Consider the following 115,343-nt stretch of genomic DNA (forward strand, 5'->3'; position numbering starts at 1 on the left):
AATCTTTGCTGGATTATTATGCCGAAATCCTTGAGCAACGGGCTGACGAACTGCTCCAGATCAGTAAATACGTGGTAGTCGATGCGTACTTTTCCCGAAATCCATTCATCCAACGCGTTGTCAATGCAGGTTTTCATGTAGTCTCCCGCTTGCGTAAAAACGTCAGTCTGCGCTACTACTACAGCGGACCACAAAAGTCAAAAGGGCGGCCTAAGGAATATGCTGGCTTTGTCAACTTATTTAACCTTGATCCTGCCGTATTTAGTCGAGTGGAAGCGCTGAGTTCACCTCAAACCGTTGCTTGGACGGGCGTGGTTCAACTAAAAGTAGCAGGATTAAAAATCCGTATCGTGGTTATACACCAACTTGACGAAAAAAACAAAATCAAGTCTGTGAAGGTATACATGAGCACCGATGTTGATCAGCCAGCCGAACAAATTGTCCATGCTTACCGCTGTCGTTACCAACAAGAATTCATTTTCCGCGATGGCAAGCAGTTCAGCGGTTTAGAAGAGGGGCAAGGGCGTGATTGGCTTAAGATCGACTTCCACGTCAACTGCGCGCTAACGGTAGTTAATTTGGCTAAAGCTGCCCACCACTTAGCGGTTCCCGACCTTGAACGCGGAGCATTTTCCATGGCTGATATTACAACTGCCTATACCAATGAGCGCTTGGCTTTACGCATTTTCAGCAGGTGTGGGATTGACCCGAACCTGCCAAAAAGTCAAGAGGTACTGGCGGAGGTCAGGAACTACGCCGCTAGAGCAGCTTGAAATCGCAGCGGACCATTGGTATTGGGGTAGATAAAAAATCACTCGTCGCGCTCCAGCAAGATGCGGTGCCGCAGAGAATCGATCAAAATACACAGGCCAGCGTTGAAAACCGTCAGCGCTGCCGTGCCGTAGGCCACCCAGTTCAGCGTGCTGGCTCCGCTGGCTTTGTAGAAGCCGGCTTCCACGACGAGGCAGAGGCCAAAGGGAAGTATGACGAGGCCGAGGGGGGCTTTGATCAGCCAGGCGCGGCGGTGATTGACGGGGGCAGACATGGGTGAAAAATTGATGGTTTATGGGGCGCTTATTCTTCTTCGTTTTCTTTGGCGAAGGCGTGGCGGGCGGTGGTGAGTACTTTATTCAGGTCCGCCTTAGGATTCACAATGAGATAAGCGTCTATACTAGGATCCTCAAGGTGGTAGAAAGCGTTTCTGTCGATAAGGTTGAGCATGATTTTGCGATACACCCGAAATCTCTTTGAGGTCTCTTGATCCTCCTCGCTGTCCATCCGTGCGCCGATGAACCCAAAGCAAACCCCCTCTTCGTAACCAGCTTTGAGCAAATCAATCATCAAATGGGTAACGGTACTCAACACCTTTACGGCGTCGCTAAGGCCAGATATTTCCGTCCACTTATTTTTGGAATTTCTGGACTTATTCCGGCAAAAATCGATGGTGAAAAAATTTTCCGGATATTCCGTCACGTAAATCAAATAACGCTCTCCTTCCTTCGCATCGAAGCGATAGAGCAAAACCTCTTTATGGAAATCGCGACCAAACGCGCCCAGCCTACTTACCTTAAATACCTCGTAGGTGGAATCGAACATTTACGTAGCGTAGTCGTAAGCCGTAGTCCGTGAATTCCAAGCATCGTCTTGGCTGATGACCTTGAAACCACCGATGCTATCCACTTTCAGATCGTGCTGGGCAAAAAGCTGATCCAGGGTGGCCTGGTTTCTTTGGAGCGCCGCCATCAATTGGCCGATGCGCCCGTGCGCCCACGCGACTTTCCGACCGGGAGCGTGGTAGACTTGAGACAACTGATCGAGGTGTTGCTGGGTACGATCCCGCTGCAAACGCAGCCTTTTGTACTCTTGGGAAGAGAGGGTCCGACTGTCTACAGAAGACAGCAGTTTCGTAGCGTCATCCGTTTGCTGGATAATGGTCTTTATTTCCCGATTGAGGTAAAACCAGACCCAACGCAGGAAAATTTTATCCCAAATTCGTTTCAGTCGGTCGGAAGTACTAAGGCCCGTCTTGGTTCGGCCCAATAAGCTGTTGGTCCCCATGCCAATTTGCAAGAGACTCCAAGATTTACCGTCCAAGAAATGATCGGGCAGCGCGAGCATAATTGTAGGCTTGGGTAGGAACGGATAAAACGCCTAAAGGATAAGTTTCGGTTCAAAGATAGCCCAAATCTTTGGTTTTTCCTTCCCTCGACGTCCCTAGCTAGGCCCGTTTGCTGGCCAATTATCTATACCGTGGGCACTGTTTACTACGCTTTGTGTAGCCCGAAAGCTGGGTCCGGTGAACAGGCCTCACAAGGATGCGCTGGGTAGAAAGCCCCCCACCCACCCCCACTCCTCCACTCACCCGCCGCTGCTGGCTGTTCGTCGAAAACCAGCGACGGGGGTGCAACCCCGGGCTTAGGTTTGCGTCATTGAACGGAAATCACCGCCCCGGCGCGGAGTGCTTTTCCCCTCTTTCATTCTTCTTTTCCCCAAGTTACCACGACACTCAACCAAATGAAGCCTACTTTACTTTTCACCGCTTTTTTGTCCCTTCTCTGCACCTGCGTCAGCGCCCAAAGCCTGATCCGCGGGCAAGTACAAGACGCTGAGGGCCTGGCCGTTCCCTTCGCCAACGTGGCGCTCTACCTCCAGCAAGACTCCAGCCTGGTGAAGGTGGAGACGACCGACGAAAGCGGCCTTTTCCGCATCACGGGCGTGGCCGACGCGACGTACGACCTGGTGGTCAGCTACCTCGGTGCCCCCGACCTGCGCAAGCCCGGTCTGCAACTGAGCGGCCAGGCCATTGATCTGGGCGTTTTGGCCATGGCCCCCAACGCCGTTGAACTGGCCGAGGCTACCGTGACGGCCACCCGCGCGTTGGTGGAAATCAAGCCCGACCGGACGGTCTTTAACGTCCAGGGCACCATCAATGCCGTGGGCGACAATGGCCTGGACCTGCTCCGCAAAGCCCCCGGCGTGACGGTGGACAACAACGACAACATCAACGTTTTGAGCCGCTCCGGCGTGCTCGTGTACGTAGATGGCAAGCGCCTGCCGCTGGCCGGCGAAGACCTGAGCAACTACCTGCGCAGCCTCACCGCCGAACAGATTGACCGCATCGACATCATCACCAACCCCGGCGCGAAATACGAAGCCGAAGGCAACGCCGGCATCATCGACATCCGCCTGAAAAAAGCCGAAAACGAAGGTGCCAACGGCACCATCTCCACCACCGCCAGCCAGGGCCGCTACGCCCAGGCCAACGCCAACCTGACCGGCAACTACCGCAACCAAAGCTTCAACGCTTTTGGTACCCTCGCCTACGGCCACCGGCAATTCTACAACGAATTCGCCTTTGAAAGCTTTCAAAACGGGCTTTTCCTCGACGAAACCAACGTCTTTAAAAACACGTCGACCAACCCCAGCTTCCGCTTCGGCACCGACTTCTTCCTCAGCCCCGCCCACACCATCGGCTTCCTCGTCACCGGCCAGGAAAACATCGGCGAAGGTGACTCCTACAGCAACATCGACATCTACACCGTTGCCACCGGCCTGAGCACCCCCGATAGCCTGCTCCGCGCCCGCACCCTGGGCAAGGGCGACCGCCGGCAACAAACCTACAACCTCAACTACCGCTTCGACGGCGGCAAAGGCAAAAGCCTGAACGTTGACCTCGATTACGGCAACTTCCGCAACGATAACGTGCGCGACCAGCCCAATAGCTACCTCAGCCCCGACGGCAACGAAGTGATCAGCGTCTTCAACAACTATTTCGATACGCCCACCGACATCGAAATTACCACCGCCAAACTCGATTACGAGCAAGGCATCGGCACGGGCAACTTCAGCACGGGACTCAAATTCAGCAAGGTCGGCACCAAAAATACCTTCCTGTTCTACAACGTCGATGCCGCCAACGTCCGCACCCTCAACAACGACCGTTCCAACAAATTCGACTACGACGAAAACGTCTACGCCGCCTACCTCAACTACGCCGGCAAACTGAACGAAAAACTCAATTTTTCGGCCGGTCTGCGGGCGGAAGTCACCGACGCCATGGGCGTACTTACGCCCTTCCGCGTTGACCTCCAGGAGCCGCCGGTGGAGCTCAATTACATCAGCTTCTTCCCCAGCGCTGGCCTGACCTACACCCTCGACGCGCAAAAAGGCAATACCGTTGCGCTCAACTACGGCCGCCGCATCAACCGCCCGGATTACAATATCCTCAACCCCTTCCGCAACCAGATCAGCCAGCTGAGCTACGAAAAAGGCAACCCTTTCCTGAGTCCGGAAATCGTCGATAACGTTGAACTGGGCTACACCCTGGCCTACCGCTACAATTTCAAACTGGCCTATAGCCGGACGAGCAACCAGATTACCCGTCTGCTGGGCCCCGATGAAGTAGACCCCCGCGCGGGATTCATCGGCTGGGATAACCTGGCCGTCCAGACGAATTACAGTTTCAACGCTGCCTTGCCCTTTACCGTAACGCCCAAATGGAATGCCTTTGTGAACATCTCCGGCGGCTACATCGATAACCAGGCCGACTACGGTGATGGCGTTACGATTGACGTACAGGCCTTCACGTACAGCATTTTTTCCCAGCAGACTTTCAACCTCCCCAAGGGCTTCACCGCCGAGGTAAGTGGTTATTTTGCCGGGCCTGGTGTTTGGGGCGGGGTATTCGTGTACAAAACCAGCGGTTCGCTTAACCTGGGCTTGCAGAAGCAGTTTTTCAACAAACAGCTCAACGTAAAGATCAGCGGCAACGACCTGCTCTACACCACCGGCTGGCGCGGTTCCTCCGAATTTAACGGTCTGGTCAGCAGCGGCGGCGGCAATTGGGACAGCCGGCGGGCCACCCTCAGCCTGAGCTACAACTTCGGCAACCAAAAAGTGAAGAGCCGGCGGCGGGACACTGGCCTGGGCGATGAAGCGCGGCGGGCTGGTGGCGAATAAGGGCGCGGCCGCAGGTGCTCCCCCCCGACCCCCCGAAAGGGGGGAGAAAGGACAAGGAGCAAAGCCCTCACCCCTGCCAGCCAGTTCCGTCCCCTCCCAACCAAGCCCGGAGCCAAGACCAGAGATGGCGCGCACAGCGAATTGTGCGCGCCATCTTTTTTTGGCCAGCAGTAAGGTGGGCGATTACCGACCACAAAATCGGCTACAACGATTAGTTATCCACGTCAAAATATCCTGCCGGTCGACAACGCAGACACCATAACTTCGACATTGGAAAAGGAGGACGCTATTCCCGGGTCCAGCGCTGCATAGCGGGATAGGGAGCAACACCTTCATTTCTCAATTCCGCCGGCAGGGCAGTCATCCCCATCCACTGCAGGAGTGGAAGGCCGAGGTAATTCCCAGACGAATACTCGGCCAGCAGCCAATCCGCCTGCCCTTTATAGGCCTTTTCGTTGAAGACCTCCGTGAGGGGTATGCCCAGGTGGTGGGCCGCTGCGACCGACCAGGCAATGACGCCCAATTCGTAGGTATGTTCCTCCCCGACGCTGTCCGCAACATTTTCATTGACCTGCGGGCGCAGCGCTGCCGGTACGCAGGCCAGGTGCCCCGCTTCGTGCAGCACATCGCCTACGCACAGGAGGTTGGCGGGGTTGATGAGCAACTCGCCGTCCTTGATTTTTACCCCGTCGAGAAAGGCGGTAAAATTTTCGCTGGTCAGGGTAAATTGGATCCCCGTGGAGGCCAGGAAATCGATGATCCTCGCCAATAGTTCGGGCTGGGGGGAGAGGGAAAGATGTGCGGTGGTGTCCATGTGGTGCAAGGTAAAGCGGGATGCAATAAGCACTGCCTTCTTTTTGTGCTTTGGTGGAGGCACCCCTTCAATTTGTATACGGACTTTCGGTACACATGAAGGCCTGGCTGAGGGTGCCCCACCCGAACATCCACATTCCGGCTGGGGACACCCTCAGCCGGCATTTTCTCGCCCCCCACCCTCCTAAAACATTGACCATCAGCTGAAACAATTTCCCGTATTTTTGAAGCAACACTACCCCGCACTTTGCACTACGCTGCGGAGCTCCCGTAACAGAGACCAAAACCGGGGCATCAACCACCAAATCCATCTTCCTATGAAATACGCATTGACTTTCCTCCTCCTCTGCTGCGGTGCTTTGGGCTTTTTGCAGGCCAACAACATCACCGTGAGCAACGTCACGCTCATCGGTCAAGACGCCGCTGCGGGCACCACCCAGATCCAGTTCGACCTCAGCTGGGAAAATTCCTGGCGCATCAGCGTAGGGCCCGGCAATTACGACGCCGCCTGGGTATTTGCCAAGTACCGCGTCAACGGCGGCGCCTGGCGTCACGCTACCCTCCAAAATACGGGTAATGTGGCCGCAGCTGGCTCTACCATCGACGTGGCCGATAACGTCGGGGCCTTCATCTACCGTTCGGCCGATGGATCTGGAGACGTTGATTGGCAGAACCTCCAACTCCGCTGGGACTACGATGCCAACGGCGTGGACGACAATGCGGTCGTCGACGTGCAAGTCTTCGCCATCGAGATGGTCTACGTTCCCGAAGGTGCTTTCCGGATGGGGAGCCCACTCTCGGGTGCGGCCGACCTCCGCGGCGAGTTTTTCACCCGGACCGCCCCACCCATCAGCCTGCAAGTACCCTACGAGGTGACCAGCGAAGCGGCCATCACCGTAGCTAACGGACAAGGCACCCTCTTCTACGCCAACAACGAACCGGGGGCCAACAACAACGGCGACCAACTCGGGCCCATTCCCGCCGCTTTCCCCAAGGGCTTCAATGCTTTTTACTGCATGAAATACGAAACCAGCCAGGAGCAGTGGGTAGCCTTTTTCAACAGCCTGACGCCCGCCCAGCAAGCCAACCTTGACCTAACTGGCTCCATGGGCAAAAACAGCGACGAGGTACAGTTGCGCAATGGCATCAGCTGGGCGGACAACGGCAATGCCACCACCAGCCTACCCAACGTTGCGGTAAATTATGCGGCTACCCTGATGACCCTGGCCTACCTCGATTGGTCGGGCCTGCGCCCCTTCACGGAACTGGAATACGAAAAAGCCTGCCGGGGGCCACTGGCTCCGGTGGCTTCGGAACTGGCCTGGGGCAACGCCAACGTCACCAGCACCCTGTACGAAGTGAGTAACGCGGGCGCGCCCAACGAAGGAGTCAGCAATCCAGGCGTCGGCACCGGCAATATGGTTTTTTTTACAAGTACGGCCATTGGTCCACTCCGCGTCGGGGCACTCGCCGCCAGTGCGGTCAATAGCACCCGGGAAGAAAGTGGCGGCAGCTACTACGGCATTATGGAACTTTCGGGCAATCTGTACGAGCGGGCGGTTACGGTAGGCAATCCCGCCGGCCGCGCCTTCACGGGTGCGCACGGGGATGGCGTAATTACCACCGCCGGTGCCGCCAACGTAACCGGCTGGCCCACCACGGCCACCGGAATTGGTTACCGGGGCGGGAGCTACAGCAACACTGTACCCTTCTGCGCCGTCAGCGACCGCTTCGATGCGGCCACCACCCTCACCAACGGCAACGCCCGCCTGGGCTTCCGGGGCGCACGCACTGCCCAATAGTCCCACAAAGCTTCTCCCATGCGCTACTTAACGACACTGCTGCTGGGGCTGGCCGGGCTTTCCCCTCCGCTGCTGGCCCAGTTTTCCGGAGGACCGGGAGACGGCTTCACCCAGCGGCGCACCATCCAACTCGATCTTACGGGAGTGCCCGTCGGGGTGCGTCCCCTCTACCTCGGTGGCTCCGACGATGGCTTTGCCCGGGCGGGTGGTGCCTTCAGCCTGACCGGGCAATCCCTGACCGTCCTGTACGGCGGCGGCCGGGGCGATGGTTTTGACCGGGCGGGCGGCTCGCTTACCCTCGGCGGGCAGTCCCTGGCCATCCTCTACGGCGGCGGACCGGGCGACGGCTTCGACCGATCCAGCAACTCCCTCACCCTCAGCGGGCAAACGCTGGCCATTCTCTACGGCGGCGGACCGGGCGACGGCTTCGACCGATCCAGCAACTCCCTCACCCTCGGCGGGCAGACCTTGGCCATCCTCTACGGCGGCGGGCCGGGGGATGGTTTCGACAAGCAAACCTTCGCCGGCAGCCTGGCGGGCACCATGTTCATGCTCTACGGGGGCGGACCCGGCGACGGCTTCGACCGGGCCATCGTAGCGGCTACCCTCGGCGGCTTCAACCTGGCGGACCTCTACCGCGGGGGGGCGGGCGACGGCTTCGACTACGCCACCTATTTCGGCTCCATCCCCCTGCCTTTGCTGCTCATCCGCTTTGAGGCCTTCCCCGAGCAGGACTACGTATTGATCCGCTGGCAGACCGAAGACGAAGTGGCCACCGACTACTTCACCATCGAAAAGACCCGGGATGGCCGCGACTTCGCCTTCGTCGGCGAAACCGAAGCGGCGGGCTTCAGCGAACCGGGAGAAAGGCTCGACTACCAGCTCAAGGACCACCAGCCCTACCCCGGCACCTCGTTTTACCGCTTGATGACGACGGACCTGGACGGGGCCATCTCCCTGAGCCACCTCGTAGAAGTACAGCTTTCCGACGCGCGGGCCAACTGGGATTTCCTCCTCTTCCCCAACCCCAATACGGGCAGCCAGGTCAACGTCCGCCCCTCCGGCCTGGAGCCCGGGGCCACGGTGACGCTGGAGATTTTCGACGCCGCCGGAAAACACCTCCTGCAACGCACCCTGACGGCCACCGGGGCCGACCACCGCTTCGAGCTGCAACGCAAACTCTCCCCCGGCTCCTACCTCATCCGGATGACGGACGCGGCGGGCATCATCAAGGCCAAATTGCTCCTGGTAGGCAGGTAGGCGGTCCAGACTTCCCCCGCTCCCCTACCCTCCTTTGCACCTGCGTTCGCGCCCACAGCCCAATTCCCCTTTTGGGGGCTAGGGGGCTTTGGGGCGCGGCCGCAGGTGCAGGGAAAGAAACCAAGGAGCCGGGCGCGGACTACCAACCCAGCGCCCGCAGTATTTTGCCGAATATCTCGGTATTCTCAAAAACGCCGCCAAACGTCTCCGCCTGCGGGCCGTAGGCAAAAATGGGCACCAAAATTCCGGTATGGTCGACGCTCAGAAAATCGGCCCGGACCGTGCCTGCGCCGTCGCCACCCGCGATCCCCAGGCCACCAGTTTCGTGGTCGGCGGTGATGATGACCAGCGTATTTTTTGTCTGATCGGCAAAGCGCAGTGCTTCGCCCACCGCCTGGTCAAAATCCAGCCCTTCGGAAATGATGGTGGCAATATCGTTGGCGTGGCCCCCATTATCAATCTGGGCGCCTTCGACGAGCAGAAAAAAGGGCTTTTTCGCGTCATTTAATACCTGTAATGCTTTCTCGACACTTGCTGGCAGAAAGTCTCCCCGGCCATTAAGAGCCGAAGGCATTTTTCCCGCGCCGTTGTAAATGGCCGTTGGGTTTTGCAAGTCTTTAAATTCTTCCAAGGTTTGGGTGACGAATTTTTGCGCAATAATTTGCTCAGCCGACTTTCCTCCGGAAATAAAAAAATCGAGTTCACTCTGCACTAAATCAGCCAGTATTTTTTCACTGTCGTCCCGTTCACTGGTATGCGCGTAAAAGGCAGAAGGCGTGGCACCGTCAATCCCGTCCGTAGTGATGATGCCTGTATTATATCCTTTGCCGCTGAGGATTTCGACGAGCGTTGGAAGGCTTTTGCCGGCGGGGTCCACCCCGATGGCGCGGTTGTTGGTTTTTACGCCGGTAGCGATGGCGGTGCCCGCGGCGGCGGAGTCGGTCACCGGATCATCTGCGGCGGAGGTATTGACCAGGCCGATGGTTTTGAGATGAGCCAACGAGAGTTTGCCCCGATTGGCCAGCAAGGCGGCAGAGATCTGCGCCAGGCCATTGCCATCGCCGATCAGGAGGATGACGTTCCGGGGTTTTTGCTTTGCCTTGAGCGAATAAGTGGGCTGGTAGACGGTCCGTTCGAGGGGGGCGGGGTGGGTGCGCTGGTCCAGTTTATCCAGGAAGGCCCGTGCCTGGGCGGGTGCGTCGGTGTTGATGTAGCCCACACCGAGCTGGGCGAAACGGGTCCAGGCAGTTTTGGTGTCCGGCGTTGCCCAGAAACGGAAAGGGATGCCCGTAGCCCGGGCTTTTTCCAAGGCGGCGAGTACTTTGGCGGCGTCCGGGGCGGTCATTCTTCCGTAGCCGTTCCACACCGAATAGGCTTTGAAGTTCTGACTGATCATGGCAACTTTCCCCAGACTGATCTCTCCCAAATCGTTGAGGTTTTGGTGGTCGAAGTAAATAAAGGCCGGGTAATTGGCGTAGTCCTGAGCCTTGGGACGATTGCCAGAAATTACGAATTTGATTTTCTTTTCGTCCACCAGCGCGGGATGATCCCCGAGAACGGCAACTACTTTTTCCATGCTTTGGTAGGCTTCCGATTTCAGGTCAATGAGCAGTTGAACCGGCCGGATGCTGCCGGCTTCCACCAGGCGCTGGAGCGGTTCCAGATAAAGACTTTCGAAGGTTCGCCCAGACTGAATTTCTGCTTCGGCGTGGGTGACGAAGAGGGTATCGTTCTTCAAAAACAAATCCACCTCAATGGAATTCGCTCCACTGGCGTAGGCGGACCAAAAGGGGACTTCCCGCTGGTAATCGTTGTGGGAATGTACCTGGTAGAGCGACTGGGCCAGCACCCACTGGCTGGCCAGGGCAAAAAAGAGCAGGCTGGCCCGCAATAACATGTTTTTCATGGTCGGATATTTGAGAACGACTGGATATTGAGGGCCTGGAGCATCCGGAAATAAATTTCATTGTTCTGGTAAATGCCCTGAAAGTAGTCTTCACCCGGCCCTTTGGCAAATACGGGCACCAGTTCTGCACTGTGTTGGTTGGAGTTGAAGCGGATGGCCACTTCCGATGGAATGACTTTCTGCTGACCAAAGACCTTGTACGCTTCGTATTGCTTATCGAGGCTCACGCCCCCGGTTTCGTGATCGGCGGTGACGACCAGCAAAGTATTCGGATGCTTTTCCAGATAAGCCAATACTACGCCCAGGGTCTCGTTAAAATCGGCCATTTCCTGGATCAGCATCGTGTCGTTCTCTGCGTGGCCAGCCCAGTCTATGTAGGAGCCTTCGACCATGAGGAAAAAGGGTTTTCCGCTTTCGCTCAGGTAGTCGAGGCCCAGTTGCGTGGCATCGGGCAGGAAGTTTCCCCGGCCTTCCACTTTGGATGGCAGGGATTCGGAGGCCAGGAAATAGCCATTCTTTTTCGCGGGGTCGTAGGCGGAAAGTTGCAGCGAATCGAGGTGATAATTACTGCCCAACAATTCCTGGTAGAGGTTTCTTTGGTCTTTTCGCTGGGTGAAGTATTTGAGTCCGCCGCCCGCAAAAAAATCCACCCGGGCGGTAGCCAGTTGGGCGGCGATGTCCTCGTGCTGGTCGCGGTCTTCAACGTGGGCGTAAAAGCAGGCCGGGGTGGCGTGGGTAATGGTGGTCAGGCTCACCAGGCCAGTTTGGTAGCCAGCCTGGTCACGCAGCAATTCCAGAATAGAAGGCACGCTAAGCGAATCGGGGGACACCGAGATGGCCCGGTTATAAGACCGCACCCCGGTGGCCATAGCCGTAGCGGCAGCGGCCGAATCGGTGACTTTATGGCTGCTGCTGTTGGTTTTCATCAAGCCAATTTTCTCGAATTGCAGGAAATTGGGCGCGTCATCACCGAAATAAAAGGCAGAAGAAACCTGGGGTAGGCCCATGCCATCACCGATTAAAAATATGACGTTGATGGGGCCATCTTCTTTGGCTTGGGGAGTACACGCGCTCAGAGCCAGGAGTGCTAAAAACAGCGCTGAGGAGATTTTGGAAAGTCGAAGCATGGTGAGATTTTTTGAGGCAGGGCTGCGGTGGGAGGCAGATCTGCGCTCCCACCCTTCTCTGGTGCGTATGGCCCCAGAACAGCATCCGGTAAATGATCGAAAAAGGGTTTTTACGAACCCGATTCAGGTAAAAAGGGCGCGGCCGCAGGTGCGGTGGGATGGGATTAAAGAGCAATGCTTGGCAACCTGCTCCTTAATCCTTTCCCTTGCACCTGCGGCCGCGCCCAAATCCTTTAAAGCCGCCTAGTAACCGGCATTTTGTTCCAGATAACCGGGGGTGTTAGAAGCACCGTCGATGGCCGACTGGGGAATGGGGAACAAACGCTTGGTGGGCGTTGCGTCGGTTTTTTCCGTCCAGGCGTCTTCGTATTTACCAAAGCGGATCTGGTTGGTTCTTCTGAGGCCTTCCCAGTAGAATTCAAAGCCCAGTTCGCGGTACAGGACTTCGAGGTCAACGGCGGGCAGGGCGGCGGGAACGGGCTGGTGTGCGGTGCGGGAGGTCCGGACGGTATTCAGGTCGGCCAAAGCTGCGGCGTTATTTCCTTTGCGGAGTTGGGCCTCGGCGCGCATCAGGTACATTTCGGCTAAGCGCATCAGTACGATGTCAACGCTGCTGAAATCATTGGCATTGGGGGAGGTCCGGCTGAACTGGTATTTTGAGACCCGGTAGCCTTTGGAATGCAGGCGGCCTTCGTTGGTGAAGTCGATTTGCAATTCGTGGTTGACGTAACCGACGTTGCGATCGGGGCCGTTGCCTTTGGTTTGGATGACGGGGTAAATGCGGTAAACATTGGGGTTGCCGTCGCAGCGGAAAAATGCTCCCGAGGCGTCTTTGCGGGGTCCCCAAATCACACCGCGGATGATGCCACGGTCAAATTCGTAGTCTTCGGGGGTGGTGCAGTAGTAATGGTTCTCGTCGTTGGCGGGGGATAAACCGGTTAAATCCCGCAGTTCGGCCGGGATCTGCTGCTTTTGCTGGTAGAAGCGGATGTCGGCGGCGGCGGGGTCAACGTCGCCGTAGGCATCCACCCAGGTCTGGTAGAAGTCGGGGGTGATGGCGGGGCCGTCGGTGCCGTCAGAGCTGGGGAATTCGGGGCGGCCCCAGAGGGATCCGGCCAGAGACCAGTAAGTCCAGCGGCTTTCTTCGTTGCGCAGTACCCCGCGTTGATCGAGGGCGAAGATCAGTTCAGGGTTGCTGCGGTTTTCATCGTTGAACATTTCAAAGTAACCAGGAGACAATTGGTAGGTACCTGAACTGATGACGTTGGTGGTGTACTCAATGACTTTGTCCATATCGGCGTCGGTGAAGCTGGGCGTGCCGTAGGGGTCGCGGTACACTGGCGCATTGAGGTGCAGACGCGCCAGAAAGCCCCATACGGCTCCTTGGGTCATTCTCCCGGATCCGAGGTCGGTGTTGATGACGTTGACAACTGACTGAAATTCGCTGTCAAGGTAATTCACAGCCGCCTGGCCCCGGAGGATTTCGGAGGTCTCGGTGGAGCGCTCTTTTTTGAAGATCAGGCCCCAGCTGTCAAGCATCAACAAATTGAGGTAGCCCCGCAGCGCCTTCATTTCGTAGAGCGCGCTTTCGGCTTCGCGGTTGCCCATTTCGGCCAGCGGCGTCAGGGTCTCGATGGCGGTGAGGGTGCGGGAAATGTTTTTGGAAAGTTCGTTCCAGGAGCTGCTCACCAGGTCGTTGGTCGGCGTAGTCGTATGGGCGTGTACGGCCAGGAATTTGCCCCCGTCAAACCAATCTGTTCCACCGCGGTGGGGCAGGATGGCCTCGTCGGCCGCAATCAACTGCAGGCCGTAGTAGTTGGTGTGCCGCCAGGTCCAGGAGATTTGTCCGTAGGCCGGGGCAATCGCTCCGCTGATGGTTTCGGACAAACCGCTGCCGGTGAAGGATTCGTCCAGCACAACTTCTTGCAGATCGGTACAGCTGGCCAGAATGGTAAAAAAGCTGACCAGGAGGGTGTACTTATAGATATATTTCATCTTAAAAGATCTTTGAGATTTACAACGTGACATCTAAGCCGACGAGGAAGGTTCTTCCCCGGGGGTAGCTGAAGTAATCGATGCCGAAGGTTTGGATGTCTCCGATGGAGCTGCCCGTGTTGATCTCGGGGTCGTAACCGGAGTAATTGGTGAAGAGCAGGAGGTTTTGGCCGGTGAGGTACACGCGGATGTTCTTCACTGCCTGGCCGATGCCCAATTGTTCCAGGTTAAAGTTGTAACCCAGGGAAGCGTTGTTCAAGCGCAGGAAATCGCCGGACTCAAGGTAGCGGGTAGAGACCCGGTTGGAGTTGGAAACATCTTCGTTGGGGAATTCCACCGCCCGGTCCGTGGTGTTGAGGGAGTTGGAAAGGTTTCCTTTATTGAAGATGGAAAGGGCTACGTGGTTGAAGATCTGGTTGCCACCGACACCGTTGAAATTTAGGCCCAGGTCGAAGTTCTTGTAGGCAAAGTTGAAATTCATGGCGTAGATGTAGGTAGGCAGGGCCGTCCCCGCCGCAAAACGGTCGTTGTCCAGAATTTGGCCGTCGCCATTGACGTCCGCAAACAGGTTCAGGCCGTCTTCGCCGATGCCAATGAAGTCCTGCACGAAGAAGGTACCAATTGGTTCGCCGTTGAGGACGCCGTTGATGGTAGCCCCGGTTTGGCCAGCTCCGCGTACCGCCCCCGTGGTGAGGATGCTGTAGGGCGAATTAACCACCTCATTATCGGTAATGGAGATGTTGCCCCCGATGCTGTAGGAGAAGTCTTTGGATTCGTCGCTGCGGTAATTAAGGGCCAGTTCCACTCCGGTGTTGCGAATTTCCATGTTGGGGATGTTCGTCCAGAATTTATCCGTGGGCTGGATGGGATCTACCGGTGCCACTTCCAGCAGGATGTTGCTGGAGACTTTGTTGAAGACGTCCAGGTTACCCGTCAGGCGGTAGTTGAAGAGTCCGAAGTCAAGTCCGACGTTCGTCTGCGTGGATACTTCCCACTGGATATCGGGGTTGGCCAGGCGGGTGTAGATGGAGCCGTAGGGGTAGCCGCTCAGGTCCGTGGCGTTGGGGTCCAGGGGGTAGGTATCGTTGCCGCTGTTGCTTTCCGTGAAACTCGCCTGGGTGATTTTCGAGGGAATTTCCTGGTTGCCCGTTTGTCCCCAGCTGCCGCGCAGTTTCAGGTAGGTAAAAACTTCGCTGCCCGCCAGGAAATTTTCGTTGGAGAGGTTCCAACCCACGGCTACCGAGGGAAAATAGCCGTATTTATTGTTGGCGCCGAATTTGGAGGAACCGTCGGCCCGCATGGTGGCCGTTACCAGGTATTTGTCGTCAAAACTGTAATTGACGCGTCCGAAGAAAGACTGCAATTCATTTACGGTTGCAAAGGCCGACTGGCTGGTCGGCTCGCTGGCCGCACCGATCTGGTAGCGGGGCTCTACGCCGTTGTCGGGGAAGCCGGAGGTGAAAAATCCTTTTCCGCTGACTTCCGTTTTCTGGAAGGAGTGGCCGGCCAGCAAGGAAATGCTCTGCCGCTCCTTGACAAAAGAGTAGGTCAGGGTATTTTCCGCCTGGGAGTTGGTATTGGGATTGAAGGTAGTGCTTACGCTGCCCAGTTCAAAATCGGCAATGCTGGGATAGGGAATGAATTGTACGTCGCGGTCGGTCGTAGAATAATCAATGCCCAGGTTCAGCTTGTAGACCAGGCCCTTGACGATTTCAATCGAGGGGGAGATGTTGGCCAGGATGCGGTTGTTGTAGGACAGGTCGTCGAAGATGGACTCCCGGACCAGGGGGTTGATGTTGTCGCCCACCAAATCCGTTGGCACGCCATTTACGGTGCTGGGGAAGGTGGGGTTCAGCTGGAGCATATCCGTGACTACGGAATTGATGTTGGCCCGGCTGTTCTCGAAGCGGCTGGCGGAGAAATTGAAGTCCATCCGCAGGCGCTCGTTCAGGGCCCGCTGGGTCATGTTCAGGCGGGCGGAATACCGCCTCAGGTTGTTGTTGCGCAGGATGCCTTCCTGGTCTTCGCCGGAAAAGGAGGCGAAATAGGAAGAATTCCGGGAGCCGCCGGTAGCGGAGAGGTTGACGCGTTTGGCGTTCGCCGTTCTGGTCAGTTCATCCTGCCAGTCGGTATTCGCGCCACCGTCGTTGAGGATGCCGCCGATGGCGTTGATTTGGTTGCGGAATTCGCTGGCGGAAAATACGTCTATTTTGCTGGCCAAAGTGGTAATGGCCGTGGAAGCGGAAACGTTGATTTGCGACTGCCCGCCCACGCCTTTTTTGGTGGTAATTACAATCACCCCGTTCGCTGCCCGTGCACCGTAAATGGCGGCGGCGGAAGCGTCTTTCAATACATCGATACTTTCGATATCTTGCGGATTGATAAAATTCAGCGGGTTGGTAGGAACGCCGTTTCCGGAATTATCCAGTGCAAACCCGTCAATAACGAATAATGGGGTGGTTCCAGACCGCAAACTGCCGACGCCGCGGACGATAATATCCTGGCCCGCGCCGGGTTCACCGCTGGCCGAAGTGACATTTACGCCGGCCACTTTTCCCTGCAATAATTGCCCGGGGTTGGTGACAACGCCTTGATTAAAATCCTTGCTCTTCAGGGAGGCAATGGATCCGGTTACGTCGGATCTTTTTTGGGAGCCGTAGCCCACCACAATAATCTCATCCAATTGCTGGGCATTGGCCTCCAGGGTAATTTCCAGGCTGGTCAGGGATTCCAGGGTAACCGCCTTTGGCTTCATCCCTAAATAGCTGAATTCCAGCACATCACCTACCGTGGCGGCAATGCTGAAGCGTCCCTCAAAATCCGTAATTTCGCCTCTGGAAGTGCCCCTTACAAGGACGGTGACGCCCGTCAGTGCTTCGTTGCTTTCGTCAACAACAACTCCAGTGACCTGGCTTTGCGCCCACGCGGTGGAAAGCGCACTAAATACCAGTGCAAATAGTAATAAAAATCTCGTTCTCATCCCATAGTGCTTTTGATGGCGCAAAATTACTAGGAGGAATGAATGCCCGTACCGATCTGCGGTTAAACCTGCATTAAGTTAATTCGTTGGTAAATGCACGTTTTTTTTCTGGCAGGTTGAGCAAAGGTTAACTTTTACCCTAACCCTGCACCTGCGTCCGCGCCCGCATCCATCAGAACATCAATATTTTGCGAAATTTTCCGGCTTTTACCCCAGCTGCATGGCAATAAACATTGATTTATTATTGGGTAGACAAGGTAAAACATACGTTAATAAATTGTATCTTATTTGGGCGCGGACGCAGGTGCGCGCTCCGTCTCCCGCAGGGGCGAGCATAGAAGGGCACCCAGCGCAGGGCCAATCCCGTGTTCAAGACCGTATTTGCAGGCAGAAGCCAGCGATCCGGCCCGAACACGCGACAAACCGCGCGGGTTTTAGCCTCGGCCAGAGGAATTAACCCCCGGCCCGGAGCAGAGACATGGCAACCCACGAAAACCTTAGCAAAATAGCGGTAATTGGCAGCGGGGCGAGCGCCATCTACCTCCTTCGGCACCTGTTGCGGCACCGGGATACCTTCCAGAACGTCATTCAGGAAATCGCCGTCTTTGAAAAGGACGAAGCGCTGGGTATGGGCATGCCCTACAACCCGCGCACGACCGATCTCTATAACCTCTCCAACATCTCCTCCGAAGAACTGCCGGAACTGCTGATGCCCTTCGTCGATTGGCTAAACGCGCAATCTGAAGAGCGCCTGGCGGAATTGGGCCTGGCCGACGAAAAAATCAGCGCCTCCGGGGTCTACAACCGCCTGGCGCTCGGCCAGTACCTGCAAGCGCAGTACTGCGGCATCGTCGAGGCCCTCCGCGCAGCCGGCATCCGCGTCTCCGAGTACACCAATACGGAGGTGACGGACCTCGTCTGTACGCCCGGCGCGGAAGACGTCGAGCTCCGGATTGCCGATGGCACTACCCATCGCTTCAGCAAAGTGGTCATCTCCACCGGTCACGCCTGGAAAGAAGAAGACGATGTGGAAAACGGGCTTTACGCTTCTCCCTGGCCCATCCACAAAATCTTACCCGCCGCCGGGACCTACCACAACTTCCGGATCGGCACCCTGGGCGCGTCCCTCAGCGCTTTTGACGTAGTTTCTTCCCTGGCGCGGCGGCACGGAACCTTTACAACGGCGGCCGACGGCACCATGCATTTCACGCCCGCCGAGGGTGCGGAAAACTTCCGTCTGGCCATGCACGCGGCCGATGGCTGGCTGCCTCACCTGCAATACGAACAAGCGGAGCCGATGCGGCAGATCTACCGGCACGTGGACCGGGAAAGCCTGCTCGCGCTGCAGGAAAAAAACGGACAACTCCGTCTGGATACCTACTTCAACCGGGTTTGCCGGCCCGCCCTGAGCGAGGCTTTTGCCCGCGATGGCCTCAATGGCGTAGTGGATAAGCTGGCCGACCCCGCCTTCCGCCTCAGCGATTTTGTGGCGCTCATGTCGGAGCGCCACGAATACCCCAACGCCTTCGAGGGCATGCGCGAGGAGATGAAAGAAGCCAAAAGATCCGTGGAGGGCGACCGGCCCATCCACTGGAAAGAAGTGATGGACGACCTGATGTACGGCCTGAACTTCCACGCTGAAATGCTGCCGGCCGAAGACCATATTTTGTTTCACCGCACGGTCATGCCCTTCCTGATGAGCGTGATCGCCGCGATGCCCCTGCCTTCGGGGAACCTGCTGCTGGCCCTCTACGATGCGGGCCGCATTGAGGTCATCCCCGGCTACGCTACCGTGGCAGAGGACCACCCACCCGGCAGGACGACCGTGGAGGTGGATGATGAAGGCAGGAAGTCGTCGGTAGACTACCGGATGTTCGTGCGGTGCAACGGGCAGCAGCCGGTGGGGTTGGACGAATACCCTTTCCGCTCGCTGGTGGAACAGGGGGCCGTCCGGCGGGCCCGATCGCAATTCGCGGACCCGGCAGCTGCGCAGGAACTGTTGGCCACGGAGCACGCCGAGCGGGTCTGCGAGGAAAACGGCAACTTTTACTACTACACGGGCGGCACGGAAATCGATGCCACCTACCGCGTCATCGGAGAAGACGGGCAGCCGAACGACCGCATTCACGACATCACCTTTACCCACACGACGGGGTCCCGGCCCTATTCCTACGGCCTGCAAGCCTGCAGTGCAACGAGTCAAATCGTAGTAGAAGCCTGGGCAAAAGCATTGGAGGATCCGGCGGGCGCGGCGGGCGACCTGGCCACGGTAACGATGATCTATAAAGAGACCAAAGAATTGTAGAAAAAAGGGCGCAGCACCGTCTGAACCAGGCAGGGTGAAACGGTGGCAGGATTGATCCACGGCAATGCAGGCGACGGACTTGGCAGGCCGCTATTCTCCATGCTGCTGGCGTGAACTATCTTGGCAGCCACTAACCAATTCTGCGCTTAATAATGAAGTACATTTTTCTGCTGTCTTTGGCGTTGCTGACGCTGTCTCTCCCCGCCCAGGAAACGGCCAACTGGCTACGGCACGCGGCCATTTCCCCCGACGGCAGCCAGATTGCCTTCACCTACAAAGGAGACCTCTATAAGGTACCGGCTGCGGGCGGAATGGCCACGCAGCTGACCTTCCACGATGCGCACGATTACCTTGCGGTGTGGAGCAAAGACGGCGAGCAAATCGCCTTCGCCTCCGAGCGTTACGGCAACTTTGACGTCTTCGTCATGCCCGCCAGCGGTGGCCAGGCCACCCGCCTGACCTTCCACTCCAACGACGAGGTGCCCTACAGCTTCTCGGCCGACGGCAGCGCGGTACTCTTTGGTGGCTTGCGTCAAGACGAGGTCAAGCACCGGCAGTTCCCCACCCGTTCGCAACCGGAGCTCTATTCCGTACCCGTAGCCGGCGGGCGTATCGACCAGGTACTGACCTTTCCGGCGGAGTACGTTCAGGTCTCCAAAGACGGCGGCACGCTGGTGTACCACGATAAAAAAGGCGGCGAAGACGAATACCGCAAGCACCACACTTCGTCCATCACCCGCGACATCTGGACCTACGACACCAAGACGAAGGCCCACCGCATGATCACCACCCACGACGCCGAAGACCGGCAGCCCATCTTCAGTGCCGACGAGCAAAGCCTGTACTTTTTGAGTGAGCGCAGCGGTAGCTTCAATGTCCACAAGCTGGCCCTGGCCAAGCCGGCGGAGACCACCCAGCTGACGCAGTTCAAGCTGCACCCCGTCCGTTTCCTCAGCTTCGGCAACGGCGTGCTTTGCTTTGGTTACGACGGTGAGCTGTACACCATGCGCGAAGGGCAGGAGCCGAAGAAAGTGCCGGTAAAAATCATCACCCAAGACAAGAACAACCGCGACAAATTCATCTCCGTCAGCGGCGGCGTCAGCGAGATGGCCGTCTCGCCCAACGGTAAGGAAATTGCCTTCATTGCGCGGGGGGAAGTATTTGTCACCTCCGTCGACGAAGCCTTCACGAAGCGGCTGACGAACACCCCCGAGGCGGAGCGTTTTGTCACCTGGGGCCCCGAAGGCAAATCCGTCGTCTACGCCAGCGAGCGGCAGGGCAAGTGGAGCCTCTACAAAACGGAGAAAAGCCGGGAGGAAGAACCTTTCTTTTACGCGGCCACGCTGCTTAAGGAAAGTCCCGTCATTTCCAACGACCAGGACAATTACCTCGCCAAGTACTCCCCCGACGGTAAACAACTGGCCTGGATTGAAGGTCGCCGCACCCTCAAGGTCCGCGACCTGGCCAGCGGCAAAGACGTCACGCTGCTTACCCCCGCCGAGCTTTTCCACATGAGCGACGGCGATAAGTACTTCGCCTGGAGCCCCGACAGCAAGTGGTTATTGGTGGAATGGGACATCCTGCTCAACAACAGCGACATTCTGCTGATGAAAGCCGACGGCACCAAGCGCGTCAACCTCAACGAGAGTGGCTACTACGACAGCCGCCCCAAGTGGGTCAACGGCGGCAAGCAAATGCTGTGGTTCAGCAACCGCGATGGCCTGAAATCCTACGCCACCAGCGGCAACTCCCAGCAAGACGTCTACAGCATGTTTTTCACCCAGGAAGCCTGGGATAAATTCAACCTGAGCGAAGACGAGTGGAAACTGCAGAAGGCCATCGAAGAAGCCAAGAAAGAAGCGGAAAAAGCCAAGAAAGAAAAAGAAGCAGAGGCCAAAAAAGAAGACGGCAAGAAAGACGCTAAGAAAAAGGGGGCCGACGCCAAGGAAGAGGACGAGAAAAAAGACGACAAGAAAGTCGATACCCTCACCTTCGACTGGAACAACCTCGATGAGCGCAGCAGCCGACTGACCATCCACTCTTCCAACCTGGGAGACGCGGTGCTCAGTAAAGACGGGGAAACCCTCTACTACCTCGCCCGCTTTGAAGACAAGCTCAACCTCTGGAGCACCAACCTGCGCACCAAAGAAACCAAGCAGGAAATGAAACTCGGGGCCAACTCCGGACGCCTGGAATGGGACCAGGAAATGAAAAACCTCTACCTCCTCTCCAGCGGAAAAATTGCGAAAATCGAGGTAGACAAAAGCAAGCAGACACCGGTAAAACTGGGTGGTGAAATGCCCTTTGACGCAGCGGCCGAACGCACCGCCATGTTTGACCACGTATGGATACGGACCAACGCCATCTTCTACCACCCCGATTTTCACGGCATCGACTGGGGGCAAATGAAAACAGAATATGCCAAGTACCTGCCCTCCATTGGCAACTCTTTTGAACTGACGGAAATGCTCTCGGAAATGCTCGGCGAGCTCAACGTCTCCCACGCCGGTGCCCGTTACCGCCGCACGGGTTACGACAACCCCGACGCGACCGCCTCCCTGGGCATCTTCCAAAACTACACCCACCGGGGCGATGGCATCCTGATCGACGAAGTAATTTTGGGCGGTCCGCTGGACAAAGCGGGAATGGACGTGAAAGCGGGCATGATCATCGAAAAGATCAACGGAGAGACCATCCTGGCCAACCGCGACGTGGCCAGTTACCTCAACCGCCTGGCCGACCAGTTTACCCTCCTCGAACTCGTGGACCCCGCCACCAAGGCCCGTAAGACGATCACCGTCAAGCCCATCTCCCTGGGCGAAGAAAACGGCCTCCTCTACAAGCGCTGGGTGAAGATGAACGAAAAGGAAGTCGACGAAAAAAGCCAGGGGCAGCTGGGCTACGTGCACATCCCCGGGATGAGCGACGGCCCCTACCGCGCCATTTACGAAGACATGATGGGCAAGTACTTCAACCGCAAGGCCATGGTGATTGATACCCGCTTCAACGGAGGAGGCGACCTGGTAGCCGACCTGGCCATGTTCTTCACTGGCGTGCCCTTCATCACCTACGCCACCGAAGCCAAAGTGGTGGGCGGAGAGCCGACCTCCCGCTGGACCAAGCCGACGCTGGCCCTGATCAACGAGGCACAGTACTCCGATGGCCACTGCTTCGCCTGCGGCTACTCCGACCTGAAAATCGGCAAAACCGTTGGCATGCCCACCCCGGGCACCTGCAGCTTCGCCGGCTGGGAAGGATTGCCCGACGGCTCCACCTGGGGCGTAGTGCCCATCAGCGCCAAAGACATCAACGGCAAATGGATGGAAAACAACCAGACGGAGCCCAACATCCGCGTGAAAAACATGCCCGGGGTAGTCGATCAGGGCCGCGACCAGCAACTGGAACGGGCGATTGAGGAATTGCTGAAGGAGGTGAAATAAGGCGGGGAAGGGTTTTAGTGGTTGAATGAATGCGTTGGAATAGTGAAAATGTCGGATTGTGAGCTGGCAGCGGAAACCAACACGTTGGGATAACGAAAACGTCGGATTGATTTATCGAAAACGTCGGGTGTAGCCCGACGTTTTCGTTCAATCCCCCCAACCCCGTATCTTCACGCCCTCCTCAAGCGCCAAACAGCCCCCCTATGCACCATCGTTTCCTCCTCCTTTGCTCCTTTGTCCTGTACCTCGCATCCTGCGTCAGCGCCCAGGTGAATGCCCAGCAAATGGACGGGCCACCGGCGAAGTATTTCACCAGCCACAAATTCACCCGGGCCGATACCCTGCGCGGCGCCTTGCGCCCGGAGCGGACGAGCTTTGACGTGACCTACTACGAACTGCACCTGGAGGTGAACACCGAAGCACGCTCCATCGAAGGGCGCGTGGAGATGGATTACCAGGTGGTGGCCCCCACCGGGCGCATCCAGCTGGACCTCTTTAAGAACCTGAAAATCAAGGACATCCAGCAAAACGGACAGGTCCTGCGCTACGAACGCATCGACAATGCGGTCTTTATCGACCTGCCCGCGGAGCCCGCCGCAGGCTCCCGCCACCGGATGAGCATCCGCTACGGCGGCACCCCGGTGGCAGCCAAAAATGCGCCCTGGGACGGCGGTTTCGTGTGGGCCCTGGACCAACGCGACCGCACCTGGGTGGGCGTCGCCTGCGAAGGAACCGGAGCCAGCCTGTGGTGGCCAAACAAGGACCACCTGAGCGACGAACCCGACTCAATGCTGGTGAGCGTAACCGTCCCCAAACGTTTTTTTGTGGCCAGCAATGGCAACCTGCGCGCCGAGGTGGAACTCGATAACCGCTACCAGAAACGCTACGACTGGTTCGTTTCCTACCCCATCAACAACTACAACGTCAGCCTGGGCATCGGCTCCTACGTCCATTTCGACAGTACCTACGTGGCCTTTGATGGTGAGGTGCTGGACCTGGATTATTACGTACTCGACTACAACCTGGACAAGGCCCGCCGGCAGTTCCGGCAGGTGGGCCCGATGCTGGCCGCCTACGAACACTACCTGGGCAAATACCCTTTCTGGGACGATGGCTTTGCCCTCATCGAAACGCCCTACCTGGGCATGGAACACCAGAGCGGCATCGCCTACGGCAACCGCTACATGCGCGGCTACCTGGGCGGCGGGCTGCCGCCGGGGATGGACTGGGATTACATCATCATCCACGAAAGCGGACACGAGTATTTCGGTAATTCCATCAGCGTGGCCGACCACGCCGAAATGTGGATCCACGAGTCGTTTACCACCTACCTGGAGGCCCTGTACGTTGAGTACCGCTACGGCCCCAAAGACGCCCTGCGCTACCTGGCCATGCAGCGGCCCTACATCCGCAACGAGGCTCCGATTGTGGGGCCGCCCGGCGTGAATTTTGACGACTTTGCCGGTTCGGATCACTACTACAAAGGGGCCTGGATCCTGCACACCTTGCGCAATGTGCTCAACGATGACCCGCTGTTTTTCGGGATGCTCCGCAGCTTCTACCAAGACCACCAGCACAGCATCGTGAATACCCAGCAAGTGGTGGATTATTTCTCCAGATTCGCGGAGCGGGACCTGACGCCCTTCTTCCGGCAGTACCTTTTTCACCCCGCGGTGCCCACTCTCGAAATCCGCGAAAAAGCCGGGCAAGTCGAGTACCGCTGGCGGACGGACGTTGCCGGTTTTCACGTCCCAGTGGGCGTTTTCATCGGGTCGGAGGCGGTGCGCCTGGATCCCACCGCAGCGTGGCAACCCATGGGCGGAGGCTTTAGCGCCAAAGACGTCCGGGTAGACGCCAGCCGTTTCCTGGTAGATCTGGAAATTGTGAAATAATCTTTTTTGCGCGGTCGCAGGTGCACCCCCCCGCCCCCCCGAAGGGGGGAGAACGGACAGGGAGCAATGGGAGTAAGTGCCTAAACTTCTTCCCTCCGAAGGTGGGGAACCTCATCATGCAGGCAAAAAAATGCGGGTTTCCAGCCGTTAGTAGCCGAAAACCCGCAGTGATTTATTGGGTAATTCTTCTGGAGGGCTTATTCGCCCGGAGCGATCAATTGTACGCCATCGGCCAGGAAGTGCAGTTCGCGCTTGGGCTCGGTGATCATGGCGATTTCCTCGGGGGTTTTGCCTGCGTCTTCGGCGTAATGCTGCAGTTCTTCTACGGGCGTGAGCTGGAGGAAGGCTTTGCCGTGCATCACTACTTCGCGGCCGCTGATGTCTTTGGGCATGAAGAAGCCGTAGTCCTTGAACTTCACCATCATTTCTTCGTCGGTGCCCGTGGCAATCGTCATCCAGCAACCTTTGGCCTGGCAGACTTCGTTAACGGTGCCGCGCAGGGTGGTAGCAACGGTGTCGGTCAGCGACGCTTCGTCGTAGCTGGCCAGCAGGTTGTTGGCGGGCATGACGGTTGCGGCGTCAAACTCGGCGCCGAAGGTAGCCTCCACCATCTCGGCGGAGTTGGCCCCGGTGGTTTCTTCCGTAGCGACTTCCTGCGGGGCGTTGCCGCAGGCGAAGACGAGGGAGCAAAAAAGGGCGAGGGAAAGTATCCGATGCATAGTAGCTTAATTTTGAGGGGCAAAGATACGGCGGTCAGCATTGTCATGAAACCAATGACAAACGCTGCGCGGCCAGTACGGCAGCCGAAGACGGGCAAAAGGACGGAAGGGAAGGGGCCTTACTGGTATCCGATCAGCTCCGTGATGTAAGCTCCGGCGTAACCTAGTTTTTTGAGTTCCTTCTGGAGCGCTTCGGCCTTGGCGTGATCGGCAAAACTTTCGCGGCTCTCCACCACCCACACCTGTTCGCAGGGGCGGTAACGGGCCACCAGCGTAGGATGGAAAGGATATTCGGAAGGACTGGTATAGCGAAGGATGGCCACCTGGATCTTGTACTCCTTGGTGGGCGTAGTGGCAAAGCGCGGCAGGGAAGGCGTGGTAGATCCGCCGGGGATGGCGGCAACGCTGCCGTAAGTGGCGGGCCCTTCTTCGCAGTAGGGTGGCTTTTCAGCCTGGGCGTAGAGGGCGCAAGAGCAAACCCATACGAGGAGAAAACATAAATTTTTCATAGTACTTGGTATCGTTAAAGAGAAAAACAGGCAGCTTTTGGGAGATTGGATGATGGGAAGCAAAAGCTGAAAAGGGATTAATACACTAACAACAAATAACCCGGCCAAAGATGTTCACCGGCTTCGGGCGCTGGCGGATGGGTAACTCTGGAAGGAAAAGCTCCGGATCAGAGGAAACTCAACATTCCTCCTCCGTACGCAGCCTGCCCCGATCAGCCCCGGAGTACCACCAATGGACGACAAATCAAATATAAGGTCACTTCACTCAATTTCTACTATCTCGCGGTAGCGGACTTCAATTTCCACCCTCCGGTTCAGGGCCCGCATACTGCTGCCGGGCAGTTCGCCGAGGCCGACGATTTTGATTTCGTTGGCCTTTAGTCCGGCTGTTTGCAGGTGAATGCCCACGGCCTTGGCGCGGTTTTGGCTCAGCTTGATGTTGTAGCCGGCGTCGCCAATGTCGTCGGTATACCCGGTAATGACGATGTTGAGCAAGGTTTTCCCCTTGAGTTGTTCGACGAAAAGGGAGATGCTTTCGATCTGCCGCGGGGTAAGGCTGGCGTCGTCGAAATTAAAGTTGACGGGCAAGCTGCGGGTCACCAGGCGGGTTTTGCGCTGAATGGTGTCTTCCGGGATAGGCTCGGGTTCGGTCGGAGGGGGGGGCACTGCCACGGGCGGTGGCGGTGGCGGTGGGCTGGCGGCTTTGGCCAGGAGCAAATCGATGCGGTAGGTGCTGAAGTTGTCCCAGGCGGGAATGCCGAAAACGCGTTGGTAGGGCAGGTAGTCGGGGTGAACGACTTGCAGGGGCAGCGCGGCTTCGGAGGGGGCGCAGATGAAGAATCGCCCGCCGAAGTTGGTGTAGTAGGTTTGTCCGTTGGCCAGGGAAATGGCCTGATCGGTGATGGGTTCACCGGTCAGGCTATCCGTGACGTAGCCCGCTACGTAAGTGATGGGGCGTCCGCTGAGTTTGTCGGAAAGCTTGAAGCTGTAGATGTCGAGTCCACCCAGGCCACCCGGGCGGTCGCTGGCGAAATAGCCGGTTTTGCCATCGCTCGTCAGGTGAAAGCCCAGTTCGCGGTGGGGGCCGTTGACGGGCGGGCCGAGGTTCATCGCCTGGGTAAAGCGGTTGGTGGTTTTATCCCAGTAGCTCACGAAGATGTCCTGGTCGCCCAGGCTGCTGTGTCCCATGCTGGCGAAGTAGAGGGTACCGCCGTCGTTGCTCAGGAAGGGCCCTTCTTCGTCTTCGGGGGTGTTGACGCCGGAGCCGAGGTTCTGGGGTTCACTCCAGGTGCCGTCGGGCCTTTTTATGCAGCGGTAGATGTCGCTCCCCCCGAATCCACCGGGGCGAATGGAGGCGAAGAAAAGCTGCTGTCCGTCGCAACTGATGGCGGGCTGGGAATCCCAGCTTTCGGCGTTGACGTAGTCGGGCAAGGGTTCCACCCTTTCAATTTTGCCGTCGATGAGCCAGCCCGCGTAGAGATCGCACCCGCCCCGGCTGGTATTGCCGTGGCAGAGCGTGAAGTAGATTCTTTCACCGTCGCGGACGAGGGTGCACATCCCCTCGGGTTCGAGGGTGTTAAAGCTGCCGAAGCGGGCGGTGGTGAAGGTGCCATCGAGGTTGCGGCGGCTGCCCCGGATGAGGTCTTCGTCGTTGCCCTGGCCCATCCGCGTAAATAGCACGGAGCTGAGATCGTTGCTGAAGAAAGGAAAGTAATCGTCGCGGTTGGTATTAATGGCTGTCCCGAGATTGTGAATTTCGGTGACGTTGATGAACTGCGAACTGTCTTGGGTAATTTGCGCGGCCTGGATCTCGCGGTCGAGCTTTTTCAGGATGGCGGCTTCTTGCTGGGCCTCTTCCTCGCCGTTGCGGCCGAACACGCCCCGGTCTTGGGCCTGCAAGCGCTGGAACATCTGCAAATAGTGCAACGCCAGGGCGGGCCGAGACATTTTGTAGTAGACTTTGCCTAGCTGGTAGTAGAGCAGGCGGGAGAAGGTACTGTCGCGGGCAATTACCGTTTGGTAGGCCTCGGCGGCCGCCGGGTAGTTGCGCTGCAGTTCCTCGGCCGTTCCCAAAAAACGGTAGGCGGCGGTAAAGGAAGTATCCAGTTTGGTCGCCGCGCGGAAGGATTTGGCCGCTTTCTGGGCTTTGCCCGCCAGGAGGAAATTCACCCCGTCGTCAAACGCCCCCTTGGCTTCGGCGGATTTACTCACCCACTGGGCCGACGCCGTAGCCACCTGTAGACACAGCAGCAAAAGCACTATGGAGCGGTAACTCAGCATTTCAGATAAGGTTTTCAGGCGGAAAGTTACTAAAAAAGCTTGGGCCTCGCCGTACGGCGAGGCCACAAGATAAAATGAGTGCATTAGTAAACTATCGCGGCTAATGTAGGAACTTTTTGAAAATTTCGCGGGCTCTCCCACGCTTCCCGCTCCGCACCCTGGGCAGGAAACCAGCGCAAAAGCACGCCAAAAATCTCCTGAAAACGGGAAAAAGGCCGCAACCGGAAACGCAGCCGGCACCCCAACCGGGGCGGAAGCGGGTGACGAACAAACCTAACCAACTGATAATCAGAAGCTAATTCACGGACTGCTCCCAACGAACGGAGAAAGCCACGCCTCTTTTCCCGCTTTTCATACTCCGGGAGAAAATCAAACCAATCCCATTTCGGCAGTCTCTGATTTCAACGTTCTTGGGCGGCGGCTTTATTTCTCACGTACAATAATCTCAGCTCCTTTTAGCGATAGCAATACTATCAAAATTAACCATTTCTTGTTGTTCGCTTCTGCGTCCAGCGGTGGTGTACGGGGTAGAACCAAGGATGTCCCAACGCGTTATTTCTGCATGCAAAAGTTCAGCCTTCTCCTCCTCCTCTCCCTGTTGTTCGCGGCCTGCAATACTGTTCAGGACCAGCCAGACAGTGCTCCCCTGACCAGCAAAACCATGGCTCCCGGCCACTTTTCCGGTGGCCTCTACGAATACTGGTACGAAGGCGTTGCCGAGCTCAATACCTATGACTTGCAGCAAATCCGTTACGGAGAAATCCACCCCGGCCAGGCTACCCTCATTTTCGTCTCGGAGGACTTCCTGACGGATAAGCAGGTAAAAAACGACAACTACACCAACCCTGCCTCCACGCCCATCATCAAGACCAACTTTCTTCGTCGTTTCACCACTGGCATCTACGACTACTCGGTGATGACTTCCGTCTTTACGCCCACCAAAACCGATGAGCAGCCGCATACCCTCAAAGTGACCACGGGGCTGCAGGATTGGTGTGGCCAAACCTTTACCCAGCTCAACCACGATGGCGGCGGAGCCTGGAACGTGCAGTTGCGGTCTTACTTCGAGCGCGAAGGTGATACGAACAAGCAGTTGCCCGCCGACTTTCTCGAGGATGAGGTCTTCAACCGCATCCGGACGGGCTGGGAAAACCTCCCCACTGGCAACTTCAACGTCATCCCCAACACGGGCTACCTCCTGATGACCCACCAGCCTTACGAAGCGGCCAAAGCGACCGTCCGCCTGAGCGATTACGCGGGAGACCGCTTCACGGGCACCTCCCTGAAATCTTACGTGGTCGATTTCACGGATCTCGGCCGGAAGCTCGAAGTGGTCTTTGAGGCCGCTTCCCCCTACGTCATCCGGGGCTGGACCGAAAGCTACGATAGCCGGGGCAAGCAGCTCACGACCGTAGCTACCCTGACCCACCAGGTGCGCGAGCCCTACTGGTCGCAGAACAGCACTGCCGACGTGGGCCGGCGGGACAGCCTGGGCTTGCCCGTTTACGAATAGGGGCCCTCCGGCCGAAAAGCTGGTGGTACAAACATCTGGTGCCCGAGCGGGGTTTGTTTGGTGATTGCCCCCCAGCGCTGCGGCTGGCGGTGCTCTTCCATTCCCAACCTTAGCTTTTTTAAGATGCCCTTCCGTTACTCGCCTGCGTTTTTCTTTGCCCTTTTCTTCAGCCTTTTCCAGCTCCTTGCCGCGCAGGGAATCCGACCCTACGACCCCGACCCAACCGCCAACGCCGTGTTGCTGGGCCTGGGAGGCAGCATCACCATCGGCTCCATGTTTCTGGATAAGCGGGTGAAACCCATGACGGAGGACGACGTACGGCTGCTCGATTTTGACCGCATCCCGGGCATCGACCGCTACTCCACGCGTCACCTTTCGTTGAAAACTGACGAAGTGACGGATAAACTGTTGCTGACCAGCTTTGCCAGCCCCTTCTTTCTGCTGCTGGACCGGGATGGTCGCGACAACTTCGACGACATGGCCCTGATCGTTTTCCAGGGAGCCCTGTTGAATTCCGCCCTGATCAACCTCTCGAAGGCCGGCGTGCGCCGTCCCCGCCCCTACAATTACAACCCGGACGCGCCGATTGACCTGAAGATGCGCAAATCGAGCCTGTACTCCTTCTACAGCGGGCACGTGGCCACGGCCGCCTATTTCAGTTTTACTACTGCCCGCCTCTACAGCGATCTACATCCCAATAGCAAGCTCAGTCCCTTCGTGTGGACGGCCGCCGCGCTCATCCCCACCACCGTAGCCTACGGGCGAATGCGCGCCGGGCGCCACTTTTTCACCGATGTGTTGGTGGGTTTTGCCGCGGGCACGGCGATTGCACTGACCGTGCCAGCCCTGCACCGTAGTGGCGAGTAGGCCCTATGGCCGCGCCCCCACCCAATAGCTGCCGTCTTCCAGAAATTCCTTTTTCCAGATCGGGACCGATTTTTTCAACTCGTCGATCACCCACGCGCAACCCGCGAAGGCTGCGGCGCGGTGGACGCTGCTGACGGCAATGATCACCGCAACGTCGCCAATCGCTAAGGCCCCGGTACGGTGGTGTACACTCACGGCGTGAAGGCCGTGCATTTCCCGGGCCGCTTCGGCAATGCGGCGCATCTCGCGGAGGGCCATCGCGTCGTAACTGGAGAATTCGAGGTGGGTGACGACCGCGCCCTTGTTCTGGTTGCGGATGGTGCCGACGAACAGGCAAATCCCTCCGCAGGACGGATCCTGGACCGCAGCGTAGCACGCATCGATGCTGAGGGGATCCGCAGAGAGGAGAATGTCTTCCATGTTTTCTTGAAGGCGTTGAAGCCTGGAAGGTTTGGATGCCGGATTACGGATGCGCTGCATCTTCTGGTGGGAGTACCCCGGATTACGGATGCTTCGCATCCTTTTAGTGGGATTCCCCCGGATTACGGATGCTTCGCATCCTCCATCCGGGGTTATTGAGGTTGGACCCCTACCGGGGTCAGGGAGGGCTCTTCTACCCGAATACTCCTTTCCTCCTTTCCCCCTTTACTCCCTTTCCCCTTTACTCCCTTCCTACCCTCCACTGACCGGCGGTATCACCACGAGTTCATCTCCTGGCTCCAGCACTTCTTCGGGCAGGGCGTACAGCTCGTTGCGGGCAATGGCGAAGGTGACCAATTCGCCCAGGGCGGGATGGTCTTCCAGCAGGCGTTGGCGCAGGTCGGCCACGGTCGCCCCGGCGGGCAAGGCTACCGCACAACTGCTCCCGCCAAAGATTTCGGCCGCAGCGGCAAAGGCCAGTACCCGGTGCTGAATCATTTTCCCAGGACGTTGTCGTACACCTGCACCCGTTTGAACTTCGCCTCCTGTTCGGCGACGAACTTCAGGTGGATGGGGTCTACCTGGTACTGGTCATGCCCGGCCACATCGTCAAACCAAAGGATGAGGGCGTAGTCAAAAGAGTTGTCCGTCACCCCCCGCGTCGGCGTGCTGGCGGCGGGACCTACGAACATGCGCTTGACCGAGGAAATCTCCTCCAGCTGCCACACGCCATCCACAAATTCCTGCGCGCCGGCGGCATCAACGGAGTCTTTCAGCCAGAAATACACGGTGTGGATCAGGCCAGGCTCGGCGGCGGCATCGACTTCTTTCTCGATGATGGTTTCCTCCACAACTTTCTCCCCGTTGCAGTTGGTGAAAAATGCCAGGGTGCAGCAGAAGAGGAGGCCAGTGAAAAGCGTGCGCATAGTACGGTGGTTGATTGCGCGCCAAGATAGCAGCAATTCTCCATTCTCCGTACCGGCACCCTTCTTTTCTACCGAATCGTTGGCACGCGCTGCGGTCTAGAGGGCGTTGTCGTAGACCTTCACCGTGGCAAACTTAGCGGCCTGCTCGGCCACGAATTGCAGGTGGATGGGGTGATCCTGGTAGTGTTCCTGCGCGGCTACATCGGCAAAAAAGAGGTGGAGGCTGTAGTCGAACGAATGGTCGGTCACCTCCCGCTCGATGGTCTTGGCGGGCGGGCCAGCGTAGAAGTGCAGTACGCCGGGGACGGCCGCCAGCCGGGCAACGCCCTGCTCAAAGTCGCGGCGGGCCGCCTCGTCGAGGTCGGGCTGCAGCCAAAAATAAACGGTGTGGATCAGGCCGGCACGTTGCTCGCTCATGGCTTTCGATTTGGTCTTGGTAAACGATTGGGGGGGCCAAAGTAAGGCAGATTTTTCAGCCAGTAACGGCCGGGCCGTAGCCGCTGCGTTATGGAGCCGCCGGAAAACGCCAAAGGAAGGGTAAAAGAACGCTACGGCCGATCGGTTCGTTATAGCACCCGTACCTTAGGGCCCGTACGCTGGCCCATAAACCGCCCTTTGCCAAATGACCATCATCATCATTATCTTCACTTGCCTCGTTTCCTGGCAGGCTTTCAACCGGCCCGAACTGCGGGCCAAAATGCTCTTCTACCCTACGGCCGTCAAAAACCGGGGTGAGTACTACCGCTTTTTGTCCCACGGTTTCATCCACGCGGATTTCATGCACTTGCTGTTCAACATGTACGCGCTGTACATTTTTGGGGGCATTGCGGAGGCTACCTTTACCTGCCTTTTCGGGCCAACGCTGAGCAAGCTGGGGTACCTGCTGTTTTACCTTGTGGCCATTGTGGCGAGTTCCTACGTCAGCTACCTGCGCCACCAGGATAACCCGGGCTACGCCAGCCTGGGGGCTTCGGGCGCGGTGGCGGCGATGATCTGGCCCTACGTCATGTTCGATCCCTGGAGCTGGTTTATCTTCCCGCCACTGCCGGCCTTTTTGCTCGGCATCGCCTACATCGCCTACAGCCACTACGCCGATAAGCGCGGCGGAGACAACATCGGCCACAACGCCCACCTCTGGGGGGCCATCTTCGGTTTGCTGGCCTACGTCGTCCTCTGCCTGTTCCTGGAGCCGGACATTTTGACGGCCTTCGTAGAGCGGCTCATGGAGCCCCGGGGGATGAATTCACCGCGCAGCTACTTCGATCCCTGCGGCTAGATCTTCTTTTTTGCGCGGTCGCAGGTGCTCCCCCCCGTCCCCCCGAAAGGGGGAGAAAGGATGTGGAGCGGGGGAAGTCCAACCCAACTTTGCCCTTCCACTTTTCCTTTGCACCTGCGGCCGCGCCCTGAGGAAGAATAGTTGCGGGCAAAGCCGTACTTTTGCGCCCGATTTGGGGCAAGCCAGCCCCGGTCCAACTAAGAAAAAGTATAGCAGCATGGCACTCAAATGCGGTATTGTTGGCCTGCCCAACGTCGGCAAGTCTACCCTCTTCAACGCCCTGACCTCCGCCAAGGCCCTGGCCGCCAACTACCCCTTTGCCACCAAGGAACCCAACATCGGCGTCATCACCGTCCCCGATCCGCGGCTCGATAAGCTGGCCGAACTCGTCAAACCCCAGAAGGTGCAGCCCACCACCGTCGATATCGTCGACATCGCCGGCCTCATCAAAGGTGCCAGCAAGGGCGAGGGCCTCGGCAACCAGTTCCTCGGCAACATCCGCGAAACGGACGCCATCATCCACGTCGTACGCTGCTTCGAAGACGATAACGTCGTCCACGTCGACGGCTCCGTAGACCCCGTCCGCGATAAAATGGTCATCGATACCGAATTGATTTTCAAGGACATCGAAACCGTCGAAAAGCGCGTAGAAAAGTTCCGCCGCACCGCCAAATCGGGCGATAAGGAAAGCAAGAAAATGGTGGACGTAGGCGATGCCCTCCTCTCCCACCTCAACAGCGAAAAACCCGCCCGCAGCTTCGAAACCGACGAAGAGGGCCAGGAAATCGTCAACGAAATGATGCTCCTGACGGCCAAGCCCATCCTCTACGTCTGCAACGTCGATGAAGAAAGCTTCGCCACCGGCAACGCCTACACCCAGGCCTTCCAGGCTTCCGTTGCCGCCGAAAAAGCCGAGGTCATCCTCATCTCCGCCCAAATCGAAGCCGAAATCGCCGAGCTGGAAAGCCGCGAAGAACGCCTGGAATTCCTGCAAGCCATGGGCCTGAGCGAGCCCGGCGTCAATAAAGTCATCCGGTCCAGCTACCAGCTGCTGAACCTCCTGACCTACTTCACCGCCGGCGTCAAGGAGGTCCGCGCCTGGACGATCAAGGAAGGCACCAAGGCCCCCGGCGCGGCCGGCGTGATCCACACCGATTTTGAAAAGGGATTCATCCGCGCCGAAGTCATCCACTACGAAGACTACGTAAAATTCGGCTCCGAAGCCGGTGCCCGCGACAATGGCAAACTGGGCGTGGAAGGCAAAGAATACGTGGTGCAGGACGGGGACGTTATGCACTTCCGTTTTAACGTATAAGGCGGCCTACTTTACTCCCTTTTTTAGTTCATAGTGCATAGTTCATAGTTCAGTAGCGGGCGGCCTACTTTACTCCCTTCCCCCTTTAATCCCTCCCCCCTTTAGTCCTTGACTCAGAAGCGCCAAATCACCTGCCCGCCCACTTCGGTGCGCCGGGGCAAGCCGGTGGCTTCCAGGCCGGTGCCGACGGTGGTGCCGTCGTTGAAGAAGGTCTGGGCGATGCGGCCTTCCAGGGTCAGGCGACGGATGCCCTTGTAGCGAAAGAGGAAAAAAGTGCGCGTTCCCCGGCCGTAGTAAGGCACGACGCGGGCGTTGTAGAGCAGGCCGTTTTCGTACTGGTAGAAGCGAACGTCAAACTCATCGGTATCGAACAGGGCGAAGCGGGTGCTGATGCTCCAGGGGCCGCGGGGCCGCCAGTGGAGGTCCTGGTAAATCATCATGCCGGTGCGGCGGCCTTCGCGCTCGTCGTCCGTGAAGCCAGCGTCGAGGCGGCTGCGCCATTCCAGGGTGGGGCTGATGTTGTAACCGAAGTGCAGCCGTCCCTGGAAGCGGGTTTGGGGGATGACGGCCTCCAGGGTCGGGAATAAATCGCCTTGCCCGCCGATGCCTTTGGTTTCGGAGCGGAGTTCGAGGTAAGCTTCGAGCTTGCGTTTTTCCCAGTAGGTGAGGCGGAAGCGGTATTCGTGGCCCTGGTCTGGCCCATCGACGTTGAAGCGGAAGTAGGGGAAGCGGAACAGGTCGTAGTAGGCATTGATGCGCCAGTGCCGCCCGGGCCGCATTTCGAGGCCGAAGTAAAGTCCTTCCTCATTGCGCGCGCCGCTGCCTTCGGCGAAGGGATTGGCGTTGAGGGCCTGGTAATCCCGCTCGTAGCGGCGGTAGACGGCCGAGAGATCGACGTAGCGGTCCAGGCCCAGCATCAGGCCGTGCAGCTGGGCGGTGGCACCGTTGTCGGAAGCGGCCACTTCCCCGAAGAAGGTAAAATTGCGCAGGCGGTAGCGGTAGTCGAGGCTGGCGTTCTGCAGGTCGGTGCCCCGGAAAAAGAAGCGGTTGTACACCTGGTCGCGGATTTCCAGCGGCCGGCTCAGGTGTTCGCCCAGGAAGTTGAGCCCCAACTGCAGGCGCTGGCTGGCCCGCAGGCGAAGGCTGCCGCCGTAGCTGGTTTGCACGACGGCGTTGCGGTCTTCCACCTCACTGGGGGTGCGGTTAAGGCCCGTCAGGTTGAGGGAGGTGACGCCGAGGAGTTGCTCGGGGTCCAACTCCGTGGTGTCCTGGACGGAAACGAGGTTGGCCGTGCGGCCGCGCCGACTGCCGAAGACGGTAAGTTCCAGTTTTTCGCCCAGTGCCAGGGTGGTGGCTGCGCCGCGCATGAAGTTGAATTCGCTGACGCTCGTGTAGGGCCGCAGTACCGGTCCGCCGCGCCCGACGTTGGTAGACTGGATGCTTTTCCCGAAGCCGAAGCCGGTGTAGAGGATGAGTCCCTGGCCGAAGCTGACGTTAAAATCGCCGAGGGCGACGGCTTTGACGTGGCGGTTGATGCCGCTCAGGAAAAAGTGGGCGCTGTAGTAGTCGAAGCCCCGGCGGGCGTTGTTGGCGGAAAAAAAGGCTTCGCCCGGGTCCTTTTCGGCCGTGAAGCCGAAGCTCAGTTTATTGCTGTAGCGTTGCCGGAAGCGGAGGTAGAGCCGGTCGGGGCTGCCGAGGTAATAGTTGGTGCCGTCTTCGGGGCCCAGGGTGTAGCCGCGGGCGGTTTCCAGGTTGCGTTGCCAGCGGGTGAAGAGCTCGCGCTCTCCTTCGGCGAGCATGCGCGCGAACGGAATTTTGATGTCGTCAAGGTCGCCGCCCACCCGGACGTAGGGCACCAGGCGGCGGATGCTTTCGAGGTCGAAGCTGGGGATGACCTGCAGCTCGTAGATGCTCAGCAGGCCGTTCATCCGCAGGCGGTAATCGAGCAGCTGGCTGATCTGGATGGGGCTCAGCAGCAGGGTTTCGGCCAGGTCTTCGTAGGTCGCGCGGTTCAGGTCCAGCGGCCGGCGGCGGTAGGCGCCCAGGACGGTGAAGGCGGCGTTGAATTCAAATTCGTCGCTCTCATCCCCCGTATTGGCAATAAAATCTTCGATGAGTTGCTCCTGAAACTCCACCCCGTCGTCAATCCGGGCACTGTCCGTCTGCGCAGACAGTAAGAGGCTCCCCAGGAGCAACAAGGTACAGAGAAATGGGCGCTGACGCAGGTGCAAAGAAGGGGACATGGAGCAAAGATAAGGTACCGTTGCCGCTCCAGGTATTGTCGCAGCTTCAGGTATTGTCGTGGCTTTAGCCCAACCCTGGACCGCAGGCTCAACCCTCAGGTACTGTCGCTGCTTTTAGGGCCTTCGGCCGAGGGGGTCGGGCTAAAGCCACGACAATACCGGCGGCGCAGGGGTCGGGCTAAACCCCGAGAGGTGGTCGGGCTAAAGCCGCGACAATACCTTCAGCGGGGGTCGGGCTAAAGCCGCGACATTACCTTCAGTGCCCTTACTCGTGGCTAATCTCCACCATGATGGGCACAACGGTGCCCTGGGCACCGGGCTTGACGGTAAACCCTACTTTTCCGGCCTCGTAGCTTACCATCTTGGGGTCAATGAGGGCATTGCCGAGGGCGGCGGAGATCTTGGCGGTGAGTCCGCCGGAAGTGCTGGCCATGCGGGCCAGCAGGCTATCCACGTCCAGGGCCTGCTGGCTGAAGAGCACGAGGAGATAGTCGGTCCCCGGGTTATCGTCCATGCGGATCACCTTGGTATCGCTGGGGAAGGCCAGGACGGAGTTGCTGCCGACCAACGGAGAAACCTGAGCGTCGTAGGGAAAAATCTTGTTGACTTTCTGGGTCAGGTCGGTAGCGAAAGCGTAGACATAGCCTTCTGCTTTGGTATTGAGGTAGAAGCGGAAGCGGGTGCCCGAGGGGTAGGCCGAAGCCATGCGGTAGGCCGAAAGTTCCTTGCCAGCCGGTGCATCGTCTTCCACGATCAGGTTGCGGGTGGAGATGCGCACTACTGGCATGGGCGTTCCCGTGTTGGTTACGAAGTCCATTCCGCCGGCGGGCAGGGCCTCCGCTACGGGGGCCGGGGCAGGCGTGGGCGAGGGGGCGGGCGCGGGCGCAGGTGCGGGGGAAGGTGGTGGCGCAGGAGCGGGGGCAGGCGCGGGCACCGGATTTTTAGCGAAGGGGAAAGCCTGGTACGCCCCGTAGCACAGTGCCCCAGTGGTGGCGTAGGGTACCCAGATGAATCCGCCGTCTCCCCAGTTGGGTCCCCAGGAATTGAGGTAGCGGAAAGCGCCGCCGTACTTTTCGTCATCGTAGCCCACAATGACCATTGCGTGGGAGCCGTGCTGGGTGGCCGTTGCTTCGGCGGGCAGAGGGTACCAGACCTCTTTGCTGGAGTGGAAGCTGTTGTAGAGGGTGTGGCTTACGAGTACGGGGTAGCCCTCGGCGAGTACCTTTTTGATGGCGGTGATTTTTTCGTTGGGGTCTACGCCTTCTTTGGCGAAGAAGAGGATTTGGAGGTCGCGGATTTTGGCGCTGGAGGCCTCCGCCATCAGCGGATCGAGCATGCCGAAGCGTTGGTCCTGGCTTCCCGTCAGGCAGGTAAAGGGCAGCGTGGCGTAGCTCGGCACGCCCAGTTCTTTAAAGACCAGGAGCGACCTCGCCGTGGCCAGTCCTTCAAAACATTTGTCGTCGCCCTCCTGCTTCAAAATTTCGTAGACCCAGGTGGGGCTATAGGCTAGTTTATCAATTTCGGCGCGGTTGGTGAGTCCGCGCTGCTTGGCTTCAATGATGGTGCGGAAGTGGTAGGCAGAGCTCCACGCTGCGCAGGTCATGTACTCTCCCTGGTCTCCGGGGGTTGGGCAGTACTGTTCCAGGCTGGCGCGGGGTGGGAGCAGGGAGCGCGTGCTGGTTTTGGCCTTAAGGGGCAGCGAGTTGTAAAGTTCGGCGTCAAAAACTTCGCCGGTGGGGTAATTGCCTTGGGCGAAGGTTACGAGGGGCAGGAAAAGGAGCAGGAAGAGCGCGAGTCGTTGCATGTTCAGGGATGAATTTTAAATCAGACCAAATGTAAAACCTAATTTGAAAAGTCGGCGCACTTCAAAGCTTACAATTGGCGCGAACGCCCGCCAATAAAGTGGTGCGGGCTTCCACGCTGGCCCAGCCGATGTGGGGAGTGAGCAATAGTTTGCCAGCGTCGCGGAGAGACATAAAAGGGTGATCTCCGGGGATGGGCTCGGTGGAAAAGACGTCGCTTGCAGCGCCGGCCAGGAGTCCTTCCTGCAGCGCACGCACGAGGTCGGCTTCGTGGACAATGCCGCCGCGCGCCACGTTGATCAGGTAGGCCGAGGGTTTCATTTTCTGTAATTGGGGATAGCTGATCAGGTTCCGGGTGGCATCCGTCAGGGGGCAGTGGATGGAAATGACTTCGCAGGTTTGCAGCAGTTCGTCGAGGGCTACGGCGGGGTACGGCTGGTCGGTATTACGGCCGGAGGTGGAATGATAGACGACTTCCGCCCCGTAGGCGGTGGCCAGTTCGGCCGTCCGCTGGCCGATCGCGCCCATGCCGATGATGCCGTAGCGGGTGCCCCGGAGTTCGTAGAAGGGTTGCCGCCAGTACGCAAAGGCAGACTGCGCGGCGTAGGTGCCATCGTAGACGGCCTGGTGGAGGTGCAGGAGGTCCATGGAAAGCGTAAAAAGCAAAGCCAGGGTCAGCTGGGCCACGGCGTTGGTGCTATAGCCGCTGACGTTACGGACGGGAATGCCCCGGCGGGCGGCGGCTTCGTGGTCGATGTTGTTCATCCCCGTTGCGGCTACGCAGATGAGTTTGAGGTCGGGCAAAGCTTCCAGTTCTGCCGCCCCGAGGACAACCTTGTTGACGATGGCGATGTCGGCACCGCGGAGGCGTTCCACCGTTTGTTCGGGCAGGGTGCTGGGGTAGGCGGTGAAGGTGCCGAGTTGGTGGAATTTGGCGAGTTCGTTGGGTAGGTCGGCGACGGTGGCGGTGTCCAGGAAGACGATTTTTGGCATGGGTTGGGGGCTGCTTGCGCAGCTTTTTTGAACCACTAAGTACAGGTTTTTTGGGCTCCTGCGGAGCTTTTTTTGAACCACTAAGGGCACTAAGAACACTAAGGGCACTAAGTTAGATAAGGCTACATTTCCTTAGCCCCTCTTCGTGTTCTTAGTGGTTTAAAAAAAGCGCGAAGCGCAAAGTAAAATTGCTGAGCCCCTCTTCGTGTTCTTAGTGGTTTAAAAAAAGCGCGAAGCGCGAAGTAAAAATTGCTGAGTCCCTTTACGTGTCCTGAGTGGTTCAACCCAAAGGGGAGAGAACATTCCCAGCCGAAAAGGGCTTATCTAGCGAGGACGAGGTGGCTGTCCCGGCTTCCATTGCTCCTTGTCCCTTACTTTGCACCTGCGGCCGCGCCCAAATGGGCAAACCGCGCCGCTGCTTTACTTTTCGCCTGGCCCGCAAGCGCCGCCTGTACGTTTTCCTGAGATGCCCCAACCGATGCGACCACTCTTCTACCGCTACACTTTCCTTGCTTTTTTGCTTTTGTGCCTGGGTACTTCCTTGCGCGCGCAGGAGGCCGAAGTGCACGGCACGGTAACCGATACCTCGGGGACGCCGCTGATTGGGGCCTACGTGCGGGTCGTCGGTTCGGTGGTACGGGCGGCGTCCGACATTGACGGTTACTACGAAATTGAGGTTCCGCCTGGCCGCATTCGCCTGATTGTCAGCTACATCGGCTACGAAAATTTTGATACGGTGCTGGTGGTTTCGCCTGCGGACCGCGAGATTCCGCTGGATGTGGTGCTGACCGACGCCTACGCGAGCGCGGGCGAGGTGATCGTTTTTGGCCGCCGCGCCACGGGGCAAGCCCAGGCGCTGCGCAACCAGCAATCGTCGCTGGTCAACCAAACCATCATCCACTCCGAGGTTTTCAATAAATATCCCGACATCACGATGGCCGAGACCGTTGCCCGGATGCCCGGCGTGTCCATTATCCGCAGCGTCAGCGAAGGGGAGCTGGTGCAGGTGCGGGGTTTGCCCGAGCAATACACGGCGGTGGACCTCAACGGGCAGCGGCTGCCCACCGTACAACCCGAACCGGACCAGACGGGGAGCCTGGACATCATCCAGAGTAACCTCGTAGAGGAAGTCCGGGTCATCAAAGCCCGGACGCCGGATATGGATGGCGACGCCATTGCCGGAACGGTCGACTTCCGCCTGCGCCAGCCCGAGGAACGCTTTGAAATCCTGCTGCAAGCGGGCGGGGGAGCCAACTTCGGTTTCCGGGATAACCCCGACCAAAAAGCGGGCATCACCCAGCTGGCGGCCGTACTGAACTCAGAGCTCTCCGACGAAAAAGTTTACGCCCTGGCGGCGGGCAGTTACCTGCGGCAGGGGCGGGGCAACCGCACCTTTTATTACGACTATACGCCCGACGGAACACCTTTCGCGGCCCGCCCGGCGGACACCGACCGGCAGACGACGCGGCAGGGTTTTGTAGGAGCGGTGGAGCTCCGCCCCAGCATTTACAACCGCATGCGCCTGAGCTATAACTACTCCGGGCTGGTGGAAGACCTCGTCAATCGCCAGCTTTACATTACCAACGAAAACGACGAAGCCAGCGTTGGGCGGAGCACGACGGCCTGGACGACCCGACGTGCGCTGGCCCTGGTAGCGCTGGAAGTGGAAAATAACTTCCCGACGACCCGGATCGACTACCAACTCAGTTTCAGCACCAAGCGCGAGGACCTGGAAGACCGTACCCGTGCCCTGTATTTTAGTCCGGCGGGTTCCACCCCCACCCTGGCCAGTGCCACGCTGTTGGAAGCCACGCCGTACAGTGCCCTGGCCGGGCAAGCGCTGGAACTGACAACCCGCTTGCAGGAAAACATTGCGTTGGACGAAGACGTGGCCATCTTCAGCATTAACCTGACCCAGTACCTTTCCGCCGCGAAGACCAGTTTCCTCCAGTTGGGCGGACGCTACCGGAGTAAGGACCGGTCTTACGGGGTATTCAGCCCCCTGGAAAGTCCGGCCACGGGCGAGCCCACCACCCTGACTCCGGGTACCTTCGGTGATGCTCCCCCCCTGCTGGCATCCGCGCCTGACCTGCGGGAGACCCCGCCCGCCTACGCGCTAAAGGAGCGCATTGCGGCCGCCTACGGGATGTACGCGGCCAATTTCAGCAGCAAATTTTCCGGGACGATGGGCCTGCGCTACGAATACCTGCGGCTGGAGTCGGCAGAAATGGATTTGGACAGTAGTAATTTCGATTATTTTGACATCTTGCCCAGCCTAAACCTTACCTACCGCTTCCGCCGCGACCGGCAGGTGAAATTCAGTTACTACCAGGCGGTGGCCCGGCCGAACTACGCCATTTACCGGGCGGGGCCCGATTTGCCGCTGATCTCTCTTGATCAATTTACGCAGGGCAACCCAGACATTGAACGGACGCAAAGCCGCAATTTCGACCTGGTTTTTGAGCGCTATGGCCGGAGCGACGGGGTACTGACGGCGGGGATTTACGCCAAGTTTCTCGACGAGCCCACGCTGCAAAGTTCTGCCACGCGCTTTAGTGAGGGCCGGCCGACTTACCACACGACGACGATCAACATCGACCGGGCGGCGCTGGCCGGTATTGAGCTGGGCTTTTACCAAAACCTCGATTTCCTGAAGCCGGGCAGCGACCTGCGCTTTTTCAACCTCAATGGCAACTACAATTTCAATGCGCTGAGTGCGGAGAGCAGGACCTTAAACTTTGACGGCTTCACCCTCCCCCAGGCTCCGCGGCAAACCGCCAACCTGAGCATTGTCTGCAACAACCCACAACAGGGGCTGAGCGTAGTGATTGCGGCCAACTACCGGGGTAAGATCTTCGACCGTTTGCTGGACGATCGCCCCGTCTACCGCAACGCCCTGTTTTCGTTGGACCTGGCGGCCGACTACGAAATCGTTAAAGACATCAGCCTGTATTTCCGGGCCAATAACCTGACGAACAATACCTTCGAGGAATACCTTGGCGAGGCGGGCGAAGACGGGGCCTTGTTGCTGAGCAGCAGCCAGTACGGCACCTGGGGAGTGGTGGGGGTGCGGTACCAGCCGGGGCGGTGATGTTTCTTTTTGAGGTTGGGGTATTTGTCTGAATTAGGATTTATTGGATGCTAAAATGGGTAAGAGTTTGTCTAAAATTTATAAGAACGAATAATCAATGACTTATGGTTCTGCCAGACAAAAATTTGCGCGCATAGTGAACTACGTGCATTTTTTGTGACGCCAGGTTCATAGCACGGAGTATTGCGTAGCAAACTGCTTGGTTATCAGGAAGAAAAAATTTAGACAAGCTCTAAGCCCTGGCTGAAAGTGTCCCCACCCGAAGGTCCATGTTTCGAGTGGGGATACCTTCAACCGGGCGTTTATGGAAGCCCGCCCCCAAAAACCTACTGCCTCCCCAACAAGCGCCGCGTAGCCATTTTCCCCGCAAACTCAAAGACGTAAATCCGCAAGCCCCGGTAGGCACCAATTTGCTGGGTGGTGTTTACCGGCACCGATTGCCGCTCGATCAAGCGCCCACCCAGGTCAAAAACGCTGACGTTTGCCATACCCGCCGCATTGGCTTGAATGGTGTAAGTCTCCGAAGTAATGCTTACGTCCAGCGGGGCAACCCTGCGCGGGCCGCGCGTGGAAACCGGAAAAAGACCGTTGCTCACCTGGTACAGCTCCCTGCCGTAGAGCGGATTTTCGTGGTTACTCGTAAAATAGACCATACTATCCAGCACGGCCACCAACTGGAGATCGTAGGAGGAAAAGACGTCCGTTGGACCCGTATGAAAATTGGTAAGCGTTCCCGTGGCCAGCTCGTAGCGGTAAAAAGTAGGCCCGTTGCGGAAGTTCAGCCCGGTAACAAAATAGACATTTCCGCTGTCGTGCAGTAAATTGGAGATGCCCCTGAATTCCCCTTCCAGCAAGACGCGGGTGCCAGCCACCGTACCATCCGTAATGGTCAAAATCTCCGGGTTGAATGCCCCGCCGTTTGTCAACCAAATCAACAAACTATCCACTTGAAGCGAGGGATATTCCTGGCGGGCCGTAGCGGTAAAGCGATCCGGCCCCGTGGTGCTGATTTGGAAGGGTTCGTTGAGCGCGTCAAATAAAAGATAAGACCGGTTGCCGTCAAAACCTACCCGCAAGCTATCATTAATGGTATACCAACGGCTGATGAATAAAGCGCTGCCCGTTGCCGTGTTGTAGCGCTGCAAAGTGTCTACCCCATTTTCATAGCGGTAAGTTCCCTTGCGCCGATTACTGGTCGATTCGTAGGAAAAAAGGAGATTTCCGTTTACTTCCCGCAGGCCAAACGCCTGGTCAAAACGGGATATGCTGGGCAGTGGGGCTAAGCGCGCCAAGGTGTCTGTCGCGAGGAATAAACCACCATTTCCCAGGTCGTTTATATTGAAAAATGCGACCCCGTCTTGGTAGGGCGTAAATGATCCTCCTGGAAAATTATCGTCTTCCGTGCTTATGATAACGGACGTCGCCAATTGCGTCGCCACGCCGTCTTTGTAGCGGTGCAAAACGCCTTCGGAGACCACATACAGCGCGCTATCGGCCCCAAAAGCAAAATCGGGGATGCGGGAAGACAGACTAGCCGTCGTAGGGCTGGGGTCAAAAAATAAATCGGTGCCTTCGGGGGTACCGTCGGAAACCCAAATGGTGGGCCCCTCCGGACTTATGGCCGAAAAATACACCAAGCCACCGAAAGGCGTTAATTTCCGGATGCGGCCATCCCGGTCGCCCGGAAAAACGTCTTTCACCAGCGAAATGGAATCATCTTTAACGAAGTAAAGCTCCTGCCCCGTAGTATTATCCCCTGCTACCACCAGCATCCCATCGGCAATGGGGGCGGTCCGCTGCCCCAGGCAGAGGAAGCACTCAAAAGCCCCCTCGGTGCCGGGGTTTAGGTCGGTGACGAGGCGCAACTGCGCAGAAAGCAATCCTGCAAACAACAGGAAAAAAAGTACGTGAAATTGTTTCATTCTATTGAGGTTATTGTGAAACTTTGAAAGTGGGTTAAAAAATAGGGTACCAACCGCAAGGTGTTTGGTTGGAGGCCATTTTATATTATTCCGGCGCGGCCGCAGGTGCAATGATAAGTCTTTAAGGAGCAGTGCAGCACCCTGCCCCTAAAAATTGTCCTCACCAAAGGGGGCAACAGTCCAGCTTCAAGCTGCTCCATTATCCCGTTCCCGGCACCTGCGGCCGCGCCCAATTAATCACCTAAAATCACTGCAGCACTACCCTACCCGTTCCCGTCGCTCCATCGGCGCGGGTGACCTGAATAAAGTAAATCCCCTTTTGCAAGCCCCCCAGACTCAGCGGAAAAACAGCTTTTTCCAAGCCTTTTTCCTGGCTGGAAAAGGCCGCGTGCTGGTACCTTTTTCCCGCCGCATCGATGATGTGGACCGACCAATTTCCTTTCCCTTCCGCACCCTGTAGCGGGAGGCCAGTGGTCGTCACTTCCACCTCGCTATTCGCCGGGTTCGGACTCACGCTCACCAGCAGCGAACCTTCGGTGAGGCCCTCCACCGCTAGCTTGGCTTCGATCGTGGGTACCAGATCAACCGCCAGAAATTTCGAGCACGATGGGAAGCGACTGGGAAATACCGAGATCTCGTAAAATACATTGCACAGGCCGCCGATGGTCAGGTCGCCATATACCTCCGTGTACTCAATTTCTTCATCGTTGACGGAATCGTAAAGGCGGACCGTAAAGGGCCCAGCCGTTCCCGTCGCTCGCACCGTAGCGCTGCCGTTGCAACTGATTGTGGAGGAACTGTGCTGGGTGGTGAGCACCGTAATTTCTGCGGCAAGTGGTCCGTAAACGGCCAGCAAAAGGCCCAGGGAAAGTAGTATTTTCATCATCATATTTTTAATAGTCAATTATTTTCCAAAGATTCATCCAGCAATTTGCTTTGTAGTACAGCGTGCGTCAACATAAGCGGTGTGGATAAAATCTTATTTTTACTGAAGCAGTACGGTGCTTGGAAAGAGGTCGCTTTTGGCCATCGCTTCCTCCGTGAGTCAATACTTGCATAGAATGAGATGCTTTTGAGCGAAAACTCTAGTGCTGATAAACATTTCTTTAACGTAAAAAGAATGGTGCTTGGGTCACCCCTCTCCTGTGGAGAGGGGCCGGGGGAGAGGGCCCAAATCCAGCACAGGAACCCCCACCCGCAGCCCAATCCAGAAGTTGTTTTCGTAGTAAAAATGCCCATCCGTTCGGCTGTAGGTAAATACCGCGCCGAGGTTGCGCAGCGTCAGTATGCATTCTTTCCATTTTCGGCGGGTAAGCCCAAATTCCGCCATAAAACTTTCTGACGTTCCAGGCACACTGTTTTTTATGACGATGTGGATCCGGGCCAAGTTCCGCAGCATATTGTATAGGTGGACCGGAAAATCCTCGTCTCCCTTAGGAAGGGCGGGCAAATCCGCCAGGAAGCGTGCGTCTTCATCGGCCGTACTGGGCAGGTGGCTGGTGCCGTAATCAAAGTGGAAATCGTTCGCAAAATAATAGCGGCGCACGGAACGGCAAAACTGTACATCCGCGCCCATGCCTTTCATCAGCCGGTGGTAACGGAAAAGGTGTCGCTCCGATATGCCTAAGCGCTGGGCAAATTCCGCACGTTCGAGCTTTGATTTTCTTTCCACCAAAAGACAGGCATCTCGGAAATTCTCAATGAGGTCTGCGTGACGTTTCATCAATACGTAGGGTTTATTTAATAGAGAGGGTTAATTGGGGGATCTTTCACCGCAGCAAAAGAAAGGACAGCACGGCCTCGCCACTGGGCAAGGTATTTGGGTTTTGATCATTTAATCACCAAAAGCAATCGTCTCTCCACACACCCCTGAAAATCCACCCCAAAAGGCCTATTCCAGATGCTGACCAACATGTTTGGCCAGGCGTGTGCAGCAGGTGCCCGATTGCTTTGGCGGGCTTACGCTTATGGATGCAATATAGTGCTTTTGGGGTGGGGTGTGCAAGGGGGGAGGGGATATTTTTATTTTTTGAAATTGTGCGTGTGTGGGGGGGTATGGTCTATTCCATTATTCAACATTCAACTTGAGCAGATGGCAGATCAGTCCATTGCTGGGTTTTGGGTAAGAACGCTTTAGTTTTGGGCTAGTTTATAGTTGAACTACCCAAGCTCTGCGATTTTTCGCGTGCTCTTTTTTCGCCTCACTGCCCCAAAAAACCTCGATGACACTTAGGCGTCACCTACGTTTTTTGGATTGTGAGGCAAAAAAAATAGCTTCGCCAAAATTTCGCATTTCTTGGGTGGTTCAACTATAGACTGATCATGGTGATGGATAAGATTGATTTTATGGGGTTCTTAAGGGCTTGCATCAATATTCTTTAATAAGTTCGACCCTTAGCTCAGTTAGTTTTCTACCCAATATATATTCCCCTTGTAATGGCAAGCGGAATATTAAGTAGAATTATCCAGGGCAATATTACCATTTAAAGGAGAGATTACTTCATCCCTAAACCCATATTTATATATATATACCTCATCAATCATTAATGACGAAGCAAAAACATCTATTTCTTTTTCTACAAGGCACTCTAACTCCTGTAAAAAGCAAGAAAGGTTGTCTCTGTTTATTTTTGCAGCTATTGCTTGATCTGTCTCAATATATTCCCAATAAAAAGTCGACTCATTAAAAACAGGATAATGATTTAAATCGAAAAACGCATTAAAAATAATATTGACAATTAAAACATATCCAAATCTCTCATCTTTTTCAATAGTAATGTTAAATCCTCCACTTTCTGTAAAAACCATTTCTGTAACATCATGGATTTGAACATAAACAGGCACATTAAAGGATAAATCGATATATGGGTCAGCTTCTAGTGGAAACTTTCTTAAAATTATATCTTCCCATTTAACTTTTACCGCCTCCTCAGACGGCACTTGAATACTTCCCCGATAAAAATTAAACGATGGATAGAATTTATTTAGTAAAATCAACAAATTTACTATCTGATCTCTTTTTAGTCCATCGTTTAAATAAAAAATGATTCCAAAAATATCATTTTTGAAGGAGTGGATCATATCATACGCATTCTCAATTCTCATATTAAAATATTTAATTAATAAATGTCAGTCCATTCCCTAGTTAAACTACTCCATTTTAACCATCCGTCTTGAGCCTCGATATATAAATTTTCAACAATGTCTGACCTAACCCCTGGATCGGCAAGAGCAGATTCCCATCTTCCTCGTACATAACTTTTTGTACTTTGCTTTGCAGTAATCATACCATCTATTTTATTATTTAACGAGCCTACCCAGCCCTCATGGCTTTCAACAATTCCATCATTAAGATTATTTGCTTTAGATATCAATTCTCTTAATGCTCCTCCCTCATTGCCTCGGCCAGCTGTCTTCAATGACAAGGGATTACCACCCTCAATCAATGCGTCGATTCCAGGAAAATTTCTACCATTCTGTGGAGATTTATCTAATCCGACCATTCGCATTTTAAGTTTCTCTCCTAAAGATTCTAATTGGTCAATTTCGGTGAGGCTTGGAATTCCACTCTCGTTAATATAGTCGACCCACTTTTTACCCTCAACTCTTTTTCGGGTCCACTTACCAAATTTCAAGTTAAAGAATAAATCAAGAAGCTTGTTAAAGCAGTTACCTGTATTATGGACTACAATTCCAGAAACACCCACCAAAAAATTATGCCACCCCTTCACCTCCAAGTTCCATACCGGTGTCACTCCGAGAGAGCGAGCCTTTTCGGTCAGGAAGGCGGTACCACTTCTGGTAAGTACTTCTTCTCCAGCAGTCAATTCCCCCGCCAACCGCCAATCCTGAGCGGTAACGGAATAGATGGGATGATTGTAAGTTACCCCCAGTGAATCACCGTTGTCAAAGCGGAGCGTCCAAACGTCATTGGATCGGTGGGTAAAGATAGCAGTTACGGGTTGAAAACCAAAATCGTCGTCAGGGTTCTCGTCCACTGGACGTTTTTGTGGAAGGATATGGCGGATGGAGGTGACGTGAGCGGGGCCGGAAAGACCTTGCTCAGGCAAGTTGAGGTGGTAAAGTTGACCAACCTCCGCGATACCCTGAACTGCCATCCATTCCTGATGCAATGCTAAGCGGCAGGAAGAACTACCATTAACCTCTGCAAACCCTACTTCGTACCAGTTGGTGCTATCCAGTTCATAGTTATCACGCTGCCGCTGTTGGGCAGAGGTATATGGATCATAGGCCTCTGGGTCATCCGGCTGGTTGATTGTTGCATGCGCAACGACATAGTCGAAGAGTTGAACTGAGTCAATCGGAACAGGGGCCGCGGCCAGCAAAACGGGCGTTCCCGCTACAAAACATCCGCCGAGTGCAATCTTGCAAAACAGGCTTTTAGCATAAGCAACGGGATTTTCCGGAAGTCCATCTAACGATCTTTTCAATACCCCTGAGAAAATTTCATCGATCAACGCTGCGAAGCTTTTATCGTTTAAATCATGAAATTTTTTCAAAAATTTTAATATTTTGGGTAAAACCTTTGCTCCAGCCTTTGCCCCTAATCTTAGTCCTATACTCGTACCACCACTAAAAAACGCTAAAATAAGTTCAAAAGCGATTATTCCAATGTCATAAGCAGGTCCAGCATCTCCAACTAAAAAATCACCAACCCAACTTTTAAAACTTTCTATTATTTTTCCTAGAATCCTTTTTATAGAATCTACATCCATTTGTTGCACGATAGGATAAATTGTTTCATAAACTTCCACAGCTTGATCCCAAAGCTCTTTCACAACATCTTTTGCATCTGACGATACTTTATATAGTACGGATTTTACAGATTCATGCTCAATGTAGTGTTTGTGAAGACTGCCGAGATATATCCAGGCCCGTTTAAAAAAATTGAGCTTCTTTTCGGCTGACTCATATAACAATTGGATGGTCCCTAAAATCCCATCAAACAAGCCAATTGCAAACCCTGCTTCAAATTGTGAAAATGGCAAAAAATGATTATTCTTCGCGTAACATAGGAGACAGGCTTCGCCCCAATTCCAGCTCGGGCTACAATCTGGAGTGGTTTCACACAATGCTTTGGCGACGCCGCCATCTTCTTCCTTTGCGGCAGCCTGGGTTGCTTCAGGATACCAATTAAGTAGCATTTGATCAAAAAGGTAATTAACAATACGCTCTGACTCTTCTATGCTTAGATTACTCTTTGATTTTATTCGTACAGAATCGGCTGCATTATTGACTGAGGCATGGTGGAGCCAAACAACTATGCGCTCTTGGCTCATCTCGAACTTTTGATCCGCTGCATCCATTTCTCCAATGCTGTTAAGGTCATCAGTTACAATATAAGCATAGTCGAGCCCCTCAACAATTTCAGATGGCAGAGACAGAGCCTGTACACCTGCCTTAATGTCGTTTTCAAGTAAATAACTATTGCCACCTTCCGTCACTTCCAATCCTGCGAAATCATGAATTACATTTCCGCCAAAACGTATTGGAGCGGAAGGCGGACCACCTACAGTTCTACCCATCTGCTCTGAAGGGTCAACTGCCATAGCTATAAATCCCGCTTTTTCCCAAGGGTTATTTAATACCAAGTTCCCAGACTGAATCTGCCGAACAAAGTCCAATAATTTAACAAGACCTGCTTCCTCGGCCCGCGCATTATGTCCAATGCTGTTGCTTTTGTTAGCTGCTTCAGCGTTTATTGAAGTAAGAACTTCGGCTTCTATGGCGGATCTTTGGATGACAGTAAGCGTGGAAAATGGTCCAGAATCTGGCAATACAAGCTTTACTCTGTAAGTTAATTTGTTGTCACTCTGGTAATTTTTAGCAACGAGATAAAAAAAGGTTCGATTCTCTGCTTCATATTGGCTTGCCCTAGTAAACGCCTGATCAAAATATTGCTGTTCGAACGCAGCCTGCATGATAGACCAATAATCGTGACCAACAACATCAAAGGAAGGCGTATTAATTAAAGCTTTTAATTCGCAAGCCTTTTGGTATAACCCATGGTCGTAAAGAGAAACCCTTGAACCGTTCATATTGAACTTATCTTCATGAACATAACAGTCCTGCTCAGCTTGCCCCTGAGCAGAAACAAATTCTCCGCCCCCCAAAAACAACAACAATGTTGTAAAAAATTTAATATTAGCGATTAGCCAGAGGCAACAGGGCTTACAGGAAATCTTGATGGGATTTAATTGCGCGTATTTCATAATGATAGTTGTTATTTGCTAAAGAGGGGATGGTGACAAGCCCTCGGGGAAGCTGGATTAATAGATAGAGCGTGGGGATAATAAATAGGGGTATTGAGTTATTGATTTTGCGGGACAACCTGTTCCCCCGCACCTCACTCCACCACCACCGTCACCCCCGCCGATTCCTGCGAGTAGCCACCGTCGGCGTGGACGGCCAGAACCTTATACACGTAGCGGATACCGGCCTCGGCATCCGTATCGGCCCAGCTGAGCAGTTGCCGGCCCGTCGGCACTGGCCCGTCGAAGAAATAGGCCACCGGCAGCGCCTTGTAGGGCCGCAGCCGACTCCCCCGCCGGCTGCGCAGCACCTGAAAGTGCAGTACACCGGGAGAAAGCGGGTAGCTCCATTCCAGCTCAATGCGGCAGTTGCGGAGTTGGGTTTTGGGGCCGTTCGTGCCGTATAATTCGCTGAGTCGGGCCGCAAATTGGGCGTCGGTCAGCGCCAGCCACTCGTCAAACTGGGTGGCGGTGATCAGGCCGCTCATCTCCAGCCCCAAGAGGACGGCTTTGCGATTTTCCGTAGAAATGGTCCCTCCGCTCTGCTGTGCAGCAATGATGTTGGTCATCAATGTCCCCACCGTTTCGTCCAGGTCAGTTGTAATGGTGCTGTCCGCACAAGCGTAGCCAATGGCGAGGTCCAGAATTTCGCCCCGGCTTCCGTCGTCGTGCGGGCGGAGCGTGACGATTTCGGAGCCGGCACCGAGTTCCATTTCATCGAAGGCAATGAATTGGTAGTCGTAGTTCTGCCGGATGAGGGCCTCGTCGTCATCCAGGTAATTTATGCTGCCGCTGGCGTCAAAATTTTCGACTACGAAATCGTCTTCTGCTCCGGCGGGGATGGTCACCACTGTAGTCCAGCTCCCGCTCCCGGAGGGTCGGCGTTGCAGTTCGTGGCGCACCACGTCGCTGTCGGAACTGTATTTCCAACTCAGGGCGATGCCCGCAGGCGTGGCATTCACCCGCGCCAATACCGGTTTGCCGGGCGGGGTAATGTCCACCCGGGGCACCACCAGCACCGGCGTCTTTTCGGAGGCATTGGCCCGGCCGTCTTCGGCCAGCAGCTGGTAAAAAATGCTGTCGTTGACGATCACCCCGCGCAGGTCATCGACGAAAAAGGTATCGGGGCGGACGTTTACTTCTACGGGGGCGAAGTCACCACCGCGCGCGTAGCAGCGCAAGACGCGGTAGCCCTTCAGGTCGGCCTCGCTGTTGGGGTTCCACTGCAGCAGTATGGTTCCGTCGCCCCGGTCCACCCCCGTAAATCCACTGGGGGCAGCCGGTGGGGTGCTGTCTTCCAACTGTCCCAGTTGGGGCTGGGTGCGGTAGAGGTGACCATTCTGGTCTTCCAGTTCAATGCTGTAATAGGCTGCGGGGAGCGGGGCAGGATCCGTCCACTGCCGGGCGCTCACGGCCAGGGTGGGCGCGCTTACTACTTCAAATGGTCCCTTCACACTCTCCGCACGGTAAATTCGTTGGGCCACCATCACGGCGTCATGGCTTCCTGTTACGCTTTCCCAGTGCAGGACCAGAGCGGTTTCCGTTGCCGCTACACTATCCATCCGCATCACCAGGTTCAGCGGCCCGGGGCGGGAGCGCCCGTTTACGTTCACTGATTTTGGGCCCGTAAACCCAAAAGGCGTCAAGCCCCTGATTTGGTACTTGTATTCCCCATAGACGGGCACGCTATCCGTAAACCAGGCAAATTTCGGGTCGTTCTCCGGGTCGGAAGCACCGTAAATAAATGGGGCCTCGTTTACCTGCACAAACGTGAAGGCATTAGCCGGCGATCGGTAGATATTGTACGCTGTGTATAAGGTCTCCGTTTCTGCCACGCTCCAGCCCACTCTCACGGTTGTATCTCCGTCCACTACCACTACGTCGCTTACGGGCACCAACGCTTCCACACTTTGCCCCAGTCCTCCCAATGCACCTGCGGAAGCGCCACTAACCCCAATGACGCTTACCACGTAATTGTATTCTGTGTTTGCAGCGGGTGCATTATCTACAAAAGCCAACGCCAGCTTTATGGCCACTGACCAGTTGCGATCAGCCAGCGCGTGCGCAAAAAACAGCCGGTTTTCCATTGATTCTTCGGCAGCAACCGCATCGGCAAAATCAAATTCACCGTCGGGGGTAATGTTCCACACATCGTCGTATAACAACTTTTTAGCCGCCTGCTCTAAATCTGTACTGGCCCATCCACTTTCGTTTCTTGGCTTCAGGTTATTACGCAATACCACGCGGCTGGCGGCCTGGTCACCCAATGAAAGCACCTGCCCATTCACCGCCCGCGTCATCCTCGAGATGATGTATCCATTTTCATTGGCCTGCAACCACAGCTGCGGGTCGCTGATTTGCCAACGCAAGCGAACCCGAGTCCCCTGGGCTTGCGTCATGACCGTAATGGAAGATTGGGCCGCCAGCCCCATCCCACAGCAGCAGAGCAAACAAACAAACAGGAATTTGGAGATAAATTTCATAATGATGTTATTAATAAATCCATTGCGCGGCCGCAGGTGCAATGTGAGTGCTTAAAAGCAAGCAACGGCTAATGCAGGCTGGGTTAATACTGGGTTGGCTATTCTTTGCTTGATGGTTAATTACTCGTAGGGCCTCCTCCACCGGAAGGGCGAGTGTAATTTAACTCCAGATAGCTCGCTTGCGTAGTCTGGGTTCCGTTCGGCAAATGATAACTTACCCGGATATAGTATAATCCGCTTCCGGGTATCAGAAATGGAGTATTATAGAAATTGTCAGCTCGTTGAGTGATGTAACTGAGGATATATGCATTTAGTGCGGCCACTGTACTATCTTGTCTTGGTTCACTATAGAATTCCTCAGTAATTTCATTAACACACGTCGATATCCGGCTCTGAAGTTGTAGGTAGTCTGCGTAAGCTTCTTGCGGTACGTTATATTCCAGCACCTGTCGGCGATCGCTCATTACTAAACCATTGGTAAAATGATCACCGCTAATGACCAGTGGCCCTTGGAAAGCCGAAACACTTACCCCTGCGGCCTCCCCTAGCGACTCAAAGTTACCCGCGCCAGTTGTAGTGAACTCCTCGCAGCTCCCAAAATCAGGATTTATGGGGAAGCCGGTGTACTGGAGTGCTTCCAGCGCATTATCATAAGGAGTCCCCAGGGCAGCTTGAAACCTCACCAAAGGTTCATCCACTCCAATGCCCAATCTTTCTACGTCACCAAGTAGGGCGTTTTGGTTCAATAGGCGGCCAATAAAACCTGTACTACCAGTCGTCGGTTGAATCGTCATGTTTCCTTGCTGCATCAACGCTATCTTTTGCGTGAAACGTTCTTGGTTGCTTACCCGGAAGTGGATAGGCGCGAGAATTTCCTTCACAATGTCTTTACCATCGTACCGGACAAGTTTCAACTGGTAAAGCTGCCCCAGCAGCAGTTTGGCTGGCGGAAGATCAAAAGTGATCAGTCGATTGCTAGCATCGTACGTGAAGGGAATTATTTCTACTGCCCCGGTGGCGGACGTCAAAATCACTTTATTCTCCACTCCACTGGGCAGATTATAGAGCAATGGGGCCTGCCCGGTTTTCAGCTGAATGAATCCCTTCTGCTGGCTGTATTCCTTGGGGTAGAAATCGTACATCCCGTCAACGGGGTAACTATAGGCTACGTTGGTCGCCGGAATGAAGTCGTAAGCAGCAGCAGTTGCAAAAGTTACCGTTTGCGTTTCGGTACGTTCTACGGTATTGCCTTTTTTGACCGTTACCGTGATCGTCACTCGGATACTATCGCCACCTCCAAACATGTTCAGAGGAACCAGTGTGGCGCTGGTTCGGTCATCACTCCATACCAGATTGTGGCTCAGCAGGTGCCCCCCATTCACCGTTTTCATGTTGTGTTCCGTAACGGTTGCGCTGAATGGCTGCCCATCCGGGCCATTAAAGACCCGACCGATCGGTACGGTAAAGTACACTTCAGGCCGGGCATCCGGAGCTACCCCAGGTGCCTTATCCAGCGGACTGATGTAGTTGATGAGCGGATTTTCATTTACAACCCCTCCGTCCGGGTCAATCAATGAACACTGCTCGCCAATTTCTACGTTGAGGTTGATTTTCTTCTCTACGAACAAAAGTTTTACCCGGGCCGCCAGTGTAGCCTTGGCCCAGAAGGGGTTAGGCAATCTGGCTTGCATTACTCCGGCAATACCCGCTTCGAAAATTGATACGCCAAACAATTTCACCCCACCGTTGAGGTACACCCAGGCCTGGCCAGCGGCGTACCAGCCATTCAGGCCAATCTGCTGGTTGCTTCCCGCACAAATGGCGCTACCGTAGTTGCGCAGCATCAAATCAAAGCCCATATCTGCTTCCAGGAAGCCTTGAACGGGGCCTGCTTTAAGCCGCGCCTCCGCAAAAATTCGGGCGCCGAACATGATCCCTCCACCCGATTTGCGCAGGCTCTCGTTGGTATTTATGAGATTAGCCATTGCAAGGACGTTTTCCGGCAAACCAGGAAAATCAGGAATATCCGTCCCCATGTTAAAATAGGCCGTTGCACCAGCATTGAAGTATGGCAGGTCAACCAGTATTCCCGCAGGGGCGGTCGGAGTACCAATATTAATATACCAATCTTCGGAATCAACGTGCAAGGCGGCCTGGACGAGGCGGCCATTGGGGCCAGCACCCATCAGGAGCCCACCACCTCTCAGGTAAGCTTCCAGCTTACCGTCGAAAACACCTTCGTTGAAATTATAGGTAAGATCAACCCAAGCAGAAATGGGTGGTCCAGCGGTGCCATTGCCTTGAGAAATACCTGGAACTTCATCTATTGGTAGCGCGGCAGAAATATTATTCGAAAGAGTCTGCATAAACTGCGGAGGATCAGGCAAAATATCTGCCATAAACTGTCCTTGCCCTTTAAAACTGATGGTGGCCAAACCGCCTCCATGGTCCCGGTCATTGAAAAGAAATTCCAGGCCAGCCCACCCGTTAAACACGCTTGACTCAGCAGTCGCAACCATTACTGCGGCTTTAAGCCCCAGGCCGTACTGTGGTGCCACGGTGTAGGTGGCACCCGAAAAGGACTCTCCCAAATTGGGCATACCGGCATGAGCGCCATTCCCACCGAAGTTCATTTTGCTTATGTCTAAAGTATTGTGCATATGGTAAGATACCCCGCCACCAAAACCATTTATTTTCAGTGGACCGATGGGCACGCCACTTGCAAGGCCAACCATTGCATCGACGAAGAAGTATTTGGTATCCTCCCGTTTGCCGAATTGTGCGGCCACCTGGGCAGAGAAATTCAACGGTTTTTTGGTGAATTCGGCTTCGAGCATCGCGTAAAACCCTTTACCATAGTCTGGATCATCGTTGAACCACTGCAAAGATCCGCTCACGTGCATGACATCTTTGATGTTGGCATCAATAAAGAGCCCCTTCAAATCAATTCGCTTGAACTTCCACTTTTGCCGGTCATTAATTTCTTCTAACTCGCCAAGGATGCCAAAACGCCCCCCTGCTGCGATTTCCAGTTCACTGACAAGGCCAATGGACAAATCAAATCCGAGGCCAAATTCACGGCTGGTACTACCTTTATATGGACTAATGCGGGAAAGGTCCATGGCAAACCCGCCAAAATCCATATTTACCCCTAGGTTACGGATTTCCCACATGCCTGCATCGAAGTAAGGATCGCGATTGGAGACACGGAACTCCTTGAAATATAATTCCGGCAGCGTGAGCTTAACAATCGAGGTGTCGGGAACTTTAAATCGCATGTTTCCAGTCAAGTCGGCAACTGCCAGGAACCCGTCGTAATCGTAGCCAATTTCAATCTTGGTAGCGGGCAACAATTCCACTTCCGCCAACAGCATATTCATTTTCACCGTGTCTTCTGGCTGTACGGTAAATTTGTAGCGCCCATGGCGGTAAATATTTGCGGAGTAGCGCAGCGTATCCGTAAATACCGGGATGATGATACCGCCTCCAAAACCAGCGCCAGCAAAGCTATTGTGCAGTACTTTTATATTAAAGCGGTCAATACCAAAGGGCCACCCCCCAGCATTTCCCGTTCCGATGTCCAGCAGATTGACTCCTTCCACGTAAGCCTCGCCAGAGAACCCAGTACCATCAATCAATACATCCTCAACGCCCACCGTCACAGGGTCTGCACCCTCGCTGAAGTCGTTCGGTAGGGTTGCGGAGAGGTTTGCCAGGTAAAATCCTCGCCACAAAGGAGAAAAGCCTACTTGTCGGTCGTAGTGTTGTGAAGAGTATCCGTCAGTGGGGACGAATTGTGGCGTTATCCGATCGCTTAAATCCACTACGGCACTATCCAGCCGCCACTTAATGCCCTCATTGTTGGTCAGGGCGAAGGCACCCGCGTCCACTGTGACCACGGCATCCAACCACTCCGTAACGTATGTATTGAAGTTTAGGTGGAAGCGCGCCGGATCAGGCAGCGGATTAAGGGTGTTATCGTCCAGTGGGGTAATAAATTCCCGGCACAATTCTACTTTACCACCTACTGCCATGCCTGCAAACCCACTGCAATCCCAATCAACAAATGTTTGCCCAGCATCCAGAATCAGTTTAGTGGCATTGTTGATGCGAATAGCAACGGTTGAGGCGAGCGACAAGCGGGATCCATCGGCTCCGCCTACCCCGAAAGTAATGTTCGTCCCCTCAAAAACCAGTTTCTGCCCGGAATCTGGGTCTTCCAAAATCAGGTACGCACTCAGGGTAGCACCACTGATTGGATTGAATTTGACATCATCCAATAAAATGGTGTACTGAAGTCCGCCAATGTATTTGGTAACGGAAATTGGCAACAAATTGGAACCTTGCCCCGAGGTGTCTTGCGATGCAGCCTGCATCTGGGCCAGTTTGGCCAAAAAGTGGGCCCGGTGAACCCCTTGGATGGCTCGGAAGCCTTGTTTAAACTGTGTATTCAATTCGTACCGAATCATCTCCGCACGGTCGGCAAACCCTAAATCGCCCGAGATTGAAGCGAGGGCGGGAAAATCCGTAAACTGATGGCTGGGTGCAGCGTACACATAGTTTTTAGGTTCCGCCCATAGGGTGCCATTGTCATACTCTTCCCGGGAGGAAGGCTCAAAATTGCCGACGCTTCCATTGAGCTGCTCAAGAGTATCCAGGTACTCTTTTACTTTACTTCTTACCCAGGCAGCAAAAGCGGCGGGGTCGCGCAAAGGGCCTATTTGCTCCGCATTTAGACTTGAAAGCTTGGACAAAACATAACTCAATGCCGCCGCTGCGTCTGCCCCTAAGACCATGGCTTCTTTCCGAATAAGTTCCAGTTCTGCTCTATCACATGAGTCTAACAAGACGTGCTTTTTCTCCAGACTGACCACTAGTGGATCCCTGGTGACCCCGCCCATAGAAAAGGTATCGGGCCTGATAGCAAATTTTTGGCTAAGTCCCGGGTTAAAGTATTGGCTGGAATCCCCGTAAATATAGGGTTCGGCAAACTGCAACGATTCCCGTATCGCTTGCATTTCTCCTCGCAAATTATTACAGATACCTCTGCGGGTTTGCAAGTCTTGTTGCACTGTGGCTAACTCCGCTGCCATCTGCGCATTGACAATTGCGGAAAGTTGGCTACCGATGCTATCTATAAATTGCTGAGTGGCGGCATCAATGTAGCGCTGTGGATTACAGGGATTGTCAGACGCATCGCGGCCCTCCCGGTTACATCCTTGTTCATTGTACTGGGTTCCCGTAGTAACGTGGTTACCATTGGCATCGAAGCCAAGGGTATCCAGATTGTTGCCCGTATACACGTTGATTCCTAAGCTATCGAACCCAAATCGGTCGAGGCCAGTAACTGGGTTTATCCCATTTTCATCGTATTCGCCCTCAATCTCTTGTGGTATACAGATGTCCCCGCCAATGGCCAAAGTGTCGACGCTGAAATCGTAATTGCTCAGGTTATCTTCCATGCCTTCCACTAAGCCGTCGTAAAGCGTGCGGAATTTATTGACTTTCCCGGCAAAACTTACCAGCAAGTTCCGGTCATTAAAAGGTAGGGGAACCAGGCCGGTGCCTTGGTAGGAGCCTTCGCTACTAGCTTGCTGCACAAGGGTTTTTATCAGTAGTGGGAAGCCATTTACGGTAATTACTTCTCCCTCGGTCAGGAAAAGGAGGGGTTCAGTATTGGTGGCAGTAGAATCTGCTACGTATACGTCCCCACACTCATAATTGGTGAGCAGAATTTCCGGCTCTTCCTCCAACACTACTTCCACCGAATCAATTGCTCCAGGATTGATCAGCACCTTGCTTGCGGTACAGATTACCGGACAAAAGGCACCATCTGTGGTCTGCATCCGTACGGTAATCTCCGCATCAGCCGCAATGCCGATCAAGTTTCCTGCCCAGGTAGCTGGGTCAGGCAACAGCCCCGGACCTGCAAAAGGGATCACCTCGGAGACGGTGTTCCCGTTGCTTTCGTATTCAGCGACGACCTCTACCCGGGTAGTAGGAGAAGCGGCAAGTAAGGTATTAAGCGACTGTTGACCAACGTTTTCGAAGACCAGAAAGGCCTGGTCTCCGGCGAGGGAAACAACTTCCAACTTGTGTACCAACTCGCAGAGCGGCACTACCGCCGAAGAGTTGTTGAGGGATTGAAAAGCGGGCGGGGTGATGGTTCCCACTGCCTGACATCCGTTCGTGGCGGTTACCGTAACGCCGTAGGGTACATTGCCATTGTCGATGAGTAAGTCTGAGGAAGTCCCACCGCTTGACCACGAGTAACTGCTGGCCGTAAAACCACTAGGAAGTACAGTTTCCAAGCGCGCCGATCCATAATTTTCACAGTCTGGCGCATGATAATTGAGCGCTACAGTAATTCCTTCACACGCGCTTTGATCGTGAGGCAAAATAGTAACCTCATCGATGGCACTACAGCCCGTTTGGTCCGTAACCGTTAAACTGTAGGTGCCCGCTACGTTCACCGCTAACTGATCCGCCGTAGAGCCGGATGACCAAGCGTAAGTGAAAGGCGGAATTCCTCCGGATAGTGTTGGAGCAATGGTCACCAATCCATTGGGTACCAAGCGCTCAGTTGAGGCGGATAGGGTCATTTCAACGCCTCCTTCGATGGTGTAGGACTTAGAAATGGTACATCCATACGAAGTAATCAGTTCCACAGTGTACGTACCCGCCTCGTAGACCAAGAGGTCTTCTCCGAAAGCGCCATTAGACCACCTGAACAGCAAGCCCAACCCTGGGCTACCCAGAACTTCAGCGGAAAGACGGGCGGGATGCTCGGCGCAAGCCTGATCAAAATCTGCGCTGATGATCAAATCAAAAGCGGGTTGTATTTCAATGGTATCCGAAAAAGTGCACCCCGCTGAGGTAGTCACGGTTACCCGATACTCCCCCGGCACAGTAACTTGGGTCACCCCGGTGGTTGCTCCGTTGCTCCATTGATAGGTTCGGGTGCCATTCCCCGAGTAATTGGAAAAGGAAGCTGTTAGTTGCAAGGGATCATTACCACACAGGTAAGGAGTACTGGCTACAATGTTCACCGCTCCGTGCATCGCCGGATCGCCCTGTGGGACCACTGTTTTCACCGTTTCACAACCGTTGGAGGCCGTAACCGTGAGCGTGTAAATCTGGTCCCCCAGCAATTGTACTTCAGGAGTTGTATGCCCCGAAGACCATTGGTAGGTGTATGAACCATTCATGGATCCTACTTCAGCAGTAAACTTGAACATCGCTTCTTCGATGCAATCCGCAGTGGTCAGCTGCTCTTGTTGCACGGATACTTCGGGGGCTGGGACGGTGTTTACGATGTAGCTATTCTCCCCTACAATATTGCCGTCGCTGTCTAAAATGATCCTTCGATAAACTGTTCTTGGATTCGTGGGAAAAACCATTAATACTCCATAAAAAGCCCCTCGGACAGGAGTCATTGTAATGCCATCCACTTCCCAAATGTAACAATAATCGGGGTCCTCAGAACACCCTAGCAGAACTCCGCTGCCAGCACAAACATTAGGTTTGAGCCCATCGATGTAGGCTGCATTTGCCGGAGAATTAGGCAGGCCTGGCGTGGTGGAGGCCGCATTGTACAGCCCTACTTGAAAACTGCTTGCCAGTTTATGGTCTCCGTTCACGAAAGTCACTACTCGGTCCGATAAACCGCTTGAACTGACTTGAACCGCATTTGGACTGGTTTGGTCTAGAAACACTTGGTTCAGATGTCCGATGGTACTCAGCGACCACATTAAGGCGTGTACCAGCTGGCTGTTTTTGTCCCTGACTTGTACAACGTCGACGTTGTCGTTCAATGACAAAAAGTTATTCCAATCGAGGTTCATACCTCCTGAAGCTCCGCAAGAATAACCCGTGTTAGTTCCCTGTGGACAACTTGCCTTCCGGATCAGACAAGAGCTGTTAAAAGGTATCTGATATACCCCATCTAAGTTTGGCGCTCCATCCTTTGAACCATCTATATCCGGTTGAGGCCGCAGGTCGTCGTATAGCAAGATAATGGTTCCAGGCATCACCTCCTTAAAGCAGTCCCCTAGAACAATATGCCCTGGGGTTGACCCAGTACTTGTCTTGGAATTATGGTTATCATCTATTATAAAACCACTAACATCTACGGGAGTCAAAGAGTCCTCGCCCATCACGATCAACTCGATAAATTCGCCGTTTACAACCGATTTTCCTTGGTTTTTCCCCTTGCTCGGTCCAGGATTCCCTACCTCGTTAATTAGCAGCCATCCAGCCTCAACTGTACACTGTGCATTAGATACTTTAGGGGCTAGAGATAGACAAACTAGGGCTAATCCGGCAACGAGTGATTTAAGCATTTTGGCGGTGTTAAAAGTTCAAACTGATCGCAATATGCACCGATTCACTGCCAGTAAACGTACCTATGTCAATTTATGCGAACTTTTTTTTCTCGCGACCAATCGATTGCCCCCCATTCCAAATGGCGTGTATACAATTGAAGTTGATACAATCATCTTTTACCCCTCCCATTATCCCCTCCCGGCGAATGCCCAATGTTAAATGTTAACCGCCGTAGGCAGCAGCGTAGCTAATCATAAATGTTAAATTCTCTCCCCCCCAACAGGGTTTTCATCCCTCCCGGCGAATGCCTAAATGTTGAATGTTCAATCATAAATGTTAAATGCCCCCCCTCAACAGAGTTTCTCACCCCTCCCGGCGAATGCCCAAATATTGAATGTTAAATTGTAAATTGTAAATCCCTCTTTCCAACATCTCCCCCCTCCCCCCCGTTCAACCTCTAAAAACACACACCCCCATGAAACTCAAGCTCAAAGGGCAGGTCGCCATCATCACCGGATCCAGCAACGGCATCGGTGCCGCCTGCGCCATCGGCCTCGCCGCCGAAGGCGTCAAAGTCGTCATCAATTACCACTCCAGCGATGCCGACGCCGAAGAACTCGTCCGCCAAATCAAAAAGTCCGGCGGCGAAGCCATCGCCGTGCAAGCCGATGTCTCTCAGGAAAAAGACGTCAAAAAACTCATCAAAACCTGCCTCAAAACGTACGGCCACCTGGACATCATGGTCGCCAACGCCGGCCTCCAGGTTGATGCCTCTTTTACTTCCATGACCCTCAAACAATGGAATAAGGTGCTCGAAGTCAACCTCACCGGCCAATTCCTCGCCTGCCGCGAAGCCGCCAAAGTTTTCCGCAAACAAGGGGTCCACCAACACGGCCGCTCCGCCGGCAAAATCATCTGCATGTCCAGCGTCCACGATGAAATCCCCTGGGCAGGACACGTAAACTACGCCACCGCCAAAGGAGGCGTCAAAATGCTCATGGAATCCATGGCCCAGGAACTGGCCCCCGAGAAAATCCGCGTCAACGCCATCTCCCCCGGTGCCATCCAAACCGACATCAACCGCGAAGCCTGGGACGACCCCAAAAACCTCAAAAAACTCCTCACCCTCATCCCCTACGGCCGCATCGGCCAGGGCGAAGACGTCGCCAACGTCTGCGCCTTCCTCTGCTCCGATGCCGCCGATTACATCACCGGCGCGACCATCTACGTCGATGGCGGCATGATGCTTTACCCCGGCTTCGCCGACAATGGATGAGGCATTTACAATTTACAATTCAATATTTAGAATTGAACATTGCACGTCATACCCTTACCGGAAACCTATCTGCGTAGCATATAATCACCCCTCCCAGCGAAGCCAAATTTTAAATGCTAAATTGTAAATTGTAAATTGTAAATCCCCTAGCCCGGCGCTCCTCCGAGGCGTCCCCCGCACCACCCTATGTAATCTCTAGTTACTGATAACGTGTAACGGTGCGGGGGCTCCTCGGAGGTGTCGACGGCGTAGCGTTACCCCCCCCTCCCGGCGAAGCCAAATTTTAAATGCTAAATTGTAAATTGTAAATTGTAAATCCCTCAGTTCCTCCGATTCACAATAGCATCCTGGTGATCAATCGATTCCTGGTGAATCGCCTGGAGGTACTGCTTCATGAATTCCGGACTCAACCCGTGCTTCTTGCCTTTCTCCGCCGCAGTATGCAAAATGGCTTCCCAACGGTCGCTCTGCAAGACGGCAATGTTGCGCTCCGCCTTGAATTCCCCGATCGCGTCGGCCAGTTTCATGCGCCGACCAATCATCCCGATCAGTTCAGTATCAATTTCATCGATTTGGCGGCGGAGCTCCGTTAGTTTTTCCATCTCAATCTCGCTGACCGTGGGCTTGCGCAGGCGGAGGTTCTGCAGCAGCTCGCCGAACACCGCGGGGGTGATCTGCTGGGCAGCGTCGCTCCAGGCTTCGTCCGGCCGGGGGTGTACCTCCGTCATCAGTCCGTCGTAGTTGAGGTTGAGCGCCTCCTGGGCCACTTCCAGCAGCGTATCCCGCCGCCCGCAGATGTGGCTGTTGTCTACGATCATTTGCAGGTCGGGGAACAAGCGATTCATCTCAATGGCCAGCTGCCAGCGCGGCACGTTGCGGTAGGTGGTTTCCCCGTGGTAGCTGAAGCCGCGGTGGATCAGGCCAATGCGCGTAATGCCCGCCTTGTAAATCCGTTCCACCGCCCCTTGCCACAGGCCCAGGTCGGGATTGATCGGGTTTTTGATCAGTACCGGAATGTCGGTGCCGTTAAGCGCATCGGCCACTTCCTGCACGCTGAAGGGGTTCACCGTCGTGCGGGCCCCGATCCAGAGGACGTCAATGCCCGCCTTCAGGCAGTCGTAAACGTGGCTGGCGTTGGCCACCTCGGTGGTGGTCCGCAGGCCCGTTTCCTCCTTCACGCGCTTGAGCCACGAGAGGCCTTCTTTGCCGACGCCCTCGAAGCTGCCCGGACGGGTCCGGGGCTTCCAGATGCCCGAACGAAAGAGATCGACCTGCCCGAGTTTGGCCAGGTCTTTGGCACACTGCATCACCTGCCCTTCGGTCTCGGCGCTGCACGGCCCGGCAATCACGATGCCCCGGCCGGGAGTGGGCTGAATTACTTTTCCTATGTTCATTATTTAAGTATTTTCTCGATTTGGTTGGCCTTTTCAATGCGTTCGTAGAAGCCGTCAAAATCGCGTTTGATGAGTTGGGTTCTGAATTTTGCGAGTTGTTCAATGAGTTCGTCCAGGACGTCCAAAACGTGGTCCCGGTTCTGCCGGAAAATCGGCACCCACATATCGGGCGAGCTTTTCGCCAGGCGCACCGTGGAGCCAAATCCCGAGCTGGCCAGCTCAAAAATCCGCTGCTCGTCCCGTTCTTTTTCGAGCACGGTCAGGGCCAGGGCAAAACTGGCGATGTGGCTGATGTGGCTCACGTAGGCGCAGTGGAGGTCGTGCTCCTTGCGGCCCAGGTAGCTGAAGCTCATCCTGGCGCTGGTAAAGAGCCGCCGGGCGGTGTCCAGGGCGTCGAGGTCGCTGCGTTCGCCGTCAATGACCACGCAGGTTTTGCCCGCAAAGAGCTTGGGCACGGCGGCTTCCGGACCACTGAATTCGGTGCCCGCCATCGGGTGGCAGGCCACGAAGCGGCCCCGGTTGGGGTGCTCGTCGATGGCGTCCAGCAGCAGTTCTTTGGTGGAGCCCACGTCGAGCACCGTCTGCTTCCCCCCTACCCGATCCAGCAGTTCGGGCAGGAGCCGCAGCATCGCATCCACGGGCGTGGCCAGGATGATGACGTCGGCGGCCGCCACGCCCTCGGGCAGCGACATCTCCTCGTCAATGAGCCGCCGCCGAATGGCCTTGTGGAGGTTCTCCGGCCGCGCGTCCACGCCAATGATGCGCGTCGCAAAACCGCTCTCCTTCAGCGTAATGCCGAGGGAACCGCCGATGAGCCCGATGCCGATTATGGTTACTGTCATGGTTGAAATGCCTGGTTTTTTGGGCCTTTTTTTGCGCGGTCGCAGGTGCCAAATTCGTCGTTTAAGGAGCGGTGGAGAGCCGGGCCAGGGCCTCCGCCAGCCGGGTTTCCGTAGCACAGAGGCTGATGCGCACGTACTCCCGCCCCGCGCTACCGAAGATGCCGCCCGGCGTCAGAAAGACGTCGTTGGCGTACAAGGCGGCGTCGCTGACCGCGTATCCGTCTTGGCCGGTCGGACAACGGGCCCACACGAAAAGACCCACCTGCTCGGGGTCGTACGCGCAGCCCAGGGCGTCCATGATGCGCATGGCCAACACCTGCCGCCGCCGGTAGTGGCCGTTGAGTTCGTCGTACCAGTCCTGGCCCAAGTCCAATGCTACAACCGCGGCTTCCTGAACGGGTCGGAACATTCCACTGTCCATGTTGGATTTGAAGCGGAGTACGGTGTTCAGGTATTCCCTTGCACCTGCGAGCGCGCCCACCCGCCACCCCGCCAGATTCTGGGCCTTGCTCAGGGAGCTCAACTCGATGGCCACCTCGCGGGCCCCGGGGATGGCCAGCAAACTCTGCCGCGTTTCCGTGAGGATGAACGCGTAGGGGTTGTCGTTGACCAACAAGATGCGCTTGCGGCGCGCGAAGGCGATCAACTCTTCAAAAAAACCGGCCGGAGCCACCGCGCCCGTGGGCATGTGCGGGTAATTGACCCACATGATGCGCACGCGGCTGAGGTCCTGGGCCTCCAGGCTGGCCAGGTCGGGCAACCAACCACCCTCCGCACTGAGCTCGTAGGGGCGCACCACGCCACCGGCCAGCTCCGTCGCCGAGCGGTACGTGGGGTAGCCCGGGTTGGGGACGAGCGCCTCGTCGCCCGCGTTCAAATAGGCCATGCTGATGTGCATGATGCCCTCCTTGCTGCCGATGAGGGGCAGGATCTCCGCCTCCGGGTCCAGGTCCACCCCAAAGTAGCGTTGGTACCAGCGGGCGAAGCCCTGCCGCAGTTCGGGCCGCCCCGTGTAGGGCTGGTAGCCGTGGGCGGCGGGGTCTTGGGCGCCCCTAGCGAGAGCGGAAATGACCTCCGGCGCCGGGGGTAGGTCCGGACTCCCAATGCCGAGGTTGATCACGTCGTGCCCGTCGCGTTGCAGCTGGGCGAGCTCGCGCAGCTTGGTGCTGAAGTAGTACTCCTGCACGTCGCCCAGGCGCTCGGCCGTAGGGATGATGGGTTGCAGAGAAGATTTCGTTAGCGTAGACATGGCGGGAGAGATTAGGGCTTTTCGCCGGCGGCGTAGACGCCCAGGATGCGCAGTTCGGTACACAGTGGGCGGATGGCCTCCAGGGCCTGCTCCAGAGAGATGTTCCCCTCCAGCAGAAAATCCACGTGGAAGCGGTACTGGAACGGCCGCCCGATGATGGGCGCACTCTGGATTTTGGTGAGGTTGACCTGGTAGGCGGCCAATACCATCAATACTTTGTAGAGGCTGCCGGATTCGTGGCTGGTCGCGAAGCTGAGGCTGACTTTATCGCCCGCGTCCTGCCGGTGGTCGCGCCCCCGCTCCAGAACCAGGAAACGGGTGTGGTTGAGTTTGTTGGTTTCGATGCCGGGGGCCAGGATGTCCAGTCCGTAAAGTTCGGCGGCCGTAGCGCTGGCCACGGCGCCGCGGGTGGGGTCCTGCAGCTCCGTGACTTGCCGGGCGCTGAGGGCGGTATCGGCGTCTTCGATGAGTTTGATGCGGGGCCAGGGCTTGAAAAATTCGCGGCACTGGGCCAGCGCGACGGGGTGGGAATGCACGACGCGGAGCTGGGAGATGTCCGTGCCCGGCAAAGCCATCAGGTTGAGGCGGATGCGGAGGTACACCTCGGCGGTGATGCGCAGGTCGGCCGTTTGGAGCAGGTCGTAGTTGGCCATCAGGCTGCCGGCCAGGGTGTTCTCAATGGCCATCAGGCCCAGGTCGCTCTGCCCGGTTTCTACTTGTTCCACCACGTCGGCAAAGGTGTGGGCCGGCACCGTCACCACCCGCCGGTCGGCAAAGTGCTGCCGCGCCGCCGCCTCGTGGAAAGCCCCCGCGTAACCCTGTATGCTAACCCTTAGTTGTTCCACTTCCGTTATCGTTTCCATAGTAGAGGGGTAAAAAAAAGTGGTCCCGAAGGCTTCGGGACCACTTTTTGCAATGCTTCTTTCGAGTCATCAGCTTAGCGTCCCTTGCCCGGGGGGCAAAAGTAAAAGCCGTACCAAAAGTAAAAATTGCGATTAATCATCGTTTTCCGTTTCGCAAGATACGCCCTTGCAAGGGCAAACCTACGGTAGGGGTTCGAAACTACAAAATGTTGTTTGGGCAAGGGTTTTTAAATATTCTCCCCCCGCCCAAGCGCCGGGCTCCGACGGACCCTGCCAATGACGAAAACGACCGGGTTTGGCGCTAGCTGCAAAAGCTACAGAAACGAAAACATCCGATTCCAATGGACGGTAAAAAACGAAAACGTCGGGTTCCACCTGGCGCTGGTTAAACGAAAACGTCGGGCTTACACCCGACGCTACGCTTGGCCCCTCCAGGGCCGGGGGGTGAGAAACCCGACTGGTCATCATTCGGCGCACAGCGCCTCAACCACCCGCCTATCCCTCGCGGCAGCCCCTTTATCCCTTCATCCTTTAATCCCTTAATCCCTGTCTCGCCTATCCCGTGCGGTAGCCCATTCACGCATTAGCTACGCTGCTGCCTACGGCGGTCACGCATTCGCTCATTCACGCATTGACTACCTTCGCCCCGCCCACCCCACTCCCCATGCTTTACCACCTCGTCCGCCCGGTTGCCCGCTACGTATTGCGCCATTACTACCGCAACATCGACCTCACCGGCCTGGAGCAGATCCCCCCGGGGGCGGCCGTTATCCTGGCGGCCAACCATCCCACAGCCTTCATCGAGCCCTGCATTCTGGCCTGTTTCCAGCCCCGCACCCTGTGGTTTCTGGCCCGGGGCAACCTGTTCAAAAACGGCATTTTCACCTTCCTGCTCAATGCCCTCAACATCTTGCCGGTTTTCCGCCGCGAAGACGGAGGCTACGAAAAGCTGAAGGTCAATTTCAGTACTTTCGACGCCTGCTACCGCGCCCTGAGCAGAGGACGTGCCCTGATGATCCTGGCCGAAGGGCGCACCATCCACGAAAAAGACCTCCGCCCCCTGCGCAAGGGGACGGCCCGCATCGCCCTGGGAGCCCTGGACAAATACAACACCCTGCCGGAGGTCTACATCGTCCCCGTGGGAATCAACTTCACCCACGCCGACCGCATTCGCAGCACCGTCATGCTCCGCTGCGGAGAGCCCATTCTCGCCTCCGAATACCTCGCGGCCTACCGGGAGAATGAAGCCATTGCTATTCGCGACCTCACCCTGCACCTGCGGCAGCGCCTCGAACCCCTCGTCGTTCGCTACCCCAGCCGCCTGCACGCCGACCTCGGCGAAGCGGAACTGGAACTGGACCGCAGCAACCACGCCACCCACCTCCGCCACGGCATCACCCATTTCGGCGACCAGCTGAACCGCGAACTGGCCCTGGCCAGCGAAGCCCCCGCAGCCGCCCCCGCCCTGAGCCGCTACTTCCACCGCCTGGCCACCAACGGCCTGACCGACGCCGCCCTGGCCGGAAATTACCGCAAAGACCGCCAAATGCCCGCCACCGAATGGGCCAAAAGCCTCCTGGCCGGCCTCCTCTTGCTGCCCCAAATCCCCCTCTGGCTGCTGGCCGAAGCCATCGCCGCCAGCCAACCCAAACACATCGAATTTTACAGCCCCGTCCGCTTCGCCGTAGTGGCCGGCGGCACCTTCCTGCTCTATCCCCTGGCGCTGCTGCTCCTGCCCTGGCTAGGCAAAGCCTGGCTGCTGGCTTCCCTGCTCAGCGTCGGCTGGGCCATCCGCAAACTCGAACGCCTCCAACGCTGGTACGCCAACCGCAAAGTCGAACGCATGGTCGAGCAGGAACGGAGCATTTTGAGGGATTGGCGGAAGGCCCTGGAATAAGGGTGGAAGGGCGTAAGGGGTAAAGGGGCTGCGGCAAGGGACAGGCGTTACAGGATGATCGGTATGCCCATCTCCCGTCCCTGGAGGGGCCGCTTACGTAGCGTCGGGTGGAGCCCGACGTTTTCGTTCATTCTGCCGCGATTGCCACCCGCCATTTTAGCTTTATTTTACCCCCCAGAAGCCCCCGGCACCCAAACGTCTGTCGCCCGTTAAAACATTAATCCACCCACTTATGCTCCCCATCGTCTACCTCAACGGCGCTTACCTGCCCAGGGAGGCCGCCCAACTCAACGTGGCCGACCTGGCCATCCTCCGCGGTTTCGGCATCTTCGATTTTTTCCGGTACCTGAATGGCAAGCCCCACTTCATCGAAGACCACCTCGACCGTTTCTACCGCAGCGCCGCCAGCCTCGACCTGAAAATCCCCGTCGACCGCACCGAACTGAAGGCGGTGGTCATGGAGCTCATCCGCCGCAACGGCAAGGCGGATGGCGGCATCCGCTTTGTCCTCACCGGCGGCTATTCCCCCGATGGCTACACGCCCGGCACCCCCAACCTGGTGGCCATGGCCTACCCTTTCGCCTGGCCCCCCGCCGAACTGTACACCCAGGGCTGCAAGGTGCTCATCCACCCCTTTGAACGGCAAATGCCCAGCGTAAAAAGCATCGATTACCTGGAAGGCATCCGCATCCAGCCCATGCTGCGCGCCCAGGGCTACGACTACGCGCTGTACCTCGACCGCGAAGGGATGGTCCGGGAAAGCGACCGCTCCAATTACTTCATCGTCAAAGAGAACACCCTCATCACCCCCGCCGAAGCCGTGCTGCACGGCATCACCCGCCTGCACCTCCTCCGCCTGGCCCACCACCTGAGCCTGCCAACCGAAGAACGCCCCGTCACCCTGGCCGAAGTCCTGTCCGCCGACGAAGCCATCATCTGCAGCTCCGCCAAAGGAGCCATGCCCATCACCAGCATCAACGGTGCACCCGTCGGCGACGGCCAGCCCGGCCCCTTCACCCGTCAGCTCATGGCCGCCTGGCCACGCTACCTGGCGGATTTTGCCTGAGGTTGCTTTAGGTCGAGACCCTCTGGGTCGTAGAAGAATAAGTCACTGTAATTAGCTGGATCGACCCAGAGGGTCTCAACCTAGGAAGTCTAGGCCCCTAAAGCGCGTACGGGTTAAACCCATTAGATTAGACAGCCTAATCTTAGTGGTTCAAAAAAAAGCTGCGCAGCAGCTAAGAACCAAAAAAAGGCACCAAAAGACTTAGTGTATCCTTAGTGCCCTAAGTGATCTTAGTGGTTCAAAAAAAAAGCTGCGCAGCAGCTAAGAACCAAAAAAAGGCACCAAAAGACTTAGTGTATCCTTAGTGCCCTAAGTGATCTTAGTGGTTCAAAAAAAAGCTGCGCAGCAGCCAGAACCAAAAAAAAAGCCCGCCAGCTCCCTTTCAGGAACCAGCGGGCTTTTGTCTTGCGAGCGAAGCGCTTTACACTACTTATTTGCCTTCGACTTCCTCGAACTCTACGTCCTGGACATCCTCGGCACCCTTTCCGGTGCCAGCGCCCGCTCCGGGGTCACCCGCACCCGCGTCGGCAGTGCCTGCGGCCTGCTGGGCCTGGTAGATGTCTTGGCTGGCGGCGTTCCAGGCGGCGGTCAGGGCCTCGGTAGCGGCATCGATTTTGGCGATGTCTTCGGCCTTGTGGGCGTCGCGGAGGTCGTTGAGCGCCGTTTCGATGGCGGCTTTTTTGTCGGCCGGGATCTTGTCTCCGAGTTCCTTCAGCTGCTTGTCCGTTTGGAACACGAGCTGATCGGCACCGTTGATTTTCTCCACGCGCTCGCGGGCCTGGGCGTCGGCGTCGGCGTTGGCCTCGGCTTCTGCTTTCATCCGTTCGATGTCTTCGGCGCTCAGTCCGGTACCGGCTTCGATCTTGATGGTTTGCTCTTTGCCCGTGCCTTTGTCTTTGGCGGATACTTCCAGCAGGCCGTCGGCATTCAGGTTGAAGGTTACCTCAATCTGGGGTACACCACGGGGTGCGGGCGGAATGTCGCCCAAGACGAAGCGACCGATGGGGCGGTTGTCTTTGCTCATCGAGCGCTCACCCTGCAGGACGTGGATTTCCACGCTAGGCTGGTTGTCGCTGGCCGTAGAGTAGACTTTAGACTTCTTCGCGGGGATGGTCGTGTTGGCTTCAATCACCTTGTCCATCATCCCACCCATTACCTCGATGCCGAGGCTGAGCGGCGTTACGTCCAGCAGCAGTACGTCTTGTACATCACCGCTCAGTACGCCCCCCTGGATGGCAGCGCCTACGGCTACTACTTCGTCGGGGTTTACGCCTTTGTTGGGCTTCTTGCCGAAGAATTTCTCTACCGCTTCCTGAATGGCGGGGATGCGGGTGGAGCCGCCTACGAGAATGACTTCATCGATCTCGTCCTTGCTCAGGCCAGCGTCTTTGAGGGCCTGCGCGCAGGGCTTCAGCGTGCGCTGTACGAGGTCGTCGGCGAGTTGCTCAAACTTGGCGCGGCTGATCTTCACCACCAGGTGCTTAGGCACCCCGTCCACGGCCGTGATGTACGGCAGGTTGATTTCCGTTTCCTGGCTGCTGGAGAGCTCAATTTTGGCCTTTTCGGAGGCTTCTTTGAGGCGCTGCAGGGCCATGGGGTCTTTGGTGAGGTCGATGTTTTCCTGGCTTTTGAATTCGCCGGCCAGGTAGTCGATCAACACGCGGTCGAAGTCGTCACCGCCCAGGTGGGTGTCCCCGTTGGTGGATTTTACTTCGAAGACGCCGTCGCCAAGGTCCAGAATAGAAATATCGAACGTACCGCCACCGAGGTCATACACGGCGATGGTCATGTCTTTGCTGCGCTTATCGAGGCCGTAGGCCAGGGCCGCAGCGGTAGGCTCGTTGATGATGCGGCGCACCTTCAGGCCCGCCACTTCACCGGCCTCCTTGGTGGCCTGGCGCTGGGAGTCATTGAAGTAGGCCGGCACGGTGATGACCGCTTCGGTTACTTCGGAGCCGAGGAAGTCCTCAGCGGTTTTCTTCATTTTTTGCAGCACCATCGCGCTGATTTCCTGGGGCGTGTAGAGCCGCCCGTCGATGTCAACGCGGGCTACGCCGTTGTCGCCTTTCACAACTTTGTAGGCCACGCGGTCTACGTCGTTCTTGGCTTCGTCAAAGCGCATCCCCATGAAGCGCTTGATGGATGCTACGGTTCGGGTCGGGTTCGTGATGGCCTGGCGCTTGGCGGGTTCGCCGATTTTGCGCTCGCCGCCGTCCAGAAATGCTACGATGGAAGGGGTGGTGTTCCGCCCTTCTTCATTATAGATCACGGTGGGCTCACTGCCCTCCATTACCGCCACACACGAGTTGGTTGTACCGAGGTCGATACCAATAATCTTGCCCATACGATTTACTAATTTTAAGTGGTAGTTAGGGAAATATGTCCTCCCCAACAGAGCAATTGCTGTGCCGGAGTGCCGCTTTTTGCCGCCCTTGCCACTTTTACAGCCCAGACTGCTCTTTTTTGCCAGGCCTGCCACCCCACGCTCCGTTTCCGGCCAAAATGGCAGCAGCAGGAGGCTTTTTCTGGTTTTTGCGCGGTCGCAGGTGCCAGGTAAAGGACGAGGAGCGGGGGAAGTCCGACTGCCGGGCCTTGCCTTGCTCCTCCCCCTTTGGGGGTTGGGGGGCCAACATTCTCCCCCCTTCGGGGGGTCGGGGGGGAGCACCTGCGGCCGCGCCCTGAACCAAGCGCCCCCCGCATTGTTTTTCCCGGTACTATGATGGTATTACTCTACATCGGCATTGTCTTGGCCACCGTGGCCGGAATGGAATTTGTGGCCTGGGCCGCACACAAGTACCTGATGCACGGCCTGCTCTGGAACTGGCACGAAGACCACCACCGCCCCCACCACCAGGGCGACGGCTTTTTCGAGAAGAATGACCTGTTTTTTCTGGTCTTTGCCATCCCCAGTGCGGCGTCCTACATCATTGGGCTCAACGCGGCGGGCTGGTTTTGGCTCACCTTCGTCGGCATCGGCATCAGCATTTACGGCGTCATCTATTTCCTCATCCACGATGTGTACATCCACCGCCGTTTCTCCTGGTTCCGCCACCTGGATAACCGCTACAGCCGCGCCATCCTGCGGGCCCACGGCCACCACCACGCGGTAACGGAAAAGGACGGCTGCGAAAGTTTTGGCCTGCTGGTGGTCGACGAAAAGTACTACGGCAAACGCAGCGACTGGGACCGGCAGCCCAAAGAAGCCACAAAAGCGTAATTTAGCCCCCAAAGCCCGGCATTATGGAAGATCGGCTACTGGATAAAATCGCGGAACCCTTTAATCTGAAGCTCCCGGAGTACTCCTCCATGGAGGAGATGATCGAAGAGGTGCTTCCCGCCGTAGCGAAATACTCAGATCCTACGCTGGACGACGAAGACGCCGCCATCTTCAAAACCGACTGGGTATTGATGAGCGACCAGGTCGGCAACACCGCCGTCAGCCTCCACACTTTCCGCCCTTCTGGCGAGATCCGCATCGCCATTGATGGCGCCATCGAATCGCGCTCTTTTCAAGTCGTGAAAGCCAGGCGCATCATCATGGGCTATAGCCTGAGCCGGGACAGCGTCCTCTACGAACTGGCCTTCATGGACAGCGATTTCCTGATCCTGCGCCGGCACGGCAACGCCGCCAACCATAAGCAGAAATACGTTTTCTTCTGCTCCGAACCCATTGGCACCCGCCTGACCTGGGACGAGGCCCTGGAACGACTCGTCGGCAAATACCGCGACAACCAGATGCCCTGGCTGCTGGTGCTGGTCGTTATTTTGGTCCTCGTGGGTGCGGTCATCTACTTCCGCTAGCGTACAGGCCCCGTCCCCCCCCATCAGTTTCCAAAAATACCAGCCGCCACACGGAAGGTATTGGCGTGGGCCTCAATGATCGTGGCCAGGCGCGTGGAGTAGCCACCGCCCATGCTGACGGCTACGGGCAGTTGCCGGTCTTTACAGGTCTGGAGTACAAAACGGTCGCGCTCGCGGCAGCCCGCCAGGGTGCAGGAAAGCCGCCCGAGTTTGTCGCTTTCCAGAATATCGACGCCGCTGAGGTAGAAGGCCAGGTCGGGCTGCACCTCGTCGAGCACGGCGGGCAAAACACGGTAAAGCTGCTCGAGGTAGGCCGCGTCGCCGGTGCCATCGGGAAAGCCCAGGTCGAGGTCGGAGACCATCTTCCGGGCCGGATAATTGCGGGCCCCGTGGAAACTGAGCGTGAAAACACGGGGCTCGTTGGCGAAGATGCTGGCCGTGCCGTTGCCCTGGTGCACGTCCAGGTCAATCACGATGGCCCGCTGGATTTCCCCGGCGTGGAGCAGTTCCGTGGCCGCAATGGCGATGTCATTGAAAACACAGAATCCTTCGCCCCGGTCGGCAAAGCTGTGGTGCGTCCCCCCCGCAATGTTGAGGGCAATGCCCTCGCGCCAGGCGTGGCGGGCGCAGTCGAGCGTCCCCTGGGCAATCACCCGGCCGCGCTCGATGAGCTCGGGGCGCATAGGGAAGCCGATGGCGCGGATTTCCTTGGTGCTGAGCGTTCCGGTCTTGAGCTTGTGCCAGTATTCCGGTGTGTGGGTCCGCAGGATGGCAGCCTCGGGCAAGGGCGCTGGCGCGAAAAAGTCGTCTTCCGTCACCGTGCCTTCGTACAGCAGTTGCTCCGGCAACAGGCTGTACTTCTCCATCGGGAAGCGGTGCTGCGCCGGCAGGGAGTAGCGGTAGATGGGGGAGAAGGCGATCTTCAATGAGTGAATGCGTGAATGAGTGAATGAGCGAATGCTGGTGGCAGCAGTGCCCCATGTGTGCTACAAATTAAACTACTCCTGGTCGCCCTTTTCAAATTTGGAGGTAAAGCATTGAAAATAAACATCTTATAAAATATTTGTTTTCAAAAAGAAGAAATTCCGGAGGAACAATTCCCCCTGTTACGTGAGGTAGGCCAATAGCTGCGTTCCTGCATACGGCGGTCACGCATTCACTACGCGGCTGCCTACGGCGGTCACCCATTAAATTCGCTAACACCTATCTCGCCTATCACGTGCGGTAGCCCATTCACTCATTAGCTACGCTGCTGCCTACGGCGGTCACGCATTCACTCATTATATCAATTGACCCGCTTAAAAGCATAATCCTTAAACCGCAGGATATTGACGAACTTATTTTCGAAATGATCCAGCGTAGCCTCTTCGAAGTTGGTGGCGTTGGCGGGCACGCGGGCCACGGGCTCAAAGCGGAAGCGGGTGTGGAGCAGGTCTTCGGGGCTGCGCTCCAGTTCGTGTTGGAAGCGGGTACCGTGTTGGGCGGCCATGCGCAGGAAGTAGCGCGTTACGTCGTAGCCCACGTAGGCTTCGTCGCGGGGCAGTGCTGCGAAGCGTTCGAAGAAATTCTTGCGGAAGGCCCGGACGGCAGGATCGAGTTTATCGATGAAGACGCTGGCACTGACGTGGACGTTGTTGCCTTCGTAGTAATCAAAGTTGATCCGGGTGTAATCCATCCACTGCGGCAGGCCGTAAACGGCTACCCCGTTGCCGAAATCGTCGCGGGAATTGGAATACAGCAAACGCAGGAAGTTGGCCACGAAAGATTCGTCTTCGTAGATCGGGACGATGAACACGGTCTTGCGCCCGTTGAGGTAAGGGCTCAGCGTGGCGTTGGGGTTGTTCATCTTCACCACGATTTCTTCGAGGGGCTTCACCTGGGCGTTGTTGGTCAGGATCTTGTACTCGTCCTGCAGGTAAGCCAGGCGGCTGGCCTGGGCGGCGTCGCCGGAGGTGACGAGCACGATGCGGTCGGCATTTTGCGTCTGGTAGGCGTGTTGCAGCAGGGTACGCAGGTGGGTTTCCAGCGTGGGGTTTACCTGGACATAATTGGGGTTGTCCTGGCTGATGTCAGGTGCTGCGCTGTAGGGGGAAATGAGGACGGTTTCCATCCCCCGGACGGCCTCGGCCAGGGCGGCAACGTTGTCGCGCAGGTAGGGGCCGATGACGAGCTGGGCCTGGCGGAATTCATTGGTTTTAGCCAGGTCCTTGGTCCGTTCGGGACTGGCCTTGGTATCCTGAACGGTGACGTTGTAGTTGGTACCGTTGCCCTGGGCGCGCAATTCATCCAGGGCCATGCGGGCACCGCTGTAGAAGTGGAGGGCCCACAGGGAGTTGGGGTCGATGCGGTCTTCGCTGCCGAGGTATCGGTTGGTCAGGAAGGGCAGGGCGAACTCCACGTTGTAGGCGCTCAGCAAGCGGGAGCCGGACGGGGAAGTTCCCACCTGGGCCACGGGGTTGGCCCCGTTGCTGCCCCCGGGCGTGGTGGGGTTGGTGCCGGGCGGGGGGACGTAGACCGAGCTGCCGTCTTCCACAATCGGGGGGGTCCGGGTTTCGGAAACGGTGGTCCACTGGACGGTGTCCATTCGGTCCGTAGGCGCATTTTCTACGTAGATGTAGGTTCCCGTTTCGGGGTCGTACACGCGGCGGCTCTGGATGGGGTCCAACTCCTGCCCATCATTCCCGCTGGCCCGGTCATCGGTACGGACGGGGTCCTTGGTCGGCGATACGGCGGGTTTGAGTGCCTCGCAGGAGTAGCTAAGGGCCAGCACAAGCACCCAGAAAAGGAAGGCGCCAGGCTTATTCCCACTCAATGGTGGCCGGTGGTTTGGTACTGATGTCATAAACGACGCGGTTAATCCCTTTAACATTATTGATGATCGAGCTGCTGACGGAGGCCAGGAAATCGTAGGGGAGGTGGCTCCATTCGGCCGTCATTCCGTCGGTGGAAGTTACGGCCCTTAACGCTACGGCTTGCTCATAAGTGCGTTCATCGCCCATTACGCCGACGGACTGCACGGGCAGCAGGATGGTGCCCGCCTGCCAGACCTGGTCGTAGAGCCCCGCCTCGCGGAGCTTATCGATGTAGATCGCATCGGCTTTTTGCAGGAGCGCGACTTTTTCGGGCGTGATGTCCCCCAGAATACGGATGGCCAGGCCAGGCCCGGGGAAGGGATGGCGTTTGATCAAACGATCGGGCATCCCGAGTTCAGTCCCCACCCGGCGCACTTCGTCTTTGAAGAGGAAACGTAGGGGCTCGACGATTTTGAGCCCCATTTTGGCGGGCAAACCACCCACGTTGTGGTGGCTTTTGATGGTGACGGAGGGTCCGTGGACGGAGACGCTCTCAATTACGTCGGGGTAGATCGTCCCCTGGGCGAGGTATTTGATGTTGGTCAGCTGCCTGGCTTCGCGGTCAAATACGTCGATGAAGGTCTTACCAATGGCCTTGCGCTTTGCCTCGGGGTCGGTCAGGCCAGCCAGGGCGGAGTAAAACTCCTGCCGCGCGTCGATGCCCGTTACGTTGAGGCCCATGCCGGCGTAGCTCACCAGCACTTCGTTGAATTCGTTGTGGCGCAAAAGACCGTTGTCGATGAAAAAGCAAAACAGCCGGTCCCCGATCGCCTGGTGCAGCAGCATGGCCGCCACCGAACTGTCTACGCCCCCGCTCAGGCCCAGCAAGACGCGGTCTTCGCCCACCTGCTCGCGCAAACTCGCCACGGTCTCTTCCACGAAATGCGCCGGCGTCCAGCTGCCCGAACACCCCGCAATGTCGATGACGAAATTGTGCAAAAGTTGCTTCCCCTCCAGGCTGTGGTAAACCTCGGGGTGAAACTGGATGCAGTAAACGGGCGCACCAAAGGCCCCGGGCTTGCTGCCGTATGCGGCCACCTCTACGTCGGCCGTACTGGCCAACAACTCGAACTGGTCGGGAATCTCCTTAATGGTGTCGCCGTGAGACATCCACACCTGGCTGCCCGGTGCCATGCCCGCCAGGAGCCCTTCGCTGCGGTAGATTTTATCCAGGTGGGCCTTGCCGTATTCCCGGCTATCGCTGCGGGCTACCGTACCCCCAAAGTGCTGGGCCACGTACTGCGCACCGTAGCAAATACCCAAAACGGGGCGCTGCCCGATCAGCGGAGCCAAATCAGGGTGCAGGGCCCGTTCTTCGCGCACGGAGAAGGGGCTGCCACTCAAGATGACGGCCTTTATCGTGTCGTCCAACGCAGGAACTTTGTTGTAGGGCACGATCTCGCTGTACACGTTGAGCTCGCGGATGCGACGGGCAATCAACTGGGTATACTGGCTGCCGAAGTCGAGGATGAGGACTTTTTCCGTCATAGACCGCGAAGGTAGTACCTCCCGGCGGTAGGCAGGTAGTGTAGGGTCAGAAATTCGGGCGCAGACAAGCTTAGCTGGCCTTGCGGGCACTAATCCGAGCCTCAATCCATTTGTTCCTGCCGCTCCCGCTCCCGCTTGGCTTTCCAGCGGGCATTCTTGCGCTCCAGGTAGGTAGCCGAGCGGTTACTCAACCAAGTGCTGACGAAGCCAAAAACCAGCCAAAACAGGAGGGTGCTGCCTACGTGCTCAGCGTTCATCTCTACGCCATCGCGGTAATCGATCAACAATAACACTCCGCCCATCCACAGGCCGAAAAGCAGCGATTTGAGGGCGAAGGCAGCATTCGACATAAACTAAGGTTGTACGTAAAACAAAAAAATATCTCCCAAGATAAGGCCAAGCGGGCAAAAAAATTGTTAGACCAATCTAACTTCACCCCAAATCTACGGGACCGCATGAGCGAAGCATCCTTATTCGAAATTCTTTCCGAGGTCTGGGCCTTGCGCGCCATCGTTGCCAGCAGCATGGTTGGCCTGATGTGCGGCGTACTGGGCTGCTTCATCGTCCTCAGGAACATGTCGTTGGTGGGCGACGCCCTGGCCCACGCTATTCTGCCCGGCGTGGTGGTGGCCTACATGATTGCGGGCTACAGTACTTTGGCCTTTTTCAGCGGGGCCGTGGCGGCGGGTTTGCTCACGGCCTTTGGCATCACCTGGATCCAGCAGCGGGTAAAAACCAAGAATGACGCGGCAGTAGGCATCGTCTTTACCTCCATGTTTTCCCTCGGCGTCATCCTGATCAGCCGCATCAGCCGGGAGGATGGGGTGCACCTGGACTTAAAAGACTTCCTCTTTGGCTACGCCCTCGGCGTTTCGGATACGGATCTGCTGCTCACGGCGCTGGTGATGGTCTACGTTCTGCTCTCCGTCGTGGTGTTTTACCGCTACTTGTTTGCGGCGACCTTCCAATCGGTGGTTGCCGAAACGATGGGGATTCCCGTCCGGCTGTTGCACTATTTTCTCATGCTGCTGCTCAGCTTTGCGGTGGTGGCGAGCTTACAGACCGTGGGGGTCATTCTGGTGGTGGCCATGCTGATTACGCCGGCGGCCACGGCCTTGCTGCTGGCCCAGCGTTTGCAGGCGGTGCTGGTCATTGCCGGCTTCATCGGCATGCTTTCGGCCATCGTAGGAATGGTCGTGGCCGTGTGGCTGAACACGCCGCCCGGACCGGCCATGGCTCTGGTGGCCACGGGCATCTACGCTCTCACGGTGGTTTTTGCCCCCACCCGGGGGATGCTGGCCCGGGCCTACTTTCGCTACCAGCGCAATCAGCTGACCCTGCGCGAAGACATCCTCAAGCGGGTCTACGGCCAAAATCAGCAACTGCAGCAGGCCGACGCCCAGGCCATCCGCTCCGAACTCGACCTCAGCGACCGGCAATGGCAACGGCAACTGACCACCCTGCGCGGCAAAGGACTACTGGAAAAGGCCGACTTAAACCTCACCGACGGCGGAAAACTCCTGGCCCTCCGCCTCATCCGCGCCCACCGCCTCTGGGAGACTTACCTCAATCAGGAAGTGGGCCTTACCCCCGACCAGATCCACGAAGAAGCCGAACGCCTCGAGCACCTGCTCACCGAGGAAATGCTCGATCGCGTCGACGCCGAACTGGGGTATCCCGAGACGGACCCCCACGGTTCCGTCATCCCCGGCAAAGAAGTTTGAGGGCGCGCCCGCAGGTGCCGGGGGGAGGACGACGGGCATTGCTCCACATCCCGCCACTTTGCACCTGCGGCCGCGCCCACCCTACTCTTCCGAACGATAGTAAATACGGCTTTCGGGCGGCACGCTGCGCACAATCCAGGTGTTGCCCCCGATGATGGAACCCGCGCCAATGACGGTGTCGCCGCCCAAAATGGTGGCGCCGGCGTAGATCACCACGCGGTCTTCAATCGTAGGGTGGCGCTTGGTGCGGGCCATGTCCTTACGCACGCTGAGGGCGCCGAGGGTAACGCCCTGGTACATCTTTACGTCGTCGCCAATAACCACCGTTTCGCCGATGACGATGCCCGTACCGTGGTCAATGCAGAAGCGCCGGCCAATCCGCGCTCCGGGGTGGATTTCAATGCCCGTCTGCCGGTGGGCCACTTCGCTGAGCATGCGTGGCAGCAGGGGGATGCCCAGGGTGCAGAGCCGGTGGGCAATGCGGTGCACGGCCAGGGCGTAAAAGCCGGGGTAAGTGCTCAAGACTTCGGTCCGGTTGCGTGCGGCGGGGTCGCCCGCCAGAATAGCATCAGCGTCCTCCGAAAGCGCCGCGTGGATGGCGGGCAAGGAAGCCTCGAAATCGTCGCGGAGCTCGGCGGCGGGCCGGGATAGCTTGGCCGCCAAGGTATCCAGAATCGTGTAGAGCTTCAGGTCGTTGGTCTGGTAGTGCAACAGAAAAGCCCGCTCGTTCGAGAAACGCGTGTCACTGAATTCCGGAAACAAAAATTCCAGCAAGCCATCCAGCCAATCCTCAATCAGTTGCGGCGAAGGCAACTCGCTCGCCGCAACGTGCTCCCGAAAGCGGGCCCGGAAAAAATCCTGATCCATCACGTGGTATTAAGAAAATAAAATGGAGCGGCAAGGTACTCCAACACCCGCAGCAGCCCGCAAGTTTTTACTCCCCTCGGCCACCAGCACCGAAGCAGGCGAAAAAGGGCCAGCCTCCGGAAAGACTGGCCCTTTTGCCATTTTTGGTTGCCCACGTTACGGGGATTTTTCTAATGCTGGTAGCGATCGCCAATGGCCATCTTCATTTTTTGGCGGGCCAGAAAGATGCGGCTCTTGACCGTCCCGATGGGAATGTCCATCTGGTCGGCAATTTCTTTGTACTCGTAGCCCCGGAGAAACATCATGAAGGGAATCCGGTAGATTTCGCCGATGCCGTCCAGCATGCCTTTGAGCTCTTTCAGGCGCATATCGTGCTCCCCTTGGTTCGGCACCGCGCTGTGACTCTCCAGCGCAAAGGTGAAGTGTTCAATGGGTTGGTTTACGTGTTTACGGCTTTTGTTTTTGCGGTAATTGTTGATGTAGGTATTCCGCATGATGGTAGACACCCAGCTTTTAAAGTTGGTGCCCATCGTAAACTTATCGCGGTGGCGGTAGGCCCGCATGCTGGTTTCCTGGATGAGGTCCTGGGCATCCTGCTGACTGCGGGTCAGCCGCAGCGCAAATGAAAAGAGCAGATTTTCGAGTTTGCCGATTTCCTGAGTGAATTCCTGTGGTGTCATGATACGTAAGTGTGCTGTTGTGAATTGATCTATCGTAAGTACGCCTTAGTTTAGATGACTAAGACAAGTACTACTATCAACAACCGTACCAAAATCACAACACACTAGTAATCAGACCATTAATCCTGGTCATTGACAAAAAATTTGTTTAAATATAAAAAAATGACTAAATAAAAACCCGCCGCAGCAGCCTTGGGCGCGGTCACAGGTGCTCCCCCCCCCCCGAAGGGGGGAGAAAGTTGAGGGAGCGGGGGAGGTCGATCGGGCTGCTCCCCCGCTCCGCAGCCCGTTTTATTCCTGGGGCAGGAAGCCCATCACACTTTTCCGGAGGTCGCTGCGGTAGTCCGTCGGCGTCCGGCCAATGTGTTTCTTGAAGGCCCGGTTGAACTGGCTCAGGGAGTTGAACCCGCAGTCGTAGGCCACCTCGGCGATGGTCGAGTGCTCGTCGGCCAGCAACTTGCAGGCGTAAACGATCCGGTAGTTCGTCAGGTAAGTGATAAAGGTTTTGCCCGTCACCTTCTTGAAGTAGCGGCAAAAGGCCTGTTCGGACATCGAGGCGATGCGGGCCACCTCCGGCAGGGGGATATCCCGGCGGAAGTGCTCGCTGATGAACTGCTGGACATCGTTAAAGCGGTCGTAGCCGTGGGTGGCAATCTGCAGGTGGAGTCCATCGACGTTGAGGGATTCAAACTCGTTCGATACGGCCAGTTGGTGGAGGATATCGATCAGCAGCAGCATCCGGCTCAGGGGGTCCAGATTGATCAGGCGTTCCATTCGGGAGCCTTGCACGGTGCGCGTCGTTCCGTTGAAGGAAATGCCGTTGCGGGCGCGGTCCATCAGGTCACTGACGTGGCGCATCTCGGGGAGATTCAGGAAGTCGGCATTCGGGAACGAAGCACTGAATTGCACCACCGTTTCGGCCTTGTTGCCCGTGAAGCGGTCGGTAAAACCCCAGTGAGGCAGGTTGGAACCGATCAGGATCAGTTCGCCGTCGCGGTAGTGGGAAACGTGGCTGCCGACGTGCCGCCGGCCATGGCCACCGCGAACGTAGACCAGCTCCAACTCGGGGTGGTAGTGCCACTTGGGCAATTTATTGGTACGATCCTTCGGGTTGGGGTAGTGCTTCACCAGAAAAGAGGCTCCGGGTGAAGGCATAACACGCTCCAGGATGGGAAGGCTATTGGCGTCCATGGGATGAGGTTAGTGTACTTTAGACGATAAGTCAATACAAAGTAACAACCGTTGGGCCGTTAGTAGTTGTGAACAGGCAAAAATTTAACCTTGAGGAAAGGGTTTCTACCCCGTCGAAACCAGTGTAAAACCGGGCAGTTCCGGCCACTTAGTGTACAATGTACACCAATTTAACGGGCCCAAAGGCCCACTTTGCTAAAAACTGCATCACACCTGCCAATTTATGCGCAAAGTGCAGCGAAAATTCGCCCCAACTTTGCAGTATCAAAAGATGAGGTCGGACATGCGGCACCGCCAAACAACCTCTTCGCTATGCAAAGATTAACTGTTTTACTCTTACTCCTCTTCAGCCTCGGAAACGTCCGGGCTTCCATTGATCCGCTCGACATTGTTGTGCTGACCGATGTTTCTTCCCGAACTTTCGTACTGCGTACCACGCTGGAAGTGAGCGAAGAGACGACCCTTGACATCCTCGACCACACGGAAAACTCCCTGTACCGGATCACGCTGGCCAAGGGACAATTCCTCAACAAGCGCTATCCACTCGCTACCCTGCCAGCCGGGCAATACACCCTCGTCTTTACCGACTCCCGCGGACGTACCACCCAGCCCATTGTAGCCACTGGCGACGAAGTGACCCGCGACCTCAAGCAAGCCCAAAGGATTTACTACCCACGGGTTGACCTGAGTGCCAATCGCCTCCTCGTTGTCAATTATCCCAACGAAAGCAGCCGTCGGGTCTCCATCGCCCTGGTGGGCCAGGACGGCGCTACCGTCTTTACCGACCAGGTCAAATCCGACGGCCCCGTGAAGCGTGCTTACCAACTCGATAAACTCGCCCCCGGCGATTACTACGTGACCGTTGACGCCTCCAACGTCAAAAAACACGTCACAGCCATTCAGCTGTACTAAGAATTTTGCATGATCGACTTTAAGTTTCGCCCCCTCCGCCTACATTGGCGGAGGGGGCTTTTTTTTGCCCTCAACTACCGGGAGGTTGAGCCCTTGTAATGATCACTACTAGTTGGTCTTCAACGACTTTTAGCAGGCAGTTCGGTAGTTTTGCAGGTCGATGCCCCTCTGCCGAACTACAAAACTACCGAACTAACTACCTTCAGCCCACCATGAAGATCATCGAATTTGCAGAACCCCACCGGCGCAAGCATTTCGCCTTTTTCAGCCGGATGGATCAACCCCACTTCGGCATTACGGCGGAGGTAGACGTTACGGACTTTCTGGCGCTGGTCCGCCGCTCCCCTACCCTGCGCTTCACGCCCGCGCTGGTGTACCTCATTACCCGGACAGCCCTGGAACTCCCGCCCTTTTGCTGGCGCATCCGGGGCGAAACGGTGGTTGAGCATGCCACTTTACGCCCCAGTTTCACCGTGCCTACGGCCGAATCTGCCGTCTTCAGCTTCTGTACGGTGCCCTACGCCGCCGACCCCGCAGCATTTCACCAGCGGGCCGTGCAGCAAATGGCCCTGCGCGCTAGCAGCCCCAGCCTGGACGATGACCCGGATACGGACGACTACCTTTTCCTTTCCGCCTTCCCCTGGGCCAGTTTTACCAGCGTTACCCACGCCATGCACTACAGCCCGGGCGACAGCGTTCCGCGCATCACCTGGGGAAAGTACTTCGGGCGTGCGGGGCGGATAATGATGCCCCTGGCCGTACACGCTCACCACGCCCTCGTGGACGGCAGCGATCTGGGCCGTTACTACCAGAAAATCCAGGGCCACCTCAACCAGTGCGAAAAAATATTTGCAAATTTCGCATGATTTTTCTACTACCCGAACGAAGGATTATTTGGGAGAGTGGGAGGGGCCGCCGAAACATTCCGTCCGCTGGTGCCTGGGCGCGAAATAAAGACGGGAAAATCCTGACTTCCCCTACTTTCCAACGACTTGCGCTGCACCTGCGCCCGCGCCCAAAAGCTTTGTAAATCAGCGCGTTCTGCTTAATTTTGTATTAAGGTTCAGGTTAGTGTACAACAAACACTATCTCGCTGGGTAATCACAAACAAACCACCCATCCAACCATGATCAAAAAAGCGTACGTTAAATCCAAGCAGCTCTACGAAGTAACTTTCGAAGTTCCCACAACGCTGGTGGGAGAAAACCGCGACATCCGGGTGCTGGCCAACTTCAACGACTGGAGTTGGGACGGCGGCCTGGTGATGAAAAGCGGCAAAGGGGCCTACAAGGCCGCCACTCACCTGCCCGCTGGCCACTACCAATTCCGCTACCTGGCGGATGGCTGGGACTGGAGAAACGATGACCAGGCGGAGGCCTACACCGACTCCGGCTACGGCACCATCAACTGCTGCTTCGCCCTCGATGCAGTAAACAAAGTTGCTGCCGCCCCCAAGGCTCCGGCCAAGCCCGCCGCGAAAAAAGCCGAAGCGAAACCCGCCGCCCCCAAGGCCGCAGTAAAGAAGGCCGAGGCCACCCCACCCGCCGCCAAGAAAACCGCCGCCAAAGCCGCTCCCGCCAAGACCGAAGCCAAGAAGGCCGACGACCTGAAGCGCATTGAAGGCATTGGCCCCAAGATTGCCACCCTGCTCAATGAGGCCGGCATCTACACCTTTGCGGAACTGAGCAAAGCCAGCCCGACCATGCTCGCCGACGTCCTCCAGGCCGCCGGTGCCCGCTACCGCCTGGCCAAGCCCGGCACCTGGCAGGAGCAAGCTTCCCTGGCCGCCGCCGGCAAGGAAGAAGAACTGAAAAAACTCCAGGAGGAACTCAAAGGCGGCGTGCGTTAAGCCCGTCCCCACCCTGGGTTCATATTCCCCCGAATAACAGGCCCGGGTCGCGTTCCAATACGCGCCCGGGCCTTTTTCGTGGGGGAAGACGCTTTGGCTAGTCGATTTTGCGGATACCCACGGGCAAAGTGGGTTCCATTTCCACAAAAACGCTGGGCATCGTGTAGGTACTCACAGCACCCGTGATCAGGTCTACCCCCCAGCAGAGGATACAGGTAAGGTTGAGGATGGAAACGCCGTTGAACTGCGTAGGCAATTGGAGGTACTGGTCTTCGTACCCTTCCAGTTCAAAGCCGACCCAGCGGCCGTTGATTTGGCGGCGAACGTCGAGCAGGATGGGCGTTTTGCCCACGGCGTAGCCATCAATCACCACTTTAACGCCACTGGGCTCGGAGGTGAACAGGATCTGGTCGCGCGTTCCGGTGAAGAGGGTGGCGCAGCTGCTGCTGAGGAAAAGTGAGAGAAACGCAAGGGAAGTAAACAGGCGCATGGTAAATGGGGTTGTGATTGGGTAATTGGAATTGTCGGGCAGAAAGATAGTCCGGCCGCCCAAGCAGACTGCGCGTTTGCCCAATTATAAGATTGAATTAACACCGTTCGCCTCCCTGGCCGTCCGGAGCGACTGGCCACAAAAGCGACCTGGCCCTGCGAGCAGACGGGGACGATGTTGTTAAAATTCCTATTTTCACCCCGGGGAGGCCCTGGCCTTTCCGTATGCTAAAAAAACCGCCCATGCAATCTACTTCTTCCGTCATTGCCCATAGCCTTTTCACCGATTACGACATCAGCCTGTGGAAAGCGGGGAAAAATTTTCGGGCTTACGATAAGCTGGGCAGCCACGTCATTGAAGTGGATGGCCAAACGGGCACCTACTTTTCCGTTTGGGCTCCTTCGGCACGCACCGTCAGTGTTTTCGGCGACTTCAATGGCTGGAACCGCAACGCTCACCCGCTCTACCCGCGGTGGGATAGTAGCGGCATCTGGGAAGGCTTCATCCCCGGTATCGGCAACGGCACGGTCTACAAGTACGCCCTCCAGGCCGGCAACGGCGCTTCGCTCGAAAAAGGAGACCCCTTCGCCCGCCTGTGGGAAGTCCCCCCGAAAACCGCCAGCGTAGTGTGGGATACTTACTTTGAGTGGGAAGACACCGACTGGATGAAGAACCGCATCGAGTCCAATGGCATCGACCGCCCCTACTCCGTCTACGAAGTCCACCTCGGCAGCTGGAAAAAGCCCGGCGGCACCACCAGTCTCAGTTACCGGCAGCTGGCCGTGGAACTGGTGGAATACCTGCAGGAAATGAACTTCACCCACGTGGAGTTTTTGCCCGTTATGGAACACCCCTACTTCCCCAGCTGGGGCTACCAGGTGACGGGCTACTTTGCCCCTTCGAGCCGTTTTGGGGGACCACAAGATTTCATGTACCTCGTGCAGGAGCTCCACAAAGCCGGCATCGGGGTGATTCTCGACTGGGTGCCCAGCCACTTCCCCAACGATGCCCACGGCCTGGCCCAGTTTGACGGCACTCACCTCTACGACCACGCCGACCCCCGCAAAGGTTTTCACCCCGACTGGAAATCGGCCATCTTCAACTACGGCCGCAATGAGGTCCGCTCCTTCCTGATTTCCAACGCCCTGTTCTGGCTCGACCGCTACCACGTTGACGGTTTGCGCGTAGATGCTGTGGCTTCGATGCTCTACCTCGACTACAGCCGCAAGGCCGGCGAATGGATCCCCAACCAGTACGGCGGCAACGAAAACCTCGAAGCCATCAGTTTCCTGCGGGAATTCAACGAAACGGTGTTCCGGGAATACCCGGATACGATGACCATTGCCGAAGAAAGCACCGCCTTTTCGGGCGTCTCCCGCCCCACCTACGTCGGGGGCCTCGGCTTTGGCCAAAAGTGGATGATGGGCTGGATGCACGATACCCTGAACTACTTTAAAAACGACCCCATTCACCGCAGTTACCACCACGGGGAAGTCACTTTCAGCCTCGTGTATGCCTTCAGCGAAAATTTCATGCTGCCGCTCAGCCACGATGAGGTCGTTCACGGCAAAGGGCCGCTCATCGACCGTATGCCGGGCGACGACTGGCAGCGCTTTGCCAACCTGCGGGCCATGTACGGCTACATGTACACTCACCCGGGCAGCAAACTCTTGTTCATGGGCGCCGAGTTTGGCCAGACCAGCGAGTGGAGCATTGAGCGCGGACTCGACTGGGCGCTGGTCCAGTACGCCCCCCACGCCGCGTTGAAAAAATTTGTGGCCGACCTCAACCTGCTCTACCGCCAAACCACCGCCCTCTACGAACAGGCTTACCACCCGCGGGGCTTTGAATGGATTGACATTGGCGACCACCAAAACAGCGTCCTGAGCTACCTGCGTCGTGGCAAAACCGACGGCGACGTGGCCATCGTTATCAATAACTTCACCCCCGCCGTGCGCCACCACTACCGAGTGGGCGTCCCCGCCGAAGGCAATTACCGTTGCCTCATCAATAGCGACGACGAGCAGTACGGTGGCACTGGCAATTACGACCTTTCCCTCCTCCCTTCCGCCCCCTCGGAATGGAACGGACGCCCTTACCACGTAGAGTTTACCCTGCCCCCGCTCAGTACCGTAGTGCTCCAGTTGGAAAAGCCCGTCGCAGCAGCAGCGAAGCCCAAAGCCAGCCGCAAGAAAAAGGTTTAGTGGGCGCGGACGCAGGTGCTCCCCCCCGGCCCCCCGGAGGGGGGAGAAAGGACAAGGAGCAATGGAGAAGTCCCCCTGATCCTTTTAAGCCCCCAAAAAAAGGGTAAAACACGGTGAGCTATTAGCAACTGGGCCTAATCCAGCAAGCGCCAGGTAACGCCGAAACGAATGGCCGCATCGGGGTAAGGGTGGTCCGCAACCAGGTACAGCAGGCGCTCAGCATCCCAGGTGGTGTTGAGCTGGTTGTACTTGATGAAAAAGCGGAAGCGCGTCACCCGCATGCTGAAGAAAGGGTCGATTTGGTACTGAAAGCCCGTCGATTGCCCTTCCTGCAACTGAAATTGCTGGACCACGGGGTTGTAGTAGTAAGGCCGAAAGCCGGAGGCGTAGCGGAGGTCGAAGCCCACGTTGACGTTGAGGACCTTGAACCACTTGCCGGCGTAGTAAAAGCTGTGCTCGCCGTAGAGGCGGGGCAGGCGGAACACGTCCTGGTCAACCTCCTGCAACAAGACGCGGTTGGCAACGCGCCAGCGGCCGAAGCTGAAGTCGCGTTCTGCCGTCAGTTGCAGCAGGCTGTTGACGTCGCTGGCCTGGGTGGGCACCCCTTCAGCGTTGAAGTACACGTAGTTTGTAAGTAGCGTATAGGCCAGGCCCGCGCGGATCCGGACGAGGGGCAGGGTGTAAGCTCCTTCCAGACGGGCCTCCAGCACTTTGCCGAAGCGGTTGTTCCAGAGCGTCTCTCCGTTGAGGCGGTAGACCTGCTGCACGAGGTCGGGCGCGTAGAGTTGGTTGAGGGCCCGCAGCTCCAGGACCCCACCGACGCCGAGGTCGAGCGTGCCCTCTCCTTCGATGCGGTAGTCGCCGACTTGCCCGACGATGTTGAGTTGGCCGGAAATCAGCAGGTTGAGCCGGTCGTTGGGCCGCAGACCGATTTTCCCGTGGGCCAGGAGGTTGTTTACCGTTGAGTCGCCGTCTTGCAGGATACGGTGGTAGAGGTGGGTCAGGCCCAGCTCTAGGACGTCGCGCTGGACGCTGGCGCGGTTGCCCGACTGTCCCCGGCGGAAAGTGGAAATGGAAAAGTCGTTCTCCAGCACCCGGTGGCTAATCTGGTTACGGACGCCCCGGGGATCGATGAGCAGGGCGGGAAAGCGGCGGTAAAAATTGGCGGTATCCTGTTCCGTTGCTTCGGAGGTGACCCGGTAGCGGCTGGCGTCGTACCGCAGGCGGTGGCGGAGGGTGAAGGCCCGCCGCTCCAGTCCGCTGAGGCTGTCCCGTTGGCCGCCGAACTGCAGGTACTGGGTAGCCATCAGTTCGCGGTTGCTGTGGCGCAGGCGGGTGTTTTCGAGGTAGGGCGTCAGGTTGCGGATGTTATCGACCTCCCCGCCATTACCGATGTTGGCAAAAGACTCGGCGACGATGCCGCCGTTCTGGAGTTGCTCGTAGGTGTTGGCCGTAAAACTGAAAAAGCCACTGTAGCGGCTGCCGGATGGCCGTACGCTCAGGCCGGTGCCGACGTGGGTGTTGCGCAGGTTTTGGCCGGGGTACTGGTCTTGGGTACCCTGCTGGGAGATGCGGGTATAATCGAGGATGAGGTTGACGCCGTCGGCAAAATTGCGGCTGAATTTGGCTTTCACCCAGTAATCTTCCTGCTCGCTTTCCCGTACGTAGCCCAGGTAGGTGAAGGGATGCTCCAGGCGGTAGTAGTCCAGGTTTTCGCCGTTGAGGGTGTAAAGGTCAAACTGCCGCAGGCCGATGGCCGTCCCCCGCCGGGTGATGGGCGTATAGCGCAGGGGGTAAGCCGCTCCGCCGCGCTGCCCGATGGTGGCGTAATCGTAGGCCACTTTCCGGTCGGGCTCGTACAACTGGAAGCCATCGAGCAGGGAATCCCGCCAGTTTTTTTCCACGTTGGGGTTATCGACCTGGTAGAGAAAGATGCCGAAGGTGTCCAGAATTTCCTCGCGCTGCTCCTGGGCGCGGGCGCGGCGGTTCTCGTTGGGGTCAAAATTCGGGTCGCCCTCCCGCGGGGTGAGGGGCGTGGAGGGATCAAGTACCTGGGCATTCAGGCCAGTACCAAACGGCAGGGCCAACAGCAGGCAGGCCAGTCGCCACCAGCGGAGGCGGGGCGCCACCGAAAGCGAAGGAAAGAGGGGGCCACCGGAAGAATGCTTGCTACTGCTCATGCTCCGCAAAGAAACGACGAAAGCGAGGAACGTGGCCCCGGGCCGACGGGATTAGGAGAAGTTTAAGGGCTGGGTGGGCGAGCAAAGCCTCCTTCCTCCCCTGCTCCCTCAACTTTCTCCCCCCTTCGGGGGGTCGGGGGGGAGCACCTGCGACCGCGCCCTGTGGGAATTACTGCACGCAAAAAAGCACTGCGTCTTGCCCGCAATGCACCGCCACTCCGGAAGCAGTACCTATCTTCGCCCAGCTAAATCAACCCCTACGCCGTGTCCAACAGCGCTATTTTGCTTATTCATTGTCCGGATCAACCCGGGCTCGTGGCCCTGGTCACCGAGTTCGTCCACAAAAACCGGGGCAATATCCTGAACCTGGACCAACACGTAGACCGCGACCTGAACCACTTTTTCATGCGCATTGAGTGGGACCTGGCCGGCTTCATCATCCCCCGGGAGAAGATCAATGATTACTTTGCCACCCTCATCGGCAATGCCCACGGCATGAAGTGGCAGTTGAAGTTTACCGAGCACAAACCCCGGATGGTGCTCTTCGTCAGCAAGGCCAGCCACTGCCTCTACGACATTTTGCAGCGCTACGGCACCGAGGAATTTAACTGCGACATCCCGGCCATCGTAAGCAACCACGAGCACCTGCGCTACATCGCCGAACGCTTTGACATCCCCTTCCACTACCTGCCCATCACCGCCGTCAATAAAGCGGAGCAGGAAGCCAGAACCATCGCGCTACTGGAAGAGCTGGAGGCAGATTTTATTGTCCTGGCCCGCTACATGCAAATCCTCTCCGACGATTTCTGCCAGCACTTCCAGCACCGCATCATCAACATTCACCACTCTTTCCTCCCCGCTTTCAAGGGCGCCCGCCCCTACCACAGCGCCTTCGAGCGCGGCGTGAAACTGATCGGGGCTACGAGCCACTACGTTACGGCCGATCTCGACGAGGGGCCCATCATCGCCCAGGACGTTGAGCGGGTCAGCCACCGCGACGGCACCGAAGACCTCCAGCGCATTGGCAAGGACGTCGAAAAACGCGTCCTCAGCCGGGCCATTTATCTCCAACTCCAACACCTCATCCTGCCCTTCGGCAACCGGACGATCATCTTCCACTAAGCCATGTTAAAAGCCACCAACATCACCAAGAGCTACGGCTCGCTGCAAGTGCTCAAGGGCGTAGACCTCCAGGTCGGCAAGGGCGAAATCGTCAGCATCGTCGGTAAATCCGGCGCGGGCAAAAGCACCCTGCTCCACATCCTGGGGACCCTCGACCGGCCCGACGGTGGCCAGCTGCTGGTGGATGGCCAAGACGTCTTCAAGCTGCGCGAAAAGCAACTCGCCGCCTTCCGTAACCAGCACATCGGCTTCGTTTTTCAGTTTCATCATCTGCTGCCCGAGTTCACGGCCCTGGAAAACGTCTGCATCCCCGGCTACATCCATAAGAGCGACGTAGTCACCACCCAACAACGGGCCAAGGAATTGCTGGACTACCTTGGCCTCCAAAGCAGGATGGACCACAAGCCCTCCCAACTCAGCGGCGGCGAACAGCAGCGCGTAGCCGTCGCCCGCGCCCTCGTCAATTCTCCCGCCATCGTCTTTGCCGACGAGCCCACCGGCAACCTCGATTCCACCAACTCCCAGGAACTGCACAAACTGCTGTTTCAACTGCGCGACGACTTCGGGCAGTCCTTCATCATCGTCACCCACAACGAAGAACTGGCCAAATTGAGTGACCGGCGCCTGGAAATGGTGGATGGGGTGCTTTAGTAGTTCAGTAGTATAGTAGTTCAGTAGTTTAGTAGTTCTGTAGTTTAGTAGTTCTGTAGTTTACCGGTAACGAGTGAACTATGAACTATAAACTATGAACTATGAACTATGAACTATGAACTATGAACTATGAACTATGAACTATGAACTATGAACTATGAACTATGAACTAATCACCTCCGGGGCAGCACGTCAGAGACGGGGATGCGGACGGTAACACGGGTGCCGGTGGCCTCTCCGTTTTCGTCGTGGAGGTCTTCGATCAGGACGCGGTTTTCGGGGTCGTTGGTGAGCAACTCCAGGCGGGAACGGGTAATGTCGGTGCCGCGGGATTGGTGGTAGGGCCGGGTATTGTCTGAACGTTGCATTTCGCGGACGCGGGTGCGGCCGATGCCGTCGTCGGTCACGGTAGCCTTGATGTTGTCGTCGTCATCGTCAATGGCTTCAAAGCGAACGCTGATGTGGCCCTTGGGGCGGGTGCGCAGGCCGTGTTCGATGGCGTTTTCGACGTAGGGTTGGAGGATCATGGTGGGGACGCCCAGGACGTCCTCCTCCAGGTCACCGACCAGTTCTACCTCATAGCTGAGTTGCCCGCCGAAGCGGAGGTGGCAGTTGATGTCGAGATAGTCTTTGAGAAAGCTCACTTCATCCTCCAGCGTGATGTATTCGCGGTTGGTGTATTCCAGGCTGCGGCGCATCAGCATGGCAAACTTGGCCAGGTAGCGGGAGGCGGTGCTGGCGTCGTTGGTGGTGATGAACGACTGGATGCTGTTGAGCGCGTTGTACAAAAAGTGGGGGTTCATCTGGGCCCGCAACGCCCGCAGTTGGAGTTGGCTGGCGCGGAGTTGGAGGCTTTCCCGTTCTTTTTCCCGGATCTCCGCCTCAAACTGGGCGGCAAATTCTTCCTGTCGTTTGGCGTCCTGCAGCTCGTGGTAGCGATCGAGGTAGACGTTGTAGCGCATCTGGAGGTCGTAGGCCCGGGGGTAATCCCCCGATTCGGCGTAGCAGGTAGCCAGCATTTGGGATATTTCCACGATCTGCCCCATTACGGAGAGGCCAGCGTCTTCGGCGTGGGGATCGAGGGAATCGAAGGTCTGCTGCAACTTATTGATGGCGGCGGGCAGGTCTCCGTCGGCGTACTGCAACTGGGCCCGGGCAATTTCTACGGCCACGAGCTGCTGTCGGGGCGGCTCCTCCTCGGCCAAAAAGAGCTGCTCCGCCTGGTCGAGCAACTGCGTGATGACCTCCGAAGGTTCCCCCGTTTCGTAGTAGCACAGGCCGAGGTTGACGTAAGCCGAAGCCAGGGCGCGACGGCTGCCGTTGGCATTGGAATTGATGATGGACTGAAAACCCGCGATGGCTTCTTCGTGCGCGCCTTTTCCGAGGAGAACTTCGCCCAGCGCCAGTTGGTGCCAGGGCAGACGGGCGTAGAGCCCCTTCTCCTCGCAGCGGGCGATGGCCCGCTTAAAGGCGGATGCGGCCTTGTCTTCGCTGTCGGGCCGCGTCAGCAGGGTACCCAGGCCGTAGTGGACCAGCGTGTAGAAATAATGGTCTTTCAACACCAGCTCAAAACTGCCGCCGGAGAGGAGGCGGTCGGCCTCCAGGAAGGTAGGGATGGCCTTGGCGTAGCTGAAGGAGTGAATGTAGAGGTATCCGTGGCGGCACAGAGCGCGGGCGCGCAGTCGGTCGGAGGGAAAAGACCCCAGAAAGCGTTCGGCCAGCTCGAAATAATCGCGGGCGGGCTCCAGTTGCCCGAGGTTGATGAGGATGCCCACGTAATCCAGGTACACTTCGATCTTGTCGGCAATGTCCCCTTCCCGGTCGACGGACTTTACCGCCTCCTGCATGGCCACCAGCGCCAGCCGATCGGCGTAAACCTGGTTCTCGAGGTTGCCGAGGTGCTGGTAGTAGAGGAAGCCCACGCTCTGGTCGGGGGTGGCTTCGTAAGCGTCTTTAAGGTCTTGGAGCAACTCCCGCGCCCGGGTCGGCTGGGTATAGACGTAGTGGCTGATCAGGCGATCGAGGGTACGGATGCGGTCCATCGGCTTGCTGGTGCCGGCTAGTTTTTTCTCCAGCAGCTTGATGTCCCGCGGAGCGCTTTGTGCATTGAACATGGGTAGGTGAAATCGGTGGCGCTCCGGGGCGGATTTCCCAGGCAGCGCGGAGGTGGGGGAATACGGGGCAAGCCCAGCGGTTGGTCCGCAAAGCTACTCCATCCCACGCCAAAAGTTTACTGGGGGATGATCCCGCCGCACACCCGGCGCAACCAGCTGCCGCGGCGTTTACCGCCGGTCACCTGGTCCATACTCTTGCGGTCCAAAATTTTGTCTTTTTGGTCCCGCTTCAGTTCCTCGATAGTTTTTTTCCCGTTTTGAGACATAGAGAGTTCCTTGAAAGTTTCACGTTCTGATGATTCAACCACTGTGTAGACTGGGCACGCCGTTCTGCCAGGAACGAATACCGCTCCAAAAATAGGTATAATCTCTGGGATATTAAAGTACTTCCTGCAATATCCTGAGTTGAGTCATGAAGGCGGGGCGGCGCCGACGGCTCACTTCGATGTGGATACCGTCGTCCATGATGAGGTAGCCACCGTCTCCCTTTACAAATTTTTTCATGTAGTTCATGTTGATCACGTGCCGTTTATGTACCCGGTAGAAGTTAAACGGGGCCAACATGTCTTCGTAGGCTTTGATGGTTTTGGAGGCCGTAATTTTGTTGCCCCCGACCAGATAAATGTGGGTATAATTGTCTTCGGCTTCGAAGCGGACAATGTCGCGGATCTTCACAAAGTGGATCCCATCGAGGGCGGCGATGGAGAGTTTATCGAAGGCATTGGGGTGGCTGGCGTACTGCTGCATCACCTGCAGGCGCTCCTGGGTGCGGCCCTGCTTGCGCGGGCGCACGCGGGCCACCGCCTCAATGAGTTGCACGTGGTCGATGGGCTTGAGGATGTACCCGATGCTGGAATACTCGCAGGCCTTGATGGCAAACTGGTCCCAGGCCGTCACGAAGATGATGTCGAAATCAATGCTGGTGAGGCGGTTGAGGAGCTGGAAGACCTTACCGTCCTGGAGGTTAATGTCCAGAAAGGCCACGTCGGGGTTGATGTCGGGGTCTTCGAGCAGGCGCAGGCCACTTTCCACCCCGTCGGCGTCGCCAATCACCTCAATGTCTTCGCAGTGCTCGGCGAGCATGTGCTTGAGGTTAATCAGGCCGTTGCGTTCATCCTCAATTATTACGGCATTCAGTAGCATGGATAGTTTTTTTTGTGCCGGGCCACAGTCCTCAAAGGGGTGCTGCGGTGCGGTGGTTTGTTTTGGCTGCGCAGTTTTTTTTTACACTGGGCGCGTCCGCAGGTGCATCCCCCCCATCCCCCCGAAGGGGGAAGAAAGACTAAGGAGCAAGGCGCGAACGGCTGACAAATGTACGATTTTTCATTTTATTCATTGTGCGCCATTGACGGAACGCTCCTTCTGCCCGCCAAACGGGAGGGCTAACCCCTGCGCTGAAGCGGCGAGGACGCTTTCGGAAAGGGTTGAACCCCATCCCCGCCCCAGGCTTTGTACTTTTACCACCGCCGCAATTTCAGCACCCCATGATCAAGCAAAAGCTCCGCGACCGCATCCACGAGATCATCTTCGAGGCCGATACGCCCGCCGGGAAGCTTTTCGATGTCGTTCTGCTGGTCCTCATCATCCTGTCCGTCCTCACCGTGATGCTCGAAAGCTCCGAAGATTGGAGCGCGCAGTACGGCCGCGTTTTTTTCCTGCTGGAGTGGGCCTTCACCTTCCTGTTTACGCTCGAATACCTCCTGCGGCTCTACACCACCCGCAAGCCCCTTTCCTACGCGCTGAGCTTCTACGGCATCATCGACTTATTGGCCATCCTGCCCTCGTTCCTCAGCTTTTTCTTTGCTGGTACGCAGTACTTTGTGGTCGTACGCGTCATCCGCCTGCTGCGGGTCTTCCGGATTTTCAAGCTGGGTATTTACCTGAGCGAAGGGGACCAACTGCGCAAAGCCATCATTGCCAGCCGCAATAAGATCACCGTTTTTCTTTTTACCGTTGCCCTCCTGGTCATCATCATCGGATCCATCATGTACCTCGTGGAAGGGGGCCAAAACGACGGTTTCAGCTCCATCCCCCGCGCAGTCTACTGGGCCATCGTCACCCTCACCACGGTGGGCTACGGAGACATCACGCCACAGTCTGACCTGGGGCAGTTCCTTTCCGCCATGGTCATGATCCTGGGCTACGCCATCATTGCGGTGCCCACCGGGATCGTTACCAGCGAAATGGTGAAGGACGGCCGGAAAAAAGAAGTTTCCACCCAGGTCTGTCGCTTTTGCGCCCGCGAAGGGCACGATAAAGACGCGCGGTACTGCAAATACTGCGGTAGCCTGCTGAATGCCGAAAATCCCCCCATCGCATAAGGTCTTAACGCTCTTTTAATTGTGTGTTCCTAAAATTTTAAGAACTGGAGGTGCAACCTTTGGGCATCAGCAATCGCCATTGCTGGTGTAAAACGTGAATACTGCGGGGCAAGCGTTCTCCGCCTTCTTCTCCTCCATCACCCAAATTTATTTGCACATGAGACTGCTAACTTTCTTCCTTTGCCTCTTCGCCGCCTCCTTTTTAAGCGCCCAGGCGGAGGCCAGCTTCGACGGTCCGGCCCTCGCCTACCGCGCCACCGAATCCACCCAGCCCCTGGCCAAGTACCAGAGCCGCGGCCGCGACCGCACGCTGCTGGGCGACCTCGACCTGAGCGGCATCTGGGGTGGCCCAACCTATAATTACTCCATGACGGGGGATGACTGGGCGCTCGTCCGCGGCGGCTTTGGCGGACTGGAATTCGGCAACGAGTTCTTCATCGGCTACGGCGGCTGGAAAGGCCGGGAAGACTTCACTACCGACGACGGTAATGCCAATCGCTACAATTTCCGCCACAGCGGCCTCATCCTTGCCTACTCTCCCCTCTCCGAGAAACCCATTCACCCCCGCTTCACGGCTATCTTCGGCCCCGGCCGGGTCGAGATAGGAAGCTTCGATGACCGCTTTCTGGTGGGTCAGGCGATGGCTGGCCTGGAGCTGAACCTCTTCCAGTGGTTCCGCATCGGCCTGGAAGGGGGCTACCGCTTCGCCAGTGGCGTGGACCTTACCATTGTCGATGTCCCAGTGGTATCGGACAAAGACGTCTCTGGGGCTATTTTCCAGATTGAGGCCCGTTTCGGGTTCAGCAACTAGTAAATACTACTCTTTTTCCTCCAAGGGTCCGGGCTACGCGCCTGGGCCCTTTGTTTTTTTGGGGCTGGTAAATGGCTTTGCGACGGAGTGCTCAAGCTGGCATGTTGACTTACTTTGCTCCCTGTCCGAACTCCCCCCTTCGGGGGGTCGGGGGGGGAGCACCTGCGGCCGCGCCCGGCATGAAATACTGCGAAGCAAATAAAAAAAGCCACTGGCCCGGGCAGGACCAGTGGCTTTTGCGTAAGAAAAGGAGGCTTAGCCCATCTCCTGCACGACTTCTTTTACTTGCGGCATCATGCGCTTGAGCATGGATTCGATACCGGATTTGAGGGTGACCGTGGAGCTGGGGCAGCCGCTGCAGGAGCCCTGCATGATGACGGTAACGACGCCTTCGTGGTAGCTTTTGAACTCGATGTTGCCACCGTCCATTTCCACGGCGGGTTTCACGTAGGTATCGATGAGTTCCTTGATTTGGGTGACGGTTTCGGCCTCGTCTTCGCTGTAGGCGAAGCTATCGCCCCGCTCGGCTTCCAGGCGGGCCACCTCTTCGGCAAAACCCTCCTTGATGATGGGTTTCTCGTCCTGGAGGTAATCCTTGATGAATTCCTTGAGTTTGAGCATCACATCGTCCCAGGAGTAGTTGAACTCCTTCGTCAGGGTGACGTAATTGTTGGCGATGTAAACTTTCTTGACGTAGGGAAAATCGTAGAGGGCAGCGGCCAGTTCCGACCACTGCCGGGCGAATTCCTCCTCCTTAAACTCCGCCGTGCCGTTGTACAGCATGCGGTTGGTGACGAATTTCAGGCTTTCCGGGTTAGGCGTTTGCTCGGTGTACAGCAAGACTGGCCGTTTTTGGGTGACCACTTCACTCATTTTAGCTTGGTTTGGGGGCGCGCGGCCCGGTGATGCCTATTGAACACCCCGGGGGCTGGAGGGTTGAAGGTGTGGTGTGCATTTTGCTGGGCGCGGACGCAGGTGCTCCCCCCCGCCCCCCCGGAGGGGGGAGAAAGGACGAGGAGCAGGGAAAGTCAGGCCTCCCAGGGCTGCCGCCGCAAATTTCCCGGGGTGCCGCACCAACCATGTCCGCGATTCGTTCCATCTTTGAGCCAAAATCTACCAATACTAATGCGCCCTACTTTTTTGCTTTGCCTTGTTTTTCTCCTCACCAGCGCTGGCGTTCGCGCTCAGGAATTCAGCGGGGGCTTCCGCGCTGGCCTCAACTTCAACAGCTTCGACGGCCCTGCTGAGCAGAGCGCCGACGGAACGGTGAGCTACGAAAGCTTCCAGCGCACGACGGGCTTCCACGTCGGGGCCACTTTTGCTTTGGCGTTTACTGACTTGTTTGGCTTCAAAGCGGACCTCCTCTACAGCCAGAAAGGGGGGCAAATTGACTACGAAGGGCCTTCGTACTTCTACCTTTACTCCAACCCCGATGACCTGCAGGGCGACATCATCTTCGGCCAGCGCACCAGCGAGCACGACATCATCAACAGCTACATCGACGTGCCCGTTACGGCCTATTTCAAGCTCGGCAAACTGGAATTGGAGGGCGGCGTATCCGCTGGCTTTCTGGTGGCCAGCCGGGTTTCCGGGGCGGATACTTACCAGACCAACACTTTCGGGCTGGAGAACGACATCATTTTCAGCGTAGAGGGCAACTACTTCCGCGACCTGGCGGGTGGAGGCGGCGTCATCTCGCGTTCTACCACGCCCCTGCCGCGCACGGATGTGTTGCCTCCCGACGTCATCTCCGCCTTCTACAATTCGGACCGCGATGAGCCCCGTTACCGGCGGTACGACTTTGGCCTGATTGCCGGGGCCAGCTATTTCCTGAACAGTGGCCTTTACTTTGGCGTGCGCTACCAACACGGGCTGACGGATCTTTCCCGCGACGAAAACGATCTGCGCCTCACCAACGAAGACCGCGTGGGAGGGCGCGCGTTCAACGCTGGCGACGAAGACTTCAGCCGCTCCATCCAGGCGAGCGTCGGCTTCCGCTTTTAGGGGCTGCTACTCGCCGTAGGTCTCCCGGGAAAAGCCGAAGCGGACCAGGTCGGCCAGCATGCCGCCGGGTCTGCGGAACTCGTTGCGCAGGTCGCCCTCCCGGCTGAAGCCCACCCGCCGGGCGAGGCGCTGGCTGGGGAAGTTATCGGACAGGGTGCGGAGGTAAATTTTCTCCAGCGCCAGTTGTTTGAAGCCAAAGCGGACCACCCGGGCCAGTACTTCGGTCATCAGTCCTTTTCTCACCTGCTGGTGGTCGATGAAGAAACTGATCTCTGCGGCGGGGACCGACCAGTTGATGTCAAAAAGGTGGACGTACCCCACCAGCTCCGTTGTTTCGTTGAGCCATACCCCGAAGGCGTAGTCTTGCTGCAGCAGCCAATTGGCGATGCGTTCGCGCACGAAAGCTTCGGCGGCGTTGGGGTTCGCCCCCGCTTCCGCTACCAGGATGGGGAAATGATCGGTGAGGTAATCCTGGTTATCGCTGATGAGCCGGTAGAGGTGTTTACCCTCGCCTTCCCGAAAGCGTCGGACCACACAGCGGTTGGTGAGCAGCGCCGTATCGATGTCGAAGAGTGCAGCATCCATGGCTTAAAGATAGCTAAGGTATTCGATGGTTTTCTGCGAAGGCAGTGCCGTGGGGGGCTTAGCCTTCGTACCAGGTCACTTTCTCCTCCCAGGCGCCGCGGCGGCGGGGCAGTTCGGGCGCTTCGTAGTATCCGAGGTAGAACAGGCCCAGGCAGCGTTCGTTGGGGGCGGCGTCGGGCCATTGCCCGTAGTCTCCGCACAGGAAGCCGGGGCTGGACCAGTAGCCGCCCAGGTTAAAGGCATCGAGGCTTGTCCACAGGTTTTCTACGGCGCAGGCAACCGCCGCCACTTCTTCCCACTCGGGCAAGGTGGGGTTGGGGTGCTCGCGGTGCAGGAAGATGGCGATGACTACGGGCGACTGCTCCACTTTTTCGCCGAATTTTTTCTGGAGGCCTTCGTCCCATTTTTTGTCGGGGCCACCGGCTTCGTAAATCGTAGCCATATCGTGCATCAGGGTGGCTTTGCCAGCACCGGTGTAGACGCGAAAGCGCCAGGGCTCGAGTTTTTTGTGGCTGGGAGCCTGGTTGGCCGCGTCCAGCAGCGCACTCAGCACGCTGCGGTCAACGGCTTGATCGGTGAAGAACTGGGGAAAGATGGAACGGCGGTTTGCTACGTGGGCTAACATGTGAAAGTAAGTTGTACTTCCGCTCGGGGCGGATGGGGAAGCGAAAAAAATAGAATGGCGGCACAGTGCCTCCCTACAGAATATTCAGGAGGTAGACGGTGAGAAAGCTCAGGACGGCCAGCGCCAAACCGCCGACGAAGGTATTGTAGCTGATGGTAAGCAGGAGGTATTTTTTGTGGAGCACCTGGCCGAGATCGTACAAATCCTTGGCGAGGTCGTCGTAAAGGGCACTTTGGTCGAGCTTCATGGTGGACATGTAGTCGATGAAATCGGCTTTTTCCAGCTTGAGGAAGTTGCCGAAATACAGCAGGCTCGCTTCTTTACTTTTGATCAGTTTTTGCTTTTTGATCCGGTACTCCGTCACACTGGGACGGGCGGAGAAAACGGCGAAGATCACGGCAATGAGGGAACTCATGAGCAGGCTGATGATGGGCACCAGAAACTCGGGGTTTTCAAAAAAGACGTCCTCGAAAAAAGAAAAACTTGCTCCGGAGACGGTGATGACGATGGAAAGAATGATGGTGTTGATGGAAATCATCATGTTGGCCTTTCCGTCGGCAATCCGGCTGAGATTGATGTGGTTGCGGAAGGAGGTGCGGTACATGGTATCGATGCCGCGGCCGAAGTTTTTGCCCGTCTTGGCTTTTACTTCCTTTTGCTCAATCTTGTAGTTGTTCTCCTGTTGGGTGGAGACATTTTTCCGCCGCCGGGCATCGTAGGCTTCTTTACCGACGGTGGTGAGGTAGTTGAAATGGAGGAGAAACGCCTGCATTTCCTCGCCGAATTTGACCGGGTCGCCGTTTTCTCCATCCAGGGCGTTGCGTTCCAGCTGGAGGAGGTCGGCCCGGCGTTCGAAGCGTTTGCGGCCGAGCCAACTCCAGGCGGCGTCGTGCAGGATGCGGGCTGGCAGGGGGCTGGAGAGGTCGGCATCGTGGGCTTCGCGGAGCCAATCGGCGGCGTCTCCCTCTTCGGTGTTCAGGTCTACCTTATGTTCATCGGCCCAGGCCCGCAGCGCCGCTGCTGAACGGTCGGCTACTTTTTTATAGCCGTCGGTGTAGCCCAGGGGGTAGAAATAGGCGGCAATGGCGAGCAATTCCACCACGGCTTTACCGAGCCCCGCGGCGGTGGCCAGTTCCTTCACCTGTTCGGCGATCTCTTCAGCGTAGGAAAAATTATGGAAAAGGTAATGCGGTGAAAGGCTGGTATTGAACTGGCCCTTGACGTAGTCGGCGGCCGCCACCACCCGTGGCGAGGGTGGCACTTTCACTACCTCTTTTTCCTTGGTTTCGTTGTTGTTCTTACTCATTGTCCCTTACTGGTTGCTGCGGCCGTCTGGCGTCGGTAAGTGGCCAAAACGCCATCGCCGCCCCGGCCCTCACTGCTGATGAAAAGGTCTCCCCGGGCGTTGAAGGTAAGGCCTTCCGGCTGCCGGAACATTTTTTCTCGCAACAGCTCAATGTGCTTGATGTTGCTTTCCCGGTCAATAACCACCAAGATATTGCCGATGGAGGCTAAAACGTAAAGATCCTTGGTGATCGGGTCCACGGCAATCCCACTGGGCTTAATGTTGAAGCGTTGCCGCTGGCCGTAGACGACCTGCCCCACGGCGTACTCGTCAATGGTAAACAAGGGTTCAGGGGCCATCAGGCCCAGCTCAGGGTCGTAGGCGTAGATGCCCCGCTGGTGATCGTCCGCTTCATCGTCGGTGGTCAATTCCTGTTCCTTCGGCGTAATCAGCAGCCGGTTCAGGACGGGGTCGTAGGCAAGGCCTTCGGTATCGTCGCGGGAACTGAAGCTCGTTTCCAGCTTCACGGCTTTGTATTCTTTGGTGCCCTCAACGTAATCGAGGTAGTGCACCTTGCCATCGCTTTCCAACACGTAAATTTTGTCGCCATTCCGCGCTACCCCTTCGTAATCCCGGTTCTTTCCAAAACTGAAGGTTTCTTCTATTTCGCCCGTCCGGACGTCCACCACGAAGAGTTCCCCGTCTTCGTCCTGCACGGCCAGCACCTGGTCATCAGTGTACCAGGAAGAAAGTCCGCTGATTTCTGTCAAAGCCTCGGGCAAATCCACCACCTGTTCCGGCTCTTCGAAGTCGAAAGGGAAGCCGTACCCAGGGTCCACCGCGTAGTGTTCCATTTCAGGACGCTGGGTATAAGTGACGTATCCGTAGGTTCCTGCCACCAGCACCACAAAGCCCAGAATGAGCAAGGAAAGTAAGTTGGGGCTGTTCAGTATACGCATGGTTCGCTTCGTTTGGTGGTCAATAGTAAGGGCTGGTGCATTTCCTGGGATGGCGTGAGAGGAGGGGCTGCCCCCGCCAACTTCCTCCTGCCACGATGGCGGGCATGGTAGCCACTAAAAGGGCCAACCCGCAGCTACCGCTACCCGGGCCTGGTCGCTGTCCCGAAAGTAGGTCAGGCTCACAATCGTGGCACCCAGGGGGGCCAGCCAGATGCCACCGCCGTAGCCTACGTGCCACTTCTCGCTGTCTTCGCCCTTGAGCCAGACGCGGCCGTAGTCGAGGCCAAGGATGAATCCACCCACAGTAGGTGCCTCGCCTTTACCGAAATTGAAGCCCATGAAGCGCAGATCAATGTTCTGGTAAAAAAGGGTATTGCCCCGGTAGCGGTCGGCGCGGGCGGCGCGGTAGTTGGTACGCCCTCCCATGGAGGCCAGCTGATAGTATTCCGGTTGCCCGTCGTTGTGCTCAAAACCGATGCGGGAAGCTACGTTGATCACTTTGGTCAGCATCTTGTATACCGTCAGGTTGCCACCGTATTTGAAGGTGGACCTTCCCTCGTCTTTGAGGTTCCAGCTCTGCTGGGCGAAGAGGTCGTATTTTACGCCATTGTCAGCCAGCAGGGGGATGGCCACGTTGTTCGATTCCAGTTGGGCCAGCAAACCGCCAAAGGGCTGGTTATCGAAAACGCGCGCAGGGATGCCGGGCGTATTCAGGATCAGCGCGTAATCGGGGGTGTCATCGTCCAGGTCGAAGGCGTGGTAAAAGGGCGCCACGGAGAAAACCGTCCGGTTGCGCTTGCCGCGGAAGCGGAGGGTTGGCCGCAGCATGATTTCTTCCCGCCGGGCCCGGTTGTACTCCAGTTCTTCGTCTTCCCCGACGCCTTCGATCTCGCCTTCTTCGGGCTGCCCGGGGCCTTCGTTGCCCAGGCCGAAGAAGTTGGCCACGTAACCGGGGGTATAGTAGTGCGCGTCGAGCACCAGATCGGCCTGCCGACTGAAGAAATCGTTGTAAGTCCCCGTATAAGAGAACTTGAAGAATTCATTGGAACTGTAAGTGGCCAGCGCCGCGTGCCGGGTCTTGTAGGGGTCGGCGCGGAAACCGTGGTTGGTCCGGCTGAAACCTAAGCCAAAAAACAGTCCGTCGTCTACGTTGAAGCCAAAGGCGGGAATGGGTGTGGTGTAATCCGGGTAGTACTCCTCAAAATCGTACTGGTTGAGCTCCGGGAAGCGGTCGCTGCGGCGATCCGCAATGGTGCCAGTGTTCCCCGAAAATTTCATGCCCTCTTTTTCATCGTAGGCCATGGCCCGGAGCCGGCCGTCGGCCACAATCTCGTCTTTGTCGTTGCCCCCCACCAGGCGGAGGCGGATCGAACTGGGTGGCCCCTGGGTCCGGAAGCGGTCTTTGCCGTCGAGGCCGTAGACGACGACTTCTTTGGTTTCCCCGACGTGAAAGATGCGGCCGTAATATTTTTCATCGACCTCACCTTCCTTGCTGGCGTCAAAAACTTCCACGTGCAGGTCGCCATTTTCCAGACCGGTAGCGTGGATGACGTCGTTTTTATCGGTGCCCAGGACGTTGACTTTTTCGGCCAGGTTGGCGTAATAGTCCAGGGCCAGGCTTTCGAGCTGGGCGCGGCGCTGTTTGAGTTTCTCCCCGATTTTCTCTTGCTCCAGGCTGTAGGCCTTCACCTCGGCCGGGAAGAGGTCCATGGCTTCGTCAATCGCCTCGTCGGTCAGGGTGGCCTGGATGGTGCGGGCCTCCACCAGCATTTCCTCCTTGGTAATTTCGTTGAGGAAGACGCGGTCGTTCCATTTGCCGTTCATGGCCCGCCATTTCACTTTGTCGAGTTTTTCATCGAAGGGGCGCAGTTTGCGGGCTTCGGCCAGGAATACCCGGGCCACCGTCAGCAGCCCGCCGTCGTAGTTGGAGTAGACCTGGTCGCGGTCGCGGGCAATCGGTACGTAGCGGGTCCGGCCGTCCTCCTCTTCGAAGGAAGACCAGCGCCATTGGTCGCGGTGCCGGTCCCAGTCGCCAATGAGCATATCGAAGAGCCTGGCGCGGGCGTAGTTTTTGTAGTCGGCGTAGTGCTTCCAGTCGTAGGTGATTTCTTCCCGGACTTTGGAGTTGCTGATGATGTCCTTACTTCCTCCGAAGAATGACGTTCCACTCCAGTCTTCGTCCGGCCGTTGTTCCAGCCAGTACATTTCGCCGCCGAAGTTGGTGTTGAAGTCGCCCAGGCCAGGTTGTTTGGGGATGTAGTAAAGTTTAGGATCGGCCCCCAGCAGGCCCAGGCGGCGTTGCAGCGGCGGCAAAGTCAGCGGCGCAAAAGGATGAATGGAGGTAAACTGGTCGCGCGCCAGGTCGGCCGCAAAAGACTCTTCCAGCATGCTGGGCAACAATTGCGAAGGGTTTTTCCGCACTGACCGCAACTGGTACAAATGCCCGTCGGCCGCCCTGCTGTGCAGGCTCATCGTCGTCATCCCCCCACCCCGCCGGTAGGGCTTGAGGCCGCCGAAAAGGGTATCGATGTTCAATACCGGCACTTGCACCGGCACGTAGTACAGCGGGCGGTAGTGTTCGCCGAGGGCCGCCTTGATCAGTCCGCTCTTGTCCCTGGCCCCCAGTTCGTACACCACCGCTTTTACGGTGTCTTCGTTAACGACTTCGATATCCACCTCCTCAATGCCATCGTCGCTGGGCAAGAAGCGATCAGCGATGATGCGGCGGTAAAACACCTTTTGTTCCTGTCCATTTTCATCAACGGTGTAAAAGCCAACGTGTACCTCGCCGCTGTCGAAAAAGTCCAGACGGCTGTAGCCGATTTCTCCGTAGGCGAAGTTGGCATCGTTGCCGCCGCGGGCGGGACCGCGCACGCTACCGGAGCCCGCCGTTATTTTGACGTATTCTTTTTCGTGGGCCAGCATCAGGTTGTGCTCGTGGCCACTGACGAAGATGACGTTGATCTCGTCGTCGATGCCCGATTTGATGGACCGCACCATGTCCTGGTACAGCAAATTGCCCACGTCGTTCGGACCGCCGCTTACGCCCTGGATGCCGCGGATGACCGAGCCCACCACGGGCAGGGGGAGGTAGGCACCGGGGATGACATCGGCCAGGGGGAAAAGATGTTGCCGAAGACTGTATTGCCCACCCCGGTTGCCGTTGCTTTGCAGGGGGTGGTGCATCATCACAATCTTCACCTGCCCGCGGTATCCTTTGATCTCATCGGTCAGGGCAAACAGCATCGCGTCGCGGTTGGTGTAGTCGCAGCCTTCGCTCACCTCCTGGTCCATACTCCAGTCGGCCAGGAACCAGGCGCTGTTGACGCCGATGAGGCCAACGCGGTCAAAAAGCTCCTCGTCGTCGGGGCCGGAACATTCGTTATTGGGCATCATGCGCACCTTATCGCCGGCCTCTTCTTCCAGGAATTTTTCGAGGCGCTTCAGGCGGCCGAAGTTGCTCTCCTGCCCCAGTTCGTTTTCGCCGGGGGTGTAGTAGACGGGGCCGGCAACTTGCCCGAGGCGTTGCAGGATGGCCAAAAGGTGTTCCCGCTCGGGGCTGTTTTTTTTACGGAGTCCTTCCGGACCGGTAATATCGCCCAGCAGAAGAAGGGAGCTGTTTTCGGGGGCTGAAGACATAGCCTTCACCATCGCATCGAGCGTGGTGAGGCCGCGGTCGAAGTCGTACCCGAGGTCGCCCACCATAAACGTGGAGTATTCCAACGTACCCCGGGGTGGGGCTTCACTGGTGAGCCCTTCGATGGGGGCCTCGTGGATGCGGTAATCGGCACAGTGCAGCAGCAGGCCACTAAGAAAGAGCAGAAGCGCAGTACGCCGGAAGAATGGTAGTGAGTGCAAATGGATGGGGATTAACTGTCCGTTATAACCCACCACCCAAAGCGTTGGTTCGGCGGCAAATTTCTCAAGCGGGCGCGGCCGCAGGTGCCAGGGAAGGTTGGATGTGCGATGTCTGATGTACGAGGTACGATGTCAGATGTCCGATGTCCGATGTACAACCGCTCCGGACGTGCTTAACGGTATAATGTTAACCAGTACGCAATAGGGTCCGCCTGAGGGTGTCCCCACCCGAATATCCACGGTTCGGGTAAATATTGGTTGAGGGTGTCCCCACCCAAACGAGTCGCACCGGTTGAGGGTGTCCCCACCCGAAGGAGTCGCACCGGTTGAGGGTGTCCCCACCCGAATATCCACGGTTCGGGTAAATATTGGTTGAGGGTGTCCCCACCCAAACGAGTCGCACCGGTTGAGGGTGTCCCCACCCGAATATCCACGGTTCGGGAGAATATTGGTTGGAGTTGTCCCCACCCAAACGAGTCGCACCGGTTGAGGGTGTCCCCACCCGAATGCACAGGGTTCGGGTGGGGACACCCTCAACCGGGATTTCTCGTAAGGGGAGACACCCTCAGCCGGACGTTCTACGCCTGGCCTACTGACCGCGGTGGGGCTTTTTGCTTTTGGGCTTGAAGCCGCCGGGCTGGTACTGCTTTTTCTTTTTGCCGCCACCTTTCCAGGGTGCGTCAATTTTGGTGCCATCCTCGAAGATGCGCACGTTCATTTCCACGCCCTTATCAACGGCCCCTTCGAAGGCGGCCACCACTTTCTTGGCCTCCTTGCTGTCTACGCCCACGTAGGTGAGGTTGTTCTGGATGTCGATCTTGCCGAAGGATATCTTCTTGCCGGGCAGACGGCGGTTCATCATCCCAATGATCTGGGGGACGGTGTAACCGTGTTTTTTGCCGACGGACATGCAGATGGTGGTGAAGTCTGCGCTGCCTTTTTCCAGGCGGTTGTCTTTGGTATCGTCGTTCTGGATCTGCTTCTGCCCGCTGAGTTGGGCGCTGAGGGTGCCCAGGCCGTAGCCGAGGATCTTCTGGATGATTTCTTCACGGTCCATTTCCGCGAACATATCGATCACTTCGGGCAGGTAGGCGGCGACTTTGTCGTCGAGCTTGGCAGCCAGGACGTTTTCGGCGAAGCGGAGGGCACGCAGGCGGTAGACCTCGTTTTGGCTGGGGACGTCGCGCAGCTGGAAGCTGATGCCCGAGTAGTTCTCGATGGCACGCAGGTGGCGGACTTCGCGGCCCGTGACGATGCTCATGGCGATGCCTTCCTTGCCGGCGCGGCCGGTGCGGCCACTGCGGTGGACGTAGACTTCGGGGGCGTCGGGCAGGTTGTAGTTGATGACGTGGGTAAGGTCTTGGACGTCGAGGCCCCGGGCGGCAACGTCGGTGGCGACGAGCAGTTTGACGCGGCGGCGGCGGAAGCGGTTCATTACGTCGTCGCGCTGGGCCTGGCTCATGTCGCCGTGCAGGGCATCGGCGGAGTGGCCGGCGAAGCGCAGGTCTTCGGATACGCCGTTAACTTCCAGGCGGGTGCGGCAGAAGATCACGGCGTACATCTCGGGGTCCAGTTCCACCAGCAGGCGGAGGAGGGCGAAGCGATCGGAGCCCCGGACCTTGAAGTATTGGTGGACGACCTTGGAATTGCCGGCATCGGCGTGGCCCACACTGATTTCGGTGGGGTTGCGCATGTATTCCTCGGAAATCTTGCGGGCTTCCTTGGGCATGGTGGCGCTGAAGAGGAGGGTCTGCTTGTCTTCGGGGGTGCTGGCCAGGATGCCGTTGAGCTCTTCCTGAAAGCCCATGTTGAGCATCTCATCGGCCTCATCGAGGACTACGCGCTTGAGTTGGTCGACTTTGAGTTTGCCGCGGGTGATGAGGTCGAGGGTCCGGCCGGGCGTACCGACGATGATTTGCGCACCGTCTTTGATCTCGCGGATCTGGTGGGTGATGGGGGCTCCACCGTAGACGGCGGCTACCTTGACGCCGTTGCGGAAGCGGGCGAAGCCATCAAGGTCTTTGGCGATCTGGAGGCAAAGCTCGCGGGTGGGGCAAAGAATGAGGGCCTGGACGCTGGGGGAATCCAGGTCGATGCCATCCACTACGGGCAGGCCGAAACCGGCGGTTTTACCCGTGCCCGTACGTGCCAGCGCGACGAGGTCGCGGCTGGAATCGAGGATGAGGGGAATGACCTGTGCCTGAATGGGGGTGGGGGTAGTAAAACCGAGTTCGGCCACCGCGCGCTTAACGTCATCGCGGAGACCGCTGTCCTTAAAAGTTTCCATTTCGTCCATATTTTACTTTTGCCTCCCTACTGCGGAAACGGCAAAAGACCAAGAATTAGGGCGAAATGGTTTACCACCAAACGGCTTGCGAAAGTGAAAGCCCATACGTAAACCGGAAGAACGCCCCGTTTTGCGGGCGCAAAGGTAGGCATTCTTGGTGTAATAATCACACTAAGTAGTGGATTGCCCTTATTCTGCCGGCCCGAACGCAACCAAACGCGGTGGATCGAGTTGTCGAATAAAAGCGGGAAAGGGTAGAAAAATGCTGCGGGCAGCGGTCCTATCCCCTTAATATTGGGTTAAACCTGTATAACGGTTCCCCAAAAAATATTCCAAAATCCACTTGAAAATGTCCATTCGCTACTCCTTCACCTTGCTCCTCGTTCTTTTCCTGGGCACCTGCGTCAGCGCCCAATCGGAAAATACGGGTGATAAAATCACTTTTTCTGGCCAGGTGATCGATGCCGGCAGCGAACAGCCCATTGAATTTGCCACCGTCCGCATCGCCCAGCGGAGTGACGAGACGGCGCAGGCGGGGACGACGACCGACGAAACGGGCCGCTTTTCGGTGACCGCAGACTTGCGCGACGTCTTTGCCGAGGTGAGTTTCATTGGCTACGAAACGGTGCGTATTGACAGCATCACCGTGCGCAACGGGCGCGCCGATCTGGGCACAATTTCCCTCGGCAGCCAGAGCCAGCAACTGGAGGAAGTGACCGTGCGGGCCGAAAAATCCCAGACGGAATTCAAGCTTGATAAGCGGGTTTTTAACGTGGGCAAAGACCTCAGCAGCACGGGTGCCTCGGCCCTGGAAGTGCTCAACAACGTGCCTTCGGTCAACGTCACCATCGAGGGGCAGGTGCAGTTGCGCGGCAGCGGCGGCGTGCAGATCCTCATCAACGGCAAGCCCTCGGTCATTGCCAGCGAGCAGGGCAGCCTGCTGGGGACGATCACGGCCGACATGATCGAGAGCATTGAGGTGATCACCAACCCATCGGCCAAGTACGACGCCGAAGGCACCTCGGGCATCATCAACGTCGTCCTGAAAAAAGAGGAGCGCAAGGGCCTCAACGGTGCCCTTTCCGTTAACGCGGGGGTGCCCGACAACTACAGCGTGGGCCTGAGCCTGAACCGCCGGAGTGAAAAATTCAATCTCTTTAGCCAGCTCGGCGTCGGCTACCGCGAACTGCCCAACGACGAAGAGACGGTCAACCTCGACAAAACCAGCGGCATTACCCTGTTTGGCGACGGGCGGGAGTTTCGCAACGAGAAGTACTACAACCTGGTGCTGGGCTCCGATTACCACATCGACGAGCGCAATGTTTTGACCCTCTCGGGCAATTTTGCTTACGAGATTGAAGACCAGCCTTCGAGCTACGACTACCGGCAAACGGATGCTGCGGGCGGCACCCTGGCCCGCTGGCGGCGCGAGGAGGCCACGGAGGCCACCAACCCCAAATACCAGTTTGAGCTGCAGTACAAGCGCGACTTCAAAGACCACAAAGACCACGACCTGATCATCAGCGCCGTAGGCAGCCTCTTTTCCAAGGACCAGGCTTCGGCGTTCAGGGACATCTCTCTGGAGGGCGAAGACCGCAGCGGGCAGCAGCAAACGCGCACCGATTTCGGGCAGACGGACAATACCTTCAAGATCGACTACGCCAAGCCCATCTCCGAAAAGGTGAGCATCGAAGCCGGCGCGCAGTACGTCACCAACGACGTCAGCAACGACTTTGCGGTGAGCAATTTCGTCAACGGCGCATTCGTGGAAGATCCTGCCCTGACCAACGTTTTCAACTGGAAGCAGAAAGTTGCCGCTGCCTACGGCACCTGGGCCTACGAACCCGGTGCCTGGGGCATTAAGGTAGGCCTGCGGGTAGAGAATACCGACCTGACGACGCTGCTGGAAAGCACCAACGAAAGCAATGACCGGACCTTTGCCAACCTTTTCCCCAGCGGCCACGCTTCTTACAAGATTTCCGACGCGGTTTCGCTGCAGGGCGGATATTCCCGGCGCATCTTCCGTCCCCGGCTCTGGGACTTGAACCCCTTTTTTAATCCCCGCAACGCCTTCAGCGTCCGCACCGGCAACCCCAACCTGCAACCCGAGTTTACCGACTCCTACGAGCTGACGAGCATTTTCATTCTCGGCGAGGCTTCGATCAACGCAGGCGTGTACTACCGCTACACGACCGACGTGGTGGAGCGCATCACCACCTTCAGCAACAACGTAGCCATCACGCAGCCGGTGAACGTAGGCACCAACCGCTCGACGGGCCTGGAGGTGAATGCGAAGGTTACGCCGGCTCGCTTCCTGACGCTGACGGGAGACCTGAACTATAACTTCTTCACCCGCGACGGGGCGCTGGAGGGCGTGGTTTTCGATTTTTCCGCCAGCCAGTACAGTGGCAAGATCACCGGTAAATTTGATCTGCCGAAGGACATTGACTTTGAGGTCACCACCCAGTACCTCTCGGCCTTTCAGACGGTGCAGGGCAACGAAGCCGACCAGCTGTTTGTGGACGCGGGCCTGCGCAAGAAGCTTTTCAAAGGCCGGGGTGCCTTGAGTTTGAGCGTGCGCGACCTATTTGCTTCGCGCATCCAGATCAGTGAGCTGGAGGGGCCGACTTTTTCTCAGTACCGGCGTAGCTTCCGGGGCCGTTTCCTGACGATGGGCTTCAGCTACGGCTTCGGCAAGGGGGAAACGATGGAGTATCTGGGGCAGCAGCGGCGGTTTTAGAAGGGGAGATTTGGGACGTAGGATCTGAGACTAGCTACGCTGCTGCCTGCGGCGCGGTTAAGATGTTTGATTTAGCATCGTGGGAGCCAGCATATTCCCGATGGCTTGAACATTGAGGAACGGCCCGGGCGATTGGAGATTTTAGATGAGGGATTTAAAATTGGAGAGGTGCTTCGCAGGACCAGCACCCTGTAATTACCCAGACCGACACCTCCGGCGATTGTTCTGGCAAGACCAACCTTACCTGGCGGGTGTAACAAAGCCTATGCCTATTGCATAGATGCATACCTCCATGCGCTACTCTGGCGGACTAGCGAATGGTTTCCATCTGTTTTCACCACCGTTTAAATGCACTTCCCATGACTCGTATTCTCGTATCTCTGGCCCTATTGCTGCTTTCCGGAGCCATTATGGCCCAATCGACCACCCTGGACATTACCATCACTACGGGTGGAGACGACCTGCGGGGCGGCAATGACAATGCCAACCTGGTGGTCCTTTTCGCCGACGGACAGCAACAGTACTTTCGCAATATCAACCAGGGTGGTCGTTGGAAAGACCATACTCCCTACAGCGTTCGCTACACGGTCAACAAAGCCATTGCGGCACTGCGCGGTATCCGGCTGGAGACCACCGCTTCGGGGGGCTTCAACGGCGACAACTGGAACGTCAATGGTCTCAAAGTGGTAGCCACTTCGGGCGGTCGCAGCCAGGTTTTACTCAGCAAGAGCGGCAATTACCTGGCCCGCTTTACGGGGGATAACCGGGTAGAAGACTTTATCTGGGGCAGCGTTGCTCCGGTGTCCGCTCCGGCTAAGTACACCAATTTCAACCCCGCCGTCCACGGCTTCAAGTTCAGCAACTCGTTTACCAACGTTATCATTGGCGATATTAAGACCAAAGGGCTCTGTGGGGGCATGAGCTATTCCGCTTTGGATTACTACTACGGTCGCCAGGATATTCCTACCCAGACTACTCAACCCGCCGAGGGCACACCCTTGCGCAAATACATTTACGATCGTCAGGTAAATTCCTTGGCGGATAATGCCGACAAGTGGGCAGAGCTGATTGGCACCAACTTTGGCAACCGCGACCAGGAATTTTTCAACTGGGGCTTGCAAGCAGGATCCGGCCGCCTGGGCGAGTTAATGCGCAACATCGACCAGGGGCGCCCTTGTCCGCTTGGCCTCCAAACCACCGGCCAAGGCCCCTTCAGCCATCAGGTCGTCGCCGTCGGTTATAAACTGGGCCGCTACCAAGGTGATCTGGGGGCCTACCAAACCGACGTAGAAATTTACATCTACGACCCCAACTACCCCAACCAACGCTTAACCTTGGTGCCCGACCCTGCCGGCCGCTGCTACCGCATAAAGGAAAAGCCGCAGAACTACTGGCGCACCTACTTTGTGGACCAGCGTTACCGGGCGGCTCGGCCAACGGTGGCTCGGTAATACCTCCAACGTCAGTGCCCCCCAGGGAAAGCCCCGTCCGCCGAAAATCGGCGGACGGGGCTTTGGGGTTTAGGCACAGCTTATATCCCCTACCCCACCACCACCAAAAAGCGGTTTTTCTTCCCGTTTTCTACCAGCATGAAGCGTTCGTGGAGCAGATCGGCAGCCGACAGGGTAGCCTCGGGATCGCTGACCTTTTCTTTGTTGATGGCGATGGCGTTGCCCTGGAGGGCGCGTTTGGCTTCGGATTTGCTGGCGGCGACGCCGTGTTCGGCCAGGAAGTCGAGTAAGGTGGTTTGGTCATCCAGGGCGGCGGCGGTGAGTTTGATGGTGGGGATTTCGCCGGCCAGGGAGCCGAGGGCCTGGGCATCGAGGGCGCGGAGGTCATCGGCGGTAGCGCCCCGGCCGTAGAGGAGGTTGGTGACGCGCTGGGCGGTGGCCAGGCCGCTGGGGCCGTGGACGCGGTCGGTCAGCTCCGCCGCCAGGGCAAGCTTGATCTGGCTGACGGCGCTGAACTGGTCATCGCCGGCCAGGTGGCGTTTGAGGGTGGCGCAGTCGGCCAGGATCTCCTCTTTGCTGCGGAGGCTGAAGTACTTGAGGTAGGTCGGGATATCGGCGTCGTTGGAGCGAATCCAGAACTGGTAGAAGTCGTAGGGGCTGGTCAGGTCGGGGTCCAGCCAGATGTTGCCGCCCTCGGATTTGCCGAACTTGGTGCCGTCGGCTTTGGTCAGGAGCGGGGTGGTGACGGCGTAGGCTTTGCCTTCGAGGTTGCGGCGGACGAACTCGGTGCCGGCCGTGATGTTGCCCCACTGGTCGGAGCCCCCCATCTGGACGGTCACGCCGTGTTCCTGGTACAGCTTCTGGAAGTCGTAGCCCTGCAAGAGCTGGTAGCTGAATTCGGTGAAGGACATGCCGGATTCCAGGCGGTTCTGCACGCTGTCCTTACTCATCATGTAGCTGATGGTGAGGGTTTTGCCGACGTCGCGGAGGAAATCCAGGACGTTCATGTTCTGGTAGAAGTCGTAGTTGTTGACGACGGAAAACTTTGCTTCTCCTTCGGCGACTTCCCCGGCACCTGCGGCCGCGCCCTTTTCCCGACCTGCGGTGAGGCCGGCGGCGAGGAGGCGAAACATTTGCTCGCGCTGGTGGGCCAGGTTGCGGTCTACTTCGTCATAACTTTTGAGCTGGCGTTCCTTGTCTTTGCCGCTGGGGTCGCCGATGCGGCCGGTGGCTCCGCCGAAGAGGACGACCGGGTGGTGGCCGGCGCGGGCCCAGAGCGTGAGGAGCATGATCTGGACGTAGTTGCCGATGGTCATGGACGGTGCGGTGGGATCGAAGCCGATATAGGCTTTGCGGGGAGTTTCGGCCAGGTGTGCTTCGATTCCGGGAGTGAGCTGGTGGAGCATCCCGCGCCAGGTGAGTTCGGCGATAAAATCCATCGGGGGGTAAATTTTGGCGCAAATATAGCCTAAGAAGCGAATGGGGGGCCGCAATTTGGCTGCGGCGCGGGCGGAGCAGATGCAGTACCTTTACCGCACCGGGGGCTGGCGCTCCGGGAATTATTCACCACACAAGCCTTGATTCTTGAACCTTCCCCTTTACCTGGCCCGGGGTGTTGCCAAAGGCGGCACCAAATCCGTTTCCCGCACCATCATTGGCATTGCGGTGGCGGCCGTGGCCATTTCGATGGCGACCATGGTGTTGGCCAGTGCCCTGATTGCGGGGTTCAAATCGGAGATATCCACCAAGATTTTTGGCTTCTGGGGGCACATCCACATCACGGCCGACGCGGCCAGCTACGGCATTTTCGATACCTACAATTACCCCATTTCCAACCGCCAGGATTTTTACCCCAGCCTGGACACCACCGGGCGGGTCAGTTTGCAGGGCTTCGGGGCCTCGCTGGGGCTGGAGGCAGGCGCGCCGCAGATGACGCGGGCGGGCATCCGGCACATCCAGCAGTTCATCGTTTTGCCGGGGGTGGTTTCCGTCTACCCCGAAGGCGAACGCCTGCCGACCCAGGAAGCGCTGGTGCTGAAGGGCATCGCAGAGGATTACGACTGGGACAACTTCGGCCGCTACCTCGTGGAAGGCGAAGCGCTGCGGGTGAGCCCCGACTCCACCAGCCGCGGCATCATCATCAGCAGCATCACGGCTACGCGGCTGGAGATTGGTTTGGGGGACCGGATGGACTTCGCCTTCATCGGCCCCCGGGGCGAAGAACGGGCGCGGGCGTTTCAGGTGACGGGCATCTACAAGACGGGGCTGGA

79 protein-coding genes (1 of these 79 running past the window's edge) are annotated in these 115,343 nt (G+C 57.0%); 30 read left to right on the top strand and 49 right to left on the bottom strand.

Annotated elements, in window-relative coordinates:
- Positions 1-773 (top strand): transposase (locus H9S92_RS01575; protein ID WP_187464848.1); only part of this gene is annotated, 773 nt, incomplete at its 5' end.
- Between the two features lie 38 nt (positions 774-811).
- Here the strand turns inward: H9S92_RS01575 and H9S92_RS01580 are convergent.
- The 3 genes from H9S92_RS01580 to H9S92_RS01590 are packed head-to-tail and all read right to left on the bottom strand — an operon-like array spanning position 812 to position 2,070.
- Positions 812-1,045 carry a hypothetical protein gene (locus tag H9S92_RS01580; protein ID WP_187464974.1) on the bottom strand — a complete coding sequence of 78 codons (234 nt, stop codon included), beginning with the start codon at positions 1,043-1,045 and terminating at the stop codon, positions 812-814.
- Positions 1,046-1,074: 29 nt separating this feature from the next.
- Entirely contained in the window at positions 1,075-1,596 is a 522-nt protein-coding gene (locus H9S92_RS01585) for a hypothetical protein (RefSeq protein WP_187464975.1), read from the bottom strand.
- Positions 1,597-2,070, bottom strand: a complete 474-nt coding sequence (locus H9S92_RS01590; protein ID WP_222935933.1) for a hypothetical protein — start codon at positions 2,068-2,070, stop codon at positions 1,597-1,599.
- Positions 2,071-2,514: 444 nt separating this feature from the next.
- Here H9S92_RS01590 and H9S92_RS01595 point away from each other — a divergent pair, with 444 nt between their 5' ends.
- Entirely contained in the window at positions 2,515-4,959 is a 2,445-nt protein-coding gene (locus H9S92_RS01595) for a TonB-dependent receptor domain-containing protein (protein ID WP_187464977.1), read from the top strand.
- Positions 4,960-5,245: 286 nt separating this feature from the next.
- On the opposite strand, the gene H9S92_RS01600 is transcribed toward H9S92_RS01595, so the two are convergent.
- Positions 5,246-5,773, bottom strand: coding sequence for a hypothetical protein (locus tag H9S92_RS01600; protein WP_187464978.1), 528 nt, complete (start codon positions 5,771-5,773; stop codon positions 5,246-5,248).
- A gap of 316 nt (positions 5,774-6,089) precedes the next feature.
- Here H9S92_RS01600 and H9S92_RS01605 point away from each other — a divergent pair, with 316 nt between their 5' ends.
- Both H9S92_RS01605 and H9S92_RS01610 read left to right on the top strand, forming a co-directional pair.
- Positions 6,090-7,574 carry an SUMF1/EgtB/PvdO family nonheme iron enzyme gene (locus tag H9S92_RS01605; protein WP_187464979.1) on the top strand — a complete coding sequence of 495 codons (1,485 nt, stop codon included), beginning with the start codon at positions 6,090-6,092 and terminating at the stop codon, positions 7,572-7,574.
- Positions 7,575-7,592: 18 nt separating this feature from the next.
- Positions 7,593-8,834, top strand: coding sequence for a T9SS type A sorting domain-containing protein (locus tag H9S92_RS01610; RefSeq protein WP_187464980.1), 1,242 nt, complete (start codon positions 7,593-7,595; stop codon positions 8,832-8,834).
- Between the two features lie 139 nt (positions 8,835-8,973).
- Here the strand turns inward: H9S92_RS01610 and H9S92_RS01615 are convergent, their stop codons facing one another.
- From H9S92_RS01615 to H9S92_RS01630, 4 genes are all read right to left on the bottom strand, one after another.
- Positions 8,974-10,740: an alkaline phosphatase gene (locus H9S92_RS01615; protein WP_187464981.1), complete on the bottom strand. Its 1,767-nt coding sequence runs from the start codon at positions 10,738-10,740 to the stop codon at positions 8,974-8,976.
- Positions 10,737-11,867 (bottom strand): alkaline phosphatase, encoded by a 1,131-nt coding sequence (locus tag H9S92_RS01620; RefSeq protein WP_187464982.1) that lies wholly within the window; start codon positions 11,865-11,867, stop codon positions 10,737-10,739. Before H9S92_RS01620 ends, H9S92_RS01615 begins: the two co-directional genes overlap by 4 nt.
- A gap of 243 nt (positions 11,868-12,110) precedes the next feature.
- A complete protein-coding gene (locus tag H9S92_RS01625; protein WP_187464983.1) occupies positions 12,111-13,862 on the bottom strand; it encodes a RagB/SusD family nutrient uptake outer membrane protein in 1,752 nt (583 codons plus the stop codon).
- A gap of 19 nt (positions 13,863-13,881) precedes the next feature.
- Positions 13,882-16,842, bottom strand: a complete 2,961-nt coding sequence (locus H9S92_RS01630) for a SusC/RagA family TonB-linked outer membrane protein (protein ID WP_187464984.1) — start codon at positions 16,840-16,842, stop codon at positions 13,882-13,884.
- 478 nt (positions 16,843-17,320) lie between these two features.
- Here H9S92_RS01630 and H9S92_RS01635 point away from each other — a divergent pair, with 478 nt between their 5' ends.
- The 3 genes from H9S92_RS01635 (at position 17,321) to H9S92_RS01645 (ending at position 24,479) form a co-directional block, all read left to right on the top strand.
- The gene (locus H9S92_RS01635) at positions 17,321-19,147 is read left to right on the top strand and encodes an FAD/NAD(P)-binding protein (protein ID WP_187464985.1); all 1,827 of its coding nucleotides are present in this window, start codon (positions 17,321-17,323) and stop codon (positions 19,145-19,147) included.
- A gap of 152 nt (positions 19,148-19,299) precedes the next feature.
- On the top strand, positions 19,300-22,587 hold the full coding sequence (locus H9S92_RS01640) for a S41 family peptidase (RefSeq protein WP_187464986.1): 3,288 nt from the start codon (positions 19,300-19,302) through the stop codon (positions 22,585-22,587).
- Positions 22,588-22,790: 203 nt separating this feature from the next.
- Entirely contained in the window at positions 22,791-24,479 is a 1,689-nt protein-coding gene (locus tag H9S92_RS01645) for a M1 family metallopeptidase (protein ID WP_246463589.1), read from the top strand.
- Between the two features lie 197 nt (positions 24,480-24,676).
- Here the strand turns inward: H9S92_RS01645 and H9S92_RS01650 are convergent, their stop codons facing one another.
- The 3 genes from H9S92_RS01650 to H9S92_RS01660 form a co-directional block, all read right to left on the bottom strand.
- Positions 24,677-25,198: a DUF4920 domain-containing protein gene (locus H9S92_RS01650; protein WP_187464987.1), complete on the bottom strand. Its 522-nt coding sequence runs from the start codon at positions 25,196-25,198 to the stop codon at positions 24,677-24,679.
- A gap of 119 nt (positions 25,199-25,317) precedes the next feature.
- Positions 25,318-25,707 carry a hypothetical protein gene (locus tag H9S92_RS01655; RefSeq protein ID WP_187464988.1) on the bottom strand — a complete coding sequence of 130 codons (390 nt, stop codon included), beginning with the start codon at positions 25,705-25,707 and terminating at the stop codon, positions 25,318-25,320.
- 261 nt (positions 25,708-25,968) lie between these two features.
- Positions 25,969-27,987 (bottom strand): OmpA family protein, encoded by a 2,019-nt coding sequence (locus tag H9S92_RS01660; protein ID WP_187464989.1) that lies wholly within the window; start codon positions 27,985-27,987, stop codon positions 25,969-25,971.
- A 562-nt stretch (positions 27,988-28,549) separates the two neighbouring features.
- On the opposite strand from H9S92_RS01660, the gene H9S92_RS01665 reads away from it, so the two are divergent.
- Positions 28,550-29,500 (top strand): hypothetical protein, encoded by a 951-nt coding sequence (locus tag H9S92_RS01665; RefSeq protein WP_187464990.1) that lies wholly within the window; start codon positions 28,550-28,552, stop codon positions 29,498-29,500.
- Between the two features lie 123 nt (positions 29,501-29,623).
- Positions 29,624-30,367, top strand: coding sequence for a phosphatase PAP2 family protein (locus H9S92_RS01670; RefSeq protein WP_187464991.1), 744 nt, complete (start codon positions 29,624-29,626; stop codon positions 30,365-30,367).
- A gap of 3 nt (positions 30,368-30,370) precedes the next feature.
- Here H9S92_RS01670 and H9S92_RS01675 read toward each other — a convergent pair whose 3' ends face one another.
- The 4 genes from H9S92_RS01675 to H9S92_RS01690 all read right to left on the bottom strand — a co-directional run bounded on the left by H9S92_RS01675 (position 30,371) and on the right by H9S92_RS01690 (position 32,130).
- Positions 30,371-30,787 carry a molybdenum cofactor biosynthesis protein MoaE gene (locus H9S92_RS01675; RefSeq protein WP_187464992.1) on the bottom strand — a complete coding sequence of 139 codons (417 nt, stop codon included), beginning with the start codon at positions 30,785-30,787 and terminating at the stop codon, positions 30,371-30,373.
- Between the two features lie 252 nt (positions 30,788-31,039).
- Positions 31,040-31,285: a MoaD/ThiS family protein gene (locus H9S92_RS01680; protein ID WP_222935934.1), complete on the bottom strand. Its 246-nt coding sequence runs from the start codon at positions 31,283-31,285 to the stop codon at positions 31,040-31,042.
- Positions 31,282-31,713: a Dabb family protein gene (locus tag H9S92_RS01685; RefSeq protein WP_187464993.1), complete on the bottom strand. Its 432-nt coding sequence runs from the start codon at positions 31,711-31,713 to the stop codon at positions 31,282-31,284. Before H9S92_RS01685 ends, H9S92_RS01680 begins: the two co-directional genes overlap by 4 nt.
- 96 nt (positions 31,714-31,809) lie before the next feature.
- Positions 31,810-32,130 (bottom strand): Dabb family protein, encoded by a 321-nt coding sequence (locus H9S92_RS01690; protein ID WP_187464994.1) that lies wholly within the window; start codon positions 32,128-32,130, stop codon positions 31,810-31,812.
- 205 nt (positions 32,131-32,335) lie between these two features.
- Between H9S92_RS01690 and H9S92_RS01695 the strand changes: the two genes are divergently transcribed.
- Both H9S92_RS01695 and ychF read left to right on the top strand, forming a co-directional pair.
- The gene (locus H9S92_RS01695; RefSeq protein WP_187464995.1) at positions 32,336-32,989 is read left to right on the top strand and encodes a rhomboid family intramembrane serine protease; all 654 of its coding nucleotides are present in this window, start codon (positions 32,336-32,338) and stop codon (positions 32,987-32,989) included.
- 217 nt (positions 32,990-33,206) lie between these two features.
- Positions 33,207-34,304: a redox-regulated ATPase YchF gene (gene ychF / locus H9S92_RS01700; RefSeq protein ID WP_187464996.1), complete on the top strand. Its 1,098-nt coding sequence runs from the start codon at positions 33,207-33,209 to the stop codon at positions 34,302-34,304.
- A gap of 113 nt (positions 34,305-34,417) precedes the next feature.
- Here ychF and H9S92_RS01705 read toward each other — a convergent pair whose 3' ends face one another.
- The 3 genes from H9S92_RS01705 to H9S92_RS01715 form a co-directional block, all read right to left on the bottom strand.
- A complete protein-coding gene (locus tag H9S92_RS01705) occupies positions 34,418-36,547 on the bottom strand; it encodes a ComEA family DNA-binding protein (RefSeq protein ID WP_187464997.1) in 2,130 nt (709 codons plus the stop codon).
- A gap of 265 nt (positions 36,548-36,812) precedes the next feature.
- Positions 36,813-38,351: a DUF4384 domain-containing protein gene (locus H9S92_RS01710; protein WP_187464998.1), complete on the bottom strand. Its 1,539-nt coding sequence runs from the start codon at positions 38,349-38,351 to the stop codon at positions 36,813-36,815.
- A 61-nt stretch (positions 38,352-38,412) separates the two neighbouring features.
- Positions 38,413-39,342: an NAD(P)-dependent oxidoreductase gene (locus H9S92_RS01715; RefSeq protein ID WP_187464999.1), complete on the bottom strand. Its 930-nt coding sequence runs from the start codon at positions 39,340-39,342 to the stop codon at positions 38,413-38,415.
- Between the two features lie 478 nt (positions 39,343-39,820).
- On the opposite strand from H9S92_RS01715, the gene H9S92_RS01720 reads away from it, so the two are divergent.
- A complete protein-coding gene (locus H9S92_RS01720) occupies positions 39,821-42,433 on the top strand; it encodes a TonB-dependent receptor (RefSeq protein ID WP_187465000.1) in 2,613 nt (870 codons plus the stop codon).
- Between the two features lie 326 nt (positions 42,434-42,759).
- Here H9S92_RS01720 and H9S92_RS01725 read toward each other — a convergent pair whose 3' ends face one another.
- From H9S92_RS01725 to H9S92_RS01755, 7 genes are all read right to left on the bottom strand, one after another.
- A complete protein-coding gene (locus H9S92_RS01725; RefSeq protein WP_187465001.1) occupies positions 42,760-44,355 on the bottom strand; it encodes a hypothetical protein in 1,596 nt (531 codons plus the stop codon).
- A gap of 247 nt (positions 44,356-44,602) precedes the next feature.
- The gene (locus H9S92_RS01730) at positions 44,603-45,244 is read right to left on the bottom strand and encodes a T9SS type A sorting domain-containing protein (RefSeq protein ID WP_222935935.1); all 642 of its coding nucleotides are present in this window, start codon (positions 45,242-45,244) and stop codon (positions 44,603-44,605) included.
- A 243-nt stretch (positions 45,245-45,487) separates the two neighbouring features.
- Complete coding sequence (locus H9S92_RS01735; protein WP_187465003.1) at positions 45,488-46,078, bottom strand: hypothetical protein; 591 nt, start codon at positions 46,076-46,078, stop codon at positions 45,488-45,490.
- A 728-nt stretch (positions 46,079-46,806) separates the two neighbouring features.
- Positions 46,807-47,460: a hypothetical protein gene (locus H9S92_RS01740; RefSeq protein WP_187465004.1), complete on the bottom strand. Its 654-nt coding sequence runs from the start codon at positions 47,458-47,460 to the stop codon at positions 46,807-46,809.
- A 14-nt stretch (positions 47,461-47,474) separates the two neighbouring features.
- Positions 47,475-50,588, bottom strand: a complete 3,114-nt coding sequence (locus H9S92_RS01745; protein WP_187465005.1) for a Hint domain-containing protein — start codon at positions 50,586-50,588, stop codon at positions 47,475-47,477.
- 134 nt (positions 50,589-50,722) lie between these two features.
- Positions 50,723-53,110, bottom strand: coding sequence for a fibronectin type III domain-containing protein (locus H9S92_RS01750; RefSeq protein WP_187465006.1), 2,388 nt, complete (start codon positions 53,108-53,110; stop codon positions 50,723-50,725).
- 116 nt (positions 53,111-53,226) lie between these two features.
- Complete coding sequence (locus H9S92_RS01755) at positions 53,227-60,924, bottom strand: hypothetical protein (protein WP_187465007.1); 7,698 nt, start codon at positions 60,922-60,924, stop codon at positions 53,227-53,229.
- 986 nt (positions 60,925-61,910) lie between these two features.
- Between H9S92_RS01755 and H9S92_RS01760 the strand changes: the two genes are divergently transcribed.
- Positions 61,911-62,711, top strand: a complete 801-nt coding sequence (locus H9S92_RS01760; protein WP_187465008.1) for an SDR family oxidoreductase — start codon at positions 61,911-61,913, stop codon at positions 62,709-62,711.
- Positions 62,712-63,031: 320 nt separating this feature from the next.
- Here H9S92_RS01760 and H9S92_RS01765 read toward each other — a convergent pair whose 3' ends face one another.
- The 4 genes from H9S92_RS01765 to H9S92_RS01780 form a co-directional block, all read right to left on the bottom strand.
- Positions 63,032-64,105 carry a chorismate mutase gene (locus tag H9S92_RS01765; protein WP_187465009.1) on the bottom strand — a complete coding sequence of 358 codons (1,074 nt, stop codon included), beginning with the start codon at positions 64,103-64,105 and terminating at the stop codon, positions 63,032-63,034.
- Positions 64,105-64,947, bottom strand: a complete 843-nt coding sequence (locus tag H9S92_RS01770; RefSeq protein WP_187465010.1) for a prephenate dehydrogenase — start codon at positions 64,945-64,947, stop codon at positions 64,105-64,107. The genes H9S92_RS01765 and H9S92_RS01770 overlap by 1 nt, the downstream gene beginning before the upstream one ends.
- Positions 64,948-65,008: 61 nt before the next feature.
- A complete protein-coding gene (locus H9S92_RS01775; RefSeq protein ID WP_187465011.1) occupies positions 65,009-66,196 on the bottom strand; it encodes a pyridoxal phosphate-dependent aminotransferase in 1,188 nt (395 codons plus the stop codon).
- Between the two features lie 11 nt (positions 66,197-66,207).
- Positions 66,208-67,059 carry a prephenate dehydratase gene (locus H9S92_RS01780; protein WP_187465012.1) on the bottom strand — a complete coding sequence of 284 codons (852 nt, stop codon included), beginning with the start codon at positions 67,057-67,059 and terminating at the stop codon, positions 66,208-66,210.
- 664 nt (positions 67,060-67,723) lie between these two features.
- Between H9S92_RS01780 and H9S92_RS01785 the strand changes: the two genes are divergently transcribed.
- Positions 67,724-68,956 (top strand): 1-acyl-sn-glycerol-3-phosphate acyltransferase, encoded by a 1,233-nt coding sequence (locus H9S92_RS01785; protein ID WP_187465013.1) that lies wholly within the window; start codon positions 67,724-67,726, stop codon positions 68,954-68,956.
- A gap of 232 nt (positions 68,957-69,188) precedes the next feature.
- Positions 69,189-70,022 carry an aminotransferase class IV gene (locus tag H9S92_RS01790; RefSeq protein WP_187465014.1) on the top strand — a complete coding sequence of 278 codons (834 nt, stop codon included), beginning with the start codon at positions 69,189-69,191 and terminating at the stop codon, positions 70,020-70,022.
- A gap of 430 nt (positions 70,023-70,452) precedes the next feature.
- On the opposite strand, the gene dnaK is transcribed toward H9S92_RS01790, so the two are convergent.
- On the bottom strand, positions 70,453-72,366 hold the full coding sequence (dnaK, locus tag H9S92_RS01795; RefSeq protein ID WP_187465015.1) for a molecular chaperone DnaK: 1,914 nt from the start codon (positions 72,364-72,366) through the stop codon (positions 70,453-70,455).
- A gap of 372 nt (positions 72,367-72,738) precedes the next feature.
- Here dnaK and H9S92_RS01800 point away from each other — a divergent pair, with 372 nt between their 5' ends.
- Entirely contained in the window at positions 72,739-73,239 is a 501-nt protein-coding gene (locus H9S92_RS01800; RefSeq protein WP_187465016.1) for a sterol desaturase family protein, read from the top strand.
- Between the two features lie 23 nt (positions 73,240-73,262).
- Positions 73,263-73,823, top strand: a complete 561-nt coding sequence (locus tag H9S92_RS01805) for a hypothetical protein (protein ID WP_187465017.1) — start codon at positions 73,263-73,265, stop codon at positions 73,821-73,823.
- Between the two features lie 23 nt (positions 73,824-73,846).
- Here H9S92_RS01805 and H9S92_RS01810 read toward each other — a convergent pair whose 3' ends face one another.
- The 4 genes from H9S92_RS01810 to H9S92_RS01825 form a co-directional block, all read right to left on the bottom strand.
- Positions 73,847-74,689 (bottom strand): histone deacetylase family protein, encoded by an 843-nt coding sequence (locus H9S92_RS01810; protein WP_187465084.1) that lies wholly within the window; start codon positions 74,687-74,689, stop codon positions 73,847-73,849.
- Positions 74,690-75,108: 419 nt separating this feature from the next.
- Positions 75,109-76,665 carry an ABC transporter substrate-binding protein gene (locus tag H9S92_RS01815; RefSeq protein ID WP_187465018.1) on the bottom strand — a complete coding sequence of 519 codons (1,557 nt, stop codon included), beginning with the start codon at positions 76,663-76,665 and terminating at the stop codon, positions 75,109-75,111.
- The gene (gene guaA / locus H9S92_RS01820; RefSeq protein ID WP_187465019.1) at positions 76,622-78,163 is read right to left on the bottom strand and encodes a glutamine-hydrolyzing GMP synthase; all 1,542 of its coding nucleotides are present in this window, start codon (positions 78,161-78,163) and stop codon (positions 76,622-76,624) included. The genes H9S92_RS01815 and guaA overlap by 44 nt, the downstream gene beginning before the upstream one ends.
- A gap of 101 nt (positions 78,164-78,264) precedes the next feature.
- Positions 78,265-78,513: a hypothetical protein gene (locus H9S92_RS01825; RefSeq protein WP_187465020.1), complete on the bottom strand. Its 249-nt coding sequence runs from the start codon at positions 78,511-78,513 to the stop codon at positions 78,265-78,267.
- Positions 78,514-78,618: 105 nt separating this feature from the next.
- On the opposite strand from H9S92_RS01825, the gene H9S92_RS01830 reads away from it, so the two are divergent.
- Positions 78,619-79,887: a metal ABC transporter permease gene (locus tag H9S92_RS01830; protein ID WP_187465021.1), complete on the top strand. Its 1,269-nt coding sequence runs from the start codon at positions 78,619-78,621 to the stop codon at positions 79,885-79,887.
- Between the two features lie 81 nt (positions 79,888-79,968).
- Here H9S92_RS01830 and epsC read toward each other — a convergent pair whose 3' ends face one another.
- The 3 genes from epsC to H9S92_RS01845 all read right to left on the bottom strand — a co-directional run bounded on the left by epsC (position 79,969) and on the right by H9S92_RS01845 (position 82,625).
- Positions 79,969-80,754, bottom strand: a complete 786-nt coding sequence (gene epsC, locus H9S92_RS01835) for a serine O-acetyltransferase EpsC (RefSeq protein WP_187465022.1) — start codon at positions 80,752-80,754, stop codon at positions 79,969-79,971.
- Positions 80,755-80,924: 170 nt separating this feature from the next.
- Entirely contained in the window at positions 80,925-81,434 is a 510-nt protein-coding gene (locus tag H9S92_RS01840; RefSeq protein WP_187465023.1) for an RNA polymerase sigma factor, read from the bottom strand.
- Between the two features lie 291 nt (positions 81,435-81,725).
- A complete protein-coding gene (locus H9S92_RS01845) occupies positions 81,726-82,625 on the bottom strand; it encodes a helix-turn-helix domain-containing protein (protein WP_187465024.1) in 900 nt (299 codons plus the stop codon).
- A 312-nt stretch (positions 82,626-82,937) separates the two neighbouring features.
- Here H9S92_RS01845 and H9S92_RS01850 point away from each other — a divergent pair, with 312 nt between their 5' ends.
- From H9S92_RS01850 to H9S92_RS01860, 3 genes are all read left to right on the top strand, one after another.
- Positions 82,938-83,537, top strand: coding sequence for a hypothetical protein (locus H9S92_RS01850; protein WP_187465025.1), 600 nt, complete (start codon positions 82,938-82,940; stop codon positions 83,535-83,537).
- Positions 83,538-83,749: 212 nt separating this feature from the next.
- Entirely contained in the window at positions 83,750-84,403 is a 654-nt protein-coding gene (locus tag H9S92_RS01855; RefSeq protein WP_187465026.1) for a CatA-like O-acetyltransferase, read from the top strand.
- 260 nt (positions 84,404-84,663) lie between these two features.
- Positions 84,664-85,386, top strand: a complete 723-nt coding sequence (locus H9S92_RS01860; protein WP_222935936.1) for a DUF4332 domain-containing protein — start codon at positions 84,664-84,666, stop codon at positions 85,384-85,386.
- Between the two features lie 97 nt (positions 85,387-85,483).
- Here H9S92_RS01860 and H9S92_RS01865 read toward each other — a convergent pair whose 3' ends face one another.
- Positions 85,484-85,876: a PEGA domain-containing protein gene (locus tag H9S92_RS01865; protein WP_187465027.1), complete on the bottom strand. Its 393-nt coding sequence runs from the start codon at positions 85,874-85,876 to the stop codon at positions 85,484-85,486.
- Positions 85,877-86,118: 242 nt separating this feature from the next.
- Here H9S92_RS01865 and glgB point away from each other — a divergent pair, with 242 nt between their 5' ends.
- A complete protein-coding gene (glgB, locus tag H9S92_RS01870; RefSeq protein ID WP_187465028.1) occupies positions 86,119-88,080 on the top strand; it encodes a 1,4-alpha-glucan branching protein GlgB in 1,962 nt (653 codons plus the stop codon).
- A gap of 134 nt (positions 88,081-88,214) precedes the next feature.
- On the opposite strand, the gene H9S92_RS01875 is transcribed toward glgB, so the two are convergent.
- Positions 88,215-90,260, bottom strand: coding sequence for a putative porin (locus H9S92_RS01875; RefSeq protein WP_187465029.1), 2,046 nt, complete (start codon positions 90,258-90,260; stop codon positions 88,215-88,217).
- 264 nt (positions 90,261-90,524) lie between these two features.
- Between H9S92_RS01875 and purU the strand changes: the two genes are divergently transcribed.
- Positions 90,525-91,382: a formyltetrahydrofolate deformylase gene (purU, locus tag H9S92_RS01880; protein ID WP_187465030.1), complete on the top strand. Its 858-nt coding sequence runs from the start codon at positions 90,525-90,527 to the stop codon at positions 91,380-91,382.
- Positions 91,383-91,385: 3 nt separating this feature from the next.
- A complete protein-coding gene (locus tag H9S92_RS01885) occupies positions 91,386-92,033 on the top strand; it encodes an ABC transporter ATP-binding protein (protein ID WP_187465031.1) in 648 nt (215 codons plus the stop codon).
- 173 nt (positions 92,034-92,206) lie between these two features.
- On the opposite strand, the gene H9S92_RS01890 is transcribed toward H9S92_RS01885, so the two are convergent.
- Both H9S92_RS01890 and H9S92_RS01895 read right to left on the bottom strand, forming a co-directional pair.
- Positions 92,207-94,147 (bottom strand): tetratricopeptide repeat-containing sensor histidine kinase, encoded by a 1,941-nt coding sequence (locus H9S92_RS01890; RefSeq protein ID WP_187465032.1) that lies wholly within the window; start codon positions 94,145-94,147, stop codon positions 92,207-92,209.
- A 378-nt stretch (positions 94,148-94,525) separates the two neighbouring features.
- Entirely contained in the window at positions 94,526-95,290 is a 765-nt protein-coding gene (locus H9S92_RS01895) for a LytR/AlgR family response regulator transcription factor (protein WP_187465033.1), read from the bottom strand.
- Between the two features lie 341 nt (positions 95,291-95,631).
- Here H9S92_RS01895 and H9S92_RS01900 point away from each other — a divergent pair, with 341 nt between their 5' ends.
- Together H9S92_RS01900 and H9S92_RS01905 are read left to right on the top strand one after the other, a co-directional pair.
- On the top strand, positions 95,632-96,468 hold the full coding sequence (locus tag H9S92_RS01900; RefSeq protein WP_187465034.1) for an ion transporter: 837 nt from the start codon (positions 95,632-95,634) through the stop codon (positions 96,466-96,468).
- 157 nt (positions 96,469-96,625) lie between these two features.
- The gene (locus tag H9S92_RS01905) at positions 96,626-97,279 is read left to right on the top strand and encodes a hypothetical protein (RefSeq protein WP_187465035.1); all 654 of its coding nucleotides are present in this window, start codon (positions 96,626-96,628) and stop codon (positions 97,277-97,279) included.
- Between the two features lie 255 nt (positions 97,280-97,534).
- Here H9S92_RS01905 and H9S92_RS01910 read toward each other — a convergent pair whose 3' ends face one another.
- Positions 97,535-98,152, bottom strand: coding sequence for a NifU family protein (locus H9S92_RS01910; protein ID WP_187465036.1), 618 nt, complete (start codon positions 98,150-98,152; stop codon positions 97,535-97,537).
- A 252-nt stretch (positions 98,153-98,404) separates the two neighbouring features.
- Here H9S92_RS01910 and H9S92_RS01915 point away from each other — a divergent pair, with 252 nt between their 5' ends.
- Positions 98,405-99,283 carry an outer membrane beta-barrel protein gene (locus tag H9S92_RS01915; protein ID WP_187465037.1) on the top strand — a complete coding sequence of 293 codons (879 nt, stop codon included), beginning with the start codon at positions 98,405-98,407 and terminating at the stop codon, positions 99,281-99,283.
- A gap of 6 nt (positions 99,284-99,289) precedes the next feature.
- Here H9S92_RS01915 and H9S92_RS01920 read toward each other — a convergent pair whose 3' ends face one another.
- From H9S92_RS01920 to H9S92_RS01945, 6 genes are all read right to left on the bottom strand, one after another.
- Positions 99,290-99,868, bottom strand: coding sequence for a GNAT family N-acetyltransferase (locus H9S92_RS01920; RefSeq protein WP_187465038.1), 579 nt, complete (start codon positions 99,866-99,868; stop codon positions 99,290-99,292).
- 58 nt (positions 99,869-99,926) lie between these two features.
- The gene (locus H9S92_RS01925) at positions 99,927-100,493 is read right to left on the bottom strand and encodes a nitroreductase family protein (RefSeq protein WP_187465039.1); all 567 of its coding nucleotides are present in this window, start codon (positions 100,491-100,493) and stop codon (positions 99,927-99,929) included.
- Positions 100,494-100,566: 73 nt separating this feature from the next.
- Positions 100,567-101,799, bottom strand: a complete 1,233-nt coding sequence (locus H9S92_RS01930; RefSeq protein ID WP_187465040.1) for a Pycsar system effector family protein — start codon at positions 101,797-101,799, stop codon at positions 100,567-100,569.
- Entirely contained in the window at positions 101,796-102,737 is a 942-nt protein-coding gene (locus tag H9S92_RS01935) for an SdiA-regulated domain-containing protein (RefSeq protein ID WP_187465041.1), read from the bottom strand. The genes H9S92_RS01930 and H9S92_RS01935 overlap by 4 nt, the downstream gene beginning before the upstream one ends.
- Before the next feature lie 114 nt (positions 102,738-102,851).
- Positions 102,852-106,595 (bottom strand): hypothetical protein, encoded by a 3,744-nt coding sequence (locus tag H9S92_RS01940; protein WP_187465042.1) that lies wholly within the window; start codon positions 106,593-106,595, stop codon positions 102,852-102,854.
- Between the two features lie 589 nt (positions 106,596-107,184).
- Entirely contained in the window at positions 107,185-108,882 is a 1,698-nt protein-coding gene (locus tag H9S92_RS01945; protein WP_187465043.1) for a DEAD/DEAH box helicase, read from the bottom strand.
- Between the two features lie 349 nt (positions 108,883-109,231).
- On the opposite strand from H9S92_RS01945, the gene H9S92_RS01950 reads away from it, so the two are divergent.
- Positions 109,232-111,622 carry an outer membrane beta-barrel family protein gene (locus tag H9S92_RS01950; protein ID WP_187465044.1) on the top strand — a complete coding sequence of 797 codons (2,391 nt, stop codon included), beginning with the start codon at positions 109,232-109,234 and terminating at the stop codon, positions 111,620-111,622.
- Between the two features lie 359 nt (positions 111,623-111,981).
- The gene (locus H9S92_RS01955; protein WP_187465045.1) at positions 111,982-113,073 is read left to right on the top strand and encodes a hypothetical protein; all 1,092 of its coding nucleotides are present in this window, start codon (positions 111,982-111,984) and stop codon (positions 113,071-113,073) included.
- Positions 113,074-113,162: 89 nt separating this feature from the next.
- Here H9S92_RS01955 and tyrS read toward each other — a convergent pair whose 3' ends face one another.
- Positions 113,163-114,512, bottom strand: coding sequence for a tyrosine--tRNA ligase (gene tyrS, locus H9S92_RS01960; protein WP_187465046.1), 1,350 nt, complete (start codon positions 114,510-114,512; stop codon positions 113,163-113,165).
- Between the two features lie 145 nt (positions 114,513-114,657).
- On the opposite strand from tyrS, the gene H9S92_RS01965 reads away from it, so the two are divergent.
- A protein-coding gene (locus tag H9S92_RS01965; RefSeq protein ID WP_187465047.1) for an ABC transporter permease crosses the window boundary here: on the top strand, positions 114,658-115,343 show its 5' portion. The gene runs 637 nt beyond the window's last position; the window shows 686 of its 1,323 coding nt (coding positions 1-686); its start codon is at positions 114,658-114,660; its stop codon lies beyond the right edge, outside the window.

The sequence above is a fragment of the Neolewinella lacunae genome, assembly GCF_014349155.1.
Taxonomy (GTDB): domain Bacteria; phylum Bacteroidota; class Bacteroidia; order Chitinophagales; family Saprospiraceae; genus Neolewinella; species Neolewinella lacunae.

Excerpts from the sequence above, each read along its gene's own strand:
- H9S92_RS01595 (WP_187464977.1), top strand. The coding sequence starts at position 2,515 with ATGAAGCCTACTTTACTTTTCACCGCTTTTTTGTCCCTTCTCTGCACC.
- H9S92_RS01925 (WP_187465039.1), bottom strand. The coding sequence starts at position 100,493 with ATGTTAGCCCACGTAGCAAACCGCCGTTCCATCTTTCCCCAGTTCTTC.
- epsC (WP_187465022.1), bottom strand. The coding sequence starts at position 80,754 with ATGGATCAGGATTTTTTCCGGGCCCGCTTTCGGGAGCACGTTGCGGCG.
- H9S92_RS01900 (WP_187465034.1), top strand. The coding sequence starts at position 95,632 with ATGATCAAGCAAAAGCTCCGCGACCGCATCCACGAGATCATCTTCGAG.
- H9S92_RS01605 (WP_187464979.1), top strand. The coding sequence starts at position 6,090 with ATGAAATACGCATTGACTTTCCTCCTCCTCTGCTGCGGTGCTTTGGGC.
- H9S92_RS01645 (WP_246463589.1), top strand. The coding sequence starts at position 22,791 with ATGCACCATCGTTTCCTCCTCCTTTGCTCCTTTGTCCTGTACCTCGCA.
- H9S92_RS01945 (WP_187465043.1), bottom strand. The coding sequence starts at position 108,882 with ATGGAAACTTTTAAGGACAGCGGTCTCCGCGATGACGTTAAGCGCGCG.
- H9S92_RS01705 (WP_187464997.1), bottom strand. The coding sequence starts at position 36,547 with ATGTCCCCTTCTTTGCACCTGCGTCAGCGCCCATTTCTCTGTACCTTG.
- H9S92_RS01660 (WP_187464989.1), bottom strand. The coding sequence starts at position 27,987 with ATGCTGAGTTACCGCTCCATAGTGCTTTTGCTGCTGTGTCTACAGGTG.
- dnaK (WP_187465015.1), bottom strand. The coding sequence starts at position 72,366 with ATGGGCAAGATTATTGGTATCGACCTCGGTACAACCAACTCGTGTGTG.
- H9S92_RS01875 (WP_187465029.1), bottom strand. The coding sequence starts at position 90,260 with ATGAGCAGTAGCAAGCATTCTTCCGGTGGCCCCCTCTTTCCTTCGCTT.
- H9S92_RS01885 (WP_187465031.1), top strand. The coding sequence starts at position 91,386 with ATGTTAAAAGCCACCAACATCACCAAGAGCTACGGCTCGCTGCAAGTG.
- H9S92_RS01725 (WP_187465001.1), bottom strand. The coding sequence starts at position 44,355 with ATGAAACAATTTCACGTACTTTTTTTCCTGTTGTTTGCAGGATTGCTT.
- H9S92_RS01825 (WP_187465020.1), bottom strand. The coding sequence starts at position 78,513 with ATGTCGAATGCTGCCTTCGCCCTCAAATCGCTGCTTTTCGGCCTGTGG.
- H9S92_RS01760 (WP_187465008.1), top strand. The coding sequence starts at position 61,911 with ATGAAACTCAAGCTCAAAGGGCAGGTCGCCATCATCACCGGATCCAGC.
- H9S92_RS01640 (WP_187464986.1), top strand. The coding sequence starts at position 19,300 with ATGAAGTACATTTTTCTGCTGTCTTTGGCGTTGCTGACGCTGTCTCTC.
- H9S92_RS01930 (WP_187465040.1), bottom strand. The coding sequence starts at position 101,799 with ATGAGTAAGAACAACAACGAAACCAAGGAAAAAGAGGTAGTGAAAGTG.
- H9S92_RS01865 (WP_187465027.1), bottom strand. The coding sequence starts at position 85,876 with ATGCGCCTGTTTACTTCCCTTGCGTTTCTCTCACTTTTCCTCAGCAGC.
- H9S92_RS01585 (WP_187464975.1), bottom strand. The coding sequence starts at position 1,596 with ATGTTCGATTCCACCTACGAGGTATTTAAGGTAAGTAGGCTGGGCGCG.
- H9S92_RS01815 (WP_187465018.1), bottom strand. The coding sequence starts at position 76,665 with ATGACATCAGTACCAAACCACCGGCCACCATTGAGTGGGAATAAGCCT.
- H9S92_RS01655 (WP_187464988.1), bottom strand. The coding sequence starts at position 25,707 with ATGAAAAATTTATGTTTTCTCCTCGTATGGGTTTGCTCTTGCGCCCTC.
- H9S92_RS01680 (WP_222935934.1), bottom strand. The coding sequence starts at position 31,285 with ATGATTCAGCACCGGGTACTGGCCTTTGCCGCTGCGGCCGAAATCTTT.
- H9S92_RS01890 (WP_187465032.1), bottom strand. The coding sequence starts at position 94,147 with ATGTTCAATGCACAAAGCGCTCCGCGGGACATCAAGCTGCTGGAGAAA.
- H9S92_RS01840 (WP_187465023.1), bottom strand. The coding sequence starts at position 81,434 with ATGACACCACAGGAATTCACTCAGGAAATCGGCAAACTCGAAAATCTG.
- H9S92_RS01920 (WP_187465038.1), bottom strand. The coding sequence starts at position 99,868 with ATGGATGCTGCACTCTTCGACATCGATACGGCGCTGCTCACCAACCGC.
- H9S92_RS01615 (WP_187464981.1), bottom strand. The coding sequence starts at position 10,740 with ATGAAAAACATGTTATTGCGGGCCAGCCTGCTCTTTTTTGCCCTGGCC.
- H9S92_RS01830 (WP_187465021.1), top strand. The coding sequence starts at position 78,619 with ATGAGCGAAGCATCCTTATTCGAAATTCTTTCCGAGGTCTGGGCCTTG.
- H9S92_RS01735 (WP_187465003.1), bottom strand. The coding sequence starts at position 46,078 with ATGAAACGTCACGCAGACCTCATTGAGAATTTCCGAGATGCCTGTCTT.
- H9S92_RS01845 (WP_187465024.1), bottom strand. The coding sequence starts at position 82,625 with ATGGACGCCAATAGCCTTCCCATCCTGGAGCGTGTTATGCCTTCACCC.
- H9S92_RS01715 (WP_187464999.1), bottom strand. The coding sequence starts at position 39,342 with ATGCCAAAAATCGTCTTCCTGGACACCGCCACCGTCGCCGACCTACCC.
- H9S92_RS01935 (WP_187465041.1), bottom strand. The coding sequence starts at position 102,737 with ATGCGTATACTGAACAGCCCCAACTTACTTTCCTTGCTCATTCTGGGC.
- ychF (WP_187464996.1), top strand. The coding sequence starts at position 33,207 with ATGGCACTCAAATGCGGTATTGTTGGCCTGCCCAACGTCGGCAAGTCT.
- tyrS (WP_187465046.1), bottom strand. The coding sequence starts at position 114,512 with ATGGATTTTATCGCCGAACTCACCTGGCGCGGGATGCTCCACCAGCTC.
- glgB (WP_187465028.1), top strand. The coding sequence starts at position 86,119 with ATGCAATCTACTTCTTCCGTCATTGCCCATAGCCTTTTCACCGATTAC.
- H9S92_RS01730 (WP_222935935.1), bottom strand. The coding sequence starts at position 45,244 with ATGATGATGAAAATACTACTTTCCCTGGGCCTTTTGCTGGCCGTTTAC.
- H9S92_RS01860 (WP_222935936.1), top strand. The coding sequence starts at position 84,664 with ATGATCAAAAAAGCGTACGTTAAATCCAAGCAGCTCTACGAAGTAACT.
- H9S92_RS01620 (WP_187464982.1), bottom strand. The coding sequence starts at position 11,867 with ATGCTTCGACTTTCCAAAATCTCCTCAGCGCTGTTTTTAGCACTCCTG.
- H9S92_RS01800 (WP_187465016.1), top strand. The coding sequence starts at position 72,739 with ATGATGGTATTACTCTACATCGGCATTGTCTTGGCCACCGTGGCCGGA.
- H9S92_RS01780 (WP_187465012.1), bottom strand. The coding sequence starts at position 67,059 with ATGGAAACGATAACGGAAGTGGAACAACTAAGGGTTAGCATACAGGGT.
- H9S92_RS01955 (WP_187465045.1), top strand. The coding sequence starts at position 111,982 with ATGACTCGTATTCTCGTATCTCTGGCCCTATTGCTGCTTTCCGGAGCC.
- H9S92_RS01785 (WP_187465013.1), top strand. The coding sequence starts at position 67,724 with ATGCTTTACCACCTCGTCCGCCCGGTTGCCCGCTACGTATTGCGCCAT.
- H9S92_RS01850 (WP_187465025.1), top strand. The coding sequence starts at position 82,938 with ATGCAAAGATTAACTGTTTTACTCTTACTCCTCTTCAGCCTCGGAAAC.
- H9S92_RS01720 (WP_187465000.1), top strand. The coding sequence starts at position 39,821 with ATGCGACCACTCTTCTACCGCTACACTTTCCTTGCTTTTTTGCTTTTG.
- H9S92_RS01600 (WP_187464978.1), bottom strand. The coding sequence starts at position 5,773 with ATGGACACCACCGCACATCTTTCCCTCTCCCCCCAGCCCGAACTATTG.
- H9S92_RS01770 (WP_187465010.1), bottom strand. The coding sequence starts at position 64,947 with ATGACAGTAACCATAATCGGCATCGGGCTCATCGGCGGTTCCCTCGGC.
- H9S92_RS01650 (WP_187464987.1), bottom strand. The coding sequence starts at position 25,198 with ATGCATCGGATACTTTCCCTCGCCCTTTTTTGCTCCCTCGTCTTCGCC.
- H9S92_RS01775 (WP_187465011.1), bottom strand. The coding sequence starts at position 66,196 with ATGTCTACGCTAACGAAATCTTCTCTGCAACCCATCATCCCTACGGCC.
- H9S92_RS01750 (WP_187465006.1), bottom strand. The coding sequence starts at position 53,110 with ATGAAATTTATCTCCAAATTCCTGTTTGTTTGTTTGCTCTGCTGCTGT.
- H9S92_RS01915 (WP_187465037.1), top strand. The coding sequence starts at position 98,405 with ATGCGCCCTACTTTTTTGCTTTGCCTTGTTTTTCTCCTCACCAGCGCT.
- H9S92_RS01740 (WP_187465004.1), bottom strand. The coding sequence starts at position 47,460 with ATGAGAATTGAGAATGCGTATGATATGATCCACTCCTTCAAAAATGAT.
- H9S92_RS01745 (WP_187465005.1), bottom strand. The coding sequence starts at position 50,588 with ATGAAATACGCGCAATTAAATCCCATCAAGATTTCCTGTAAGCCCTGT.
- H9S92_RS01950 (WP_187465044.1), top strand. The coding sequence starts at position 109,232 with ATGTCCATTCGCTACTCCTTCACCTTGCTCCTCGTTCTTTTCCTGGGC.
- H9S92_RS01665 (WP_187464990.1), top strand. The coding sequence starts at position 28,550 with ATGCAAAAGTTCAGCCTTCTCCTCCTCCTCTCCCTGTTGTTCGCGGCC.
- H9S92_RS01635 (WP_187464985.1), top strand. The coding sequence starts at position 17,321 with ATGGCAACCCACGAAAACCTTAGCAAAATAGCGGTAATTGGCAGCGGG.
- H9S92_RS01710 (WP_187464998.1), bottom strand. The coding sequence starts at position 38,351 with ATGCAACGACTCGCGCTCTTCCTGCTCCTTTTCCTGCCCCTCGTAACC.
- H9S92_RS01790 (WP_187465014.1), top strand. The coding sequence starts at position 69,189 with ATGCTCCCCATCGTCTACCTCAACGGCGCTTACCTGCCCAGGGAGGCC.
- H9S92_RS01580 (WP_187464974.1), bottom strand. The coding sequence starts at position 1,045 with ATGTCTGCCCCCGTCAATCACCGCCGCGCCTGGCTGATCAAAGCCCCC.
- H9S92_RS01855 (WP_187465026.1), top strand. The coding sequence starts at position 83,750 with ATGAAGATCATCGAATTTGCAGAACCCCACCGGCGCAAGCATTTCGCC.
- H9S92_RS01685 (WP_187464993.1), bottom strand. The coding sequence starts at position 31,713 with ATGCGCACGCTTTTCACTGGCCTCCTCTTCTGCTGCACCCTGGCATTT.
- H9S92_RS01610 (WP_187464980.1), top strand. The coding sequence starts at position 7,593 with ATGCGCTACTTAACGACACTGCTGCTGGGGCTGGCCGGGCTTTCCCCT.
- H9S92_RS01675 (WP_187464992.1), bottom strand. The coding sequence starts at position 30,787 with ATGGAAGACATTCTCCTCTCTGCGGATCCCCTCAGCATCGATGCGTGC.
- H9S92_RS01695 (WP_187464995.1), top strand. The coding sequence starts at position 32,336 with ATGACCATCATCATCATTATCTTCACTTGCCTCGTTTCCTGGCAGGCT.
- H9S92_RS01805 (WP_187465017.1), top strand. The coding sequence starts at position 73,263 with ATGGAAGATCGGCTACTGGATAAAATCGCGGAACCCTTTAATCTGAAG.
- H9S92_RS01765 (WP_187465009.1), bottom strand. The coding sequence starts at position 64,105 with ATGAACATAGGAAAAGTAATTCAGCCCACTCCCGGCCGGGGCATCGTG.
- H9S92_RS01810 (WP_187465084.1), bottom strand. The coding sequence starts at position 74,689 with ATGGAGAAGTACAGCCTGTTGCCGGAGCAACTGCTGTACGAAGGCACG.
- H9S92_RS01905 (WP_187465035.1), top strand. The coding sequence starts at position 96,626 with ATGAGACTGCTAACTTTCTTCCTTTGCCTCTTCGCCGCCTCCTTTTTA.
- H9S92_RS01670 (WP_187464991.1), top strand. The coding sequence starts at position 29,624 with ATGCCCTTCCGTTACTCGCCTGCGTTTTTCTTTGCCCTTTTCTTCAGC.
- guaA (WP_187465019.1), bottom strand. The coding sequence starts at position 78,163 with ATGACGGAAAAAGTCCTCATCCTCGACTTCGGCAGCCAGTATACCCAG.
- H9S92_RS01630 (WP_187464984.1), bottom strand. The coding sequence starts at position 16,842 with ATGAGAACGAGATTTTTATTACTATTTGCACTGGTATTTAGTGCGCTT.
- H9S92_RS01690 (WP_187464994.1), bottom strand. The coding sequence starts at position 32,130 with ATGAGCGAGCAACGTGCCGGCCTGATCCACACCGTTTATTTTTGGCTG.
- H9S92_RS01625 (WP_187464983.1), bottom strand. The coding sequence starts at position 13,862 with ATGAAATATATCTATAAGTACACCCTCCTGGTCAGCTTTTTTACCATT.
- H9S92_RS01895 (WP_187465033.1), bottom strand. The coding sequence starts at position 95,290 with ATGCTACTGAATGCCGTAATAATTGAGGATGAACGCAACGGCCTGATT.
- H9S92_RS01910 (WP_187465036.1), bottom strand. The coding sequence starts at position 98,152 with ATGAGTGAAGTGGTCACCCAAAAACGGCCAGTCTTGCTGTACACCGAG.